This is a genomic window from Rathayibacter sp. AY1B5 (assembly GCF_002932795.1).
Lineage (GTDB): Bacteria > Actinomycetota > Actinomycetes > Actinomycetales > Microbacteriaceae > Rathayibacter.
Genome location: NZ_PSWM01000006.1, coordinates 1 through 107,077, shown reverse-complemented (window position 1 = coordinate 107,077; position 107,077 = coordinate 1). Strand labels below are relative to the sequence as shown.

The window sequence follows — 107,077 nt, the reverse complement described above, 5'->3', positions numbered from 1 at the left end:
CACGCCCTTGAGCACTTCCACCATGACCACCCCCGGTCGTGAAGCTACCGCAGAGTGTTCCACCCCGCGACCGCCTCGTCCCGTATGAGGATCGTTCACCGAACGCTCCTCTGCGATTGCTGGAACCCGTTCCGGTCGTCAGTTACTGTCGAGTGGTGAACCGGGAAGTCCTGGCGCCGGTAGCCAGTCCGAAAATCTCGCTCGCAGGTCTTCCTGCTGTCGCTCGTCCTTGAGGAAGACGTCGACGCCTCCGTCGTAGGGGGCGAAGAGCCAGCTAGCGGTGGCGTCGGTGACGGCGACGTGCGCTTCCTCGTTCGAGACGGCGCGGAACAGTGGCTCGAGTTCTTCGGGTCGGTGTGGCCCGAAGCTGATCGTCAGAGCCGGTAGATCGTAGAGGTCCTCGTCGTGCACGGAGCTTCTCCAGTGGACGGCATCGGGAAGAAGAGCTTCGATCCACGGAGTCCGGGCGAGGTCGTCTTGATCCCATTCTTGCGCGATGACGAGTAGAGGGGCTGCAGAATCGCCCGCGACCTCGGTCAGCAAGGTGACGTAGCGATCGAGAACCGTCTGCATCTCCTCCGGGCTCTCGGGGTACTGCTTCGACTTCGGCAGGGTGTGAAATCTCCTCCAGCGGTCGGCCCCGGAGTCGAGCGCGCGCATGTGCCATCCGATCGGCGCCGCGTCATCGCCCCACTCGGCTCGCCAGCGTTTCTCGAAGGCCCTGATTTGTGAATTCACGCGGTGATCGTCGCACGATTCTGTCGGGGAGAGAGCTGGCGTACCGGCCGTCCCGTATGGGGATCACTCACCGGGCGCTGAGCCGGGTCGACCCGCCCGGGGCGACCCGGCTGCTCTGCCGCTCAGCTGTTGCGGGCGATGTAGGCATGGATCGCGGCGAGACGGTCCTGGTTCTTCGCCTTCAGTTCGTCCAGGGCGTCCTGGCTCGCGGCGATCAGTGGCGCCTGGTACGACGCCTCGAGGTCGCCCAGCGTCTGAGTCAGGCCCGTCGCGGTGTTGCAGCGCGCTTCGATGGTCGCGATGCGGATCTCCTCCGCTTTGTCTGCCAACGTTCCGCCCATTCTCGACGCGAGCTCGTTGGCCTCGACCGAGCTCCACTCGCCCGATCCGGTACGGGGCTCCAGTCCTTCCTCTCGCAGGCACTGCCACCACGCCTCGCGGGCTTGCTGCCAGGCCGGGTCAGCGGAGGCGGCGTTGTACGCCAGGGTCTGGATCTGCGGAACGAGCGACTCGGTGAGCTCCGCATTGTCGGGGGTGAAGCTCGCGATTTCGGGATCCGGTTGCATCGTGCATTCCTCGTAGGCCGCTTCCCATGCATCGCCTCCCGCCGCCCGGTCTGCTTCGAACGCGGCGTTGATGGCGGAGGGCGCCGCGCCGTATCCGTAGAGACGCGCCTGCGATTCGTTCCAGATCCCGTAGCTGCGATCGCCGATCCGCGATGCGGTGTCGTCCTCGACGGACGCCGCGGAGTAGGCGAAGCCCTTCTCGTTCATGCACTTCGCGAAGGCGATGTCGGTGGCGTGGTTTGCGAGAGCGAGCGTGGATGCGGGGCCGTAGAAGTCGTACTCGGTCAGCGGCAGGATGATCTCTCCGGACTCCGTGTCGAGGTAGGCGTGGGCGGACGGATCGGGGGTGAGCGCTGCGCTGCTGGCGCTCTGGGAGCAACCGGTCAGGGCGAGGGGAACGGCCGCGAGCAGCGCGACCACGGGGAATCGGTGGAGCCTCATGATTCTGACCTTTCGGAAGTCGGTGTTGACGAGGACGCGGCTGCGGGTTGGTCTCAGGTGCGTCGTGTCTCCAGTGAAGGCGCGGCTGCGCGTGGAGTCCTCAGCTGGACAGTCACGTCCTCTCGTCCGTTCGGACGAAAGATGCATCGGTCCGCGCTCGGCGACGAGGCGGCCCGTTAGCGTCGTGGCATGTCAGGTCTTCTCCGCCGGATCTCGCTGCGTGCGGTCGACGTCGCTGTCGCTGTCGCGTTCGTCGGCTTCTGGTGGTCCGCCGAAGCCGGCCGTCTCGTAGGGCCGGACGGACTGACGAGAGGCGCCGTCATCCTTCTCATCGCTCTGGTCATCGCCATCGGTGTCCGGCGACCGTGGATCGCGGCCGGCGCAGCTGCGGTCGTAGTGCCCGTTTCGCTTCTGCTGCTGAAGGACGAGTCGGGAACGCTGTGGCCCTCCGCGTTCGGAGTGGCCTACATCGCCGCGCGCACGGGAGCGCAGACGATGACGCGCGGCAGATGGCTGCTCTCCGTGGTACTCGTCGTCGCGGGGTGCGCACTTGCGCTGCCGACCGGTGGACCGGTTTTCGCCGCCGTGCTCGCTGGAGTCGTGGTGCTCGCGTGGGCCGGCGGTCACCTCTTCCGGGTCCGCCGGGAACGAGCGCGGCTGCTCGCGGAGCAGCGCGTTCTCACTCGGGGTCTCGAGGACGCCGGACGTGAGTTGAACCTCATCTCCGAGCGCGCTCGTATCGCGCGGGATGTGCACGACATCATGGCTCAGTCCCTCTCGATCGTCCTCGCGCAGGCCGATGGCGCTGCGCGACTGGTCCGGGCCGATCCCGGCCGGGCCCAGGCGTCCCTCGGAGTGATCTCTGACGTCGCGCGCTCGTCCCTCGTGGAAGTGCGGATGCTCATCGAGTCGATCGGACCCAGCCCCGTCACCCTCGACCAACCGACCCTCAGTGAGCTGCCGCACCTCATCGAGCGCTTCGACAGCGCTGGCCTGTCAGTCGGCTTCGCGGAGGACGGGGAACGGCTCACGCTCACCGAGGGGCAGCAGCTGGCCGTCTACCGGATCGTGCAGGAGGCGCTGACCAACGCGCTCCGCTACAGCGGCGACCACCCCAACGCCTTCGTCCGGCTGCTCTGGAACGGAACCGCGCTCCTGCTCGAAGTCACCTCCCACGGGCGACCAGGGCGAGAGCCCTCAGTCGGCTCCGGGATGGGAGTCGCCGGAATGAAGGAACGCGCCGAGCTCGCCGGCGGGTGGCTCACCGCCGAGGGCACGGACGGCGACGGCCCCTTCGTCGTCACCGCCTCCATCCCGGCACCGGATTCCGAGCGCGGCACGTGATCCGAGTCGCGGTAGCCGATGACCACCTCCTGTTCTGCTCAGGGCTGGAAATGCTGATCGACGCAGAAGCCGACCTCCACTTCGCTGGCGCCGCCTACGACGGAGCCGCCGCCATCGAGCTGGTGCTCGAGCAAAAGCCGGACGTCCTGCTGCTCGACGTGCGCATGCCCGTCCTCGACGGCATTTCTACAACGCGACGTCTCACGCAGCACCCCGACATCAGCACCCGCGTCATCATCCTCACCACCCACCAGCACGACAGCGCGATCGCGCAAGCTCTCTCCGCCGGCGCCGCCGGCTTCCTCGTGAAAGACGCTTCCACCGAACTGCTCCTCGGAACAATCCGCGCAGTAGCCGCCGGCCGGACCGTCGTCGCCGGCACCGCCGAGCACCTGCCGGTGCGCGACTACCTGCCCTCGGCGTCGACTACGACGTCCGAAGTTCTCAACGCGCTCTCGGTGAAGGAAAAGGAGATCTTCGCGTCCGCTGCGGAGGGGCGGAGCATCGCCGAGATTGCAGCCGCTGCGCACCTCAGTGAATCCACGATCAAGAGCCACATCTCCAGCATCTTGAGCAAGCTCGAACTCGCCTCGCGTCTGCAGCTCGTCGCCTTCGCCCACCGGCACGGTCTCGTGTAGCCGGCCTGCGACACCATTTGATCGCCTACGGCGTTCAGCACCGCGTCCCGTATGGGGATCGTTCTGCGGATCACCAAGTCGCCGGGCCGACCTCCGCCGGGTGCCGTGGTTCAGCGAGAGAGCCCTCCCGCTGTCAGCTTGCGCGGACCGACAGGTTCTTGCCGAGCTGAGTCCAGCCGTCGCCGGTGGCGTCGTCCGGTACGGCGTCGTCGGGGTGGATCTGTACCGTCCAGTCGTTCTGCTTTGACAGCTTCTCGCCGCAGCCGCTGACCGGTTCGTCGCCCTCGTTGACGATGACGCAGTGTCCGGCTCCCTCGCGAGGTAGGGCCAAGTAGAAGTCGAGGCCCTCGACGGACCCGGCGAACCGGATCGAGTCGGGATCGAGCTTGTCTCCGACGCTGCCGAGCGAGGGGAGTGCGTCCTGCTCCTGCTGCGCCCTGTCGTAGTCCGAGTACACGGTCGGGTCGTCGTAGACGGTGGTGTCCTGCGCGCACCCGCCGAGAAGAGGAAGGGCCATGAGCGCGACCGAGGCCGCACCGATCTTGAATCCGTAGGTCGATCGTTTGTGGCCCATGGCGTCCCCCGTCGCGTTTCGCTCACCCTACTTCGCCTGAACTCCAGAGCACCGGCTCTCATCAACGGAGCGAAGAGCGCGAGGCTGCCCGTTCCGTATGGGGATTGCCTATCGGACACGCTGCCGACGCTCGACGCTATGGTCGCCCCATGACCAGGGTTGTTTTGATGTGCGGTCCCGCCGGCGCGGGCAAGTCGACGGTCGCGCGCGAGCTCGCAGCAGCCGGGATGAGACGTCTTTCCTTCGACCAGGAAGCGTGGCGTCGAGGGATTCGAACGATGCCGTTACCGGCGAACGTACATGCAGAGATAGAGGGCGAGCTGCGCGGTCAGCTCTTGGACTTGGTGGAGCACGGTGTCGACGTCGTGCTGGACTTCTCGTTCTGGTCCCGCCGTTCCCGGATGGAGTACCGGGAGCTACTAGGGAAGCTCGGGGTGGTGCCCGAGACGATCTACCTCGCTACGCCACGGTCGGTCGCACTGGAGAGGATGCGGACTCGCCGTCTCGAACACGCCGACGACTACGCCCTGCCGGACGAGGTGGCGGCTGCATTTTTCGATCACTTCGAGCCGCCAACTGCCGACGAAGGTCCTCTGACGATCGTCAAGGCGGGCTCCCGCTAGCCCATGGGCTAGCGCGTCAGACCCGGCGTTTCTCTGCAGACCCGAGTGCTCGTTCCGAGGGCGGTAAGGACAGCAGGTCACCGAGCTCGCGCTTCGCCTTCTGGTAACGGCTGCGCGCAGTCGACGGCGGAACGGACACGATCTGAGCCGCCTCGCTGAGAGAGAAGCCGTCCCAATGCACGAGCCGCACCAGTTCTGCCAGCTCCGGAGAAAGCTTGCTCAGCGCTGCTTGGACGTCGAGGGTGACGTCGGAGGGTTCTCCGGTCACTTCGATGGGTTCGACGGTGCCGCGAAGCTTTTCGGCCAGGAGGTCTTGGCGCCGGCGCGTCCTACTGGTGTTCAGGACGACGTTCCGCGCGACCCCGAACAGCCAGAGGCGGGCGTCCTCGTCCGGCAGGGGCATGGACGACGACCGGCGCCACGCGATCGTCATCGTCTCAGAGAGCGCGTCGGGAGCGTCGTCGGTGCCGACTCGGCGTTCGAGGTAGTTCAGAAGGTCACGGGCTGTGGCGTCGAGGATGGCTACGACGCGATCGGCTCGCGTGTCGCGGCGGCTCACTGGGTGAGGTCTGCCTGGGTGAACTGTGCGCAGTCGTCTTGGCTTCCGGTGGAGAGGTCTGAGCCGGTGACGGGATCGACCACCCCTCTATCCTCGAGCTCGTCCCAGACGACGTTGGTGATCGCACCCACCACGGCTTGGCGGTACAGCTCGTCTTCCGAGTACAACTCGGTCGCGGGCACCACGGTGTCGCCGTCGTCGCCGCGGACAGTCACGTCCCGAGCGACGATCCGGGCTAGCTCGCCGTCGATGTCAGCGAGGGCGAGCACGTCGGTGGTGCGAAATACGTCCTGCGCCTCCTTGATGTCCTCCGGGTCGCCTTCCCTGACGACGCTGCGCAACTCGCATTCTCTTCCGCTGGGCAGCGTGAAGTGGACAACGGAATCCGGATTCGCCACATACGGCTGCCAGCCGGAGAGCGTCGCTGCTGCTGCCGCTCCCGTACCGCCCAGAGCGAGAGCGACGACGGTTCCGATCACGAGCGCGCGCGGCGTTGCCTGTCGCCGGCCGCGTCGCGCGTTCCACTCCGCTCCGCGAACCATCTCTCGAAGAGAGGAGTCGGAGACGGCCTCTGCCAGTGGGGTCGGCGGCGCCGATTCGTCCAGGAGCGCGTTCATCGCCCGATCGCTGTCTGCGTCGTGAGGTTCGGTGGTCATGATCTGCTCCTGTGCGCTCGAGTGGCCTTCACTCTGTACATGTCCGGCAGGACCCCGAACTGACGACGCGACGATGAAAATAATCGAGAACCTGTCCCGTAAGGGGATCGTCTACCGGGCGGGTTGGTTGAAGGATTGTCTGGGATTGGATACTTGTTCTGGTCGACCCCTTCGGTGATCTGTCCTTGTTTCGCACGCTTGACACAAACCCTCGCCCCTTTGTATTGTCTACTCAACACAAAGGGGACGGTCATGGGTAACTGGGGCTTCGCGGAGATCACGTTGGTCGTGATCGGTGTGCTCGTCGTGGCGAGCGTCGTCGCGGGAGGAGTGTCGCTGCTGACTCAACGTCGACAGCCGCCTGCCGTAGTGCGCGCTCATCGCGTCGGCGTCGTGCGGATGGTCACCTCGGTCGCCGCCGCGCTCGTCGCTTTCGCGGTCGCGGTGCTGATTCACATAGCGAATCCGCGCTTGGAGTCGGTGCCGTTCCTGCTCGGGCTGCTGCTCGCAGCGGCTGTAGGGCTCGGCGTGTTCAGTGTGATGCCCGTGCCCTCCATCGATGGAGCGATGAGGCGACGCACGGCGAGCGTGATGCCGAGACGACTTTCGGATTACTCCACGGTTCGACAACGCGCGACCTTCGCCACGATCGCCTCGATGATTGCGCTCATCGCACTCCTGAGTGGTCTGCTGTCGAAGCCGGCGGACGATGGTCGCTGGATCTGTCCGGTGATGTTCTCGGACCCCTGCCTCGCTGGAGGGCCGTTCCTGTTCCCGGGATGGCTCTTCGCAGCGCCGGCTCTTCCCCTGATCGGTCTGCTCGTCGTTGCCGTTCGGCACGCTCTGCGCCGCGTCGTCACCTCTCCCGCTACCGCTTGGCCCGAGCTCAGCGAAACAGATACCGCGTTGCGGCGCGGCGCGGTGCGGCTCGTTCTTCGTGTTGCCAACGCCTCACTCCTACTCACGAGCACGGTCTTCCTGGGCTCGGCGGCGCTTCCGCTGATGAACGCACCTGTTCTCGAGACGGGCATGACGCCCGATTCGGCACAGCTCGCGGGGATCGTTGGACTGGTGCTCTTGGGTGTTGCCGGCGTCGTGTTCCTCGTCGGCATGGTGATGGCGGTACTGGCCGCCACGTCTCTGGCGCGCCTTCCTCGGGGTGCCGCTGACGTGTCGACGGTGATGGCGTGATGAGCATCGAGGTCGACGCTGACGATCCTCGACCGCCCTACGAGCAGATCCGCGCAGCGTTGGCGGCAGAAATCACGTCTGGCCGGTTGCAGTCAGGCCAGCGCCTCCCGACCGTTCGACAGATTGCGGGTGACCTCAGAGTGGCGGTCGGTACGGCAGCGCGCGCCTATCGGGAACTGGAAGAAGCGGGCCACGTCGAAACACGACGCTCCCAGGGCACCACAGTCAGACCCGGGCGAATCATCGCCATCGACGTCACCGCAGCTGCAGAAGCATTCGTTCGGGACGTGCGGCGAGATGACGTCGAGCTAGCGGACGTGCTCGCCGCCATAGAGAAGGCGTGGTCGACGAAGCGGTAACCACCAGGGGGCGGTCGTTCACCGTTCCGTATGGGGATGGTCCCCCGGGGGTCCGGTAGAGGTCGTCTGGCATCCGGCGGGGAGCCGGAGTAAGCCGTGCCGGGAGGTCTAGTCCCGTGGGTTCGCTCCCGCATCGATAGATGCCTCCGAAACGGTGTCTTCGAACAGGGTGCGGCTGTTCAGGGTCACCCGCAAGCTCAGCACACCACCCAGTTTCGGATGACCTGGAACGCCACGCTCGCCAGCGTGAAGACCAGGAAAGCGGCGGGCGGTACGGCCAGCGGAAGGGGTTTGCCCTTGCGTCGGACGAACATCAGGCGCGCAGCGAGGATCAGCGCGAGGGCAGGGGTCGCGTAGGCGGCGATGTAGACGACGAACTGGCTCCACCATTCAGCGGCGGAGAAGTCATGCCACCGCTCCCAGAACGCGAGACTCACGAAGGCAACGAGGACGAACAGCAGCGCGGTCAAGACGCCGACTGCGAGAAGTGTTCCAGCGAGGACCCCTGAGCTGCCGACCGCCCGGCGCATCCAGGAGGTGATGCTCACAGCAGCTGCGATGACGAGTACGGAAGTGCCGTACCAGTACGCCTCGACCGGCACCCATCCAAGGTTGTAGCACTCCGCGAGTACTCGGCCGAGTGGTGTCCAGGCAGCTACGAGCTGGAAAAAAAGCGCAGCGACCACCAGCAAGACCAGAAGGATCTGGCCAAGCACGCGCAGCGCACGCCTGAGGACGGAAAGCTGTCCTGACGGTTCCTCCTGATCGTGCTGCATCTGCGTCCCCCTGTCGCGCGGTAGCCGGACCGACAGAAACCCACCGCCCCTAGTGTGTATTGCACGCTAACATGCGAAGCATGACAGTTGACGTGGGGGCCCAGATCCGGAAGGGCGTGGTGGAGTACTGCGCCCTCGGGCTCCTATCGCGGGAGCCGATGTACGGCTGGCGCCTGTCGGAGGAGCTGGTGTCGCTGGGCATGATCGCCAGCATCGGCACGCTCTACCCGGTGCTCGGGCGGTTGAAGGATCGCGGTTTGATCACCTCCTACGCAGGGGAGAGCGGTTCGGGCCCGGTCCGGAAGTACTACAAGCTCACCCCCTCCGGACAGGCCGAGCTGGGCGAGTTCCGCCGCCAGTGGGAGCCCTTCACCCGTTCCGTCCAAGCGATCGTGGCAGGAGACGACACATGACCCCGACCAGCGCACCCCGCGAGGTCCAGACCTACTTGAAGCGGCTCGATCGGGCGCTACGGCCCGTCCCTCGTGACGTCGCCTCCGCGATCCGAGACGGGATAGATGAGGAGCTGGCCGGCCTCGAGCCGGCAGAAGCCATCGAGCGCGTGCGGTCCTTCGACGAACCGGAATCCATCGCGGCCGCCGCCCTGGGCGAGAGCCGCACTCACCCCACGCCAGCCGGCCGCGCGAGGGTGATCTGGATCGTCGCCGCCGGAGCCGTCATCGTCCTCGCGGTCGCCCTGGTTTCGACGTGGGCTCTCGCACCTGGCCCCACCCCTGAGGCGACCAGTTCCTCTGTCGTCGCCTACCCGATGCCCGATCTTGGTCCCTCTCCCGCCCCAACACCTCTCGCGCCCGACGAGCAGGAGCAGCTGCGCATCCAGGAGCAGGACCGCCAATGGGAAGGAGTCCTGGCAGGCTTCCCTGACGCGACGAGACCCGCCGACCCGTTCCAGGAGTACCGCGACCCGAACGATTCGACAGCACTCCTGGGCTGCCTCACCGCGGCCGGCCTAACGGTCGACCTCGGCTCGAACGCCGCCGGCGGTGGACCCGTCAGCATCGGAACGACCGCCTCGACAGAAGCCGAATCGGTCGCCGCATTCACCTGCTGGTCGAGCTATCCCACGACACCCGTGGTCCCCATGACGTCCGAGCAGATCGACTACCTCTACAGCTACCTCACCGAGTACCTCGTGCCTTGCTACGAAGCGAACGGCATCGAGAACCCCGACGCGCCCAGCCGCACCGACTTCATCGACCAGTGGCCGAACCAGGGATGGTTCCCCAGCACGAGCGAAGCGTGGCTGACCGACGACGAGCAAGAAGCGATTGACGAAGCCTGCACTCGACCCATTTGACGGACCGTCTTACAGGCGTCCCGTTTGGGGATCGCTAGCCGGACGTCTTGCTCTTCACCCTCCGTCAGGGGAGACGGTGGCGGATATCCGCCGCGTCCGTTCGATGATCAGGATGTCGGTGACCCGGATGCCGAGCGCGGTGAAGAAGCCGGCGACCGCGTTCCAGTAGAGAGTCCAGAGGATGAGGCCGCCGACTTCGTTCTGGTCGTCCCGGGGTGGAGCCCAGTCGGCGTTGGCGGCGTGGACCTGCCAGATCACAGCGAGGGCGATGCACAGCAGGCTGGCCCCAAGGCCGAAGGCGAAAAGGATCTTGCTCCCGGAGTTCGTGCAGCCGAATCTCCACAGCACGTTCCTGAGAACGATGAGCGACACGGGGATCGCTCCGAGCGAGAACGTCCATTGCTCCCACGTCACGAGATTGACCCCGTCTTGCAGCGTGCCGGATCGTCGGCAGGTGCCGTCGTCACTCTGCAGAGAGCGGGGGAGTGGTCGCGATCATTTCAGGAGAAGGCGTTTCGTAACCGCCGATGATGAGCGTGCTGGTGTCCGTCCAGCTCGGCTCGGAGTACGCGATCGGCTCGGGGCTTCCGGCGCCTGGTTTTGCGCTGGTGATCCCGATGGCCACCGCACCCACGGCGAGGAAGCCGGAGACCAGCGCTGCAACCGTCACGGTCAACACGGTGGTGCGAAGCGTCTGCATCGTGCTGCCCCTCGAGTAGGTCGAATGGTGGGGAGCGTACCAGCGCAGGTGCTGGCGACGCCGTGCTACTGATCCCGTATGGGGATCGTTGAGCGGTCACCCGAACGCCGATCAGTAGACCGATGCACGCCGCATTGCTACGGCGAGACGATAGAACCCCTGAGAGTCACCGTCTGTCACCATTCGTCGCCCAGCTTGCGGAGACCGTTGTCTTCCGGCAGGGTCTGGCGCGAGTAGTCGTGCAGAACGTCGGGCGACGCAGTTTCGCGTCCGTCACGTTCAGCTTGGCGGATGGCCGCGATGACGACGCATGTCACAGCCACGATCAACGCCGCAGCAGTCGTCAACGTCATCCATATCGGCTGAACGGTTGACCCATCCGAGCACAGCGGGTTCCAGAGGAACCCCTCTCCCGTCAGGCTGCCTCCGCCGCGGGTCCTGCACGTCTCGCTCGGGTCCCACATGTAGATGGAGGCTACGGCTCCCACGGCGGCTGCAAGCCCACCGAAAACCAAGGCGAGAACGATGGGCGTCGCTGCACTCGGTCGCGGGGGCTCTCCAACGTTCATCGGGACATCATGCACCGCGCTCCACCAGATTGATCAAGAGCCGGAACGTCAGGCCCGGTATCGAGTGGCCCGCGTGGAGGTCATCGCGCCGCGACGGTGAGGTTCAATTCTTCGCCGACGCGCAGAATTTCGTCGGAAGGGAAGCGGAACGGGTTGAGGTAGAACAGGTCATCGGCCGTCATGTCGAATCGTGCCGCGACGTCCTCTGCGAGGTCGTTGCGAGCGACCGTGTACGACGTCGGCATTCCGTCCGTCGATGTCGTTTCGCCACGCGCTGCTGCACGCGGCCCGGCGTCCTGGGCGACGAGATCACTGCGTTGAGGCTTCACGCTCCATTGGACGTCAGCGACAGCAATGATCCTCATCGAGCAGTCGGGGTCGTTCTGGGGCTTGGTGGTGATGACGAGCTGATCGATCGCTGTCGGGTCGCCGTGGAACTCTGCGAGGTTCCGCCAGGCCTTGTAGGGCTTCCCTGGCTCCGCATCCGCGAGACCCATTGGGAAAGCAATGTCGAAACAGGTGGCGCCCTCATCGATCGGGTCCAGCACTGCCATGACCGCAACGGAACCTGAGGAAGATGCGGTCGCGGCGGGAATGTCGAGCTCGTCTGATGCCAGAGCCAGCCGGCCATCAGCCGCACTCAAACGGATGCTGCCGGCCGTCCCATCGCTCCCCGTGAACGTTGCCACGCCAAGATCACCGGTCAGTGCGGCGTCGGAGCTGCTGTCTGTGGACACCGGAGGCGGAGCCGGCGGTTCAGGCTGTGGCGTGCATCCCGTGACGACGATCAGGCATGCTGCGATCGCGACCGTTTTTCGCGCCTTCGAGAATGTCCCCACTGGCTCAGCGTAAGCGACGTCCTCGCTCTTCCCTTGGTCGTGCGGTTGGGGCGACTGGATGGAGTGGTCGCGGTTCCCTCCGCTGAGGCCAGCTAGGGGCTACAGCGCCTTGCTAGGGTCCGGACTTATGGATGAGCCCCGAAAGCGCGGACACCCGCTCGTCGTCGCGGGAGCGACGATCGCGGCTGCAGCCGTCCTCTGCGCTTTCGTGTACTACGCCGGTCTGGCCGTCTTCCGGACCGAGGGGGACGTGCCGGCGGCCTCGGCCATCGACCTTCCGGCCGGAAGCGAGCTCGTCAGCGAGACCGTCGAGTGCGCCTCCGGTGGATGCTGGCGGCTGTTCTCGGTGCGCCCGCCCGACGCGATGACTCCCGAGCAGCTGTCGAGCGAGCTCGGAACGACGCCGCAAGCGCGCATCGCAGGAACGCTTTGGGACCCGCGCACCATCACGGTCAGTTCCGCCATCGAGGGACCTCTCCTGAAGGTGCGGGCCGATTACTGGTCCCAAGAGTTCATCCCCTAACCACGCGCGCGAAGCGCGGTGCACCGCCGGCGTGACACGGACCACGGAACGGGCGCCGCATCCGTTCCGTATGGGGATCGTTCGGCGGGCGCGGATCGCGCAGGTGATCCTCGACCGCACCGCGCCATTGGACACGAAGTTTCAGCGCGGCGACCTTCGGGGATGTGTCGCGCAGTTCCTATCTGCCGCCGCGTTGCGCCTCACGGCGCATGAGGACCACGAACCCGACGATGACGAAAAGGACGACGAACACCACGGAGATGATCGGCCAGTAGGTCACGAAGAACCAGATGATGGCTAAGGGCACCAGGATAATCGCGCTGGGATCAGGCATCCGGCGTTCCCTCGTGCCCCGTCGGCCGAAGGAGCGGGTCGAATGGGTGCTGCCCGTTTTTGCAGGAGCTGCTCATGACGCGGGTCACCTCGTAGGAGAGCGCGGCGAGCGTGCTCTCCACGCGAAGGCCGGTGCCGGTGCCTGGCGATGGCCTCCGTTCGCGGCGCTGCGGCGTCACTGTTCCGTGCTGGAGGGCGACACTCGAGCGGCTGCAAGCTGTCGGATGCCAGGATCACCGACACCGAGGATCAGGATGCTCTCGATGTTGCCGATCGTTTCGGGATCGAAGATCTGCAGCTCTTGGTCAGCATCTGCTGTCAGCGAGCCGACTTCGCTCCCTACGTCCACAGGGAACCTCAACTCGCCGTCGTTGTCCTCGAGCGGAGCGCTCGTGACGAAGATCCGCGGTTCGGTTGCTCTGGTCAGGCTCAGCCCACTGAGAGACAGCCACACTGTCCCGTCATCTCGCTCCTCGATCAGCAGATCACCGCTCGCGTCGTTGGACACGCTCTCGAGTGCTGTACGGATAGGTAGCTGCTCCAGAAGCGACTGGGCGGCGGGAGAGTCTGTTGCATCAGAATCGTCCGTGGGAGTGCTCGTAGGAAGGCTGGGAGCGGCGGACGTCGCCGAGGGGCTGGCGACGGCGGTTCCATCGAGGGGTGCCGTGCACCCGGCCAGGGCCAGAACGAGCCCGGTCGCAGCGGCCACGGCCGAGAGTCGACCGATCGCGTTCGTGTCTGTCATGGTGTGTGCTGCTCCGTCCGTCGAACTGTCGCTCAGCCTACGCAGGGCGCGATTCTCAGCACCCTGCCGAGGGGTCGCTTCGGGACCAGTGGTGTAAACGCCTCCCCGATCGAATCGTCGTTCGAGCAACGACCGGGCGTTAGTCGCGCTCCGCGCCTACCCTTCCTGGCATCGTGAGCCAGAGGATGAGGGTGAGGAGGAGGCCGATGATTCCGCTGGCGAGCAGCGCGGCGACGGCGAAGGCGGAAGCGCCGAAGGACCCCTGAGCATCGTTGCTCATATCCACGGGCCTGAACCATTAGATGACGGCTCCGACGATGAACAGCAGGCTGGCGACGAGGGCGCCGATGCAGGTGTCTTGCCGCACCTTTTCTTGGGACCCGTCGCCTGAGAGGTTGACGAGCCACAGGATCCCGATCACGGCGGGAGCGCCGGCGAGGAACGCTAGAAACACGGGTTCTCCTAGTTGGTAACGGGTCGCGACGGTATTTGCACTGGGGGCAGGCGCTGCATGAGGTGGTCGACGGTACGACGGGTGTCTATGCGCGCAGATCCCGTTCGAAGGCGAGGCGGAGCCGGCGCTCGTATTCGTCCTGCTCCATCGGCACCACCGCGGCGAGCAACTCCTCCAGTCGCTCCTGGTCCGCGCCTGCCACGGAGACCACGGCGTTGTCGATGAGTCGGGCGAGCATCGGGGAGCCGTCCACCTCGAGCACCCAGACGCCGTCGTCCCGACGGTCGCAGGTGTTCCCCGCTGTCCCCGCCAGCTCGGGATTCGTGTACAGGCTGCAGACCTGGCTCTCGAGCGAGAACTCCGGGTTGAAGCGGTTCGTGAGGATCGTGATGTCGCCCGGGTCGGGAAGGTAGTCGGTGTCCTGTCGCGCGAGAGGATCCTCCGACGCCCGGATGGAGGACTCGTACTGCCGGATGACGACTGCCGTCGTCGTGAGCCGATCGGACTCGAACGGCACGACGGACGAATCGAGCCGCGCTTCGTACTCCGCCTCCTGTGAAGCGCGCGCGGCAGCGGACCGCCCGAGCACCGTCTGCACCACGGGCGATGCCACTGTCGCGAGGAGGGCTACGGTCGCCACGGCTCCAACGATTCGGGCGCGACCCGGATGGACGACGAGCGACCCGAATGCCGCCACGGCGCCGAGCAGCAGCGGAAGGGCGGCGAGGAGGGGAGCCGGGAGCGGCGGGGCATCGGTCACGAGCGGTGTGACCACGGCGGCGAGTGTCGCAAGAGTCAGCAGCGCACCGAGCACGAGATTTGCGCCGGCATGCAGGCGACCCGTGACGGCCCGGGACACGATCAGCAGGAGCGCAGTGGCGATGAGCGGCAGGAGGACGAACGCGGCCAGACCGGCGTACCCGGCGTACAGCAACGGCACGGCGAGGAGCGATCCGGCGAAGGCGACGGCGCCGACTGCGATACCCGCCAAGCCTGCGTGCGCGATCGCCGAGGCAGGATCGGGCGCAGTTGCCATCGGGCCCCCTCCCTGCCGCTGCCCCGAGTGTAGAGAGTGACCGGTTTTCCTGCCCAGCACGCAGGACCCGCCTTGCTCGGCTGCGCGAGCACGCAGCGTATGCCAGTGAAAGGCATAGTCACAGGAGCGGGGTGCGCCATCGCTAAACCCTGCTCTTCCGCATCGCCATCTCGGGTCGACTGCTCAGGCCGTCCCGTTAGAGGGTGGCTCACCGGACGCGATTCACCGCCGTCGCCTCCGGCGACGTCGCCCGCTCTCGGAAGACGTTGCGGCCGAAGGATGCGTCGACCGACTTCCGCTTGTGCACAGGAGTGGGAGCACTCGTGCAGGCGAGATCGAGCACCGTCGTCACTCGAGGGGCGCTAGTCGGCGAATTGTCCCGTAAGACCCGCCCGGTGAATTGTCCGATGAGGGGGTGCTGACTGGGACACTAGGAGTATGGCTGAGCTGGTGGGTTACGCGCGCGTTTCAACCGACAAGCAGGACGCCCAGTCGCAGCGCGACGCGCTGGCGGCCGGGGGTGTTCCGCTCGAGCGGATCTATGTCGACGCTGGCCTCACGGGCTCCAACCGCGACCGGCCGGCGCTGCGCGAAGCTCTTGCCGCGTGCGACGTGGGTTCGACGTTGTACGTGACAAAGCTCGACCGACTAGCACGGTCGATCAGTGACGCGCGCGACATTGTGGACGAACTCACGCGCCGGGGTGTGCGTCTGAACATCGGCGGGTCGCTGCACGATCCGCACGACCCGATCGGCCGACTGCTGTTCAACGTGCTTGCGATGATCGCGGAGTTCGAGGGCGACCTCATCAGGGCGCGCACTCGCGAGGGAATGAAGGTCGCGAAGGCGAAGGGGCGACTGCGCGGCAAGAAGCCGAAGCTGAGCCCGAAGATTGAGGCGCACTTGGTCGCGGAGTGTCGGTCGGGCAACTACTCGATCGCGGAGTTGGCTGAGCAGTTTTCCGTGGGTCGGTCTACGGTGTATCGCGCCTTGCAGCGCGCCGACCTCGCGGACGCTCGATCAGCTCCGGTCACTCTTCCGTTGCCCGTCGAGCTCGACTCGTGAGGGGCGCGCCGCAGGTTCGGCCGACCTGCATCCTCTGCGGCTCCGAGGGACTGACCCGTTCGCACATCTACGGCCGCACGTTGCGCGCGGAGTTCGGTCAGGAGAGGGCTGCTCACCACACGCTGACGAATGTCGATGGCCGCGCGGAGGCGACCGTCGACAGGTGGGAGTCGGGCATCGGAATGATCTTCTCTCAGGGCAAGTGGCTCTGCTACGAGTGCAACAACGTCTGGATGGCCGGTCTTGAAGACGCGGCGCTGCCCACGGTCGTGAACATCATCCGCGGTGAGTCGGTCTACTTCGATCGGGCGACCACGGAGGCCGTCGCGAGCTGGGCGATCATCGCGTCGATCCTCCGCGCGCAACTGGTCCCGGATGGGGAGCCCTACGCTCCCGCCGCAGCCAGACGTTTCCGACAAGACGGCCTCGAGGCGGCGGAGGCTGCTGTATGGCTGGTGAGCGCTGCCGAGGACCCGACGGTTCGCGCTCCGGGGACCGCCGCCTCGTCGTACTGGCGTGCCCCAGACCTCTCGGGCGGCATCGCTCAGCACTGGCTGAAGTCGCTGTGTGTCGTCGTGGCAAGCGGCGATCATCGAGACCGCGTGGCGGAGCGAATCTGGACCCTTCGTGACGCGGCGTTGCCGCTGTATCCGCCGGCGGAGACACGTCGATGGCCCTCCGGTCGCTCCGCGCCCGATCGCGTCCTCATGCGGGCGACTGGTCTAGACGAAAGGACCGTGGCTGCACGGGCGGCGTTCCGTCCCACGGAGCGTCCTCCAGCGGGAAGAACGCGAACGATCATCCCGCTCTAACTGGACATCTCCGTGCGCTTGAGCGCCGGGCTAGCTGCGCTCTCGGGCTGAGCATGCACTGGGGCCATCCATCCGATAAGCGGCGCGATGCCGGAGTCGGGTGGCCGTCAGGAGTGCCCCGAAGGGGCATCCCGGAGGGACGCACAGCGCTCTTGACGGTCGGCCGGCGTAGGCAAGAGTGAAGCGTCGGATGGACGGCCGGACCGCAGCCGGCGCGCAGGTCGCGGGCGGGAGAAGCCCCCGCGAGCATGACTGCTCGAGCGGGGGGTTCCTACGCGACGAGGGCGGTCTTCGTGCGCGAGCGTTCTACTCGTTCGGCCACGACGCCAGGGCGTCGCGGGGGACGATCGTCGGCACTCCGTCGACGGTTTGGATCGTCGTGCCGGGCTCTCCGAGTCCGGCGGCGTGCGCGATCGCTGCGAGGACCAGTCGCGTGTGTTCGAGGTCGAGGCCGGCGATGTCCTCTCGGAGGTCGACAGGGACGCCCTGTCCGAGCGACGAGGCGATCCGCGCGACGCGCTGTTCGCCTCCGCTGAGCGCTCCGATTTCGTAGCCGAGGCGGTCGAAGTCGACGGCGCTCGTCTTCCAGGCGTTGTCGGTCTTGACCCATGGAGCGCCGGCGTACACGAGGCCCGATCGGATCAGCAGTTCGACGGCGGCCGCGAGTGGGTTGGCCCCCTCCGCCCAGGCGCGGACCTGGCCGTGGAGCGCGGCAGCTTCGTCGTCGGTCATGCAGCGTTCTCGATTGACGCGGAGCTGTCACTCTGGGTCGATTCGGCGGTGGTTCCCTCCGCCGACGTCGTGCGTCGCGAGCGAGTGACGCGAGCGCGAGTCTGCTCGGGTCGCGGCACTCCTGCTGCGCGGAGTTCCTTCTCCGACCATCCGGCGGCGAGGGCGTCAGCCCATGCCTTGCTGTGCCGGTTCTGCGCGTCGCTAAGGGTGGCGCGTGCGGTGTCGGTGTCGTTGGCGGCGGAGACGATCGTGCGGACCGCCTCGACGCGCTTCTCGACGCTCTGTTCGAGCAGTCGGCGGGCGGCGTCGGCGGCGTCGTCAGGGTTCCTCGTGTGGTCGCTCATGCGGAAAGGCTAGCCGCCACCACCGTCATCCGGAAGGCGCGGATTTGACGTCTCGGCTTCGGCTTCTCCGGCCGAGACGGTCGGGTTCCCTTCGGACCCAGTGCTGCACCTGCGCTGCGCTCTGGGTGAGTAGCTTTTTTGGAGCAAGCTATAAACTTACGTGCCGTAACCCGCTTCTCGTCCTTCCGCTGCGCGGCGATCCTCGGCATACTTGCCGTATGGTCCCCGCCAGTTGGCGGGTTCGCTGCGCTGGGCCCCGAAGGGATGGTGACGCTCGTGTCCGAGTCGAGTGAGCACCGTCTGTTCGGTCGCAAGCGACGTGCGAACGCGGGTGGCGAGTCTCGCCGCGAGAAGCGGTACGTCGTCATGGTCACGCCCGAGGAGGATGCGCAGCTTCGGGCTCGGGCAATCGTGCGTGAGGTGACGGTGCCGCGGTTGCTGTTCGAGTCCGCGACGGCCGAGGATGCGGTCATCACTGATGCGGAGTTCAAGTCGGTTGCCGCTGATCTGATGAACATTCGCAGCACGATGGGGTACGTCTCGAACAACCTCAACCAGCTCGCCCGGTTCGCGAACACGGAGAGCCGATTCCCCGACGAGGCGGAAGCGGCGATCGCTGAGTACCGCGCGGTTGTGTCGGAGTATCGGGCGGCGATGAAGAGGCTGGCCGGCGCGTGATCCCGAACGTGACCCGGGGTGGGCGCATGTCCGGACTGATGACCTACTTGCAGGGTGAGGGTCGGGCGAACGAGCACGAGGAGCCGCACTTGGTCGCTGGTAACGGCGCGGTCATGGCGGAGTACGGCTACGGCGAGTTGGACCGCGCAGCAGCCCTCGCGATCGCTACCGATCTGGACGAGCCGCGCCGCGTCTTCGGAACGTCGGTCACCCGCGTCAAGGAGGTCACGGATCCGGAGACGGGTGTGACGTCGAAGGAGCGTGTCGACGCTGACGTGTGGCACTGCTCGCTCTCGATCAGCGCGGAGGAGGGCCAGCTTTCGGATGAGAAGTGGGCCGAGATCTCCGAGCGGTTCGTGGAGCGGATGGGGTTCGCCGGCGCCGACATTGGCAAGGCCGATTGCCGGTGGGTCGCGGTGCGTCATGGCCTGTCGAAGAACGGCAACGACCACGTGCACATCGCCGTGTCGTTGGTGCGCGAGGACGGCACGAAGGCGTCTGTCCATCACGACTTCTCGAAGGCGCAGACGATCACCCGGGAGCTCGAGCGGGAGTTCGAGTTGCAGCCGCTGCATGAGTCCGAGCGCGCAGGTGCGCAGCGCGGCGAGAAGCCGGCCGAGCGCGAGTCTGCATCGCGCCGTGGCGCGACCGAGGTCGACGCGAAGCGGTTGGAGCGGAGCCTTCGAGCTGCGGCTACCGCGTCGCAGTACGAGGGCGAGTTCGTGCGTCGGATGCGCCGCGAGGGCATCCTGATCCGTCCGCGGTTCGCGGTCGGACGTGACGACGTCGTGGTCGGCTACTCCGTGGCGCTGCGTCCGGAGACGGGACAGCCCGTCGTCTGGCACGGAGGTGGCAGGATCGCCCGCGACCTGACGCTCCCGGAGCTGCGGAAGGGATGGCCGGACCGTCCTGAGTCCGCGACCGAAGCGGTGCAGGAATGGCGCGCGACGTCGAAGAATCCGTGGCAGTACCGGCCGGTGAGCCCGGGGCGCGAGGAGAGCGAGATGTCTCCGAAGTTCTTCGCCATGTACGCCGAGGACATGCGCCGGCTGCACGACTACATCGCCTCCGTCGACCCGTCCGATAAGGCCACCTGGGCGCACGTCGCCCGCGAGACGTCGGGTGCGTACGCGGCGTGGTCGCGGCGCCTGGAACCGACGCCGGGACCGTTGGCCGAGGCGTCGCGGACGCTGGCCCGGTCCGCGCAGCTGCGAGCGGGCGAGTCGCGGCCGCGACCTGTCGCGATGCCGTCGATGGCGACGACCGCCGCGCTGATCCTGGTGCAGGCCAAGCGAGGCCAGAACGCGGCCGCGGAGGCTCTTCTGTTGAAGCGGCTCGCGCAGACCACCGCATCGATCTTCCGCGCCGCGAAGGCGGTCGGGGACCTGCACCGGTCGCAGGAGCTCGCGCGGATGATGACGCAGCGCCTGACCGTCGTCCGCGACGGCTACACCGCTCAGATCACCGCCAACCAGGTCGCCGCGCTCGCCCCGGAGCAGCAGGCCGCGAAGCAGCGCGCCGACCTCGCCGCGGGTCGCGGCGGGCCGGTACCCACGCGCTTGACTCCCGCGACGGAGCCGGCGGTACAGGTGCCGACCACGAAGACTCCCGGCACGCGTGAGCGCGACGGTTTCGAGAGATAGCGAGAGGGGACAGAGCTATGAGCGATGGGGACAGCGTTGAGGATGAGGTCGGACAGTCGGCGAGGGTCGCGCTGACCGTCGCGCTCCAGCTGGGCGACAAGTTCGCCCGCCTGCGGGAGGACTTGGCGCGTGAAGCGCTGCGCAAGAGCGAGGCCGACGCGCGCGCTCTCGCCGCTCGGTTCTCCGCCGAGCGCGACGTCGCGCGTGCGCAGATCGCCGTTGTGGACCGGCCCGACTGGTGGCAGCGCACCGAGTTGCAGCAGGTCGCTGACGTCCTCTCCACGGCGCAGCAGTGGAAGGACCTCGACCCTGTGGCCGAACGTGCCACACAGACCATCGCGCGTGAAGTCCAGGACCGCTACGGCGTCGACGTCGCCGATATCGCGGACAAGCTGCGCGGCGACCAGCCGGCCGACTTTTCCGCTGAGAAGGCCCTCGCCGTCGTCGCAGCCGCTGAGGCCACCGATCGGGTACCCGAGTCCGGCTCTGCGGACCCGCTGAACGAGGTGAAGGCCCTGGCCGGCCATGACGCGGCGGTGGACGCTGCGATCGCTGAGAAGTTCCCGCAGCTCCTCACCGAGGACCAGCGCGCGGCCGTCGACGGAGGACGGGCGGAGAGCGTCGAGACAACCGTCGAAGCCGCAGCCGTCGCCGGGATGATGGACGCCGACCAGCGCCGCGCCGACGCCACGCGGGACGGGCCGACCACGCCGACCGACCAGGGCGGAGCGGAGAACGGTCAAGAGAACATCGATCAGGCGGCCGCGCTCGAGCTGCACGCGCGCGAGTACGAGGTGCAGGCCGAGGAGGGCGGAACCTCCGAGCAGACGCCCGACCAGCTGCGTGCGCTCGCGGACGACGCGCGCGCTCAGGCGCAGCTCTACCGGGACGGCGCCGGTGCGCAGACCGCCGCCGACAACACCGCAGCCTCCGAGCTCGCCGCCGCCGGTGGAGACCTCAACCAGTCCATCGCGGCCGACGTCGAGGCCGGGCGTCTCGATCAGTTCGCGGCCGACGCGGAAGCCGCTCGGCTCGGCAGGTTCGATAACAACTACCAACTGGCTCTCGACAGCGGCGACGTTGACGAGAACGTCGACTTCCTGCTGAGCGAGGCAGACCGGTTCGATCGCGAGGCGGATGCCGGCGGAACAGCGACGCTGACCCCGGAACAGCTGCGCTCCGACGCTGCGGAGAACCGCGACGAGGCCGCCTACTTCCGCAACGAGCCCTTGCCCTCCCAGAGTGATCGTTCCGCTGACGCCGTTCCGGTCGGCGCCGAGGGGCGGGCAGATGCGCTGCGCTCCGAGAGCCAGCTGTCGTACGACAGCGCCGCTCGTCGCACGGCCTCCGCGAACGAGATGAAGGCCCACGGGATCCCGCAGGACGTCATCGACGTGCGCATGCGCGCCGACGTCGCCCAGGGCCGGCCAGCGAGCGAAGCTGTCGCACAGTCCGGACGTGTGAACGTGCCGAAGACCAGCCGTGGTCGTTCAGCTGCGCGATCACCGGAGCGCAGCGAGCAGGCGCGCTAGTTACTGTCGGCGATCCAGTCGACGGCGTCTCGATGACTGAACCGTCGGCCGCAGTGGCGGTGTGAGAGCGTGGCTGGCATGACGGCGATGATTCCGAGTGAGTACCGCGCGACTCTGGACGAGTTGAAGCGGCACGTGCACGCTGCTCGCTTCCAGGCACAGCGGAAGGTGAACACGGAGCTGTTGCGACTGTGGTGGCAGATCGGGTCGACGATTCTCGAGCGTCAGCAGCGGGAGCCGTGGGGGAGCAGCGTCCTCGAGCGACTCGCCGAGGATTTGCGGGCGGAGTTCCCCTCAATGAAGGGGTTCTCCCGTGCGAACCTGTTCTACATGCGTCGCTTCGCGGCGGCATGGCCGGACGAGGACGCCATTGTCCAACGACCCGTTGGACAATTGCCGTGGGGTCACATCACCGAGCTGCTCGACAAGCTCGACGACCAGGAGTTGCGCGAGTGGTACGCAGCGAAGGACGTCGCTCATGGTTGGAGCCGGCCGGTCCTCGGGCACCAGATCAAGACTCGGCTGCACGAGCGAGAAGCTGCAGCGCCGAGCAACTATGCCGGCACTCTCGCGCCGGTCGACTCTGCACTCGCTCAGCAGATCACTCGTGATCCGTACGCGCTGGACTTCCTCGCGATCGACAGCGACGCCACGGAGCGTGAGCTGGAGGAGCGCATGGTCGTCCGTATCGCGGACACCCTCCGCGAGCTCGGGCCAGGGTTCGCGTTCGTCGGCCGACAGGTGCACTTCGAGGTCGACGGCGACGACTTCTTCGTCGACCTCCTGTTCTTCCATGTCGACCAGCTCCGCTACATCGTCGTCGAGCTGAAGACCACGAAGTTCGATCCGCGAGATGCAGGACAGCTCGGCTTCTATGTCGCTCTGGTTGACGACAAGTTGCGCGTCCTCGGCAAGCATGAACCGACAGTCGGGATCCTCGTCGTCACTGACAAGAACGACGCCGTCGTCCGCTACGCCCTGGCCTCCACCACCCAGCCGGTCGCGGTCAGCCGCTACGAGCTCTCCGAGGAAGCCCAAGCAGCGCTGCCCGATGAGGCCTCCATCGTCGACGCCTTCACCAGGGATGTAGCAAGTCCCGACATTGAGTAGCACGCTGAGGAGCGCAGAAGTCGATCCGGGCTTTGGGATCGGGAGCGCTTCAGGCTCTGTTCCCCGCCGAGGGTACTCAATCACGCCAGCAGGTGTGACCAGGGTCGAACTAACCCCGAGGTGCAGCTGCTGATGACCCGACCGGCCCTTTCCCACTATGCGCAATATCCGATAATCGACGTTATGTCAGTTTTCGAGCTGGAAAGGCCTCGTTGTCCCGTCGTGGCGGTGCGTCAGCATCGTGGGTCCCGCGGTCGTGGTCGGCTGGGACCTCCTGCGGGCTCATACCGCGCACAACAACGACCTGAGCCTGCACGCCCACGAAGTATCGATCGGGGAAGTACAGCCTGCCCGCTGGATCGGTCATTTTGAAGGAGGCGATGCTGGCGCCTTCGACGTATTGCGCGACGCATGGGACGACGATGACTACTTCTTCGCCTGGGTCGGTGTCCGTTATCGGAACCTGCAGTGGTGTCGTGATCAGTCCAGCTCCGGACGCGATGCCTACCCGGGTCAATCGCCTATCGCGCCATGGCACGCTGCCAACGTTCTGAAGTGTCCACGTCTTGGTGAAGCGCTGGCCGGGAGCCATCAATGTGCCGTCCGCAACGGTCTCCTCGAGGAAGATGCTCTCATCGAGGGCGTTGGCAGCTGGAGACGGCGTGGTGGTTGTTGTCACGCGCAGCAGACGCAGTCGTCTCTTCTCCATGAGCACAGACTCGTACCGGGCGATCAGGAGGCCCTGTGTGTCGAGAATGTCTTCAAGCAGGAGAACCACCAATTCTGAGGGAATGTCACGGCCTTCCTCGGCCGCGCTCACTGTCCGCCGATCTCGCGCGATCCGCCGCGCGAGCTCCGCTGCAGACAGGCCACGTTTCTCCCGCCAAAATCTCAGCTCATCGCCGAACTGCTGTCGTTGAGTGTCATGGCGACCCGGAGGACGGCGTTCTCGTGGCATTTTTTGCCAATCTGCGTTGGGGGGTGTTCGCCCACAACGTACCGGCCCGGGCACCCTCGTCTCACTACCAATTTGGTGGGCATGAGCGAGGGAGAAGGCACCATGAGTGGAACGATTCTGGCGCGGCGGCCAGCTGGACAGAGCGGTTCGCCGGCTACTCGCCGACGCGGGATCATGGGGGCGGTCGCGGCGCTGTTCGCGGTCCTTCTGACCCTGACGTTGGCGACGCCCGCGCAGGCGCTGTCGGGGTCCGGGTACAACAACACGCTGCCGTACCAGCAGGGGTGCGGTCGCGGGGCGTACGCCATCTCGTCCAAGGCGATCCTCGGCGGCACGGTGAGCATGGTCTACTCGCCGACCTGCCAGACGAACTGGCTCGAGTGGTACGGCCCGAACCGCTTCACGAGTAAGAAGATGTACCAGCCGGTTCAGACGGCCGCCGAGAACGACACTGCCGGCTGGTCGTACTCTCGCCAGGTCTACGCCCCGGGCGCGACTGTCGCTCGAGGAGAGATCTACGTGTGGGTCGACAACACCGGACGCAACGGCTCGCAGGCCTGGTCCGTGCGGTGCGGATCGACGTGCGAGTGGGTCCAGTTCAACTGATCAGAGCATGCTGCAAGCAGCCCCCGTCGACGAGCTCGGCGGGGGCCGCTTACGTTTTGAGTCGGATGCCGAGCTGAACGCATCGGCCTTACACAGAGGTCGTGTCTAGGGAGGGGCGGGTTCAACAGCAGCTGCCTCCTGGTGGTGCTGGCTACTCGCCGGGGGTTAGTGCGAGGTAGCGCCCATTCGTCCGAGCCGTCTAGGCGCTGCTTGCAGCACTGACCAGAGACGCGAACGAGCGGCTTGAACTATGGCTGATTATCGGGATCGAACATCCCGTCGGGTGGTGACTCGTAGGGCAGCGGCTCCCCCGGGAGATTCTCGTCCGTCGCGCCCGTGAACGGTCCTTCTGTAGACAGCAGGGCGGCCATGTGTGGCTCGGCGTGATTGATCCACCAGGCGCTGATCCCGAGCCCTGCGTCGAGGCGGGATGCTTCCCAGCTGCGCCAGAGCGCTTCGATGCGTTGCACTGCTTCATCGATGGTCCACCAGTCGGCGCGCCAGCGTCCGGTTCCCTGGCCCTTGGCGGAGACGCGGCGGCGGTACGTGTACCGCCAGTACTTCCGCAGCCACTCGTCCGCGGATCCGTAGACGAGGGTCGGGGCGGAGTCCTCTTCGAACGAGCGCTGCACGGCCGCTTCTGCGCGGGCCTGAATCAGCTCGACCCGTTCGGGCGTGAGCGCTCGTTCGAGGGCCTCTTTCGTCATCCCGGCGATGATCCCGGTGATGATGTCCGCGACCTCTCTCGCGGCGATCGTGTCGACGTCGAACGCGCCGAGCAGCGACGCAGCCGCGGTGTCGCTGTCCCCGTCGACGGCGGCCAAGAGGCCCGCAGCTTCCTGCACGTCTCCGCCCGCGAGCGGATCGTCGTCAGTCATGCTGCGCCTCCGTCCGCCGGGCGTCCTCGTTCTCCATCAGAGCCCGCATCGAAGCAGCGAGGTCGATCGCCGGAGCCGGCTCGACGGACGCCACGACCGGCTCGGCGCTGGTCACGACCGGCTGCGCGGCCGTCGCTACGACAGGAGTCGGCTCGGCGTCGCGTACTGGCGCGGTCGCGGGGTCGTGGGCGGCGATGGATGCCTTGATCGCTGCGACCTTCTCCTTCGCGCCCTCGTACCAGGGCACGGTGCGCAGAAGCGCGGCCCTGGATCCGGTGGAGAGCATCACGGCGCGGCCGCGCGGCATCGCTCCGAGCTCGTCCACGGTCAGGATCCGCTCGCGCTTCAACGCGATCGAGGTCGAGCGGACGCCCTTGTTGTAGCTGGCGGAGGTCGTTTCGCGGTCGTAGTCTCCGACGAGCTCGGAGACGTTCTGGAGGAAGTCGTTCTCCTTCACGCTGCCGAGGTAGAGGAACGCGTTCGACGCGCTCCACAGCTTCAACATGCCCTCCTTGCCGAACACGGCGACGCCCTGCGACCAGGACTGGAACACCGACATGATCGGGATCCCGCGGGAGCCGAAGTGCGAGTACAGGTCCGGGAGGTCCCGCCACCGGCACACGTTCGCGGCCTCATCGAGGATCCCGACGAGCGGCGTGCGCAGTCGGCCCCCGGGCGAGGTGTCGGCGAGGTCGGTCGCCGCCTCGAGAGTGGCGGCGGTGAGCGCGGTGACGAGGGGCCCGGCGGTGCCGGCGCCCTCCTTCGACAGGGAGTAGAGCGTGCCGGAGCCGCGAACGAACTCTGCCGCGTCGAACTGCGGCCGCGGGTCCGCGGTGCCGCGGGGGTTCACCCAGTCCGCGACCTGCGTGTTCTTCAAGCACGCCGCCATCTCCTGCGCGGTCGAGTAGACCGACCCGCGCAGCTTCTCGGTGGACTGGATGATGCCGAGCACCGCGTCGCCGGTCATCGGGTATCCGCCGGAGCGCAGCAGTCGCACCGGCTCCTCGTTGGTGACGTCGGTGAGCCACGCGAACACCTGGCTGATCGGCTTCTGCCCGACCGCTGCGGCGAGCAGCATGCCGGCGAGGAGGTTCTGTCCGGCGCCGTCGAAGAAGGCGTCCGTCTTCGCGTCCGTCGCCCGGGACCCCGAGGCGAAGTACTGCGCGAGTTTCGCGGCGCGCACGTCGTCAGTGACGTAGGACAGCGGGTTCCACCACCAGGTCGGGTCCTCGCGGGCGACGCGCTGCGGGTCGAACACCCACACAGGTCCGTCCTTCTCGCGGACGTCACGGGTCGCGTCGAGCACGTCGCGCTTGTTCGAGGTCGTGACGACTGCGCCCGGGGCGGCGATGATCGCCGGGATGACCAGCGACGTCGACTTCCCGACGCGGGGGCCGGCGACGACGGTGATCATGTCCTCGAACGAGGCGTAAAGCATCTTCCCCGTCGACACGAGCCGCCCCACTGGCACGCCGGGCGAGCCGTCAACACCCAGGCGCTTGGACTTCTTCATCGCCTCCTTGCTCAGCATCGGCGCCAAGTCTCGTTCGGTCGCCATGTAGCGGGCAGCCCGGTCGACGTTCGCGCGACCCTTGCGGCCGAGTGCCCTCATCCAGAGGAACCACAGAGCGACGAGGACGATGACGCCGCCGGCGGCCGCGGCGATCATCGTCGCGGACGAGGACCAGGTGACCGTGCCGCGGGCAAGCCCCGACAGGATCTCGAACGGGTCCGAGGGCAAGCCCTCGTTCACTCCGTCGAGCTTGGAACCGACCGCGACGGCCACCCATACGATGCCGATCGCAGCAATCGCCACGAGGGCTGCGCCGAGCATCAGGGCGTCGTTATTGGCCTTGCCAGGCTCGCGGCGGCGGTTGTTGGCGGTGGCGCTCATGCGGACTCCTCCGTGTAGATCGGGCCGGCCCACTGCGGGGTGCAGTCGTCGGCGGGTGCTTGGTGCGAGGTCCCCCAGGAGAGGACCGCGAGGCCCCGCTCCGCGAAGGAGACGGGGAGGTCGGTCGTGTGGAAGCCGTGCTCCCCCGGGGCGGACCGCTGGCAGGTCCAGCGGTAGCCCTCGAACGCGACCATCGACGGGCAGCTCACGCGATCACCCGATCCCACTGGTCCCAGGCGACGAAGCTCGCCAGGAGCGCGACGCCGGCCCAGCAGAGGGTGAGCAGGAACCGGTCGCGCTCCGCCGTCCGCTGGCGGGCGCGGAGCGCGCTGATGATCGCGGCCCCGCCGGCGCTGGCTGCGACGCAGCTCGCGCCGAGTGCGACGAGGACGCTCACGGCAAGATCTCGACGTTCACGGGATCGGTGGGCAGTGGCTCCGCTGCGCGTCCGGCGCGGGAGGTCGCGTGCCAGAGCTTGTTGGTGTCGTTGACCTCCTTCTCTGCCGCGGTCAGTTCGACGCGCACCGGGATACCGGGACGTCCGCCGACCTTGATCAGGAAGCGGCCGCGGCCGGGAGGCTCGGACTCGTGCCCGGACACGGGGTCCCAGGCGGGCGGGTCCTGCCAGGAGGTGAGCATCCCCTGTTCCGCGATCGACATCGGCACCGCCGAGGTCAGCAGCGGCATCTCAGCACCGGGGAGGCCGCCGCAGATGACCATGCCGGAGCGTTCCACGAAGCCCTTCGCCTTCATCTGATCCTCCGAGGAGGCCAGTGCGAGGAGGTCGGACATGGTGTGGCTGATCATCGCCAGGCCCACGCCGCGGGCGCGGTTCAGGCGGGTGAGCGCGTCGACGCGATCGACCATGCCCTTACCCGCGCGCAGCGCCCGCCACAGCTCGTCCAGGATCACGAAGTAGTGCCGCTGCGGTTCGAGCTCCGCGTCCGCGAGGGCGGCCGCGACGTTGACGGTCCCGAAGCCGGCGGACCAGCAGGCGAGGAGGATCGCGGCCTGGAGGTCGCCTTCGGAGTCGTCGATCGAGGACACGTCGTAGACGACGGGCCGGTCCCGACGCATCGGCGTGGTCGTCTGCTTCGAGAACACCTCGCCCAGACGTCCACCGGTGGTGAGGCCGATGAGGGAGGCTTCGAGGTTCTCGGTGACGTCCTTGTACTTCTCGATGTCGCCGCGGTCCAACGCGACCTGACGAATCTCGTCCGGCGCCTCCTGGATCACGCGCAGCAGGTCCGCGAGGACCGGCACGCCCTGGTGGTGCTCGTCCAGGTACTTCAGTGCCCGGTCGATGATCGTTTCTTCGCGGTCGCTCGGCGGCTGCGAGCGGAGGATCGTCAGCAGCGCTGCGACCATTGTGTGCCTGCGGCCGTGGGCGTCCGCGAGGACCTGGTGAGCCAGGCGCTGCACCTTCGCGGCGTGCTTGCGCAGCCGGCCGACCTCCGCGATCATCGCCGCGGTGTCGTCGGAGACGCCGAGCCCGTCGACCTGGTGCGCGAGCTCGTCGGCCCGCTCGAGCGAGCGGTCGGCCTCGTCACGGAGGCGCTGCGCCGCCTCGGACGCCTCGCCGGGATCGAGGATGTTCAGGTAGCCGCGGCCGCGGCCGAGAGGGATGACCTGCCCGTCGAGGGCTTCGATCAGATCCACGTAGTCCGGCTTGAGGTCGCCCAGCACGAGGGGGATCGTGCCGTACCCGGCGAGGCCGGCGGCCATGCGGCGGGTCAGCGAGGACTTCCCCAGGCCGGGCTTGCCGAGCACGAACATCGACGGGTTGGAGATGAGGTTCGCGCGCTGGAACCAGCTGATCGGGTCGCAGCAGACGGAGGCGCCGGTGGAGAGGTTCTTCCCCAGCGGCACCCCGATCATCGGCGTACCCGTCCCGACCGAGAACGGGTACAGCCCACACACCTGCACGGTCGTCCCGCGGAACTCATCAGCGGCCGTGACGTTGACGGCTTCACCACCGCCGCGACCGAGCCATCCGCGGATGCTCGGGCGCAGAGGACGGCGCAGCGCCGTCCCCTGGCTCTTCTTCTTCCCGCCGTGCGGGATCTCGATCTTCTTCCCCTCTCTGCGCCGGGTGCGCGGGGTGGTGCGCTCTCTGGTGAGCGTCGGGCGCTGAGCGACCGCGGCTACCGGGGCCGGAGCTTCGCCCTGCCCGCGCGCAGCCCGCCGCGAGGGAGCCGTCGTGTCGGTGCCGGGCTCTGCCGAGGACGACACGGCACCGGTGGGCAGGCCGTCGCCGGTCAGCTCCTCCCCCGTCGTATCGCCGTGCGCGGCGGTGACCGCTCCGTCCGGCAGGACGTCCTCACCGGGTTCGAGCTCGTTGTCGCTGTTCGAGGAGAACAGCCGGGTGATCAGGCTCACAGGGACTCCCTCACTTCGGTGGGCAGGCGCAGGTGACGCGGGAGCACGAGCCCCAGCGGCAGACCAGCAGCGAAAACGGTGTCCTGCGACCCAAACGCAGGCCGCACCCGAAGACGCGCCGCGGCAGTCAGCGAGTCGATCGCCGCGCGCGCGTCCGCTTCGTGCACAGCGTCGGTGGTCGTCGCGGTGACGATCAGGCCGAAGTTGAGCAGGCCAGCCCCGGAGGCCTCCTCCGCCGCGGTCGCCTGGGCGGAGCGGGTGGAGAGGGTCGAGCGGGCGGTGGGCTTGGTCGACGCGGAGCTGTTGAACTGCGCCGCGTTCAGGTCCGCCTCCACGATCGCCGCGGCGCGGGCCGGGTCGATGGGGCGGTAGAGCAGGGTGACGCGCTTGCGAGCGACGTCGCGGTGCGGCGCGAGCAGGCGCGCGAGGATCCCCGACTGCACGACACCGCGCGGCGGGGAGGTCATCGTCCACGACGTCGACACGGCGCCGTCGTGCCGGTACGACTCCCACCGGGACTCAGCGGCCGCGGGGCCGACGTCCGTCCACGACAGCTCGGGCACGTCCCCGGAGGCGCGGGCCTCATCGATCAGGACGGCGGCGGCGGGGTCGTAAGCGATCCGGATCACCTCGCACAGCTCCTGAGCACCGAGCGGCCGTGCAGCGCCGGCCCCTGTCGCGGCGAGGCTCGTCGTCAGGCCGGGCAGGCGGGCGGCGAGGTCGGCGGCGACCTCCTTCGCGTTGCGGCGCTTCCCGCCGATGCGGGAGAGAGAGGAGAAGGTGATCGCGACGTAGGCGCGGATCGTGGCCGACCCGACCGGGTAGCTGCTCACGACCTCCGAGAGCATCGCTCGAGCGAACTCCGGCGCATCCGGGTCCATCGACCCCTCGACCTCCGAGCGCAGGCGCGTGCCGGTGTCGGGGGCCGTCTCGACGGTGACGGAGGCTGCCTCGATGCCGGGCTCGTCTCCGAGGTTGGAGAGCCAGATGCCGTACTCCGCGACCTGGTTGTTGACCTGCTCCTGATCCACCAGCGCGGCGCCGTCCGGCTCGGTAGCGATCACGACGGTGTAGTGCTTGGTGGAGGGGACGTGCACGAGAGCGAATCGGCGCCCGTGCGAGTCCTCGTGCTCGGAGAGCTGCGACGCCGCCGCGAGTCCGGGGAGCTGGAACGTGCCCCATTTCGCCCGACCCGCGGGACCTGAACGATAGACGTTCGCTCCCTTGGCCTTCGTCCGCATCCAGTTCACGCGATTCACCGTCCTTCCGAGGGCGCTCTGCCCGTGCTTGTCCTTCACTGAAACCGTCAGCAAGATCCCGCCGAAGATCGCGGCGACGACGAGCGCGGCCCCGAGGCCGGAGAACATCGACGCGATGATCGAGGAGAGGATGCCGACGAACAGCACGCCCGTGGCGAGCTGTCCGAGGCCGCCGAGTCCCGCAGTCTGCGGGCGACGCCAGTTGCCGTACGTCCGCGGCGCCTCAGCGCTGCGCATAGGGGTTGTCGTGCTCATCAGTTCCCGCTTCCGTTGCCGCCAGTGGCGTCGTCCGTGGCGGCCTTGACCGCCCCTGCTGCGTGCTTCGCGCCTTCGGCGGCCTTCCCTGCCACCGCAAGGCCGACACCGATCGGACCTCCTGCCGCGGCTGCGGCACCACCGCCTACCGCCGCACCGCCCGCTGCCGCGCCACCGCCGGCCGCAGCTCCGCCAGCTGCGCCGCCGCCTGCGCCGGAGGCGGCCGGAGTCGCAGCGGGTGACCCCTTGCTGCCGGCGGAGGCGCTGCTGCCGGACGGTGCGGAGCCGAAGCCACCGCCGCCGGGCGACCCTCCGCCCCCGCCGCTGTCGCCTCCGCTGCGCGAGCGGATCGCTCCGCTGGCAATCTCCGCCGCTCCACCGGCCGCGGCCGCACCGAGCAGGAGGCCTGCACCGCCACCCCCGCCGCCCACCGAGGCGACAGCGGGGACGAGGAAGCGCATCAGCGCGGGCAGGGCCACGAGTGCGATGAGCATCAGCGCGAGGCCCGTGACGATCTGGAACAGCCCAGTCCCGTCCGACTTGAACAGGTCAGTACCGGTCATCCGGAACGCGATCGCGTAGACGATCGCCGCGGCCGGCTTGTAGAGGATGAAGGCGAGGGTCCAGGCGAGGGTCTTCTTGAACCACTGCTGCCCGGTCTCCGTGTTGGTCGCGGCCGCGGCGATCGGGAAGATGCCGGCGAGGACGACCAGCATCGCGCCGCGGAACACCATCAGCGCGACTTGGACGTACGTCATCAGCACGGCGAGGATCCCAAGGAGGAAGAGGCCGATCAGGCCGATGGGAGCGGTCGCGGTAAGAGAGATCATCGCGAAGACGTTGGTGCCGAAGCAGTTGCTCTCACCGTTGGTGACGTCGCAGTCGGTGGAGTTGTTGAGGATCCAGACCGAGAACGCGTCCCCAGCCTGCGTGGCGAGGCGGATCACGACGAGTCCCGCTCCGGCGACGGCGATCAGCGTCAGCACCGACCGGGCGAGGGTGCGCAGCTCGCCTGCACGTTGCGTCCACACCATGCGGCCGGCGGCGACAAGGACCGAGAGGATCGCGAGCCCGCCGGCGTACCACTCGAGCTGCCCTTGCACCCAGCCGACGGTGCTCGAGGACTCGTTCAGGTGCAGCGCCAAGGGCAGGAACCCTGTCACAAGTGCGGAGGCGGAGGAGAGCAGGAAGACGGCGAAGATGATGACGCCGATGCGTCCCATGTGCGCTTCGCCGTCGCCGTGGCGGCGACGGGTGCTCATCATGACGCCGGCGATGATCAGCGACATGACCGCGAGGCCCGCCGCGACCCACGTCACGTAGCCGAGGATCGTCTCGAACGCCTCCGGCAGGGGCGGTGTGCCGCCGCCGTTAACGCCGCCTCCCCGGTCGACAACGGTCACCGGGGAGGGAACGTTCACCCAGAGGGTGCCGAGCGAGACGACCGCTTTGCCGAAGCCCTCCAGGATGTTGTTGACGAACTGCTGCAGAGCGTCGTTCGACGCCTGCGAGACGACGTTGCCGATGCCTTCTCCGGTCCAGCAGAGAACGTCGACGACGGAGCACGGCTCTTTGTCGGGGACTGGGGTCATGTGGTGCCGCTCCAAGGGAGGTAGCCGCCGAGGCTCTGCAGAGCGACCGGGCGGAAGGTGGGGAGTCCGTCATCGGTGAGCACGAACTTCCAGTCGCCCTCGGACCAGCTGAGGGCGTAGGGGAAGCTGATGAGACGTCCGTCGGAGATCTGGAAGGCGATGTCGATGGTGGCGTTCTGGCCGTCGTAGGCGAGGACTTTCACGCCGGCGATCTGGGAGCTCAGGCCGGTGTTGCTCTGAGTGGTCTCCCGGGCCAGCGCGGCGTCTCGACCGGGGCCGGGGACGGTGAGGCGTTCGGTGACGAGGTCGCTCAGACGGCCGTCCGTTCCCATCGCCCAGAGATTCGCGACGGCGAAGGCTGCGCCTTCCACGGTGTGCGCGTAGCAGCTGCGGACTCCGTCGGCGTCGACGACGCCAGGCCCTGCATCGTCCGAGGAGGGCGCTGCCATGGTGCCGACGATGGTCCACTCCGCGTCGGGTGCAGCAGCGAGGTTGCCGCTCTCGTCGAGTCCAGGGAGGCCGCAGATGCTCGCAGCATCGGCGTCGAGCTCTGAGGCCTGGGAGGTGGGCGTTGCAGTGGTGGCGGGCGTGGCGGTGCCCTGCTCGCCACCACTGTCCAGGGACGTGACGGCGAGCAGGATCGCGGCCAGGACAAGAATTCCGAAGACGATTGCTCCGAAGATGAATCCTCGACTGGTGAACGGGTTGCGGGACTGCGTGTCGCTCATGACGTCGTGCCTCTCGTTGGTGATGCCGGTCGGTGTCCTCGTGCGCTAGCTGCCCATGAGGAAGCCGACGATCGTGAACGCGGCGGAGACGATGATGACGCCGACGAGGAGTCGGCCGAGCCAGCCGCCGATCTCTCCGCCCTCGCCGCGGCGGGCGGAGACGGTCATGGTGACGCCGAGGATGATCAGGCCGACGACGGCGACGCCGAGGCCGACCCACTTGGCCCAGCCCATAACGGTGGTGAAGGCCTCGAATCCGGGCGGCATGCCCCCGGGGCCCGGGTCGGGGACGACGGCCCCGAAGCTGCCGGCGGCTGTGATCAGGTCGGAGGTGAGGGCGAGTACAGACATGGTGTGCTCCGTTTCGTGTGGTGGTGGTGCGGGGTGTTCGGCGCCGCCGGTTGGGGCGCCGAAAAGGTCCGGCTATCCGGTGGTGAGGGGGCCGTCGGCGTAGGCGACGTCAAAGTGCAGGTGGTTCGGGGTGTCTGTGAACTGGGTGATGTGCTGGTAGCTGGTCGAGCGGCACTGGATCTGCCCGGCACGCGAGCCCGCCGGAACCTGTGGGTCCAGGACGGTGAGGAGCGTGAGCGCGTTCGCGTCGCAGCCGGTCGTGGCCGTGCCGTCGAAGGAGAAGAAATCGACCGCGTTCCCGCCGCCGTTCATCCAGTGAGAAGAGCCGGTGCCGGCGCCCAGGAGGGATCCGGTGCACTGGCGGTTGAGGTCGGAGACGCCCACCTTTCCGAACGTGTTTAGCGCGATGGTGATGATCTGGAGGATCCGCACGTCGATGCCGCAGTTTTCCTTCGCGGTTCCGGCGGCCATGTCGCGGATCTGCTGCGCATACCGGTCCTCGAGCAGTCGCAGGCGCCCCTCTTCCATCGCCGTCACGAGGCCGGCTGCGAGGGCCTGCGCGTCGCCAGATACGGCGACGCATCCACCGATCGGCGCAGCCGTCGCAGGTGCGGTGCTGGCCGGCGTAGACGAAACACCGACCGGTGCAGCGGTCGTCGCAGGTGCGGTCGTGCTGCTGCCGAGGCCGTTGAGGTAGGTCATGATCCCCACGGCGTCAGCGCGGTACTTCTTGTAGTGGTTCGGGTCGGCGTTGCGCTGGACCTTGTTGATCGCGATCGAGGGCTCCATCGACTGCCAACCCTCGACCGCGACGAGGCGGTCGTAGAAGAAGCCCGCCGAGGTCGTCGGGTCCATTCGCTGCTCAACGGTGCCCCAGCTCGACTGCTGCTGGAACAGTCCGATCGAGTCGGCAACTGACCCGTCCGGGTTGATCGCACCGTCCCCGTAGCCGATGTTCACCAGGGATGACTCCCCGATCGCCGTCTGCACGCCCAGTGTCTGCCCGTCCGCGCCGAGCCCCTTCGCCGCTCCTGCGTTCACGATCAGTGCTGCATTCACGAGCTGGTCGTGCCCGTAGGCCCCGACCTTCGCGTCCGCAGGGACAGCGGACACGCTGACCGGTCCCCCGCCCGGCAGGCACGCCGCGGCAGCGGAGCCGCCGAAGAACAGCACCCACAACAGCATCGCGACCGCCACGACGGGCACCATGACCGCTGCAAGCACCCCCAGTCCCCCCTTCTGCATCCCGTTACTCCGAGGTGAGAGGGGTGATCTGCTCGACGGCCCAGGGAGTGCTCTCCGTGGTGCGGTGGACGTACACGGAGTACTCCCCCGCGTCGGTGGGGACGAGGATGCGCATCGTGAACGCGCCGTCACCGTCGCGGACGGTCGCAGCGCCCGCGAGGCTCGTGCAGGGCACGTTTGCCGGGTCGACCGTCTCGTAGGCTAATGCTGCCCGCTGGCTCAAAAACGGGTAGAGCTCGCTGATCCAGGTGTCGTAACCGACCGTTGGACGGCAGAACGCCACCGCCGCTTCCGTCGCAATCGCGACGGCTCTGCTCAGCGGAGACGGTTCTGGGGACGGCTCCGCATCGACCGGCTGTACGTCCTCGGGAGTCGGCGTCGGCGATAAGAGTCGGATGCTGGGGAGTGGTGAGGCGGTCGTCGGTAGCTCGTTCTCATGAGACGCCTCACTCGGCGAGGTCGACGAGCAGCCGCTCACGAGGAGGGAGGCGACGAGGGCGAACAGGACGGTTGAGTACCGAGACGAAGAAGCAGGCACACGATAAAACTACCGATTTCGGTAGCTATTGCAACCCGATTCGGTTACCGAAATGGGCTTATATCATCTTTGGTACATTCCAGGGGTGGCTAGACGACCGGCGCCGGGACCGACCGACTTTTCGCGACGCGTGGTCCGCGCGGTCGAGACGCTCCGCGATCGTGCACGGCTGACCAACACCGAACTCATCCGTGCTGCAGGCATCTCGGCGAACTACTTCTACATCCGTCTGCGCGGCGAAGCGCCGTTCACCACCAACGACATCGAGAAGCTCGCTGGAGCCTTCGGGGTCGAACCGTACGAAGTGCTGCAGCTCGCGTCTTCTCCGAACCCCGAAGACGGTGGCGGAGAGCTCACTGCTGAGCGCATCGACGGCAGGGAGTTCGCTCGACGACTCCGATTCCTCGCCGAAGGGCCGACGAGTGCGGATGCTCAGATCTTCACTCTCGACACCCTCGTTCAGTCCATCCGCGGTCGTGACATCAGCTTCGAGCCGAAGGACTGGGATGAGCTGCTTGAGCTGGAGGGCTCCACGCGGCTGCCGGTCGATCTGCTCGTCGGTCTCAGCGAGTTCTTCGGCGTCAGCTACGAGTACCTGACTGCAAGGCGTGAAGACGAAGCCAGCGAGCTCATCGAAGCGGAGATCCGCTTCCACCGGGCGCTATTGGCTACCGGAGCCACCTCCATCAGTGCTCGAGCGCTGGGGGGCATGAACGCGAAGCAGCTCGCCGCCGTGACCAAGGCGATTCTGTCGATCGAGCGAACTCCGAAGGAGGGCACTACCGAATGAGCACCACCCAGAGCAACGAAGCCCTGTGGTTCGAACACGCCGACGTCGCCGCACGCACGACGCAGACGTTCGAGGAGAACCGGTTCCAGGACGATCAGACCTTGGATGCCCTCCTCAAGCATGTCTCTGACCTGCACGGCAAACCGATCCACGTCGATGCCATCGACGACGATGACTGGCAGACGCTCACAGCTCTCTGGGTCGATTTTCCCGACGAGGCCCAGATTCTCTACCGCTCGACCGATACCCAGCTCTACCAGATGCACTGCATCCTGCACGAACTCGCTCATATCGCCCTCCGCCACCCCGGCTGCAACGTCCTTGGGGACGACTCTTCCGTCGCCTCCTACCGGGGGACGAACGGAGTCGTGCGCGGCCGGCTCCTAGAAGCAGGCGGCTTGGAGGACCTCGAGAACGTTGATGGGGACCGGCGCATCCTCGAAGGCGAAGCAGAGCACCTCGCCCATCTTCTTTCCCGCTCACTCCTGCGTCCTCGTTTCCGGGAGGACGAGGAGGTCTTCGGGTAGATGCAGGCTCTAGCCCTGATCGCTCTTGTGGTCCTCGCCGTCGTCTTCGTCGCCCGGATCCCCGCTGCTGTCTCCCAGCCCTCGAGCCGGTTGTCCTGGCTCGCGAGCGGAGTCGGCTCCCTCGCGCTCCTCACCCGAGTCCACCCCGGATTGGACCGGTTTCTCGGTGGCGAGAACTACATCAACCTCGCCCAGAACGTCCTGGCGACCACCGCGTTCTGGTTGGTCATGAGAGCAGCCCTCCTTCAGTCCCGCAGCACCCCGCGATTCTGGACGAGGAAGCTCATCCTTGCCGCCATGCTCGTGTCCTTCGTCGTGCCGTTCCTGTTCATCACCGACAAGGAACCCACCTCGAAAACTTTCATCACCGAGCACATCTCCCAGACAGGTACCTGGCTTTACGCCAGTATCTACATGACGGCGATCCTCGCCATCTCGACGATGCTCCTGCTTGGTCTCCGTCGCAGAAAAGCGCGCTCCTACGGCTTCTTCGTCGCAGGCAGCAGCCTCGTCATCCTCGCCTGCATCGACGAGATCATCGTCTTGTCCCTCGACCACTTCGAGGTCACCGACCTCGGTTTCCGCGTCCTCCTGCGGAACGCGTTCGACTTCCTGTTTTACTGCGGCGTGATCCTCATCGTCACCGGAATCGCCTCATTCACTCTGCAGAAGGCCATGCGCGAGGCGCGACTCAGTCGGCATGCACGGCGACTTCGCCGCCTCGCCGGCAGACTCGCGGTGATGCCGGCTACGAACGGGTCAAGTCGCGCTCGAGACGAATCATCGATCGCGGTCGTGTACGACCTGGTCATCGCGCTTCGCGACTTCGAGAACGCTCACCGCGGCCGTCTGACACCAGCCGACGCTCGTCACGTCGCAGCGGCGGAGGCCATCGTGATGGAACAGCTCCCCTCCCCCGCGACCACAAGAGCTTGGACTCGATGAGCGCCCGGCAAGTCGGCGTGAGAGCTGTCGCAGGAGTAGCGGGAGCCGCTGTGACTGCCCTCTCCCTGCTGGCAGGCGTCGGTGTCGTCCTGGGGCGGCGAGTCGTGATGCCCGGGCGCAAGAGGACGGTGCAGGTCCTCTCGGCGACCCCGGACAGCCTCACCCTCCACGCCACGCCCGAAACCCTTCACGACGGCGAGTACGGCTTCTGGTTCGACTCCGATCGGGGCCACGCGCTCGTCGGCCGGATCCTGTATCACGACGCGATCGAGCGGACCGTTCGCCGCGAGGTTCTTCAAGTCACCGGCGGCGATCTCTCTACCGCTCACGAAGGCCGATGGACCGGGCACGTCTTCGCGCGTCCTGAGGACATCGACCCGCGCGTGCGCGAGATCCACGTCGACGCGCCAACAGGCCCATGTCCGGCGTGGCTCTTCCCGTCGACCGGCGGCGAGGGCGAAAAAACCTGGGCAATCCACGTGCACGGCATCCGCACCACTCGCATCACCGCGCTGCGCTCAGTCCCGGCAGCACGCAAGCTCGGCTACACGTCGCTCGTTCCTTCGTTCCGAGGTGACGGAGATGGGCCACCAACGAAGAACAGGGCGTCGACTCTCGGTCAAACCGAATGGGATGACGTCGATGCTGCGATCAGCTACGCCGTGGAGCACGGAGCGCACAGCATCGTTCTGTTCGGCTGGTCCCTCGGTGGCGGCATCGCACTTCAACTCACCGAGCGGTCTCAACACCGCCAACTCATCACAGCCCTCGTCCTCATCGCGCCCGCCACCGACTGGCGGCAGGTCATTCGGGCTGGAGCGCGCCGCGCTCATCTGCCATCGGTGGTGGGTGCGCTTGGGACGTTCGCGCTCTCCACTCGCCCCCTCAGCACCCTCGTAGGACTTCCCGGGCCCATCGATTTCGATGCCCTGGACTGGACCCGAGGACCAAGACTCACCGTTCCGACCCTCCTCATCCACTCAGACGGAGATCGGGAGGTGCCTGCCTCGTTGTCACGGGCTTTCGTGAGCGTGAACGTCGAACGGAGCGCGCTAGCCCTGCTCCCGCCCGCTGCGCATGCCTGGGAGTACAACGTCGCGCCGGACGCATTCGACGCCTCGGTTCGCGAGTGGCTGCAGAGTCCTGGCTGACCCTATGGACGGTGTACCTGAATCGGTACGAGAGTGGCGCCTATTTTGGTAGGGTGCCGACATGGTTGTTCGACGGGAGTCTCATGCCTCGGCGGGTGGGGGCCGTCACGGCGTGACCTGGGCTGACGCCCCTGTCCCTCGGCAGCAATCGCGCTTAATCCCGGGATTGATCCGCCCTACGCGCGGCGTGGCGCGCACAATCCCGGGGTTAGATCACCACTCTGGACGCATGGCTCCGATCAAGCAGAAGCGACGCGCGCGCAACGGCGCCGTCACCGTGCCCGTCGAGTTTCAGATGCCTCACGTGCTGAAGGACGACGTCGACGGCGCCGCCAAGGCCTCAGGCGTCTCCCGCTCGCTGTACTTCGAGCTTCTGGCAGATCAGCTCCGCGACTCCACCGGGCGCCTGCCCGTGCTGGCACCGACGTTCGATATCGACCAGGAGGCGCACATCTCCGCCGCTTAAACGAAGGAGGCCCGCCGAAGCGGGCCTCACCAAGTTTCGTAGCTCGTACCCCGACACCGACCAAAGCAACGGGTCCGAGCTAATCAAGTCACCACCCTCACGGGAGGCTTCTCTATGCCCGAAAGATTACACGACGGGCTGAGAGATTCAATGATGGATCTTTCGGCGCGCCGTAGCAGCTCGTCGACGCTCGGCGGCGACGCATGGTCCCTGACGCGTCGGCTGAGCCCGCGCGGCACTGTCCGGACGATGCGCCGCGACGCCTACGGGCGCTTGGACGAGAACGCGTATCCCACGGCGTTCCTGATCTCTCCAGTCGCCCCGAGCACTCCCTGGGCCGTCTACCTTGCGGACGACGCGGGAGCGTTCCGGCTGCTCTGCTTCGACTTCGACGGCAAGGACTCCCACGGCGTCGACGCGGACCTCATGGAGCAGGCCGCGGACGACTGCGACGCTCTCTCCGCCGTTCTGGACGCGCACCAGGTCGCTCATCTCGTGTGCCAGTCCTCCGGGACTGGCGGCCGGCACCTGTGGATCGCACTCGCCGAGGGTGCTCCGGCCGAGCTGGTGGCTCGGCTGGCGATTGCCGCTCGCGCGAACTTCCGCACGCTGGATCACGGGATGCTCTGCAACCCCCGCACCGGCGCCGCTCGACCTCCCCTGTCCCCGCACCGCGACGGCAGCTTCTCGAGCGTTCTCCGCGGCCGCGCAGAGGAGCTGCTGGACGCGACCGTCACCGCGGCCGCCCTCGAGGCCGTGACCGCTGCGCTGCAAGCCTCCCGCCCGCCACGCGCCATCGACGCTGCTCCCCCGGCCGCCCCGACCACCACGCATCGGGCGCACCGCCAGCTCAGCGCTGCCGGCGCCGGGCATATGGCGGCCGCGGGCGGAGGTGCGAACCCGTCGTGGACGGCGTTCATGTGTCTGCTTTCCGCGGCGCACGCCGGCTGGTCCTTGACTGACGTCGAGCACGCCGCTCGGACCGCTCCCGGGATGGAGCACTTCCGGACCAAGAACACCGGCCGCGGCCACCGCCGCCCGCGCTCGCGCGACGAAGCGGCCGAGCGCCTGACGCGGCAGTGGCAGAAGGCACTCCAGTACGCGGCCCTGCACGCCGTTCTCCCGTCCGAGCGCGAGCCGCGCGACCTGGTGGAGCTGGAGAGCATCGTCGGCTCAGTCAGCGCCCTCCTCGAGCGGTTCCGGGTGAGCCCGGGCCGGTGGGGCAGGAGCGAGCGGGCGACGTCGGAGAAGACGATCCTCACCGCCCTGGCCTACCTCACCCTGCACACCGGCAAGCGCACCGTCGCCGCGTCCATCCGCGACCTCGCCCTCCTCGCGGGCCTGGGACGCACCACCGCGGCCAGCGCCCTGCGGACGCTGCGCGAGGACGGCTACGTGCAGCTCGCCGTCCGCGCGGACGGCTCGAACGCCAGCGAATGGCGACTGTCCGAGCACCTTTCCACAGGTTTCTTGCAAGGTCCGGCCACAACTACTAATAACCCCCGCCCCCCCGGGCCGATCTTCACCGAACGAACCATGCTCCTCACCATGCTCGAAGCCGACCTCACCGACACCCGGCACGACCTCTTCACCCGCGCCGGCCTGGGACACCTAGCAGGAAAGGCCTACGCTCTGCTGCGTCGCGAAGGGACCCTCGCCCTCGGCGCCGCCGCCACGTTGCTCGGAGTCACCACCCGCACCGCTGCCACCGCACTCTCCCGCCTGCGCAGACACCGGCTGGTCATTAGGCACACGACGGGGTGGACCCGCGCCAAGCGTGACCTCCGCACTGCCGCAGCTCGAACTCTCGGTGTCGACGGAGCCCTCGCAGATCGAGCCCACCGCTACGACGTCGAGCGCGAGGTCTGGGCCTGGTGGCAAGCCGAGCTGACCCACCGCTCCTCCTCCCCCCGGCAACGCCCTCGACGCCGACACGTCACGAGCCGACCCCTGTTCGAGGACACCACTCCCGGTGAGCGCGTCTGGCCGCTCTACCCCCGCGACGCCGCCGGCCGCGGCGATCACCGAGAAGCGCTGCACTGGGGACGCACCGGCATGCTCGCCCCCGGATCGCTCTGGTGGTCCTCCACCGCTGCCTAGCCCCCGACGCTGACCCTCGAGGTCGACGCGGATCCCCGACGAGCTCGACGCGCCCGAGACGGCTCCGCCGAACGTGCGAACGACTGGCGCACACGAGCGCTGTCGGACCCTCCGACCTACACTCGACTTCCATCGAACATATGTTCGAACGGGTTGGGAGGTACCGAGATGACTGTGACGATCGTGGAGCGGATCTCGACTCCGGCTCTGGACGCCGTGGCGATCGCGTTCCTCGTCGCCGGCGATGCGGTAGCGGCCGGGTTCCCCTCCCCCGCGCAGGACTACTTCGACGGCTCCCTCGACCTCAATGACCACCTGATCCGCGACAAGACCTCCACCTTCATCGTCCGCGTGTCCGGGGAGAGCATGATCGGCGCCGGCATCAGCGACGGCGACGAACTGGTGGTCGACCGCTCCCTCTCCCCCAAGCACGGCAACGTCGTCGTCGCGATCCTCGACGGCGAACTCACCGTCAAGCGCCTCGAACTCTCCCCCGGCGGCGTGATCCTGCGAGCTGAGAACTCCGAGTACCCGCCGATCCTCGTCCCCGAGCTCAGCGACCTCCAGGTGTGGGGCGTCGTGACCGTCTGCCTGCACCACCTCCACCGTGCGCTCTGAGCAGCGCATCGACCTGGTAGACGTCAACAGCTTCTACGTCTCCTGCGAGCGACTGTTCGACCCGAAGCTGCACGGCCGGCCCGGGATCCGCAAGGGACCCGTCTGGGCGATGAAGCGTGGCGCGCGCTCCCCACGCTTCACAACCCACTGGGGCGAACTGGCGACGGCGTTCGCGCACTGACCGCAGCTGCCGGCGCGTGGAAACCTAAACCATTGCGGTGTAAGTCCGAAGTTCGGAAGGTTCAGAATTACAAAGTCTGTAACTTTGTTCACACGCTGCAGCGCCATTGTCTGTAAGTTTCAGAATCACAAACTCTGTAAGTCACTTTGCAAGGGGGAGCCCAATGGCGCCAGCGGAGACGGAAGAGGCCGTGGCTACAGACTTACAGACTTTGTAGTTCTGTAGGGCCAGGCTTACCTGTCGGCCGAAGCTGCTGGTAGCGGCAGGGGGGAGTTCCGCGTGCCACCTGGGCCTGGTGGAACGAATCAGCTCAAGCGTCAGAGGAGACCTGCTGCGTGAGCATCCGTCGATGTGTCAGCCCTGCTCGGAGGGCGACCAGGTGCAACTTGGGTCGTCGGGGTAGCGGTCGACCACGTATTTCGTAAGTTACAGACTTCCGGAGTTGGTGATCTGAAGCCGAACTTTGGTAGTCTGTAATTACGGAAGTGAGAGGAACATTCATGCGCATTGTGTCCCTGGCAAATCAGAAGGGCGGGGTCGGGAAGACGACGAGTCTGATGAACCTTGCGGCCGTCGCCGCCAAGAACGCGCGAGTGCTCGTGGTCGACGTCGACCCCCAACAGTCGACCACCATGTGGGCGGCTCGGGCGGGGGAGCGGCTGCCCTTCGACTTCGCGGAGAACACCGACCCCAACACGCTCACACGCCTGCGGGAGCTGCCGTACGACGTGGTCTTCGTAGATACACCAGGAAACCTGACCGATACGGCGATCCTCGGTGCCGTTCTCGATGTCTCCGACTTCGCGATCGTGCCGATGGTTCCGGAAGCGCTTGCTGTCGATCCGACGCGCAACACGATCAGCAAGCTCATCGAGCCGCGAGATGTTCCGTACCGAGTCCTGCTCGGCAAGGTGGACATGCGTGTACCGAACCTCCTCGAAGACTGGGTCAATCTTGTGGATGTAAGCCTCAAGCTCCCTCGCTTCAAGCAGCACATCCGACAGTACAAATCGATCAGCGATTCGCCGCTCACCGGAGACGTTGTGACCCAGTACCCCGACACCAGGCAAACCGCCAATGCGATCTACGACTACAACGCAGTCGCCCTGGAGCTCACCTCCATTTGGGCGCACTCGACCACGAGGAGCTCCTAATGGCCCGCCAGGACCTCAGCGCAATGCTGTCTACGCCGTCTCAGGCGGATCTGTCTCTCACTCCCCCCGAAGCATCCCCAGAGGTGGTGAAGCCTCTTCGGCCGTCGAAGTCGCCGGGAGTGGAAGACGACGCCTCTGCAACTCGACAGGACCCGGCTGAGGGAGCCGGCTACCGGTCCTTCGCCAGGAAAGAAGCGAAGATCCGAGACGATCAGTACACCGCGCTGACTGCGCACGCGCGTCGACTCACGCGAACCAGGCCCGCCGGGACCGAGCGAATCACGGAAAACACCCTCATCCGAGTAGCGATCGATCTTCTTCTCGAGAGAAGCGATCAGATCGCGGGCGGGTCGGAGGCCGAGATTCGGAAGTCTGTTGGTCTGTAAGTAACAGACTTGGGGGAGACGTCCACGGCCGCCATCCTTGAGCACGCCCTCCGCTCGGGTATTTTCACTGACCGTGACGGTCCTTCGATAGAATGATCTATAGGAGGTGGTTGCTATGTCGATCGCTCAGAGGCCCGATGGGGACACCGTTCGCCGGCTGCGCAGCCGTCAGGTCGTGACGAGAGTGTCGTACCTGCGGGAGCTGCGCCGTGCCGCGCAGGACACCACGCAGAGGCAGCTCGCGCATCTGATCGGTATCTCTCAGCCCTCCGTGAACAGTGCCTTGAAGTCGGCGGCCGCCGTGCCGGACGTGCGCCCCGGCTTCTCCGGCGCCACCACCTATGAAATCGCCCAGCGCTACGACGCCGGCGAGCTCACGCGCGAGCAGACCATCGATGAGCTCGGCCGCTGGTCCTATCGACCCGGCTCGCCCAGCGACGGCTTCGACTGGACGACCGCGGATGCGGGGGAGTTCGAGGACGTCGGGCGCGCGTTCAGCGAGCACCTGATCGACGCGGAGATGTACGACGAGATCCTGACCCGCTACAGCGAGCAAGGTCGGTGACGGGCGAGGACTCGTCAGCGATCGCCGCGCACCGCGAGACGGTGCGCGAGTGGGCTCGGGCCGGTGGCCCGCTGAGCCCTGCCAGCGATCGGGCGACGGTCAATAACCGCGACTGGTTCGTCCGCGAACCTGACGGCGTGGATCGGCCGCGCGCCGCGCGGCGGCAGTTGCACGACCGCCTGGTCGCCGCCTACCGCGACGAGTTCCCCGACGTCCGCGCGGAGCGAAAGGCGATCATCCTCGCTGGCCCGCCCGGGGCCGGGAAGTCGACCGTGCTCGCGGACGTGCTCGGCGCCGACCGCGGCGCGTGGCTCACCGTGGACGCGGACGAGTTCAAGCGCCCTGCTCACCGAGGCGATCAAGGACGGCAGCTACGACCGCGCGATCATGCCGCCCGAGGTCCGCGCCGCTGAGGCGGCGGGGGAGCGGTTCTTCCCGCTCGAGCTGGCCTCCCTCGTGCACGAGGAGTCCTCGCAGCTCGCGATCCGCGTCCCGCAACGAAGCGGTGCGGGACGGGCTGAACGTCGTGATCGACACCGTGCTCTCCTCGCCTGAGAAGGCCGTCGAGCTGGGGCAGCCACTCGGGTCCGTCGGCTACAGCGTCGAGGTCATCGACGTGGAGGTCCCGTTCGAGCTGTCGGAGTCGCGCATCGCCGGCCGCTGGCAGCAGTCCTACGAACGCGCCCTCGACGGCGCCGACGAGCTCGGTGGCCGATGGGTGCCCAGCGAGTACGCCCGCGGCGTCTACGCCGGCCCCGGCGGCCGCTCCCTCCCCGAGGTCGCCGCCGAGCAGCTGGCCGACACCGGACTGACCGTTATGCGCTACCGGCGCTACAGCACCTCCGCCGAAGGGCAGCCGCGCACGCTCGACGTCGATAAGTCGCGCACCGCGTTCGGAGAACCCCTAATCGACACGGCCCTCGCACAAGCACGAGCGACCGTCACCCGCAGCTTCCCCACCACGACGCCGACGCAGGCGCCGGACCGCGGCGACCGAAGCCGTTAGACCCACTGCCGGCGGCGCCCGTCAGCAGCTTGCGCTCTTCCTCTACCCGTTCCGGGGGTCGCTAGATGCGGTACCGGCGAAATCGGGGGAGAGAGGCTAGGCACGCTTGCCCGAGAAGTACCGCCAGGAGATGTGGACGGTCAGGACGAACGAGGCACCCGTCGCGCTCACTTCTGCGGGAGTCGACTCCGTGATCGTTCCCTCGTAGGACTGGCGATTAAACCCCTCAGACAACGGGAGGCCGCTGACCTGGAGGCGGGAGGCGGCTACGAGTGTCCAACGCACGGTCGCCGCTCCCTGAGCACCTCCCCCGGGGAGGTTGCGCCCGCCGCCGCCGGTGAGTTCGCCGCCCTGCATTAGGTCGACCCCGACGAGGGAGTCAACGACCGTTCCTCCCGGGCCGAACATGTCGTTGGTGGCGAGGAACTCATCCACGGCAGCGGCTGCCGCCTGCTGGTCGGTGTCGTTCAGAGCGAACACGATTCCGCCGCCGAAGAGACAGACGGTCGAGAGCTCAGACGCCGATCCGAAGAGCTGGTTCCCTCCTCCCTCTGAGAAGCACCAGTCCTCTGTCGCGCGCGCCACCTCGCGCACACCCGGCGTGATGCTCACTGCCATCGCCTCATCGAACAGCGGACGGGTATCCACTCGCGCTGCGGAGACGACTGACGAGGTCGGTGAAGGGCCGGGGACGTCACCGACGCATCCCGAGAGCAGTGCCACAACGGCCGAGAGTGAGACCAGGCCCGAGAACCGGCGTCGATCCGTGCGACGGAGGGCGCGTCGCGGAGGCATGCGCCCACCGTAGGGCGCTGCTGATCGTTCTTCCGCTACCCGTTCCGGGGGCCGCTAGATGCGGCACCGGCGATGCCGGGGAAGGGAGGCCGCTGCGCGGCCCATTCCCCTGCGTTTTCTTCACCTCTCCGCGGTTTCAACCTATTTCGCTCCAGCGGCTGCGTGCCACCGATCCCGGACGCGCCCTGCGGGCTTATTTCGCCCGTGATCGGCGTCACTCCGCCGCCTCCACTCAAACGGTCTTCCCCGCCGGAGAGGCAAAGAAAAACGATCAGCCAGAGGGAGACACACCATGAGCCAGCAGCGCGGCACCCGTACCGAGGTCATCAAGAGCGAGTACCACGGCCCCGGGGCGGAGGGCATCAGCCGGACCGCTCGTCAGGTGGTCATCGTCGGCGCCGGCGGCAACGACCCGGTGACCGAGCAGACGCCCGCCGTGCGCCTGGTCACCCGCAGCGGTGGTCGCGCGGTGGCCGGGGTGACGTTGCAGCACTTCGAGCCCGTCGCGCCGCTGCCCGCGGATCGCATCGGCTACATGGCCTCCGGGGCCTACGTCGTCGTTCCGGTCGATGTCGCGCGGGCGCTCGACCTGTTCCCGGCCGCCTATGCGCTGCACGACCGCAGCGAGACGCCCGCCGACTACCGCGACAACGACTGACCCCCCCCGAACCGAGAAGGAGAACCGACATGCTCACCATCACCCACACCCCCGAGGCCGGAACGATCATCGAGGGCACCAGCCGCGGCGACGGCACCGCCGAGATCCTGAAGGCGTCCGGCTGGCGCTGGGGCCGCTCCATCGGCGCCTGGTACGTCCCGCAGTCCCGCGATCGCCTGCCGAAGTGGTGGACCATCAACCGCGCCGCGACCGCCCTGCGCGACGCCGGGCACGAGGTCACGATCGAAGCCGAAGAGACGTTCCGCTCAACCGCCGAGGCCGAGGCGGACAAGACCGAGCGCCAGGCCGCCCGCGTCGACGCGCTCGACGCGAAGGCCGACCGGCGCGCCGCGGACGCCGACACCGCCGACGCGGCCGCGCGCCGCGCGTTCGACCGGCTCCCGGAAGGTGGCGAGCCGATCAAGATCGGCCACCACTCCGAGACGCGGCACCGCAACGCGATCGAGAAGGCCCACAACGCGATGGGCCGCAGCGTCGAGGCCGACCGTGAAGCCACCCGCGCCCGAGCCCGCGCCGACGTCGCCGCCGGGACCACCGAATCCCGCTACGCGCCGGGAATGGTCGCCCGCCGGATCGACCGGCTCGATACCGAGATTCGCGGGTGCACGCGGAAGATCGAGGGCAGCTCGCACAACTTCGGTGGCGGTTACATCGAGACGACCGCCCCCGCGACCGGCGCCTACCGGGAGCGGCTGCTCACCCAGCGCGCGCAGCTCGAAGACCAGCGCGACTACTGGAGCGCCGTCCGCGAGGCGCAGGCCGCGGCCGGACAGGTCACGATTCACAGCCGCGACACGATCGCCAAGGGCGACATGATCAAGCACCGCTTCGGCTGGCACGTCGTTACCCGCGTGAACCCCAAGAGCGTGACCGTCGCGCTCGACTGGAACGACGGAACCCGCCCCTACAAAGTCGCCTACGCCGACGTGCAGGGACACCACACCGCCGCCGAGGTCGAGGCAGCCCGAGCCGCCGCTACCGAGACGGCCGCCGCGAGCTGAACGGGCGAGGGCTACCTACCTATATAGGTAGGTAGCCCGTGAGGGGCGGGCCCCTCACGCTCCCCGGGGAGCCCGTTCCGGGAGGCGCGAGCTGCGCTCGTGCAGCGGCGACGGAGCACCGCCTAGAGGTCGCCCGGCTGCGCCGGCCGCCGTTGGTCGCCCTACGGGCTCACACCCTTTTTTGCCGTGAAGCCTTCGGCGGCTCCCTCCGCTTCGCTGCGGTCGTAGCTACCTACGGGCTCCGTTCAAGTGGCTGCGCCACCGGCTCCTCCGAGACTTTCGGCACGCGGTCGCTGCGCTCCCTCACATCGCGCCGAAACTCTCTCCACCGCCGCCCTGCGGGTTGCACTGCGCCCTCCGGTTGCTAAGGCGGAGAACCGCCTTCCTTACCGTTATTTCCGTGGATTCGGGGCAGTTGTAGGCTCCGGAACGCGCCAGGGGTCCTGGGTATGGCTGACCGCCTTCAGCCGCCCGATGGCATGCCGTGATTAGCCGCCCGGGACCCCGCAACGGCAGGACCGCTCATTGAGAAACGCGACCAGATCGCCCCGTAAGGACATGCCGGCACGGTCGTTCACGGCGCACCGCACCCCTCAACGGAAGGACCCTGCGTGCCCCAACTCTGGGCCGGTATCGACGCCGGCAAGACCGAACACCACTGCGTCGTCATCGACGGCAACGGAACCAAGCTGCTCTCGCAGCGCTTCAAGAACCGAGAGTCAGCGATCCTGACCCTGATGGGCGACGTCGCCTCCTTGCCGGGTGGCACCGACGTCGCGTGGGCGACGGACCTCAACCACGGCGGAACGGGGCTGCTGCAGACGCTGCTCAGCTCCCACGCGCAGCCGCTGTTCTACATCTCGGGCCGGGTCGTTCATCACGCCTCGGGCGCCTACCGAGGCGAGGCAAAGACGGACGCGAAGGACGCGGTCATCATCGCCGACCAGGCCCGGACCCGACGAGACGTGACGCTGATGCGGCAGGCCGACGACGTCACCGCGGAGCTGCGCCTGCTCTCAGCCCGGCGCGAGGACCTGGTGCACGACCGCACCCGCGCCGTAAATCGGCTACGCGCCATCCTGGTCCACTACTTCCCGTCACTCGAGGGAGCGTTCAACTACGCGACGACCAGGGGACCTCTGGTGCTGCTCACCCGGTACGCGACGCCGTCCGCGATCAGGCGGACGGGGGAGAGCCGTCTGGCGTCGTGGTTGAAGGGGCAGGGCTGTTGGAAGTCCGCGGCCGTCGCTAAGACGGCGGTGGAAGCCGCGCGCGAGCAGACCTCGGTCGTCGCGGGGGAGGATGCCGCGGCCCGGCTGGTGAGCCGGTCCGCCCGCGATCTGCTCCGCATCCGCGACGAACTCGCCGAGCTCGAGGCCGAGATCGACGCCGTTCTACAGGACAGCAGTTCTGCGGATCTGCTCGTGTCGCTCCCCGGATTCGGGCGCAGGCTCGCCGCGGACTTCCTCGCCGCAACCGGTACTGACCTCGCCGCATTCGAGACGCCCGACCGGCTGGCCAGCTTCGCGGGCCTCGCTCCCGTGCCGCGCGACTCCGGGAAGATCTCCGGCAACCACCACCGGCCACGGCGCTACGACCGGCGGCTGTTGAACGCCTGCTTCCAAGCGGCGTTCATCGCGTCGAGGAACTGCCCGGTCTCTCGCTCGTTTTACGAGCGAAAACGTGGCGAGGGCAAGTCGCACAAGCAGGCACTGATCGCACTCGCCCGACGCCGCATCAACGTCATCTGGGCAATTTTCCGCGACCAGACCAGCTATCACCCCACAGGCGCAGAGCCCGCCGCGTTCGCGTCAGGGACGATCGCAGATGGGTCGGCGGCTCGTGGTCTCGGTGCTGGCGGGAATCCGTGGGAGGGCATCGGCAACCGTCACTCGTGGTGAACCACCTCGCTGCGGGGTAATCCTGGTCAGGGATTCTGCGCGCGATCGACGCGCGCGACAATCGCGCGCAGTGCTTCGACTTCGATGCTGAGGGCGGCGGTGCCCTGAGGAGTGAGAGCGACCCAGTTCTTGGCTCGGCGGCCGTCGTAGCCCCGTCGTGTGGTGATGTGACCGGCCCTGAGTAGGACTTCGAGGTGTCGTCCAAGGTTGCCGTCGGTGAGGTCGAGGGTGGTGCGCAGGAACCGGAAGTCGGCTTCGCCGGCCTCGTGAAGGATGGTCAAAATCGCAAGACGCGTTCGTTGGTGGACGGCATCGTCCAAGGACGCGAACTCGTCGTCGGTCGACTCCTCAGCGCCTGGTGCCACGGGCACGTCCCGTCTCCTGCCGGAAAGCAGTAATACCCAGAACGACGAGGGTGATGCCGGCGATCGTGAGAACGACGCCATCGATTGACAAAGGCGTGGAACCGTAGGAAGCACCCAGGATCAACCCGCTCTCGGGGGCAGCGTCCTGCAAGAAGCTGTTGAAGAGGAAGGGGGAAACTACTGCCACCCCGAGGCCAGCAAGCCACTGGCTGCGATTTTCGAGTCGCCAACCGATCGCGAACAGGAGCACCCCGACAAGAAACGCCGGACCGACGAACTCAACAAGAAAGGCCGGACCGGCGAACATCGTGGGCAGAAACGTCAAGATCGAGATTGCGGCGATGACGGCCGCGATCGGCCCCATGCGCTCGCGCCCCATTCCCACACCTGCGTGAGCAGCAGTAGCCCTCAGCACGATCCAGAGAGCGATGCTCGTGAAGGCAGGAATCAGGAAGCCGACGGTGAACAGCGTCGAACCGGCCAGGGGCAGCAGTCCGGCTGTTACCACTCCGACGCCGGAGACGATCAGCGGAAGTGATGACACGTGCCGCGCGTCTCGGACCCGTTCTTCTAAGGGCGTGCGAGTCAGCGACATGATGCTCCGATCACTCTGTGGTGTAGAGCAACTGTACTCTGCCTTGCAGAGCGGTCGCTAGGACGTCCAGCGTCGGGACCGTTTCGAGCGGCCGCAATTCCGCGCATCAGATCGCGAACAAGCGGACGCCGACCTCAGGCCGGCGCGGTGTCGTGCGCTGCGCGAATTTTTGCCTGGAAGCCTTCGGCAGCGTACGGGCCTCCGGCGTCCACGCAAGCCGCTGCGCGGCCGGCTCCTCCGAGGTTCTCGGCACGCGGTCGCTGCGCTCCCTCCCATCGCGCCGACAACCTCTCCTCCGCCGCCCTCCGGGTTGCGCTCCCACCTCCGACCCTGCTCGGCACTACGTGCCTTCCAGGCAAAAAAACGCTGGGAGAGAAGGAAGAACGATCCGGCCAGACCACCCCCGCTGGCTTGACAAATCTGATTGAGAATCACGGCAAAAAAACGAGGGGGAGGGGCAGGGCAGGACCACCGCCCGGGACCCGACGACGAGAGGACTTCACCATGACCGACACCGCCACCACCGAACCGCAGACACCGACCCTCCCGGAGGCGGTGGCCGAGTTCGTGTCCGTGTTCTCCCACGGGGACACCGCCGACGATCTGGCCGTCCGGATGAGCTGCTGCGAGGTCGACGCGTTGGCCGGACTCCTGCGAGCATTCGGACGAGACGAGGCCGCCGACCTGTGGATCGCGGAGCACGCGACCGACGACGACGAGGGCGACGCGCACACCCCGGAAGGAGCGAAGCGATGACCGAGCAGCCGAAGGCCGACGCCGTGACAATCTATCTCGCGGCTGCGGCCGCCTACGACGAGGCGGTGACCGCGTTCCTCACCGCGGGCGCTACCTACACCGCGGCCCTCGCGAATTTCCGCGTGGCGATGACCGTCTCGCCCACTCTCTCCTGCGAGAAGGTCAACGTGATCGCGCAGATGCTCGACAAGGCCGGTGACCGCGACGCGGCCGGGTGGTGGATCCACGCGCACTGCGCCGAGGAGAAGCGCGAGGAGTTCGAAGCGCACATGGAGTTCTATCTGGAAGATTCCTCATGGCTCTGACCGTCTACTCGAAGCCCTCGTGCGTGCAGTGCACCGCGACCTACCGAGCCCTCGACGCGAAGGGCATCGAGTACACGACTGTCGACGTCACGACGAACCCCGCAGCGCTCGCCTACGTCACGGAGGAGCTGGGCTACTCCGCCGCCCCGGTGGTCGTCGCGAGCGACGAGGACCACTGGTCGGGCTTCCGCCCGGACCTCATCGAGAAGCACGCAGCGTGACCGGCCCGAACGTCGAGAGCGACGAGTACCGGGCAGGGTATCTCGCCGGGCGCGCGGACCGGCAGGGCGAGGTCGACTGGGCGGAGAACGAGGCCGATCGGTACTACCGCCTCGCCTACGGCGACGAGCGGCGTCTCCCGGCCTACGCCGTGACGCGCGCCGAGCTCGAACAGCGCAGGGCGCTGTCCGAGCCGTCCGTCGAGGTCACCCGACGCGACGCTCTCACGTCCTGGGGTATCGAGACCGAAGCACCAGAGCAGAACACCCCAAGCGCATCCCCGTCGACGTCGACGGGACGACCCACGAACCGAACGAGCAGGAGACGACAGATGAGCACCAGGACGATCACCGGCAACCTCGCCGCCGACCCCGAGGCCGTGCAGGCGGGCCGCGTGCAGATCGTGAAGCTGCGCGTCATCGAGAACACCGGCGAATACCGCGCGGGGGAGTGGACCCCGCACGACGCCCCGACCACGCACTACGTGGAAGCGAAGTTCGAACTCGGCGAGCACGTCCTCGCCTCCCTCCACAAGGGAGACGCCGTGATCGTCGTCGGCTACGAGCGCACCGTCGCCTGGGGCGAAGGCGAGAACCGCCGCACCGGCCGCGTCCTCGAAGCCGACGCCATCGGCCCCAACCTCACCCGCGCGACCGCCGTCGTCACCACAACCACCCAACGCGCACCCCGCCGCAGCGCCGCGGAGTAGAGCGCCCGCTCAGTTCTTGACGCGGAGCACGTAGAGGATGACGTGATCCTCCGGGATCGCTGCGCGCACTTCCACGATCGCCGCGGCGCTCGTCGCCGCGCTACTGCGCACCACCGTTGATGCCGATTCCGCGCGCGTCCGGTGTGCCAGCTCCCACATGCCTCCATCGTCCCATCCGGCGCCGACAGCGGCTCTCAGCTCTCGGCGGGGGAGGGCCGGCGGTGCCGTCCCGTGAGGGGCCGGCCCCTCACCCTCCCCGGTGTTCCGCTCGAGGCGCGGGGTGCGCTTCGCGCACATCGCCTGCGGCGACCGGGAGCCGCTGCGCGGCACTGCTTCGAGGTTTTTTGTTCCTCTCCGCGGTACAAACCTATTTCGCTCCGTCGTCTCCGTGCAACCTATTCCGGGCGCGGTCGCAGGCTCCCTTATCTCGCCCGGAATAGGCGTCACTGCGACGCCTCCACTCAAACGGTTCTTCCCGCCGGAGAGGCACAAAAAAACGATCAGACAAGGGAGCGCCACATCATGCAGTCCACGCCGATGACTGTCGATACCGAACTCGACGCCACCACCACGCAGGAGACGCCGGGGAGCCGCGCGGAGGCGCTGCTCGCCACGATCGAGGAGCTGCACCAGCAGGTGTGGGCAGCGGCCCCCGAGCTGCTGATCGAGACGGTGACCGACGACGGCGAGACGTACGAAGCGCTCCGGTGCCCCGTCTGCCAGACGCTCGTGACCGACTCCGGGGAACTCCGCGCGGTGGACGTCTCGACCCGGTGGAACAGCGCGGAGCCGGACGTGGAGAACCGCCAGATGGACGTCACCGCGGGGGATCACGACTACGGCAGCACGCTCTACTACCTCCACTGGACCGGCGAGGCGCACGCTGTAGTCCCGCCCTCCGGTTGGTCCGAGGACTGGTGCCTGTGACCCACACCGGCCGCGCGTGCTGACTTGTAGGCATGTTTACAAGTCAGCATGTCGCGGTCGGGAGGTGGGGGAGGGCCGGCGGTGCCGACCCGTGAGGGGCCGGCCCCTCACCCTCCCCGGTGTTCCGCGGGGCGGGGTGCGCTTCGCGCACATCGCCTGCGGCGACCGGGAGCCGCTGCGCGGCGCTGCTTCGAGGTTTTTTGTTCCTCTCCGCGGTACAAACCTATTTCGCTCCAGCGGCTACGTGCCACCTATTCCGAACGCGGTCGCTGCGCTCCCTTATTTCGTTCGGAATAGGCGTCACTCCGCCGCCTCCACTCAAACGGTTCTTCCCGCCGGAGAGGCACAAAAAAACGATCAGACAAGACGAAAGCCCCGTAGTTGATCTAGAACCACGGGACCCGTCGCGTCGATCCTCGCACAGGGAGAATCGCCATGACCAGCACGACCACCGCCCGCAAGACCGCCGCCAAGAAGCGCGCACCGCGGACCACGCCGGAGGAGCGCCGCGAGCAGGCCGCCGCGCTGCACGAGAGCATCGCCGAGCAGGTCGAGGCGCTGCGCGACTCCGACCAGTGGCGCCGGTTCCTCTCGTTCGCGTCCTCGTTCCACCGCTACAGCCTGGGCAACCTGCTGCTGATCCTCGCTCAGCGCCCCGACGCCTCCGCCGTCGCCGGGTTCCGCGCGTGGCAGGCCAAGGGCCGCCAGGTACGCAAGGGCGAGAAGGCGATCAAGATTTTCGGCTTCGCTCAGCGGAAGATCGCCGCCGACGAGGAGGCCGAGGAGGGCACCACGACCAGCACCGACGAGACGGGGCAGAAGGTCCAGACGTACTACCCGCTCGTGTCCGTGTTCGCGATCGAGCAGACCGACCTGATGGAGGGCGCCGAGGATCCCCGCGACATCGCGCAGTTGCTCACCGGGGAGCACGATCACGGCGTCATTGCGCCGCTGACGGCCTCTCTCGAGGCCGAGGGGTGGACGGTCGAGCGCCGCCCGCTGCCGCAGGGAACGAACGGCTACGCCGCCCCCGAGGAGCGCACGGTCGTCGTGGATTCCAGCCTGTCGCCGGAGCAGGCCGCAAAGACCCTGATCCACGAGGCCGCGCACGTGCTGATGGGTCACGTCGATGACCTGGAGGAGTACGCGCAGCACCGAGGGCTGATGGAGACGGAAGCCGAGTCCGTCGCGTTCGTCGTCGCCGGGCTCGTCGGATTCGACACCAGCGCCTACAGCGTCGGCTACGTCGCGACGTGGAGCGACTGCAAGGCCGACACGATCCGCGAGACGGCCGCGCGGGTACTCACCACCGCGCACCGCATCGCCGCGATCCTCGACGCCGACGACGACGAGAGCGACGACGAGAGCTGAGAGGCGGCGGGCCGGCCTTCGGGCCGGCCCGTGAGGGGCGACCCCCTCACACTCCCCGACATTCCCCGTTCCGGGGAGCGCGAGCTGCACTCGCGCAGCGGTGACGGAGCACCGCCGGTAGGAGGCCGCTACGCGGCCCGTTTCCCCGTTTTCTTCACCTCTCCGCGGTCTCAACCTATTTCGCTCCACCGGCTACGTGCCACCGCTATCGGACGCGCCCTGCGGGCTTATTTCGCCCGATAGCGGCGTCACTGCGCCGCCTCCACTCAAACGGTTCTTCCCGCCGGAGAGGCAAAGAAAAACGATCAGCCAGAGGGAGACACACCATGACTCAGCAGCGCGGCACCCGTACCGAGGTCATCAAGAGCGAGTACCACGGACCCGGGACGGAGGGCATCAGCCGGACCGCCCGTCAGGTGGTCATCGTCGGCGCCGGTGGCCGCGACCCGGTGACCGAGCAGACCCCTGCCGTGCACCTGGTCACCCGCAGCGGAGCGGTCGCCGGGGTGACGCTGCAGCACTTCGAGCCCGTCGAGCCCGTGGGGGAGGGCCGGATCGGCTACATGGCTTCCGGCGCCTACGTCGTCGTTCCGGTCGACGTCGCGCGAGCGCTCGACCTGTTCCCGGCCGCGTACGCGCTGCACGACCGCAGCGAGACGCCCGCCGACTACCGCGACAACGACTGAACCCCCGAGACGAGAAGGAGACAGAGCATGCTCACCATCACCCACACCCCCGAGGCCGGAACCCTCATCGAGGGCACCAGCCGCGGGGACGGCACCGCCGAGATCCTGAAGGCGTCCGGCTGGCGCTGGGGTCGCTCCATCGGCGCCTGGTACGTCCCGCAGTCCCGGGACCGCCTGCCGAAGTGGTGGACCATCAACCGCGCCGCGACCGCCCTGCGCGACGCCGGACACGAGGTCACCATCGAGGCCGAAGAGACGTTCCGCCCGACTGCCGAGGCGGAGGCGGCGACCATCGAGCGTCAGGCGGCCCGCGTCGACGCGCTCGACGCGAAGGCCGACCGGCGAGCAGCGGATGCCGACACCGCCGACGCGGCCGCGCGCCGCGCGTTCGATCGGCTCCCGGAGGGTGGCGAGCCGATCAAGATCGGCCACCACTCCGAGACGCGGCACCGTAACGCGATCGTGAAGGCCCACAACGCGATGGGTCGCAGCGTCGAGGCCGACCGCGAGGCCACCCGCGCCCGCGCCCGCGCCGACGTCGCCGCCCACACCACCGAATCCCGCTACGCGCCGGGAATGGTTGCCCGCCGGATCGACCGGCTCGATACCGACATTCGCGGCTACACGCGGAAGATCGAGGGCAGCTCGCACAACTTCGGCGGCGGCTACATCGAGACGACCGCCCCCGCCACCGGCGACCGACTCGACCGGCTGCACGCCGAGCGCGCGCAGCTCGAAGATCAGCGCGACTACTGGTCGGAGGTCCGCGAGGCGCAGGCCGCCGCCGGACAGGTCACGATCTACAGCCGCGAGACGATCGCCAAGGGCGACGCGATCAAGCACAAGCACGGGTGGAGCGTCGTGACCCGCGGAAACCCCAAGACCGTGACCGTCGCGCTGGACTGGAACGCCGGGACGCGCCCCTACTCCGTCGCCTACGCCGACGTGCAAGGACACCGCACCGCCGCGGAACTCGGCGCGGCCCGCGAGGCTGTCGCGGAGACGGCCGCGGCGAGCTGAGCGGGCGAGGGCCGGCCTCCGGGCCGGCCCGTGAGGGGCGACCCCCTCACACTCCCCGGCATCCCCGTTCCGGGGGCGCGAGCTCCGCCCGCGCAGCGGTGACGGAGCACCGCCGAGGGGAGGCCGCTACGCGGCCCGATTCCCCGTTTTCTTCACCTCTCCGCGGTTCAAACCTATTTCGCTCCACCGGCTCCGCGCCACCCATTCCGGACGCGGTCGCTGCGCTCCCTTATTTCGCCCGGAATGGGCGTCACTCCGCCGCCTCCACTCAAACGGTTCTTCCCGCCGGAGAGGCAAAGAAAAACGATCAGCCAGAGGGAGCACCCACACCATGCAGACCGCCACCGAATTGCAGACCACGGCTAAGACCTATCTCACGCTCGCGAACACCCGCGCGGTGAGCATCCGCGTCGTGGGCACCGACCCCAGGACGACGCCCTCCGTGCTCGTCACCCGCCGCAAGTCCGGTGTCTGGGAGGCGTGGCACTCCGACGAGCTGCACGGCATCACCAGCGGCTCGTTCCGCCACTGCGTCACCCACGCTCGCCGCGCAGCGATCCGCCGCGTCGCCCCGTTCATGAGCCGCTGAGAGGACCACACCATGACCCCCACCGACACCGGCCGCGCCACGGCCGAACAGCTCGCCCTCATCCTCGACACCCGCCGCGCCGAGTCCGACGACGACGCGACCGCCGCGGACGCCGAGATCCTCGCGCACATCCGCAACACGCTCACCCTGCCCGGAGAAGGGGCCCCCGGCGGATTCCCGGTCACCGACGACGGCACCGCCTACGCCGCCGCGCTGATCGCGTTCCTCACCCCCGCCGAGAAGCAGGACACCGGCGCGGCCCTGGCCGCTTTCCTCACCCCGACCCCGGAGACGCTGGACGAGCGCGCGGCACGCATCGAGTCGAACCGGCGGGTGGATGAGGGGTGGCAGGCGCTCTCCCCGGCGGAGCAGGCCGCGCAGATCGCGGCCGTCGAGCGGACGGAGAACCCCGGCGGGCCGTGCGACTGCGCCAACTGCTACGAGCCCGCCGACCGGTAGCCGCGCGGTGCGGGCCGGCCTTCCGGGCCGGCCCGTGAGGGGCGACCCCCTCACACTCCCCGGCATCCCCGTTCCGGGGGCGCGAGCTCCGCCCGCGCAGCGGTGACGGAGCACCGCCGAAGGGAAGCCGCTACGCGGCCCGTTTCCCCGTTTTCTTCACCTCTCCGCGGTTTCAATCTATCTCGCTCCGTCTGCTACGTGCCGAGCATTTCGGACGCGGGCGCAAGCGCCCTTATTTCGCCCGAAATGCTCGGCACTCCGCCGACTCCACTCAATTGATTTCATCCCGCCGGAGAGGCAAAGAAAAACGATCAGGAAGACGACAAAAGCCCCGTAGTTGATCTAGAACCACGGGACCCGTCGCCTCAATGATCGCACATTGATTGAGGAGAAACCATCGTGAACACCACCGCAACCGGGACCATCGAGCACATCGACCCGACCGCCCTCGTGATCGAGCAGAACGTCCGCACCAGCGCCCCGCTGACCAAGGAGTTCATCGACTCCATCCGTCAGAGCGGGATCCTGTCGCCTGTGCTCGGACGCCGCGACGAGCACGGCAACGTCATCGTCCGCGCGGGGCAGCGCCGGACCCTCGCGAGCCGTGAAATCGGCCTCGCGACGATCCCTGTCTACGTCGTGGAGGGCGACGACAAGACCGCCGAGCGGATCGTGCAGCAGATCATCGAGAACGACCAGCGCGCCGAACTCACCACCGCCGACCGCACCGCCGCGTGGGCGCAGCTGTCGTTCGAGGGCCTGTCGGCCGCGAGCATCGCCAAGCGCACCGGCACCAAGGCCGCGACCGTGAAAGCGGGACTGGCGGTCGAGGAGTCCGCAGTCGCGCGGACCGCGCTGCACGAGCACGAGCTGACCCTGGACCAGGCCGCGATCATCCTCGAATTTGAGGACGACGAGGAAGCCCGCGCCGACCTCATCACCGTCGCCACCACCAACCCGAGCCAGTTCACCCACACCGCAGAGCGCCACCGCAAGGCGCGCGCCCGCCACATCGCCGTCCTCGTGGAGGAGGCGAACCAGGAGGCCGCAGGCTTCACCCTCCTCACCCGCGATCAGGTCGACGGCGAGGGCAGCGCGTGGGTCGTCATCGACCCGCTGCGCACGGAGGACGGCAAGCGCGTCACCGTCGAGCACATCGCGACCATCGAGCCGCGGGGCGTCCTCGTGAGCACCATCTACGACGGCAACACCCACGTCTCCTACGCGATCCAGGACCCCGCCGCCCACGGATTCAGCTACGCCTACAACGCGCCCGCCGCACCCGAGACGGAGGAAGAGAAGGCCGCGAAGTCCGCCGAGCGCCGCATCCTCCTCGCGAACAACCGCGCCTGGATCGCCGCCGAGACGGTGCGCCGCGACTGGATCGCGACGCTCCTGTCCCGGAAGACCCTCCCGAAGGACGCCGAGCGCGTCATCGCCCTGGGACTGACCGCGCACCGCTCGTCGGTGTCGGGCGGGATGGGCAACGGCAACGCGCTCGCTCACACCCTCCTCGGCGTCACCCAGCCCTCCGGCTACCACGCCGACGCGCTGGCCCCGCTGGTCGAGGCGAACCCCGCGAAGGCCCGCCTGGTCGCGCTGGCCGTCGTCCTCGCAGGGCAGGAGGCGAACACGAGCAAAGAGTCCTGGCGCCGCGGCGACGCCCGCGCCGCCGCTCACTTCCGCCAGCTCGCGGCCTGGGGTTACGCGCTCTCCCCGGTCGAGCAGGTCGTCACCGGCGACACCACCGCCGCCGACGCCGCGGCCCTGAACTAGCCCGCTCCGCGGGGACCGGCAGCCGCCGGTCCCCGCCCTCCTCCCTCGACTCTGCAGAAAGGCCCACCATGACTACCACCACGACCCCCGCCCCCGACGTCGATGAGTGGGGACACACCCCCGCGCTGCGCGCCGCGCAAGTGTTCGTCAACGTCGCCGCCGAGTCTGGCGACACCCGCGCCCTTCACGTCGCCGTGCGCGTCCTGCTCACCGCCGCCGCTCACCACGCCTGGCCCACCGCCACGGCCCTCGTCTTCAAGCGCGAGACGGTCGGCACGTTCGCCGGATTCTGGGCGCTCTGGCGTGTCACCGACTCCGGACACCGCGTGCTGCGGGAGTGGGAGGACGAGCCCGACGAGATGAGCGACGAGAGCGACGAGGAGCGCGTCGCGCTCGACCTCATCACCAACAGCCACGAGACACAGGACTACGCCGACACCTTCGGACCCCTCAGCGAGGGCGTGGCGGTCGGATACCACCTCTACATGCTCTGAGCGTGCGTGCGGGCCGACCCGGAACGGGCCGGCCCGCACGAGGGGGAGAGCCCCCTCGACCCCCCGTCACGCGCGTGGAACGGCCACCCGCGCTCGAGCGGTGGTCAGCGGCGGGGACGCGCCTTGTGCGTCTTCCCCGCCCGGATGTTCCGGTTCTCGATCACACCGACGACGGCCAGCCCGATCGCGACTGCGACGAGGAGCACCCAGCCGAGGACGTTGAACCACTGGCCGGCGAACGCCGCGAACGTCTGCTCGCCCGCGATGCTGGCGAACATCAGCGACAGGCCGAACCAGACCATGCCGTTGCTGACCAGCGCGGCACGAGCCAGGGGAGTGCGGGGATTCGCCATGCCCTCACCCTCGCAGTTGAGGCTGGGACTGACCCCGATGGAGTGCCGCCGAGCAGCGGGACCAGGGCGACTTGCTTACTTGATGACAAGTAGACAAGTCAGTTCGCCGGCTGCCCGTCGCCGTCCCGGCGCCGTCGAGCTCGACGCAGCTTCGGGAAGCCGTTCAGCGCCTCGAACGTGATGATCGAGCGGGTCAGAGTCTCTGTCCCCAGCCGCTCATAGGCCCGTCGAGTGATCGGCCGGTTTCGGCAGAAGGTGTCGTGAAACCACGCCCGCGGGAGGTACCCCTCCGAGTAGAGGTCGTGGAAGTAGGTCGCGATCGCTTCTTTCAGCAGCAGGTCCGACCACAGCTCCGCCGTAGCCGGCGGCAGGCGGAAGAACCTCACAGCGGCGATCACACGCCGCGCCACCGCCGACACGCTCGCCACCGTCAACGCGAGGAAGAAGAGTCCGAGGAACCAGTGCTGCCCGTCGTTGCCGTTCGCGAAGATGGCCCAGGTCAGCAGGCCAGGGAACGCGACACCGACCAGCGCGTAAGGAATCGCGGTAAGTAGCGATCGGCGCTCCGCTGTGCGCAGCGCCGTCGCCGCGTGGCCGGCCTCGCCCAACTCGCCTCCGAGCGTCGGGCAGCGCGTCGTCACCGTGAACGAATCCGGGACGGGCGTCCCGTGCAAGTGCTTCGCGTTCAGAGCGCGATGCAAGGCGACGTCGCGCAGCTCGTTGTCATCGGCGCCGGTGAGATACCCCTCTGGCACCGCGTACTGATGCGCGGCGAACGCCAGCAGCTCGTGCGACGGCTCGACGCGCTCGTCGCCGTCCCCGAAGATCGAGGCGGCGGGAGAGTAGTGGATCATCTTCCCGCCGCGCGAGAACACCGACCGAGCGACCGCCGAGCGCACGCGCTGGCGATCGCTGCCGTCCGCGTTCGCTGTGATCAGGCCGCCCAGGCGTCCCCACGGTCCGCGATACAGGGCCGACATCTCCCGCACGACACTCACCGGCACTCCTCCCGTCCGACGCTCATCCGAGCGTCAACGGTAACGCCGCCCTAGTGGGCGTCGTCGTACGCCTTCTGGACCTCAGCAGAGATGCGGCCACGCTCGGAGACGTTGCGGCCGTTCTTCGCCGCCCACTCCCGGATCGCCTTCAACCGCTCCGGGTCACTCTTCCCGCGCGAAGGAGCCGAGGAGCCGGCGTTGCCGTCACGCCGCACGCGGCGGCCGGCATCGACGTACTTCTCGAACACGCGGCGCAGCTCGGCGGTGTTCTCTGCCGACAGATCGATTTCGTAGTTCGCGCCGTCAATCGAGAACGTGACGGTTCCACCGTCACCCTCGATCGGAGAGCCGTCCAGGTCATCGATAAGAGTGAGCTTCTGCGCCATCAGGGTTTCTCCAAGCAGGTAAAGGTAGTCGCCTCATGTCTAGCAGTCACGCATTCCCTATTGCCGTTGCCCCCACGCGCCGTTCCAGTACTCGGCGTTTTCGCTGAGTGTGCGGAGTACCTCATCGGGCGCTGCCGAAGCTGGCCAGAATTGAAGAAGGTACCGATCGACCACCCCCTCCGCGAACTCGTCAGCATTCCCGGCGTCACGGCCCTGAGCGCTCACCCGCACGCGATAGCTGCCCGCCGGCAGAGCGAGGTCTCCGCCCGACATGCCGCCCCACCCTTCCCACCGGACGGCATCACCGTCCTGGAACGCGGCCGACACCTCGACAACATCGTCCCAATCACTCGGCGCCGGCTCCCGCTCCCACAGCTCGACCCGCACCCCAGAACCACCCGACCGTCGCGCCATCACGACATGCACAACGCCCGGAACGGCCGCAGCGACCCAGCCGTTGACCTGACCGGCGAAGAACCGGTCCGCGTCCCCGTCCCACATGCCTGTCTGCGTCACCGTGAACTGCCCGTAGTCGGTCATCACAACTGCGTCCATCAGCACCAACACCACGGACGCACTCTAACCAGCACCGGTGCAGCGCGGCCCGCGCGATCCTGGCCGACGTCGAACGCCAGCTCGACGCCAACAGCGGCGCCCGCCGCGACCGCTGGCAGCCCGCCAGTGATCGCGCCCGAGGAGCCTACGGAGAAAGGATCGCGGCGCCGGCGGCTGCGCCGCCACCGCATCGGGCGCGCTCGGGGTCAGCGTGATGCGCAGCTCCCGCGCCGACTCATCCGGCGTCGACGTCGACCACTCGGCCGGATCGTGACCGTCCGGGACGACGTAGCCGCCACAGTCGACCACGGCGCCCTCCCGGTCGACCGTGACGCTCTGCACCAGCAGAGTGCCGGAGTCGTCGTACGGACTTCGCCCTTCGAGGACGTGGGTCGCGTCGATCCGGAGGCTCTTCGACCAGGAGAGCCGGCCGACGACGCCGGCCGGTGACGACGCCCACCATTGAGTGCCGTTCCACTCCACCCGCAGCTCGTCTCCGACCCGCACCGCCCCCACATGCTCAGTGACCGTCGAGTGGTACAGGCTCGACAGCATCGGGGTCCCGCGGTCCGCAAGAGTCTGGGAGCGCGCCCCTGCGATCCCGAACCGGCGATCACCGTTCTTGTGCATGGACCCGAGCTGCGGGTGACCGTCAGCCGCGGCCGGCGCATCCGTCGACGGGTCGAGAGTCATCCGCCTAGCCTCCCGCTACGGGAGGGAGCGGATCGAGCAGATGCGGTCCGTTGTTACGGACGCTGTTCACGTCGCGGGACACCTCGTAGTGCTCGAGGTCGTGCGCGACCGCGTACGACTCCCGGTCGAGCAGCTGCATCAGAGCGTCGACGTCGAGGTGTCCGCCGAGCCAGTCGTCGTACCCGTCCGGCGTGATGCATGCCGGCATCCGGTCGTGGACCTCACCCGGCGCTACATGCGAGTCGCGGGTGATGATCGCCGTCGACAGGCGCCACTTCTCCGGATCGTCCTCCGCCTTCGACGGATCCGGCCACGCCGACACGATGCCCGCCATCGCGAGGGCCGCGTCGGGCTCGTAGATGAAGTGCGGCTGCTTCCCCGTCTCCGTGACCGTCCACTCGTAGTAGCCGGCCGCCGGGATCAGCACCCGCGACGTCGCGAACGCCTTCCGGAACATGGGCGAGCTCGCGACCGTCTCGATCCGCGCGTTGATCGGCTGCGGCCGCTGCTTCTTGAAGTCCTTCGCCCAAACCGGCACGAACCCCCAGTGCACGGTCGGCGCCGACCGCTCCCCGTCGCGCTCACGCACGACGGTCACTGGCGACGTCGGCGCCACGTTGAAGTTCGGCCGCATTCCGGCGAAGCCGCCCGTGAAGAGGTCCGGGAGCAAGCCCTCGGTGTTGTCCTTAACGACGAAACGACCGCACATGCGCCTAGCTTACGGACGGCGCCGCCCGTACTGGGGTCGACGGTGCGAGGCCAGTCAGCGCATCGAGGCACGCGGAGTAAGGAACACCTGGCCCTCACTGTTGACCTTGATGCTCATCGGACTCCGCACACTGAAACCACGACTGGTGGGTCACCCGAAGCTTTGTCGACAGTGTTCTGTGTGAATCGTAGCGATTGCCCAGGTGCGTAGACCGTTACGCCCGCATCACTTCGAGTCTGAGGGTTTTTTACTTTCTCCAAGTCTGGTCACCAAGGGGGGATTTGGCACACAGTTCCCAGAGATTGTTCTGTAAAAGCCAGGCGGGCAAGGCTCGGTGGACTTTGGCATCATTCCTCAACAATCATAACTTTTAGCGGACTAGGTTCGGTTAACGCATCGTTGATATTAAACAAGATTGCTATTCCGAAGGCCAAAACCAAGACAATAAAGCCAACGATCGTTAGCCAGGAGCGTTCTGAAACAACTTTCGCACTAGCTTCGTTTGCCTCAATTTCCTTACGCAGAATAGTTTCCAATAGATCAACAGGAGTGTAAGAGGTAGCATTGTCTAGGTAATTTTGAGTGGGGACGGCGTGGCCTTTGTCCGGTACTAAGGCCCAAATCCCTAGGGCAACCGCAACTCCAAAACCGAGCAATGGAATCCACATAAGATCTGTTGATAGGGTGCTTGCAGTTCCAACTAAACCGGCAGCGCCGACTAAAACTCCCGCGCGCGTCTGAGTTGCCGAAGATCGGGCGGAGGTCAAATCTCGCTCGCGTCGCGTCGCGTCGATCAGCATGCCCAATTGTTTTTCTAGCGCATCGGAATTGCTGCTGTGCCAAGTCAAGCCAGGACCTCCATTAACTTCGTGATTGGTGCCATCAAGCCGTTCTGCTGTCCTGCTGTGATCCCAATGACGCTGTACGCGCCTTCACGGCTCATTAGCTGAAGCTTGGCCGACGTCCAGAAACGTCGTATTCGTAAAGGGCTTTGTTGCTGTTGCGCTTTCGAATCGTCTGCACTGTTACATCGACATAACCTAGCGCAGAGAGCATGTCCGCGTACCATTTCTGCACAGGTACCTCGTGACCGGAAAAAGTGCTGTTTCCTACGATATAGGAGACGCTTCCACCAGGCTTGACGTGGCCGGCGGCGGCTTGGAAGTGAAGCCACATGTCGTAGTGGTACTTATGGACATACGCCGCGAGGACGGGTCCGCTTTTGCCACCATCGCGGGAGATGTTCTCGCAAACCGCGAGAAGCTGCGAGTCGATCGGCGTCGGATGCTCAGCAGCCCAGGAAGCGAGCTTGCTCGTCGCCGTTCCCCAGGTGCCACCGATGGCGCGCCAGTCCAAGTCACCCGCGTCACTGGGTGCGTCGAGATAGCGCGTCCAATACATATAAGGTCTGAGCTCTCGAATATACGACATGCGATTGCAATACGGTGGTGACGTGAGCACAAGGTCGGCTGGTTCAAGGTCGGCTAGGCCTGTGCGGGAATCTCCAAGTCGCACTGCGGCACTTCCGGCAAGGGTGGAAGAGGCCGATGAAGCTAGGTCAGCGGCACCGGCGAGGAAAAGCGCAATTGTTGCATCGTCATCAGTTGCCTTGAAGCGGGTCCCAGGCGCTATATCCTTGAAGCTCATGCTTTGATGATTGAATGCGGCTGAGCTGCTTGCGATGAGTGTGCGGCACAGCAATATCTCTAGTAGGTCGCGAATGTCGCCATTGTAGGTGTCGATGCTCGCCCGAAGCGTGCGCAGACCGTGGAGGGATCCAGGGCTCCACCAGCGCTCGATTCGAAAGATATCAGGCTGCCAAAGGCGGTCTCGTGCAGGAAAAGACTGAGCGGTATCAACTACGTCTGAAACTGCCCCAAGAAGAGTCGCCTCAATATCCTCTTGATAGTCGCGAGTTTTCGCATTTCCAAGCCATACAAGAAATGGATTCACATCGACTGATTGCCCCAGGTGGCCGTACTCCGCTGCTGCAAGGGGAGTGGTTCCAGTGCCACTAAACGGGTCTGTTACAACGGACCCTGGTTCGAGTAGCTCGAGCCGTTCGCGCACTACCTTGACACCGTAGGCGGGGGTAAGACGCAGCCAACCATGTCGACCCACCCCGGCGTTGGCGCGAAAAGTCATGTACTCGTTACGCGCAACACTATCTCGCGCAACTCGTTCAAGAATAGTCATTTTGCTTCCAAAAGGTGTTTGAGGACCACGTGCGTTTCTGTGCGTAGTACCGAGGCGTTGCGCTCAAAAAATGCCGCGAGGTCATAACCCACAACATTCTTGAAAAAGGCAAAAGTCGATGTCATTGTGTCGGCGGTGCCGGTCGTGCCAGCGAGGACAGCCCATCGACCCAACGTATATCGATTTCGAACAGTCTGATTGATTTGCGTGCTCATGATGGCAAGTACCGGGAGATATCCGTGAGCTACGGCCTGTACGGAGGAAGCCAAATCTCCATTTTGACGCTTACTGTCGGCGCTCTTGTAGCCTTGACGGACTTCTAATACGGCACCACGGAGAGGTACCGAAATCTTGAGGGCCTTTTGCTGTTCAGTAATCCAATTTCTAAGACGCTCGGCTGCCGCTGTGTCCTTCACGGCGTCAATTTCGATACGGCCATCCAATGTGATCAGTCGTACTGCACCCCCGTATGGAAACTCGTAGCTCCATCGAACTTGTTCCTCGGACAGGGCGAGCTGGTCGCGGAGTACGTGGCGGACCAATCGCTCGCTTCCAATGCCGAGTTGCCGGTAGAGCGAGGTCATCCCGCCAGCGGCCTTGTGTGCGGCGAACATGAGTGGCGAGTCAAAACCCATCCAGTGGTACAGCGGGTCGGACCCGTAGAGGCTCGTGAATCCGTCAAGGTCAACCTCAACCCCTCCACCCATCTTGGGGAGGTAGCCGGAACTGGTGCGCAAGGGAGACATGAGCACCTCTCGGTATTCGGCGTCATGGTCTGTCAGCGAGGGCACGTTGATCACTCTAGGTGGGCTCGCTCTCACCCTCTGCAGCCTTCGGGTGCTGAATGTAGGACGTGATCGCGTCGCGTCCGCTTGGGAATCTTCTGCCGGCCGTCCTGCGCGCAGACTGAGCCCATGACGTCGACAGAGGTGTTGAGCGCGCGAGCGCGCGACGACGCGCAGGTAGAGGCGCTGTTCAGCTCGGGGTGGCTGGCGTTCATCTCTGCCGACCGCCTCGCGGAGGAGCACCTGCCGCAGGTGCGCGAACAGTTCACCCGGTTCGAGCTCGTGGTCCTCGATGAAGACGTGCCGGTCGCTGCGGGCTGGGCGGTGCCGATCCGGTGGGACGTCACCCGGGAGGGTCTGCCTGCCGGGTACGGCGACTCCCTCCGCCGGTCACTCGAGGAGGAGGGCGAGGCGACGACCCTCGTCGTCTGCGCCGCGCAGGTGCACCCGGACCGCACCGGCGCCGGCCTCGCCGGGACGCTGCTCGGCGCGTTCCGCGACCTCAGCATCACCGTCGGCTACGACCACGTGATCGTGCCGCTGCGCCCGACGATGAAGCCGCGCTACCCGCTGACCCCGATCGACGTCTACGCGGCCTGGACCCGAGAGGACGGGCTGCCGCTGGACCCGTGGCTGCGCACACACGTGCGAATGGGAGCGACCATCCTCGACGTCGCCCCGCGATCGCAGGTGATGACCGGCACGGTCGCCCAGTGGGAGGAGTGGACCGGAATCGCCCTGCCGGCGTCAGGGGAGTACGTCATCCCCGGCGGCCTCTCGACGCTGCGCGTCGACCGCGACGCGGACGAGGGGATCTATGTGGAGCCGAACATCTGGGTGCAGCACCGCTGAGCCTGCGGGTGCTGCTCACGGCGAAGTCCCCACTTCTCGACCGCACCGCCACAGTAGAGCCACCAGCGTGCTGCCCGAACGTCATCCGAGCCGAACGCTGCTGCGCAGCTCACCTCCGCTCCACGTCTCAAGAACCCATCGATCGGGACCGGGCGACGCGCCCACTGCTTCCCCGGCCGCTTCCCGGGCCCGCTCGGCGCAGCCGTAGATCCCGATGACATCCGGCGTCTCGGCCCAAAAGGCGCTTCGCAGAAGTAGGTAGTGCTCCCCGTCGATGCTGATGCTCACACCACGGATCCTCGCTGGCCGCAGAGCCCCGCGATGGGTCCGGCACAAAGTGCCACTTCGATGGCGCGCGTCCCGTAAGGGGATCGATCTGCGGGACGCTTTCAGCGGACCGCTCGGAGGGGCTTGGCGTCGTCATCGCGTGCTGGTGATGTCGCCAGGGTCGACCGCAGGTCTTCTCGTGCTCGTTGGTAGCGGGTACGTGCGGTGGACGCGGGGACGCCGAGGAGGTGTCCTGCTTCGGTGATGGAGAAGCCGTCCCAGTGGATGAGGTGGACGAGTTCGGCCTGTTCTGGCGCGAGCCTGTCGATCGCGTCGCGCACGTCGACTCCTTCGTCGGCTGGGCGTCCCTCCGTGGGAGCGGTCGCGAGGACGCCGCGGAGCCGGCCGGAGAGGTCAGCTCGTCTGCTCTCGGTGCGAGTGCTGTTCGAGAGGACGTTCCGGGCGATGCCGAACAGCCACATCCTCGACTCCTCCGCGGTGCGGGGGAGGGCGCTGACACGGCGCATGCGGTGAGCATGACGTCCGCGAGCGCGTCGGCGGCGTCCTCGAGAGGGAGGCGGCGTTGTAGGTACTTGAGCAGGTCGGGCGAGGCGACGCGCAGGGCCTCGGTGAGTTGCTCCGCCTCATCGATCTTCCTGCGGGTCACCAGGTCGCTCCGGGGCAGTGGGCTTCGCCGGCGATGCTGATGTTCGCGGCGTCGACGTCGACGTTCTGCGCAGTGAGTTCGGCGTCGAGGGCGTTGCTGATGATGCGTCCAACCGCGGTCGAGTACTCCCGGTCGGCGTTGTAGAACTCGGTGCCGTAGCCGGCCGACGTGCGGGATCCGTCAGCGTTGATGAAGGATTGGTCCTCGGTGCGCAGTTGCGCGACGGTCTCCTCGAGCGCACCGTCGCTGAGGAGAGCGTCGATGTCGGTCGTCTGGTAGAAGTTCTCGACTACGGCGACGGCCGCCGGATCGGTCCCTTGAACGTCTCCCATGCGCTCCTCGCATTGGACACCGCTGGGCAGCGAATAGGTGATCGAGGCGTCCGGCGTCTCCGCCCACGGCGACCACGCGCCCGTCGCCGCGGCGGCCGCTGTCGCCATGCCACCGAGTAGTACCAGCGAAGCGACTCCGGCGACCGCAGGACGGGCCCAGCGGTGGCGGCTGACGCGGGCCTCTGCCGCCGCGAGCTGTTGCAGCTCGGCCAGCTCGGCGGCGACGTCGTCCGTCACTGTCGATGTGCGGGGGCTGGACTCATTCAGCAGGACGTCCAGGGGGTCTCGGTCAGGGGCGGCAGTCATGACGGGCTCCTTCGAAAGCGGGTTCATCCTGTACATGTCCACCCGACCCGCAAACGTCTGCCGCAGCACGAAATCGGCTCGCCGCCCTCGTCAGGGCGCCGGCGACCACGCCGGACGTCAGGTCGCGAGGGACGCGGCGAGCTCGGCGGGCGCTCCGGCGGAGCGGGGCTGCCACGACTCGAAGACGCCGTAGGCGATGATCCGCTCCGCGGTCGACAGCAGCGGATTGCAGCTCGTCATCGTGATGAGGCGGTCGGTCGGAGCGACGTCGCTCGTCCAGGGGACCGGATCGATGACCTGCACTTCGGAGGGCTGCACGTATTCGAGGTTCCGGAACCGGTAGGTGTACCAGCCGTCGGCGGTCTCGATGTAGATCGCATCACCCAGTTGCAGCTCATCGATGAGGTGCATTCCTCCGCCGGCGGCGGAGCGGTGCGCGGCGATCGCGAAGTTCCCCACTTCGCCGGGCATCTGCGTTCCCGGGTAGTGGCCGATACTGCCCACGTCGAGCACGTTCTCCGCGTCGACGCCCTCAGCGATCGTGCGCACCCACCCCTCGCCGTACCGGGGGATATAGAGGTTGCCGAACGTGGTGTCTAGAGCTGCGACTGGCGCGATCACTGGGTCGCCGGGGGCGGCCGGCTCAGCACTCGGCTCGGACGGCGCCTCAGCGGACGGGGCGTCATCACCCCAGCTCTGGCGCAGCTCGGCCGCTTGATCTTCCTGCCGGCCCGCGATCACGGCGTCGTTCCACCACAGCTGCCAGGCGAGGAACAGCAGAACGAGGACCCCTGCGGTCATCAGCAGCTCGCCGAGGACGCCGAAGAAGGACAGGCGGCGACGAGCCGAACGGCGTCGGCGCCGCGACACGTCCACGGATGACGAAGCGGTCATGCGCAGGAGTCTAGGTGTGCCGCTCTCACCGGCATCGCTACGGGAGACGTCTCGTGCGGGAATCGTTCGACGGTCCGACGTTTTGGGCCACTGCTCGTTCTCGCGCGCCGTCGCCGTCCCTTCCGCTGCCTGCCCTGACCCACTGGCAAGCGCGTCACCGCAAGCGAATCGCGTCGCAGTGTTCAGCCCGGAGTGCACCGGGCCGAACGATCAGATAGCGACGGACGGTGTAGTAGCTGCTCCATCCGGCGTGTTTGTGCGAATACTCGGGTTCCGGGTGCGTGACGGGTAGACGAGGGCTAGACCGGCAGCTGCAATCCAGCACGCCGTCCAGAGGCCGTGTCCGGGAGTGCCGTCGGCGCTGCCCCATTCGACCCAGAAGAATCCGGGGTCTGCCACAGGGCAGGCGAGAACAACTGCTGCAACCGTCGCTACCCCTGCGGGAACCTAGGGAACGAGGCGTGCGACCACCAGAGCTACAACGACGAGAGCGAGGGCACCCCAGAGATACAGAAGGGGCATGAGGTCGTACGACGACATGGCCTCAGCGCAGGACGGGTTCATTTCATTCCATCTAGCGCCCGTGCATGGCTGCCAGTAGGACGACGTCGCCCAGGTCACCCACAGCGCGACGCCCATGAGCGTAGCTGCGCACGCCAACCGGACTAGAGCCTTAGTGTGCTGGCGTCGCCCCATGCTGAAAATGCTAGTCCGCCGACCGTCCCGGTGGACGATCGTTCATCGGTGCACGCAGACGCGACACCGAGCGCCTGTCGTTCCTCACGGTCGCCTGCACAGCTCGTCGCTGCGTCCCAAACCTCGTGCAGATGACCGTGAACGTTCAGGTCTTCGAGTTCGTCTGCACAACCGACGTGAGCGCGCCGGAATCGTCAGCCGCAGTAGTGATGCTCGAGTACTTCACCCCTCGAAGAAGTAGTGCAGCACTCACCCCGCCGACTACAGCCGCCACGACACCGAGACCGACAGCGATCCCCGCCGTCATCGGATCACCCACGACGGCAGCTACGCCGGCCGCAACAACCCACGGAACGCTCGACCCTACGGCCGGCCCAATAGGGCTGATCAGCGGGGACGACTCGGTGGCTCGTCCCGACCGCAGAGTGATCAGAATCGCCACGAATCCTCCGGCGACGGCAGCCAGGGCACTGACCCCACCGATAATGGCGCCCACCATAATCAAGTAGGCGAAGGCGCCCCACCCGCCCTGTTCGCGGAAGTCGGAGTTACCCGTAAGGACCAATCCCAGACCGAGCAGCGCACCCAGCACCACGCCGACGGGTACAGCACAGAGAGCGGCCCTCCGATGAAGATGGACGATTTGCCGCATGTAGCCACGTTAGCCGGAGAGTCTCCCGGTCAGCGCAATGGCCGTCCCGTAAGAGGATCGTTCACCGATGCGGATCTGACCCGAGTGGTCCAGCGCGCTCCTGCCGTTCACCCGTTGGTCCGATAGTGATGTTGTGCAGACGCTGTCGCTCAAGGCTTCCGCAGCGATCGCGGGCGCAATCACTCTCCTCGCCCTCGTCGCGGGCGTCTTCCTCGACGGATTCTCGTTCGCGTGCAACGAGTCCCTTCCGGCTCAGTGCACGGGGTTTGACGTCGCGTGGCCGGCTCTGTGCTCTGTCGCCCTCGCGACCCTTGTTCTCCTGGTCGTAGCGATGCGCGCCAGCAGGCGCTCTCACGCTCGATGGAGGTGGCTGTTGCTCGCCTTGGGCGTGGTCGGCGCCGTCACCAGCTGGGTTCTCGCTCTGCGTACCGCCATGATCATCGGTTGAGCAGCCCACGGCACGGTCGAACGACCGCTTGTTCCGTATGGAGATCGTTCATCGGGGCGAGGGGGCGGTGGCCTTCGCTTCGACCGTGTGGATCTAGCTCAGGTTCACCTTCGAGTTCTATGTTGAGCCCATGAAGCGACTCGCGACGTCAGGCCAGTTGGTTGGATGGACAATCGCCTTGCTCGGGGCTGCTGGTGCCGCCGCGTTCCTGGTGCACTGGAGCTCGTGCCTCGGTGGCCTGAACGAGGGTTGCTACAGCGCCACACAGTCAGACTTCACGTGGATCGCCACAACGATCGTCTGGGCCGTCGCCTTCCCGCTCGTGATATTCGGCGCCTTCGTACTCTCGCCAGGACGACCCGTCACGCTGATTGGTGTTGGGCTCCTCATGGTCATCAACCCCCTCACCGACCCTGGAGCGTTCTTTCTCCCGTGGGATGTCGCGGACACCTTGCCCTTTACCGGCGTCGCCACGTCGCTAGCTGCTGTGACTGCAGGTGTCCTCCTGGCCGGATCTTCCTACCGAGCCCGTCGGCCCGATCACAGCCGAGTCGGGAAGCCAGCGCCCGCTGACGTCGCCTACTGACCTTCGATCGGACTTGGGTCGTCCCGTTAGGGGATCGTTCACCGGTCGCGTATCCAGCTACGGGCAGCGGTAGGTCTTCGCGAAGTCGGTTGCCGTGAACTGCCTTCCCTCGGTCATAGAGGTCAGTGACGGGCAGATGTCGTTGTTGTGCGCCGCCGCTACGAAGGGGGTCGCTGCTTGTGGGACGCAGCCGTAGTCCTGGTCGGGCTGGTCGAGGATTCGCAGCTGACCTGTCTCCCCGGCGGCGAGGTGAAGATCGGACCAGGAGCAGGACCAGGTGAGTGAGGCTCCGGTGTCGTTGGTGATGCTGACGTAGTGGGAAGGGCCATGCACTCCGAACAGCAGATCACCCACCCACAGAACCGCGGCCGCCACGACGGCTAGAGCTCCCAGCGCGATCGACAGTCTCACCAACCGTCGTTGGCGGGGTGGTGTCTGCCGGTCCGGCGAGAGTCTGCTCGGGTCCCAACTGTCCAGGCGTTCAACCACGGCGTATCCACCCCTCGGCGCGACGTGAAGCGGCCTCGACCGCCGCCGAGCTCGTTACCTTGAGTTCTCCCACGGGAGAAAAGTAGGCGTGACGCGGCTCTCACCACGAGGAGCTACCGACTCGCGACCGAGAGTGTCCTGTAAGGGGATCGATCCGCGGGACGCTTTCAGCGGACTGCTCGGAGGGGCTACTGCTCGTCTTTCCGGGCTGCTCGGCCGACGAAGTGCACGGACCGTCGAGCGTCGACGAGTTCGCGCTTCTCGAAGTGGCGAACGACGAAGGCTCCTGCGACGAACGAGTAGCCGATGCCCTCCGCGATTCGTGTGAGGACCGGGATGGTGCTGATGATCTGTTCGACGGTGGGTGATCCGTTGGCTTGGTAGGGGGCGATCCAGAACGGCACGATCGTGCCGAAGACGATGCCCAGGAGAATCCCGGCGACACCGATCCAGAACATGGAAGTGGACGAAAGTGCTCTGAGCATGGGATCCCCGGAATGTTCGGTGGGCGAGTCGAGAGGCGCCGCTGTCGGACGCGCCGTCCTCGCTCACGGCTGATCGGTCTGGTTACAGGCGCAGGTTGAGCGCGGCGAGGACGGTGACGAGGCCGGCCGCGACGACGACGACCGTCAGTGCAACGCGCCCCGCCGTACGGCGGAGAAGGCCGGTCATCGTGGCGGCGTCCGCCACGCGAGTCGCGATCACGAGGTCAGGAACGCCGGCCGGCGGTTGCGGTGGCGTCGTGGAGTCGTCTTCGCTGGCCGGGACGCTCACGGTCTGCTGAGCCGGCTCGATCCGATCGGGCAGCTTCTTGAAGCGGCCATCATTCGATTCGCCCACAGCGACCTCCCCAGCGGTCGCCGCATCGCGACCCTCCTTCGTGACTGTAGCCGTGCAACTCCATTGCGTCAGCGTGAGCGCGTAGCGGCCTGGAGCTGGAGACTGCTGCGGCGCACGTCTCCTCTCCACTCCTCGAGCGTCCACTGATCGGGTCCCGTAGAGGAACCTGCTGCTTCCCGAGCGCGCTGCTCGCTGCCATAGATTCCAACGACGTCGGTGGCGTCTGCCCAGAGGGCTGTCCTGAGGAGGAGGTAGTGCTCACCGTCACTGCTGTTCTTCACGCCTCGGATCCTCGTCGGTTCCGACGTCGTTCGGTCACCGTGGCGCGAGGTATCACAGTGCTGGCGCGCGTCCCGTATCGGGATCGACCACCGGACGCCCTGCTCCTTCGTCGAGAGACGGAGGATGACCGGTTGATCGTTGACGTTTTGCACCGCGGCTAGTGCGCCACGGCGGTCCAGTTCGTACGCTCAGCACATGACTGTTCCGGGGAACGCGCGGAGTCGACGTCGGCAGCTCCTGATGTGGGTTCTGGCTTCGCTGGTGGTGTTTGCGCTGGTGACTCTTGTTGTCGCCTTCGTGGCAACCCAGCTCAACGCTGCTGCTTTCGCCAGACGCCCGGAGATCGAGAACTGGGCTGACCCGAGCAGGGGAACATACACGCTCGGGCTCGGATGGGGCTTGGTCGCCGCCGCAGTCACCGTCGCGGTCGGCGTCACCGTCGATCGTCTGCGGTTGCGCAACGCAAGGTAGAACGGCGTCCCATATGGGGATCGTCGTCCGGACGGTAAAACTACCCACTGCTATCCAGCGTCCGGTAGGGGGTCGTCAACCGGTCGCACGCGAGTTGCGTGCGCCGCCGCGGCGTGGCGCGGGCGGGGCCGTCTCGTTAGACCTGTCCGGTGGTGATTCCGCTGAGGGGGCGTGAAACGGGGCAGGGAAGGCCGAGCGCCAGGCCGGCTTGTCTATCCCGGGTTGGGTGGTTGCGGGGCTGTGTCGTTGAGGCGGCGATAGTAGGCGACGTCGAGCGCGCTGAGGTGGGTGAGGAGGCGTCCGGCGCGGTCGTGCATGGTCATGGAGCCGTCGTGGAGGCTCGCGATGGCGCCGACGCGGTGCAGCATCAGCACTGTGTCGAGGCGTTCGGCGTAGTGCAGTTCCAGGAAATACACCAGCGGCGGATTGCCGGCCCGGCCTGGGGTGAAAAGGGCGGTGGGCTGGTGTCGGGTGACGCCGGTGTCGCGGTTGAGCTCGCGGAAGATGTACCGCTCGCGCAGCCACGGCCCACCGAGGATCATCGCGACGAGGACGACGACCCCGGTGATGACGAAGGGGTTGAGAAGAACGGCGAGGTCGTTGCCGGTCATCATCCGAGCATGTCCCGGGGGCGGTCGCGGTCCTCGGCTGCTTCGGTGTCCGCGGCCAGCTGCGCGACTCGCGCTTCGATGTAGACGGTGCGCATCGTGGCGTCATGGTCGAGTTGCAGGACTTGCAGGAGGCGGTGCAGTTGTACGGTGCCGGCCGAGGTTTTGCCGGTCAGGATGCGTCGGACGGTGCGCGGTCGGAGCCGTGCGAACACGGCTACCTTCTGTGCGCTCCAGCCCTGCGCCTGCACGGCTGTGGTCAGTACCGTGCCGAGCGCGGTGTCAAAGTGCTGGGGCGCCAACCCGATGAAGTCCACTCAGCCAGGCTAGCCATGCGATTCGTACGCGAACGTGGGTTCAGAGGACGGGTGGTGGCGACCCGTCCGGTGGGGAGCCAGGTGGCGGGGCGTCTAACGAAGCAGTTGGAGCCGCTCGTCAGGTTCGGTCGTTCGTCGTTTCGTCGTCGCCTGTTCGGTCTGGCGAGTTGGGGGTGCGGAGGGGCCAGGCGGGCCACCAGCCGTTGTCGAGTTGGCGCAGGGTCGTGGTGGCGTGTTCGAGGTCGTCGGTGGTGAGGTCTCTGTCGGGGGCGCCACTGCTGCCGGTGTAGCCGCTGCCGTCAACGGCGTGGAGCTGGGTGTGCAGCCACCGGCGACTTCCGAGGGGGTACGTCTCGCGGAAGCCGCCCGCGGCGATGGAAAGGACGGCTTCTTCGAGGCGGTCGGCGGCGGTTTCTGCTGATTCGTCGCAGGCATCGCAGGAGCAGTTCGGCAGGGTGGCGCGGAAGAAGACGCCTGCTTCCACTTGGACTGATTCGTCGGTTGCAGTGACGGTGATCGGGGTTCCGGCGCGAGGCTGCAACCGGATCTGCTGTGTCCCGTCGTGGTCGAGGTGGCGGACGTCGACGGAGTACCAGCGGTGGAGGTAGTCGGCCAGGGCGTCGACGTCATGGCGTAGGGGTGCGAAGCGTTCTGGGTGGGAGACGCGGGAGTACGCGTCGTCAGGTGGGTGGTGGTCGGGCCAGCGCTGCCCGTATTCGATGACGTGGCCGTTGTCGTCGCGGAACTCGATGGGAGGGAAGGCGGCGCGTTGGAACGGAACCGGTGGAACCGTGAACGGCGGTGGAGTGACATCGTGAGCGAGCGCGGTGATTTCGCGGTCGTCGAGGTCTTCTTGATCCCAGGTGGACAGCATCTCGAGGAACGGTTCCCGCTGCTCGGGACGCTGCACCATGGTTCGCACGAGGGCGGCGACCGGAATGGAGCGGACGTTCGTCCCGATTTCCGGCTCGTTGGTGACTCGCCAGGTCGCCGCGGGATGCACCACCGCGATCACGTTCCCGACGAACCGGGCTGCGGCGTCGGCAATCTCTGGCGTCGTCAAGGCGGTCGGATGCTTGGCCAGGAAGAGCCACACTCCCGACACGTCACCAGCAAGGCTCTCTGGGTCCACGCCATGGCGTTGCAGGAACTGAACGAAGAGATCGAAGCCGTCGACAAACCGCACAGGAGTCGGAAGCTCTGTTGCGGGCCGGAACGTCGCAATCGCGGACGAACCCAATTCCGGCATCGACCCGATCTCGCCAGGGAACATCTGTGTTGTCATCAGCTTCCTCCCGCGCCATGAACGACTCCGACAGTGCTCACCATGTCAGCGCCCCGTCACTCTTCAGACGCTTGTAGCGCCGATGTCGAGGCGCGAAGGTAGGCGTACACCGTCTCCCGGCTGATGCCATATTTCTTTGCCAACGTCGTCTTCGGCACGCCGGCACCAGCCCGCTCGCGCAGCTCCGCGACCTGCGCGAGGGTAAGCGAGCGGGCGCGGCCTCGGTAGACGCCGCGCTGCTTGGCCAAAGCGATGCCCTCGCGTTGACGCTCCCGAATGAGTTCGCGTTCGAACTCTGCGAACGCGCCCATCATGTTCAGCAGCAGGTTCGCCATCGCGCTGTCCTCACCAGTGAAGGTGAGCTGTTCCTTGACGAACTCGACCCGGACCTTCTTGTCCGTCAGTCGGCGCACGAGCCGGCGGAGGTCTTCTAGGTTCCTTGCGAGCCGGTCCATCGAGTGCACGAGCACCGTGTCTCCGTCGCGGACGAACCCGATCATCTCTTCGAGCTGCGGACGGTTCACGTCCTTGCCGGAGGCCTTGTCCTCGAACACCCGATCCAGCGTCAGGCCGTCGAGCTGGCGCACCGTGCTCTGATCCAACGTGCTCACCCGCACGTACCCGACCCTCTGACCCGACATGCCGCCTCCGACCCCTACTTGTCCAGTTGAAGTCTAAGAGCCGCAGGGGCAAGTGTCAGACAAGGTCCGACACGGCCCTATTCGGACGCGCTTCGGCCATGGTGCCTGACGTCCGGTTGGGGTGTACCTCAGCTAGACGGAGCCCCCGTCACCCTCCGGTGCGGTCGCTCGCAGTGCGTGGCGGGCGCTGCTTCGCGCCTGGGTGGGAGGTGGGCGCTACGTGGCCGCTTCCTCCATTTCGGTGATGGGAGCCGTATGAGTGGCAGCGTGGAGGGTGTTCAAGGGAAGCAAGAAGAGACGAAGGAGTACATCATGCGCACCAGCACGAGCAACGAATTCGACACCAGCTCGGCCAACCGTCAGAACCACCCGGGACACGGCTTCCGCCGGTCCCGCATCGCTGCGGGCCTGCTCGCAGCATCACTCACCGTCGCAGTCCCGATCGTGGGCGCCGCGCCGGCCTTCGCGGACACCACAACTCAGACAACCACCGCCGTCGCTGACTCCGGCCGCGCCACTGGCGTTACCGAGGGAGCGAACAGCGGCGCTGCCGGTCAGTGCACATGGGGTGCGAAGGAAAAGTTCTTCGAGGCGACCGGGCTGCGTCCCGCCATCTACGGCAACGCCCTCGACTGGGACACCAGCGCCGCCGCGAACGGCTGGACTACCGTCCTGGATGCTCAGGCTCGCAGCATCGTCGTCTTCGAGCCCGGCGTGCAGGGGGCGGACCCCACCTACGGTCACGTCGCCTGGGTCGATTCCGTCGAGCAGCGCGCTGACGGCCTCTACATCAACATCACCGAGATGAACGGTGCCGCCGGACCTGGCGTCTACAACACGCGAACTGTGCAGGACGTCGTGGGCATGTCCTACATCCTGGCTCCGTAGGGTCACCGCAAGAGGCGCTCCGCGTCCGCGAGGGTGAAGGCGGGTGACCCATGGGCCGCCCGCCTTCACCCTGTCCGCGTACCTTCGGCCTCCCGATCGGTAGGCGTCGCTTGCACCGTAGAACGATGCGACGACTCGAACTCGGAGCGGATGGCAGGCGGCCTCAATCACTCACTGACGTCGCGATCGCTGTCCTTCGCGCTCTCCTAGGACGGTTCCTGGACTTTGGGACGGTTGATCGTGTCACCGTTCCACGACAGGTCGGAGTCCTCATCGACGGGGAAGGCCTCGAATCGGCCGTCAGTGAGGATCGCGCTTACGAGCGTGTGCGAGCCGGCGACGATGGTGGAGTCCCAGTCGATCTCGGTGGCGAGCACCCAGGCGTGATCTTCAGGCCAGAGTAGTTGCGGCGCTTCCTCGCCGCGGAGGCCAATCTCGGGACCCCATCCGGGTTCGGCAAGCTCCGCCATGCTCGTGGCGGCCAGTATGTAGTCGTATCGGTCAATGCTGACCGGCCTGCCGAGGAGGTTCTGGCCGGTCCCACCGACCCAGTACGCCGCGAGCGCATCGCCGGGCGTAGTGGTCGCCGAACTGAGGATGGGTGCGAGGGCGGCGAGTACTTGCGGATCGAGTCGTCCGACGTCACTTGTGCCGCCGCGCGGCTCGTCCCTGCCTAGGAGCCGTTCCCACTGGACGAGCGGGTGCATGACCTTGCCGGCAGTAGCAGCAACGTCCGCCCACCGCTGGCGTTCCCAAATGTCATCGCCGTCAGGTCGAGGGTGAAGGACACGGGCGTACGCCTCGAACCCGTATCCGGCGACCGAGCCGACTCGTGCCCAGCTTCGCTCTCGCTGCATGCGCAGCCCAAGCCATTCGGCCCGCTCGACATCATCTGTGATCTCCATGGCCATGACCCTGGCAGGCCGGCACGGCCACGCCAAGACGAGTCGTGGTCGACCTGACGCCGATCGGACGCCACGCCATCGAGCTGATGAACCGAGCTTGGCATCGTGGCGCGGCTGAGGGCGCGCCGTTCGGGTCGGCGCACCCCCGCCGGCGGGCTTGGCGCTCTCGCGTCACAAGCCAAAGATCGGCGGTCCAGGTCCCCGCTCAATCCATGCGGAATCATACACATCGGTTCCTGAGTGATCTGCCGAGCATCAGCCAAACGGGGGAGGGCGATGGGGATAGTGCGTGATGGTTGGTCGTTCAGGTCTGGTATCTCTGGTGAGCCGGGGTCGGGAGGACCTGTCGGCGGAGGGGAAGCGGTGGGGGCGTACGACGAGGCGGAGGATCTTCCTTCACCGCCGCGGCACCATCGTGGCGTCACCGTGGTCCTACTCGTTCTGCTGACGTCGGTGCTGGCCGGCGTCGTCGCTGTCTTCATGTTTGCGGTCGGGTCGCTCGATGACTCGACGTCGGGAGCGGTGCCGCCGTCGGGGAGTGGCCAGGAGCTGGTGTACGAGCTCGTGCCCGTGTTGAACGATGATCCGGCGATCGCGAAGCTTCTTCCCGCGAACACCGAGTCAGACAGTGCAGGCTTGCGCGATGCGTGCGGGGCGCTCGCGGACCGCGATTCGGAGTTCACGATCATCGACGGCGCGACACCTGCCACGTTTCGGGTCGCCCTGGACGCGGCCGCAGACGCGCCGGAGCCGCAGACTTGCTGGATTGGGTTCCGCTGGGTCAAGGACGAAGGCTGGCGCGCTTCCGCGATCCGTCACTGACCACAGCTGAGCGTGGACCACCGTCGGCGTCACGGCTTGTAGGGGGACCAGTCCTGTGAGGGAAGTTCGCGCAGCTCCTCGTTCACCCAGACGCGCCAGCACGTGTCGGTGCGCTCCTGAAAAGCGCCGCTGATGGTCTCGTGCGACCAGCCGTCACGCGATTGGATCCAGCGGACGAGCCAGACCATTTGACCGGCCAACGGCTCAGTGTTGCGCGACATGTGCTCATCATCCTGGACGTCTGCCCGCGCAACGTGTGCTCGTCAGTAGTGGAGCTGTGTGCTCCATCCGTCTCGGCCGCGACCGGTCCACTGGGTGTAGTACAGGCCGCGCTTGTTCAAGAACGGCCCCACGTAATCCAGGCCCGCCGGCCGGTCAGAGCTGGCGCGAACGAAGAAGTTCTCGGGGCCGAAAAGCGGAAGCCCGGTCTCGGCCAACGTGGTGCCGGTCCCGTCGAGAATCGTGAGGCGCCACTGGTCCTCGACGTACTCGACTGTCGCCATCTCGGCGGAGCTGAAGTCGATCATGCGCGGAGCATAACCACCGCACGTTACGCCTGGTGTCGTTTCGCTCGGGTGCGGCTTCTTCCCCTGGGAAGCGGCCCGACCCGGCATCCCCCGACGCGGGGCCGGGCCGCTACTCCCGGCTCAGGGGCCGAGCCGCATCCGAGCCGGGAGCACTGGGGCCGGAGCGAACGGCACTCCGTACATGCCCGACCATAGGTGCCGACTGTGCCCACGGGAGGAGGGTTGACGGCCCTGAGCAGCAGCCGGCGAGTGGTGCTCTCGGCCGCGCTGTGTGACGCGGCCGAGAGCAGAGCGACACCGACGACCCCTCGTCGGTCTGCCGCGCGCGGCGTCGAGGTCCCCACTTCTCAACCGCACCGCCACTTTAGACACGAAGTGCCGAGACGGTGAGCGTGAGCGGAGCGAGTCGAGCAACTCCTGTCAGCGCCGCTCGGCATCCTGACGGCTGGCCGCGCTTCGCTTGCGCAGCTCGCTGACTACCGACTTTGAGGCTGCCAGAAGGGCGCGCTCGTCTTGCGCGTCGGCATCGACTGGGACGACGACGAACGCGCTGTTGGCGTTCACCGTCATCCGTACTTCCATGACCTGCCCATCCACGCGCAGCGCGGGAATAGCGATCGACTCGGAGTGTCCGCCGGCGGCGATCGAACCGACGAAGGCGAGGAGGGCCGTGCACACGTCGTCGGTGGACGTGAACGTCGCGGAAGCTCTCATCCGTCGTCATCACCTACGCGATGTAGCGCTCCGGTGAGCGTCCGGCAGGGGCCGCTGATCGGAACTCTTCCCGAGGGGAGCATTCTCTGAGGCCATCCATCCGATAAGCGGCGCGATGCCGGAGGCGGGTGGCCGTCAGGAGTGCCCCGGAGGGGCATCCCGGAGGGACGCGCAGCGCTCTTGACGGTCGGCCGGCGCAGGCAAGAGTGAAGCGTCGGATGGACGGCCGGACCGCAGCCTGCGCGCACGTCGCGGGAAGGCAGAAGCCCCCGCGAGCGTGACTGCTCGAGCGGGGGCTTGCTACTCGACGAGGGCGGTCGTCGTGCGCGATCGACCTACTCGTTCGGCCACGACGCCAGAGCGTCATGGGGGACGATTGTCGGCACTCCGTCGACGGTCTGGATCGTCGTGCCGGGCTCTCCGAGTCCGGCGGCGTGCGCGATCGCCGCGAGGACCAGTCGCGTGTGTTCGAGGTCGAGCCCGGCGACGTCCTCGCGGAGGTCGACAGGGACACCCTGACCGAGCGACGACGCGATCCGCGCGACGCGCTGTTCGCCTCCGCTGAGCGCTCCGATTTCGTAGCCGAGGCGGTCGAAGTCGATTGCGCTCGTGTGCCAGGCGTTGTCGGTCTTCACCCACGGTGCTCCGGCGTACACGAGGCCCGATCGGATCAGCAGTTCGACGGCGGCCGCGAGCGGGTTGGACCCTTCCGCCCAGGCGCGGACCTGACCGTGGAGCGCGGAGGACTCGTCGTCGGTCATGCAGCGTTCTCGATGGACGCAGAGCTGTCGCTCTCGGTCGAATCGGCGGGAATTCCCTCCGCCGACGTTGTGCGTCGCGCGCGGGTGACGCGAGCGCGAGTCTGCTCGGGTCGCGGCACTCCTGCTGCGCGGAGTTCCTTCTCCGACCATCCGGCGGCGAGGGCGTCCGCCCACGCCTTGCTGTGTCGGTTCTGCGCGTCGCTGAGGGCGGCGCGTGCGGTGTCGGTGTCGTTGGCTGCGGAGACGATCGTGCGGACCGCCTCGACGCGCTTCTCGACGCTCTGTTCGAGCAGTCGGCGGGCGGCGTCGGCGGCGTCGTCAGGGTTCCTCGTGTGGTCGCTCATGCGGAAAGGCTAGCCGCCGCCGCCGTCATGCGGAAGGCGCGGACTCAAGCGTCTCGGGTTCGGCTTCGCCAGCCGAGACGCTCGGGTGTCCTTCGGACCCGAGTTACACCCAAGTCGCGCTCGGTGCGAAGATGGTTTGTGGAGCAAGCTATAGGTTTACCCGTGGTAAACCGCTCGCGCCCCTTCCGCTGCGCGGCCGGGTCGGCGCATACTGGTCGTATGGTCCCCGCCTGGGGGCGGGTTCGCTGCGCTGGGCCGGAAGGACGGTGAGGGTCGTGTCGGAGTCGTCACGAGAGGGTCGGTTGTTCGGCCGGCGCCGCCGCGCGAACGTGCCGGGTGTCGCTGCGCGGTCGAAGCGGTACGAGGTGTCGGTCACGCCCGAGGAGGACGCGCACCTGCGCGCCCGTGCCGAGGTGCTGGAAGTGACGGTGCCGCGGCTGCTGTTCGAGTCCGCGATGAACGCCCAGGTGCGCACGGACACGGAGTGGCGGTTGGTGGTTGCTGAGCTGTTCCGGGCGTCGAAGCTGTTGCAGAAGACGTCGGACAACATGAACCAGCTCGCGCGGTTCGCGAACAGCACGGGCCAGTTCCCGGCCGAGGCTGTTGAGGCTGCGGAGGAGTACCGGCGGGTGCGACGCCTGATCGAGGCGACGGCAGACCGGCTCGGTGGACGGTGAGAACGAACATCACGCGCGGCACGCGCATGCGTGGACTGATGGGCTACCTCGTTGGTCCCGGTAAGACGAACGAGCACGAGGAGCAGCACCTGATCGCGGGGGATTCCGCGATCATGGCTGAGTACGGGCATGAGATTCTGGATGGCGCTGCGGCTGCGGCGATCGCTGCGGATCTGGACCGACCGCGGGAGCTGTTCGGCGTCGAGGTGACGCGCAACAAGGTGCGCACCGACGAGAACGGCGAGGCGGTTCGGGACTCGGCCGGTGCGATCGTGAAGGATCGCGTGGCGGCGGATGTGTGGCATTGCTCGCTGTCGCTGGCGGCGGAGGAGGGCCAGCTCACAGACGAGCAGTGGGGCCGAATCTCGACCGACTTCGTGCAGCGGATGGGCTTCGCTGGCGAGGACATCGGCAAGGCCGATTGCCGGTGGGTCGCGGTGCGTCATGGCCTGTCGAAGCACGGCAACGACCACGTGCACATCGCCGTGTCGCTGGTGCGCGAGGACGGCACGAAAGCGTCGGTGCACAAGGACTACGAGCGGTCGCAGACGATCAGCCGTGAGCTGGAGCGCGAGTACGGGTTGCAGGTCTACCAGGCGCCGGAGCGCGAGTTCCCGGAGCGCGGTGTGCGGCCGGGAGCGCGTGAGTCCGCTGCACGTCGCGGGCACGTCGAGCCGGACATGCAGCGCCTCGAGCGCGCGGTGCGCGCGGCCTCGTCCGCGTCGCAGGATGAGAGCGAGTTCGTTCGCCGTCTGCGTCAGGGCGGGGTGCTGGTGCGGCCTCGTTTCGCGACGGGCCGTGATGATGTGATCGCCGGCTATTCGGTCGCGCTGCGGCCGACGAACGGTGAGAAGGCGATCTGGCACGGCGGCGGCCGGCTCGCGCGCGACCTGACGTTGCCGGAGCTACGGAAGGGCTGGCCGGACCAGCCGGAGTCGGCGTCGGATGCGGCGTCCGAATGGCGCGCGACAGCAAAGAATCCCTGGAAGTACACGCCGGTCAACCCTGGCCGGGAGACGGCAGAGCCGGCCCCCGAGCTGTTCGAGGCGTACGCCGCGGACATGGACCGTCTGCACGACTACATCAGGTCCGTGGACCCCTCCGACAAGGCCACGTGGGCGCACGTCGCTCGCGAGACGGCCGGCGCCTACGCGGCGTGGTCCCGTCGAATGGAGCCCACCCCGGGACCGCTCGCTGACGCTGCGCGATCGCTCGCCCGCTCGGCGCACCTTCGGGCGCACGAGACGCGCCCGCGGCCCGCGATGATGCCCTCGACGGCGGCGTACTCCGCACTGATCATGGCCGCGGCGGGGAACAAGAAGAATGCAGCCGCGGAGCTGCTGCTGCTGAACCAGTTCGCGCGCTTGACGCACGCGGTCGCGTCGGCTCACAAGGCAGCCGGTGATGCGCGACGGATGCGCGAGCTGTCACAGACGTTGCGGGGTCAGTTGTCCGCTGTTCGCGATGGCTACCAGGGCGTCGTGAAGGCCGAGAAGGTCGCGGAGAACGAGCGGGCCTGGCAGGCGCTCCCGGAGGAGCTCAAAGACGTTCGCCGGCTGTCCCAGACCAACTTCGGGTCGGGCAGTCCCGTGCCCACGAAGCTCACCAAGGCTGACCGGGAGCGCGAGGAAGCGATGCTCGCGGACCGCGCCCGACAGTCTCGGCAGGGACCTGACCAGGACCGCGGCGACCGTGGCCGATAGACGATTCACCAAGGCAAGGGGAGGAAGTCATGAGTGACGACGACGAGGTAGGCCAGGAGGTCGGTCAGAACGTCCGGATCGCGTTGACGATCGCGATGCAGATGGGCGAGAAGTTCGCCCGGCTGCGCGAGGAGCTGGCCCGCGACGCGCAGGCACGCTCCGCCGCGCAGGCGCGCGAGCTGTCGGCCCGTTTCGACGCCGAGCGCGGCGCTGCACGCGCAACGTTGCAGGTCGTGGACCGGCCCGACTGGTGGGAGAAGGCGAGCATCCAAGACATCTCGAAGGTCGCGGAGACGGCGCAGGCGTGGAAGAACCACGACCCGATCGCGGAGCGCGCGTCGGCCGTCGTTCAGCGCGAAGTGTTCGAGCGCTACGGCGTCGACACCGCCGTGCTGCGCGACGCCGCCGGTCAGGCGAAGTCGGAGCTGGACCGGGCGAGGGAATGGGCCACCAACTCCGCGCCGGAGCACTACCACCGCCACGACGACGACCGTCTCACCATGGACATACGCGGCCGCGCAGAGCCGGACGTGAACGCGGAGCGCGCTCTGATCACCGACTACCGCGCGGCGCTCGCGGGCGACGCCGGCACCCTCGAACTCTCCGCGGCCGAGGAGTGGAAGCGCGACACCGACCCGGCCGGGTTCCAGGACTACCGCGTGCAGACGTCGATCGACTGGAACGACGGAGAGTTCCGCACTGCGGACCCCGCGGCCGTCGCTGCTGCACGAGCCGCGCTGGTCGAGGAGTGGAAGGACACGGTAGCTCCCGAGCGTGCTCGAGCGGGAGCGGAGGTTACGGAGGCACAACTACTGATCGCGGAAGCCGACCGCCTCGACCGCGCGAACGACGCCCGCAACCAGGAGGCCGCTCGAGAAACCCCCGGTGCGTCCGACGTCGACAACGGGCGCGCGGAGATGGCTGCGCAGCTCGAAGCGCGCGCGAGCGACTACGACCGCGACGCGGCCGCCGGTGGCACCGCCAACGCGACTCCTGACGAGCTGCGCGAGCTGGCCTCCGACGCGCGCGCTCAGGCACAGCTCTTCCGCGACGACGCCCCCGCAGAGCGCCAGGAGGCCGCACAGGGCACCGGAGGCCCGTCCACGGAGTCGGCGCCGCCCGCGACGGATCCGCGCGCGTCAGCGTCGCGTGAGGCCGGAGAGATCGCTTACGACAGTGCCGAGCGTCGACAGTCGACCATTCAGGCGATGGAAGCCAAGGGAGTCCCCCCGCACGTCATCGAGGCGCGGATGAGCGCCGACAGCGCGCACGCCACCCCGCCCAGCGCCGCGGTGACGTCGAAGGCTCCGATGAGCACCGTCCCTCAGACGCGGCGCGGTCGTGGCCAGGGGCAGGGCGCCGATCGCGCGGACCTGAGCCGCTAGCCGGAGCGTCGAGAACGAAGAAGGGGAGCACCGGACGGTGCTCCCCTTCTTACGTCCTCAGAGCGCCTCTCAGGCGTTTTCTCTGGATGGGCGCTGCGTGTACAGCGGCGGTTGTAGATCGGACGGGAAAGTGCCTTCTACCGGTGCCGTGTAAGGCAGCGGTTCACCGAGCCGGTTCTCGTCCGTCGAGTCAGCGAACGGCCCGTCCGCAGAGAGTAGGACGCTCATGTGCGGATCGCAGTGGTTGATCCACCACGCACTCATCCCGGCTTTCGGGTCGGCGCGTGCGGCCTCCCAGGCCCGCCACAGCGCCTCGATGCGCTGTTGTGCTTCCTTGGACTCCCACCAGGCTGCTTTCCACCGCAGACCTGCACCGGAGCCCTGCGCCATCACTCGGCGCCGGTAGGTGCCGATGAGCTGCTTGCGCACGAACTCATCCGCCGACCCGAAATGCGTCGTGGGCTCTTCGCTCTCCGGGGCACTCGTCGCCTCGTCGGCCGCTGACGCAGGCGCGGCCTCGTCGTCCACGCCCCCGTAGAAGTCATCGCTCATGAGTCCGTCACCGGCGTGAAGCCGTGTCCCTGCTCCGGGGCCGGCGGCGGCGTCGGTGTCGGCGCTGCGCCAGGTCGGTGGTTCGCGATGGAGGCGTTGATCGCGGCCACGAGCGGCTTGGGGCCGTCGAACCACGGCACCGTGCGCAGGATCGCGGCACGCGAGCCCGAGGACATCAGGATCGCCCGCCCGATCTTGCGCCCCTTCTTGGGCGTGGGGAGGTTCGCGAGCTCCGCGACGTCGAGGATCAGTTCGCGCTTCAACGCGCTGGTGGTCGAGCGCACGCCCTTGTTCATGCTCGCGGAGGTCGTCTCGCGGTCGTAGGTGCCGATCAGCTCCGACACCATCCGCAGGAACCCCGTCTCCGAGATTCCGCCGGCGTAGATCTTCGCGTTCGCGGCCGACCACAGCTTGTCCATGCCCTCCTTCCCGAACACGCTTACGCCCTGTGACCAGGACTGGAACACCGACATGATCGGGATCCCCCGCGAGCCGTAGTGGCTGTAGAGGTCGGGGAGGTCGCGCCAGCGGCAGACGTTCGCCGCCTCGTCGAGGACGCCGAGCATCGGGGTCTGCATCCGGCCGCCGGGCGACACCGCGGCCAGCTCCTCCGCGGCCTCGACCGTTGCGGCGGTGAGGGCGAGGACGAGGGGGCCTGCGCTGCCGGCGCCCTCCTTGGACAGGCTGTAGAGCGTCCCGGTGGAGCGGACGAAGGCGGCCGGATCGAATTCCGGCCGGGTGTCGTTCTCGCTGGTGCGGTTCACCCACTGGCGGGTGCCGGAGTCCTTCAAGCAGGACGCCATGCGCCGGGCAGTGGAGTACACCGATCCGCGCTCCCGGTGCTCCAACCGCGTCGCGCCCTGCAAGCTCTTGGCCATCAGCGGGAAATCGCTCGAGGCCAGGATGTCTCCGGCCGTCTCGTCGCCGGGTTTCGTCGTCCACTCGTAGACGTCCGTGATCGGTCGGCCATCGAGGGCCGCGGCGAGCAAGAAGCCTGCCAGCAGCTCGCGACCGGACGGCTCGAAGTGCGCATCCGAGCGGGCGCCGACCTCGCTGGATCCGGACGCGAAGTGCTGCGCGAGCTTCGCGGCCTTGGTGTCGTCGGTGACGTAGGAGAGCGGGTTCCACCACCACGACGGCGGCTCAACCGCGACGCGCTGCGGGTCGAACACCCACACCTGCCCCCGTGCTGCGCGGAGGTCGCGGGTCGCGTCGAGCACGTCGCGCTTGTTCGAGGTCGTGACCACGGACCCGGGAGCGCCCGTGATCGCGGGGATGACGAACGAGGTCGACTTGCCCACGCGGGGGCCGGCGAGCAGCAGCACCATGTCCTCGAACGAGGCGTAGAGAGGTCGACCGTCGCTGAGCAGGTCACCCAGAGGGACACCGAACGAGTCGGTCACGCCCAGTCGGGCCGACTTCTCCTTCGCCTCCTTCCCGCGCATGTGGCTCATCTCCGCGGAGGTCGCGGTGTGGCGGGCGGTCCAGTCGATCGGGGTCCGGTTCTTCTTCCCGCCGTTCTTCGCGATCAGGAACAGGGTGCCGAAGAACACGACCACGGCGCCGATCCCGGCGACGATGAGCGTCGCGGTGCCTGGCCAGACGAGTCGGCCGCAGAACACGTCGACCACGACGGAGAAAAAGTTCGACGGGTCGGTGTCCATGTCGGGATTCACGCCGTCGACCTGGGACCCGACGCGGACCGCGATGTAGATGGTCAGAGCGATGATCAGGACACCGCCGGCCGCGAACGCGACTCCGAAGCCGTTACTGGCCTTCCCGGGCTCTTTCCGGCGGTTGTTCGTGAGGCTCATGGTGCGGCTCCTTCGGTCGGTGCGGGGCTGGTGAGAGTGGTCTGAGCGGGGATCGCGTGCTGCACCTGTGCGGTGAACGCGAGGGTGGCGGCCGTGGCCACGAGGACCGCGACCGCCAGCAGCCCGGCGACCGCGCCGATCTGGCCGAGCGGACCCCGCAGCAGCGCGCCCCCGGTGCGGGCGGCGATCACGACGTCGCCCGCTCGAGCAGCGGAACGGATACCGGCAGGAACCGGCGCGGCTCGCACCGCTCGTAGATCGGCCCGTCGTAGGGGGCCGTCGTGTCGTCGCTGGTCGCCTGCCGGCTGGTGCCCCAGGTGAGGAGGGCCTGGCCGTTGTCGGCGTACTCGACCGGCAGGTCCGTCATGTGGTCGGTGTGCGGGAGCGTCGTCGTCATCGAGCAGCCCCAGAGGTAGCCGTCGTAGACGACCGTCGACGCGCAGCTCATGCGATCACCCGGTCCCACTGTCCCAGGCGACGAAGCCCGCCATGAGGGCGACCCCGGTCCAACAGCCCGTGAGTAGAAACCGATCGCGCTCCGCCGCCCCCCCGGCGGCGGGCGGCGATCACGCTGACGATCGCGGCGCCGGCCGCGCCGAGCGCGACGCAGCTCGCACCGAGGGCGACGAGGACGCTCACGGCAGAATCTCCACCATGACCGGATCGGTCGCCAGGGGCTCGTTCGCGCGGCCTGCGCGGCTCGTGGTGTGCCAGAGCTTGTTGGTGTCGTTGACGTCCTTCTCCGCCGCGGTCAGGTGGACGCGGACGGGGATGCCGGGACGGCCGCCCACCTTGATCAGGAACAGGCCACGGCCGGGCGGGTCCGCTTCCTTCCCGGAGACGCCATCCCAGGCGGGCGGGTCCTGCCAGCTCGTGAGCATCTCCTGCTCCTTCGCGGACAGCGGCACCGCCGACGTGAGCAGAGGCATCTCCGCACCGGGAAGGCCGCCGCAGATGACCATGCCGGAGCGCTCCACGAATCCGCGGGCCTTCATCCGGTCCTCTTCGCTGGAGAGCGCGAGGAGGTCGGACATGGTGTGGCTGATCATCGCGAGGCCGACACCGCGGGCACGGTTGAGGCGGGTGAGCGCGTCGACGCGATCGACCATGCCCTTTCCCGCGCGCAGCGCCCGCCACAGCTCGTCCAGGATCACGAAGTAGTGCCGGCGGGGCTCGATCCCCGCATCGGCCAGCGCCGCGGCGACGTTGACCGTCCCGAACCCGGCGGACCAGCACGCGAGGAGGATCGCCGCCTGGAGGTCACCTTCGGAGTCATCGATCGAGGACACGTCGTAGACCACGGGCCGGTCCCGCCGCATCGGGGTGGTGGTCTGGCGGGAGAAGATCTCGCCCAGCCGGCCACCGGAGGTGAGGCCGATGAGCGACGCTTCGAGGTTCTCGGTGATTTCCTTGTACCGCTTGAGGTCGTTGCGGTCGAGCGCGACCTGTCGAATCTCGTCCGGCGCGGCCTGGATCACGGCGAGCAGGTCCGCGAGGACGGGGATGCCCTCGTGGTGCTCGTCCAGGTACTTGAGCGCCCGGTCGATGATCGTCTCCTCCCGGTCCGTGGGCGGCTGAGAGCGGAGGATCGTCAGGAGCGCTGCGATCATCGTGTGCCGGCGGCCGTGAGCGTCCGCGAGCACCTGAGCAGCGAGGCGCTGCGCCTTCACCGCACGCAGGCGCAGCTCCTTGGAGTCGCCGCCGCGCGCGTCGAGCTCCGCGGCTTGCTCGAGCGCCTGGTCGGCGTCGTCGCGCAGGCGCTTCGCCGCGCTGGTCGCCTCGCCGGGGTCGAGGATGTTCAGGTAGCCGCGGTCACGGCCGAGGGTGATGACCTGTCCCTCCATCGCGCGGATCAGATCCACGTAGTCAGGCTTCAAATCCCCGAGGACCAGCGGAATCGTGCCGTACCCGGCGAGCCCGGTCGCCATGCGGCGGGTCAGCGAGGACTTTCCCAGACCCGGCTTGCCGAGGACGAACATCGACGGGTTGGAGATGAGCTGCGCCCGCTGGAACCAGCTGATCGGGTCGCACAACACGGAGGCCCCGGTGGTGAGGTTCTTCCCCAGCGGCACGCCGATCATGGGCGTGCCCGTTCCGACCGAGAACGGGTACAGCCCGCACACCTGAACGGTCGTTGCGCGGAACTCATCGGCGGGCTGAATCGAGACGGCCTGTCCGCCGCCGCGGCCGAGCCATCCCGTCGACGTCGGCCGCATCGGGCGCTTCGGCGCCGACTCCTTCTCAATGTTCTGTCTGCCGCCCTGGTGCGGGATCGCCCGCTTCTTCCGCGACCGCTTCGAGGGCTTCTCGCGGGCGAGAGGAGAGCTGGCGGCGCGAGCTGCGGCGGCCTCCTCCTCAGCCTTCCGCACGCGGCGTGAACGGGCGCGAGCGTCCGTCGACGTCGCCGCGGCCTGCGCCGTCGTCGGGGCTCCGACCGCGCCCGTGGGCGTGGCGGAGTCGAGCGCGTCGACGTCGCCGGCCTCTTCGCTCTGGTCGACGTCGACGGCACCGGTCGGCAGCTCGTCCCCGTCGACGTCGGCGGGGACGTCGACGGGCTCGGTGTCGCGGTGGCGGGAGAAGAACTTGGTGGTGCTGCTCACTGGGGGCCTCCAAGAAGGGTCGGAACGGCGACAAAGACGGGTGAGGGCTGAGGGTTAACCCGGGACGGCACCGGACGTGTGTCCAGTGCCGTCCTGGTGGTGGCGGGGTGCGTCACAGGATTTCCCGCATCTCGTTGGGAATGCGCAGGTGCCGAGGCAGGACCAGCCCCAGCGGGAGCGCGGCGGCGAAGGCGGAGTCCTGCGAGCCGAACGCCGGCCGCATCCGCAGGCGGGCGGCCGAGGTGAGGGAGTCGATCGCGGCGCGCGCTTCGGGCTCCTGACCACGCTGCAGCGTGGTCGCGGTGACGATCAGGCCGAAGTTCATCAGCCCGGCGCCGGAGGCTTCCTCCGCGGCCGTGGCCTGCGCCGAGCGGGTCGAGAGCGTCGAGCGGGCCGTGGGCTTGGTGGACGCGGAGGAGTTGAACTGGGCGGCGTTCAGGTCCGCCTCCACGAGCGCTGCGGCGCGGGCGGGATCGATGGGCCGGTAGAGCAGGGTGACGCGCTTACGGGCGATGTCACGGTGCGGCGCGAGCAGGCGAGCGAGGATGTTCGACTGGACGACGCCGCGCGGGGGCGCGGTCATGGTCCACGACGTCGACACCGCTCCGTCGTGACGGTAGGAGTCCCAGTGCGCTTCGGCACCCGCAGGGCCGACGTCGGTCCAGGACAGGTCCGCCGTCTCGCCCTCTGCGCGCGCCTGATCGATCAGGAGCGCCGCGGCGGGGTCGTACGCGGTGCGGATGACTTCGCACAACTCCTGCGCGCTCAGGGGCCGCGCCGCGCCCGCCCCCGTCGCCGCGAGAGAAGACGTCAGGCCGGGGATGCGGGCGGAGAGGTCCGCGGCGACCTCCTTGGCATTGCGGCGCTTCCCGTTGATCCGCGCGGTCGCCGTGAACGTGAGCGCGATGTAGGCGTGGATCGTGGCCGACCCGACCGGGTAGGTCTCAACGACCTCCTGGAGCATCGCTCGCGCGAACAGCGGCGCGTCCGGGTCCATCGACCCCTCGACCTCACCGCGCAAGCGCGTGCCCGTGTCGGGCGCCGTCTCGACGGTGACCGACGCGGCTTCGATGCCGGGCTCGTCTCCGAGGTTGGCGAGCCAGATGCCGTATTCCGCGACCTGGTTGTTGATCTGCTCCTGATCCACCAGCGCGGCGCCGTCCGGCTCCGTCGCCAGCACGACGGTGAAGTGCTTCGTCATCGGGGTGCTGATCAGAGCGAACCGGCGACCGTGGGAGTCCTCGTGCTCGGTGAGCTGCGAGGGCGCGGCCAGGCCTGGGAGCTGGAAGGTGCCCCACTTCGCGCGGCCGATCGGGCCGGAGCGGTAGATGTTTGCTCCCTTGCTCTTGGTACGCCACCAGTTCACGCGGACCACCATCCTTCCGAGGGCGCTCTGCCCGTGCTTGTCCTTGACCGAGACGGTCAGGAGGATGCCGCCGAAGATGGCGGCGACGATGAGTGCGGGACCTAGGCCGGAGAACATGGACGCGATGATCGAGGCGACGATGCCCACGAACATCACGAGGGTGGCGAGCTGTCCCAGCCCGCCGAGGCCGGCGGTCTGAGGCTTTCGCCAGTTGCCGTAGGTGCGGGCCTTGATCGGATCGGTTGCTGTGCTGGTCATGGGTTAGCTCCCGCTCTCGTTGCTGCCGGTCGCCTCGTCGGTGCCGGCCTTCACGGCCTGCGCGGCGTGCTTCGCGCCCTCCGCGGCCTTCGTTGCGACGGCGATACCGGCGCCGATCGATCCGGCCGCGGCCGCGGCGCCGCTCGCGGCTGCCCCGGCCCCGGCGCCGCTCGACGCAGCGGCTCCCGCGCCGCTGGTCGCCGCGCTTCCGGCACCAGCACCTGCGCCGCTGCCGGCCGTCGACGCCGACCCAGACGGGTCAGCGGCCGGCGACGACGTCGGCGAGCCCGGCGTCGACGTGCTGCCGGACGGTCCGTCCGTGGACGAACTGTTGCCGCCTCCACCGCCGCCGTTCCCGCCGCCGCCGCCTCCGTTGCTGCTCGCGCGGATCGCACCCGTCGCGACGTCACCAGCGGCCGAGACTGCCGCAGCGCCCAGGAGCAGACCTGCCGCGCCTCCGCCGCCGACCGAGGAGACGGCCGGGACGAGGAAGCGCATCAGCGCAGGCAGAGCCACGAGAGCGATGAGCATCAGGGCCAGGCCGGTGACGATCTGGAAGAGCCCGGTGCCGTCCGACTTGAACAGGTCGGTGCCGGTCATCCGGAAGGCGATCGCGTAGACGATCGCCGCGGCGGGCTTGTAGAGGATGAAGGCGATAGTCCAGGCCATCGCCTTCTTGAACCACTGCCGACCCATCTCGGTGTTCGTGAACGACGCGGCGAGCGGGAAGATGCCGGCGAGGACGACGAGCATCGCGCCGCGGAACACCATCAGCGCGATCTGCACGTAGGTCATGAACACGGCGAGCATGCCCAGCAGGAAGAGACCGATCAGGCCGATGCCGGAGGTCGCAGTGAGGCTGATCATCGCGAAGACGTTGGTGCCGAAGCAGTTGCTCTCGCCCTGCTGGGACACGTCGCAGTCGGTCGAGTTGTTGAGGATCCAGATCGAGAACGCATCGCCCGCCTGGGTCGCCAGGCGGATGACGACCAGCCCTGCGCCGGCCACGGCGATCAGAGTCAGCACGGAGCCGGCGAGCTCGCGCAGCGGCATCGCGCGTTGCGTCCACACCATCCGGGCGGCGGCGACGAGGATCGCGAGGATCGCGAGTCCGCCGGTGTACCACTGCAACTGCCCCTGCACCCAGCCGACGACGCTCGAGGACTCGTTCAGGTGCATCGCCAGCGGCAGGAACCCGGTCACGAGCGCCGACGCGGAGGAGAGGAGCAGTACGGCCAAGAGGATGACGCCGATGCGGCCCATGTGAGCTTCACCGTCGCCGTGCCGGCGACGGCTCGCCATCATCACGCCAGCAACGATCAGGGACATGACTGCCAGGCCCGCAGAGACCCACGTCACGTAGCCGAGAATCGTCTCGAACGCCTCCGGCAGCGGCGGAGTGCCGCCACCGTTGACGCCGCCGCCCTGGTCCACGACCGTGACCGGGGAGGGGACGTTCATCCAGACGGTACCGAGAGAGGCGATGGCCTTGCCGTAGCCCTCCAAGATGTTGTTGACGAACTGCTGCAAGGCATCGTTCGACGCCTTCGAGACGACGTTGCCGACAGCGACGCCGGTCCAGCAGGGAACGTCGATGGGGAGGCATGCCTCTCCACCGCCGGTTGTGGCGGTTGCGATCACTGGACACCCGCCCAGACGATGTAGCCGCCGAGGTTCTGCAGCGTGGTGGGGCGGAAGGGCGGCTGTCCTTCGTCGGTGACGACGAGCTTCCAGTCGCCGTCGATCCACTTCACCGCGGACGGGAAGCTGATCAGCGAGCCCGTGTTCAGCTCGAATGCGGTGTCGATCGTTGCGTTCTCTCCGTCGTAGGACAGCACCTTGAATCCCGCGATCTGCACGCTGGTGCCGGTGTTGCTCTGCTGCGTGTCGGCGGCGATAGCGGCATCGCGGCCGGGTCCCGGTGCCGTGAGCTGCTCCACTGCGAGCGGCGCGAGTCGAGCATCCGAGCCCATCGCCCACAGGTTCGAGACAGCGAAGAGAGCGCCTTCGACGGTGTGCGCGTAGCAGGTGCGTACCCCGTCACTGTCGGTCTCCCCGGGGCCGGCCTCAGCGGAGCTGGGAGCGGCCATGGTGCCGACGATGGTCCACTCCGTCGTCGGCGGTGCGGTGAGGGTGCCGCTCTCCTCGTAGCCGGAGAGTCCGCACACGCTTTCGGCGTCGGCCGAGACGGTGGAGGTCGGGGTGGGGGTCCCGGGGGCGGCGGTCGTGGTGCCGCCTCCCCCGGTCCCGAGGGACGTCACGCCGAGCACGATGGCCGAGAGGGCGAGTGCGCCGACGATGACGGCTCCGACGATGAAGCCCTTCTTGGTGAACGGGTTACGCGGTTCGGAGTCGTTCATGACGTCCCTTGCCTTTCTGTTGGTGGTGTCGGTTTCCCGGGGACGCTACGCGCCCATCAGGAACCCGACGATCGTGAACGCGGCGGAGATGACGATCACACCCACGAGGAGCCGGCCGAGCCAGCCGCCGATTTCGCCGCCCTCGCCGCGGCGGGCGGAGACGGTCATGGTGACGCCGAGGATGATGAGGCCGACGACGGCGACGCCGAGGCCGACCCACTTGGCCCAGCCCATGACTGTGGTGAAGGCCTCGAATCCGGGGGGCATGCCGCCGGGGCCCGGGTCCGGCACGACCGCGCCGAGCGCGCCCGCGGTGGTGAGGATGTCGGTCGTTGCTGCGAGCAGTGCAGACATGGTGTGCTCCGTTTTCTGTGTTGGGTGGTGCGGGGTGATCGGCGCCGCGGTCGCGACGTCGAAAGGGTCCGGTTATCCGGTGGTGAGGGGGCCGTCGGCGTAGGCGACGTCGAAGTGCAGGTGGTTCGGGGTGTCACCGAACTGGGTGATGTGCTGATAGGTGCTCGACCGGCACTGGATCTGGCCCGCACGCGAGCCCTGCGGCACCTGCGGGTCCAGGACGTCAAGGAGCTGGAGGGCGTTGGGGTCGCAGCCGGTCGTGGCGGTGCCGGCGAAGCTGTAGAAGTCCACGGCGTTGCCGCCGCCGTTCATCCAGTGCGAGGAACCCGTGCCGGCGCCCAGGAGCGAGCCCGTGCACTGGCGGTTGAGGTCGGAGACGCCGATCTTCCCGAACGTGTTCAGGGCGATCGTGATGATCTGGAGAATGCGGACGTCGATCGCGCAGTTCTCCTTCGGGGTGCCCGCGGCCATGTCGCGGATCTGCTGCGCGTACCGGTCCTCGAGAAGGGTCAGGTTGCCTGCGTCCATCGCCGCGACGAGGTTCGCTGCGAGAGCCTGCGCATCGCCGGACACGGCGACGCATCCACCGACCGGCGCCGGGGAGGCGGGCGCAGTGCCGATCGGCGTCGACGGGGCACTCACCGGCGCCGCCGACGTCGTGGGTGCGGTCGTGCTGCTGCCGAGGCTGTTGAGGTAGGTCATGATCGCTACGGCGTCGGCGCGGTACTTCGTGTAGTGGTTCGGGTCGGCGTTGCGCTGGACCTTGTTGATCGCGATGGAGGGCTCCATCGACTGCCAGCCCTCGACGGCTACGAGGCGGTCGTAGAAGAAGCCGGCCGAGGTCGTCGGGTCCATGCGCTGCTCGACGGTGCCCCAGCTCGACTGCTGCTGGAACAGGCCGATCGAGTCAGCGACCGACCCGTCCGGGTTGATAGCACCGTCCCCGTAGTTGATGTTCACCAAGGAGGACTCCCCGATCGCCGTCTGCACGCCGAGGGTCTGCCCATCGGCGCCGAGGCCCTTCGCGGCTCCCGCGTTGACGATGAGTGCCGCGTTCACGAGCTGGTCGTGCCCGTAGGCGCCGACCTTCGCGTCCGCGGGGATCGCGGACACGTTCACCGGCCCGCCGCCAGGCAGGCACGCCGCGGCCGCGTCCTCAGCGGCGCCGAAGAACAGCAGCCACAGCAGCAGTGCGATCGCGAGAAGCGGTGCCAGGACCGCCGCGAGAACCCCCATTCCCCCCTTCGCCACCGGGCTACTCCGACGCCAGGGGGGTGATCTGCTCGACAGCCCATGGACCGGTCTCGACGGTGCGGTGGACGTACACGGAGTACTCCCCCGCATCCGTGGGAACCAGGATGCGCATCGTGAAGGCGCCGTCCCCGTCCCGGACCGATGCTGCGCCGGTGAGGGTCGTGCAGGGCACGTTGGCCGGGTCGACGGTCTCGTAGGCCACCGCGGCCTGCTGGCTGAGGAACGGGTACAGCTCAGCGATCCAGGTGTCGTAGTCCAGGGCGGGGCGGCAGAAGGCGGTAGTCGCTGCCACCGCGATCGCCACAGTGTCGCCCTCGACAGTCGGCTCCGGCTGCGGCTCCACGTCGGAGAGTTCGGCGGCGGCCGGCGGTGTGCTCTCGGCCGGCGCCGTCTCGGGTGAGGTCGGTGCCTCAGCGGAGCGCGTCTCGGGAGCTGCCGACTCGGTGGAGGGTGACGCGGCATCGGTGCTCGAGCTGGTGCAGCCGGTGGTGATGAGCGCGAACGCGACGACCAGCGCTGCCTTACTCGGCGTCCTCATGTGTGTCCCCTACGGCTCGTGCCGCAACCGGTCGTCCCGGTTGCGCGCTACGACCACTATAAGGTTTTTTTGGTTTCCTGTAACGTAAACTTAGGTAGCTTTATGAGTTTGCTTGGTTCAAGCCGACCGGGCTCCCGTGCGTGAAGGGGAAACGGCCAGTGCGCCACAATGGAACTCATGTCGTCTCCGATCCCTCCGCCGTCCAGGGAGGTGATGCACATGCGTGCCACGACCAGTGAAATCGGCAATCGCGTGCTGCACTTCCTGTCGCAGGAGACGGCGCGCCTTCACGGGGCCACGGTGTCGGAGATTCTTGAGGCGGTTCCCGAGGCCCGTAACAAGGTGACCCTCTTCGGTCACCTCAACCTCCTGGAGGAGGCTGGCGCGATCGTTGGAAGGCCAGCGCCGGGTGTTCGACACCGCAAGACCGTGACGTACAAGGTCGACTGGGACGCGATCGACCGCCTGCACGAGGTCAGTCGGGCATATCAGAAGGGCCAGATCGACCTCGCGGAGCCGCCGCGGGCTATCTGACGCACGCGGCGTTCCCTGTTCCTGCTGGGATGCGCTCAAGAAGCGCCACGCATCTGTGGGCCAGAAGTTTGCTTTCGTCCGCGACCGCCCGTAGCCCTGTCGCGAACTGGAGCTCGAAGGCATCCCCCGCGAGCCATCCTTCGACGCCGAACTGATCCCCGTCAGGAGAGGTCACCGCGACGTCCTCGAACCGTTCCGCGGCGCGAAGCCCGTAGCCGGCGGCGATGACGTCTCGGCCGAACCAGTACGTCTCCAAGGCCACCGCCCGCAGGATCGCGTCATCGGCGGCTTGCTCGATTTCCACTACCGGGTAGTGCCGCACCAGCCCTGTTCGCGCGTCCAGCTCCTCATCGGCCATGGACGGCTCGCGAGTCGCCACGCACCGCTGGCACGCGCAGTCGACGGGGTGGCTGTTGCCCAGGTGGAAGAAGTGGACAACGGCCGACCACCGTCGATCAGCGGTGCGGCCATCGTCAGTGAGTGCACGGTCCGCTCGCGATACGCCAGGAAGGGCTTCCATGGCGTTAACACTATGTCAGTGCTAGCGGTTTCGTTACTGGTGCTCGGAAATCCACCGAGCGATGGTCGAGTCGAAGACCTCCGGGTCGACGTTGTACTCCGTGTTGTGGGCGGTCGCTGCGGTCTCGACCACTTCCACGGCCGGCGCATTCAGCTTCGCGAACCGCTGGGAGACATCCATCGGCAAGGTCGTGTCGCCGGCCGAGTGGAACAGGAGGATCGGGCAGCCCAGCGCGGCGGCTCGCGGCTCGCGCACCCAGTCCAGCGCGTCGAAGTCCACCGGCTCCGGAAGACCGACGAGACGGCTCGCGAGCTTGCTGCGCAGGCCCACGAGGCCGAGGATCGCGACCTGACGAGGCAATCCCATCTCGACGGCGCCTTGCTCGATCGCCGTCTTCCAGTTCAGCGCCGGCCCGACGAGCACGAGGCCGGAGAGCAGATCCCGGCGGCTCGTGCGCTCCGCTGCGAGCAGCGCCACACCGCCACCGAGGGACCAGCCGATGAGGACGATCTTCCGCGCGCCGTGGGCGGCTGCGTAGTCGATCGCCGCGGCGACGTCGGCCCACTCGCGCTGACCGAGCATGGACGCGCTGTGAGGCACCGCGGGGCCGTCGCCGTCGCCGCGGAAGGAGACGACGAGGGACGTGTAGCCGAGCGCGGTCATCGCCGGCACGCTGCGCAGCGCGTGGATCCGCTTGGTGCGGATGCCGTGCACGTGGATCGCCCACGTGCCCTCCGGGTTCTCGTCCGGCCCGAACTGCCAGGCGGGGCAGTCACCTAGAGGCCCGGGGACCAGGACCTCCACGAAGTCAGGGTCGACCGCCTCCGGTCCGGCGAAGACGTCGCCCTCGCAGATGACGGCCTTCTCTCCGGCGAAGCTTGCGCCCCAGGTCGATTCGATGCGCCGGGTGGTCGCACCGGTCACCGGGTCGGTGTGGATCGGGCGGCTGAGTGTCGCGTGACCCGTGCGGTCGGTGCGGAAGATTCCGAGGATGCCGGGGGCGATGGTCTTGCCGTCAACGGCCAGCGTCATCGTCTTCCCGTCCTGGCGCAGGATCGGGATCTGAGGCGGATCGACGGGAAGCACGACCTGGCGAGCGGCGAAGATCGAGCCGATAGCGCCGGCCACGGCGACGCCTCCTGCTGCTGCTGCTCCAACGATCAACTTGTTCATTCGTTCCATCCCATACCTGCTGCTAGCAATTCACCGTCGATCAGTCGCTCTGCGCGACGAACGACACCGTTCTCGTTGTTGCTCAATTTCATTGCGCCGACCATCACCGCGTCGGTGACGCGCACCTGTAGCGTCATCAGTCGCACGAGCTTCTTCTCGCTCGCGGTTCCTTCTCTCACATATGAGACGGGCGGGGCGGCGATTTCTCGCTCTGCCAGCATCGTGACGAGCTTTCGGGAGCTCAGGTCGACGGCGACGTCCCTAATCGTACGCCGAGCGGGGAAGCTGCACAGGCCGGCGGTGAAGAGCAGGATCCCACCGAAGAATCCCGGGGTGAAGGCGAGATAGAGGACATTCGTCGTCGCGGCAGAGTCGGGCACGTATCGCGCTACCAGCATTCCGGCCAGTTCGCCCGCGGCTCCGGCGATGATGAGCGCGCCGCCGACAGTGAACGGCCAGTACGCGCGACGGGGGAACCTCGCGACTTTCACGATCAGTCGCACGAACAGCACCATCAGCCCGAGGAAGTAGATCCCGCTGCACAGAATCATCGGGAGCTGATCGACTTCTTCATGCGAGAACTTGGGCGAGGTGGCCGGGCGGTCGATCGCGATGAACGCGGCCACGTACGCCGCGATCCACGCCACGAGCAGGACGACCGACCAGAGGCGCACTCGGCCGACGTCGATCACGGCCTCCACGAGAAGCCACATCGCCGTGCAGGCGGCGACGAGCATCACGCAGTAGTAGACGTTCGTTCCTCCGAACAGGCTGTCTGCCTCATCGAGCGTCAGCCACGGGAAGCCGCCCAGTGCGAGCAGCCCCACCGACCCGAAGCCTGCTGCCACCCATGGGCGCGTCGGCGGACGTCGGCGGGCGAGGATGGCGATGAACCAGCCCAAGAAGTAGGCGGTGACGGCGAGGAAGGAGGCGGTGAAGAAGAAGCTCTCGATCGGACTCACTTAGCCGAACTTCCTCTCACCCGACCGGTATCGCGGGTACATGACGAGCGACACCATGAGACGCGCGAATTCTTCAGCTTCGCCTTCGCGGATCCGATGCGTCCGAGAGGAATCGTCGCCATCGAAAACAAACTGCTTAGCGTGACGTACCGCGTTCGTTGCGCTCGTCAGCCCCATGCTGTCGAGGCTAAGACCGTGAGGGAGCTCGACTTCACTCGGAGGATGCCCCAACAGGATGTGAGCCAGTTCGTGGAACACATTGAACAGCCGATAGTAGGCTTTCTTGTCGCTGCGGATGAGGATCATGTACTTGGTAGGAAGCAGCGCGGCGATTGTCTCGGTAAGAGTCAGGGCGAGATAGTTCTCCCACGACTCGTCTCCGCCCTGATACACCTCAATATCAGCACCAAGCACTTCTTGAGCGCGACGGATGATGGCTTCTTCGGTCGACAGTTCACCGGGGTAATTCTCAGTGAAAATTTCCTTGAAGGCGCGTTCGGCGGTCTGGCGAATCTGCTCAGTTACGAGCCACGGATCGTCCACAGTTCCCCCTCCCAGATACAGCCACTATTCGCGTAGCTCGCGGATCGACGCGGCGATGCCGCGGATGGCAGCAGGGGAAAGGTTTCCCCCGAGGGACCGGGCCGCCAGCGGCTCGACACCCTTGGATGCGAGCGCTCGGCGCAGCTCGAGGTCAGCTTCGATCATTGCGGTGTCCTCCGAGGTCGTCAGCTCCGTCAAGAACGCCTCAGGGACCTGGAAGTGAGTGGTGAGGCGAGTGAGCTCGCTCCGAGTCACGCCGAACCGCGCGGTGGCGCCGAGCATCTCGGACAGCCGTGCCGCCGGGATCCCCGCGACGTCATCACTCGCACTCGTGCCGGCCGGGAGGAGGACGCTCAGTCGTCGGGCGAACTCGACACCGTTCGTGAGCACGACCACCTCGTCAACGTCCGCGGTGGGCTCGCCGAACTCCTCCGCCATCGTGAAGATGGTGGCGACCTTGACTCCCAAAACCTGCGCGAAGCGCTCCAGATCGTTCGTGTCGAACATCGCGTCGCCGCGCATCCGCGCGTAGAAGTAGGTCAGCGTCATTCCCGTGCGCGTCGCGAAGTCGACGTTCGAAAGACCGGCTCTGGCCATCAAGGTCTTGATCGCTGCGTGAACGCGCATCGAATACTCGGACGCGCCGTTACCTGTTCTCGCAGCCATGCTGACCACGGTAGCCGCTCGTAGAGAGCACTGTTAGTTTCAGCAGGCCCCGACCAGTTCCGGGCACGAGAACCGGGGGTGTGGGTGAATCAGTCGCTGTCCCCCGTGGTCAACCTCGTTCGTCAGCGAGGAGGGTCCGCGCAGCTCGTCGTCCTCAGGGGCGGTGACGTCCTTCTCGACCACTCCCAGGGGTACGCACCCGATGGACTCTTCTGGTCCTGGTCAGTCAGCAAGCCCTACCTGAGCATCCTCGTGCACCAGTTGGCCGCAGACGGGCTCCTCGACATCGACGCCGCAGTCTCTTACTACTGGCCGGAGTTCGCTCGTCACGGGAAAGGATCGATCACTCTCCGCCAGGTCCTCCACCATCGTGCGGGGTTCTCGACCTCGCGCGGACTGATCGGGGACGCCCTGGCGATGACCGACTGGCGCAGCTCGATCCGTAACCTCGAGAGCGCTCGCCTCAGGACGGTGCCGGGCACCGTTCCCTCCTACCAGGTGTTCACCTACGGCTTCATCCTGGGCGAGGTGATTCAACGAGTGACCAGGCGTCCTCTCCGCGACGTCATGAACGACGTGCTGCTCACTCCGCTCGGCGCCACCAACACCATGCTGGGCGTCGCTGAACACGACCTCTCCCGATGCGTCTCCATCCGCAGCTCCGTACCTCTCGCCATGGGGGCCTTGAACAGCCGTGCCGTCCGCATGGCCGTGATCCCGAGCGCCGGAATCTCAACGACCGCTCGCGACGTCGCCAGGTTCTACGAAATGCTGCTCAACGATGGCCGGGGCCGCGATGACACGCAGGTTGTCTCACCGGAGATCCTGTCCCAGGCGACGATCGCCAGCTCCACCGAGGCCGACGTCGACGGCTTCGCCCACACGCCGATCCTCTGGGCGCATGGATTCCAGCTCGGCGGTCGCACCCCCAACCTCTACCCGCCGCTCGGATCGATAGCCGGCCCGCGAACGTTCGGACACAACGGGTCCAACGTCTGCGTCGCCTGGGCCGACCCGGACACGCAGCTCGTCGTGGCCTACCTAACCAACACGGTCGCTTCGGATGGCGCCCGCCACATGACGGCCGTCTCCAACGCAATCGCCAGCATCGCTCGCCCCGCGGCCGGCTGACAGGTGTTAACGGCTACGGTGAAGTATCGATTACGTTAGTCAGAGGTCGAGAGTGCCGCAGACCAGCGGGCAGCCTCACCCACGTTGGATGCAGGCAGAGGGGACAGCGACCACGACCATGACACTCGACACGCCGCACCACTCCCCGAATACTGCTAGCACTCACACCATGATGAGCCGCATGGGAAGAAGACGACGGAACGATGGAGCGGCGGCGGTGCAACTCAACGCCCGCGTGCTGCCCACCAACCGTGATGCCGTCTCCGAGGCTGCCGCCGCCAGCGGCGTGACCGTCTCGCTCTACGTCGACATGCTCTACAGCGAGCTGCTCGCGAAGTACGGCGCGCTCCCGCGGGTCACCGCGTCCCGATCGGAGCCGCCGATCACCACCACTTAACGCATTAGGCCCGCCGCTCACGCGACGGGCCTAGAAGCTCTCGCTTCACACCAAAGGCTTACCAGGGCGACAGGTGTGAAGCAGTTGATCAGGACCGGTTTCTCAGGCCGGGCCTCATCCATCCCCCCCGAGGGAGGAGAAGTGACCTCATCGTAAGCCACATTGCTGTGTCTGCGCACGCCCAAAATGCCGAAGTTGACTCCTTCTCGGCGCCCTGGGCACTGACGCGCCGACTGAGCCCCCGTGCCGCGGTGCGCACGATGCGCCCGGATGCCTACGGGCGCCTGGACGAGAACGCCTATCCGGCCGCGTTCCCCGTCTCCCCCGTCGCGCCGGCCGCCCCGTGGGCGATCTACCTCACCGACGACGCCGGAGCGTTCCGGCTGCTGTGCTTCGACTTCGACGGCAAGGACTCCCGCGGCGTCGACGCCGACCTCATGGAGCAGGCCGCGGACGACTGCGACGCGCTTTCCGCCGTCCTCGACGCGCACCAGGTCGCTCACGTCGTCTGCCAGTCCTCCGGCACCGGAGGTCGCCACCTGTGGGTCGCTCTCGCGGAAGCCGCCCCAGCCGAGCAGGTGGCCCGATTGGCGATCGCCGCTCGAGCAAACTTCCGCACCCTCGACCACGGGATGCTCCGCAACCCGCGCACCGGCGCCGCCCGGCCGCCGCTCTCCCCGCACCGCGACGGCAGCTTCTCGAGGGTCCTCCGCGGCCGCGCAGAGGAGCTGCTGGACACGAACGTCACCGCGGCCGCCATCGATGCCGTCACGGTCGCGCTGGAAGCGTCCCGTCCGCCGCAGCGCGTCGACGCCACTCCCCCAGTACCCACCGCCACCGCACACCACACGCACCGGACGCTGAGCGCTGCCGGCGCCGCCCACATGGCCACGGCCGGCGGCGGCGCGAATCCATCGTGGACCGCGTTCATGTGCCTGCTCTCCGCTGCTCACGCCGGCTGGTCCCTGACCGACGTCGAGCACGCCGCCCGAAGCGCGCCCGGGATGGAGCACTACCGGACCAAGAACACCGGCCGCGGCCACCGCCGGCCCCGCGCCCGCGACGAGGCCGCGGAGCGACTGGCGCGGCAGTGGGAGAAGGCCCGCCAGTACGCGGCGCTGCACGCCGTTCTCCCGCCCGAGCGCGAAATGAGCGACCTGGCGGAGCTGGGCAGCATCGTCGGCGCCGTCAGCGGCCTCCTCGACCGGTTCCGGGTGAGCCCGGGCCGGTGGGGCAGGACCGAGCGAGCGACGTCGGAGAAGACGATCCTCACCGCCCTGGCCTACCTCACCCTGCACACCGGCAAGCGCACCGTCGCCGCGTCCATCCGCGACCTGGCCCTCCTGGCGGGCCTGGGACGCACCACGGCCGCCAGCGCCCTGCGGAGCCTGCGCGAGGACGGCTACGTGCAGCTCGTCGTCCGCGCTGACGGATCGAACGCCAGCGAATGGCGACTGTCCGAGCACTTTTCCACAGGCTCACTGCAAGGTCCGGTCACAACCACTAATAACCCCCGCCCCCCCGGGCCGCTTTTCACTGAACGAACCATGCTGCTCACCACGCTCGAGGCGGACCTCACGGACACTCGGCACGACCTCTTCACCCGCGCCGGCCTCGGACACCTGGCAGGGAAGGCGTACGCGCTGCTGCGCCGAGAAGGAACCCTCGCCGTCGACGCCGCCGCCACACTGCTGGGAGTGACCACCCGCACCGCCGCCACAGCCCTCTCCCGCCTGCGCACCCACCGCCTGATCGTCAAGCACACCAACGGCTGGACCCAGGCCAAGCGCGACCTCCGAACCGCCGCCGCTCGCGCGATCGGTGTCGACGGAGTCTTGACGGATCGAGCGCACCGCTACGACGTCGAGCGCGAAGTCTGGGCCTGGTGGCAAGCCGAGCTCGCTCACCGGTCCTCCTCCCCCAGGCAACGACCGCGACGCCGACACGTGTCGAGCCGACCCCTGTTCGAGGACAGCACCGCTGGCGAGCGCGTCTGGCCGCTCTACCCCCGCGACGCCGCCGGCCGCGGCGATCACCGCGAGGCGCTGCACTGGGGACGCACCGGCATGCTCGCCCCCGGCTCGCTCTGGTGGTCCTCGACCGCCGCATGACGTCGACCGCACGCGCGTTCGAACATATGTTCTACTGGCGGCGTGGGAACGAACCGACGCTACGAGCGCCATGTCGGCGCCCAGATCGATCGACGCATCGAAGAGACGGCCGGCCGCGGCCACCCCATCGGCCTGACCGACGACGAGCTAGACAAGACCCGGCAGCGGCCCACCTGGGCCGCCACTCCCCTGCCCGTCTGGGCTTGGGTCCGCTACCCCGGCAACCCCGTTCGCGTCGAGGGTTACGCCATCGCCTGGACCGCCCGAGCCGTCATGGTCGAGTGGCAGGACCGCGACGCCAGCCGCCGACTGTGGGTCTGGGCGTCCGCCGTCGAGCGACGGCCCCAGTAACCGCACATCCCCCAAGTCAGTACGTCAGCATGTTTACATGTCAGCATGCAGACTGGTAGTCTTGTCAACATGATTACAGCGGTAGTGAACCTGAAAGGCGGGTCGGGCAAGACCTCGACCGTCATCCATCTCGCAGCAGCGCTTCGCGAAACCGGGGAGAGCGTGCTCATTGTCGACGGCGACCCGCAGGGCAGCGCGCTCGACTGGGCCAACACCCTCGGTTGGGACGCGACCGGGCTGCCTCGCAACACGATCCACAAGCAGCCCTGGTTGAGCAGCAGCCACCAGAACGTGCTCATCGACACTCCCCCGGGCGATCTGGGTATCACGACGTCAGCAGCTCGAGCCGCTGACCTGATCCTGATCCCGATCCAACCCACCAGCGGCGACTTCTCCCAGTACGCGGAGACGGTCAACCTCATCGAGCAGGTTCAAGCTCTCACGGACGCGCCGGCCTTCACCCTCCTCACCCGAGTGGTCAAGCGCACGGTCGCCGCTGGGCAGATCCGCGACGCGCTCGAACCGTTCGGCGTCCCCGTCCTGACGAGCGAGATCCCGCAGGCGCAGGCTCTCGCGATGGCGTACGGCCTGCCGATCACCGATCCTGGCCAGTACCGAAACGTGCTCGCGGAGTTGAAGGGAATCGTCAAGTGAGCGAGAACCGCTTTGCGGCCGCGGGCCGCGCAGCTCGACCGAAGAGAGCCCAGGTGGGCGAAGGCACCTTCGTGCCGCCGACCCAGCTCGCCGTGTTCTCCGTTCGACTCCCCCAGGAGTCGATCCGAGCGGTGAAGATCCTGGCGGCCGAGCAGGGCGTCCCCGTACAGGTGCTCGCTGCGGAAGCCTTTCAACTCCTCCTCGCCCAGTACGAGGGACGCAAAGCTGATGACAAGTAAGCATGTAATCAAGTCAACTTCCCTACATGCATACCGGGCCGTCCGGCCCTCCCAGGCCGTCACTCGCCATCCGCGGTGACCCCGTGATTGGGAGCAGCCGGCAGACGCGGGATCGGATGACCCACGAGCTACTGCGCGTCGGCGCCGCTATCTTCCGGGGGACCTGCGCGGTGGCGGCGGCGCTGTTCGAACCCACGGCTCGGCAACTCTGGTGACGGAGGTTCGAGTCCCCACAGCACGTGCTGACTTGTAGGCATGTTTACAAGTCAGCATGTCGCGGTCGACGGTGGGGGAGGGTCGGCGTTGCCGCCCCGTGAGGGATAACCCCTCACGCTCCCCGGTATCCCGTTCCGGGGCGCGAGCTGCACTCGCGCAGCAGCGACGGAGCGCCGCCCAGAGGTTCGGCCGGCTGTGCCGGCCGCTGATGTTCGCCCGTTGGGCTCACGTTTCTTTGCCGTGAAGCCTTCGGCGGCTCCCTCCGCTTCGCTGCGGTCGTAGCTACCTACGGGCTCCGTTCAAGTGGCTGCGCCACCGGCTCCTCCGAGACTT

Annotated in this window: 135 protein-coding genes (1 of these 135 cut by a window edge); 59 read left to right on the top strand and 76 right to left on the bottom strand. The window is 67.4% G+C overall.

Annotation, left to right across the window (positions count from 1 at the left end):
* The 3 genes from C5D44_RS06160 to C5D44_RS06150 all read right to left on the bottom strand — a co-directional run.
* Window positions 1-24, bottom strand: the beginning of a protein-coding gene (locus C5D44_RS06160; protein ID WP_146078882.1) for a hypothetical protein. It extends 201 nt beyond the left edge of the window; only the first 24 of its 225 coding nucleotides appear in the window; its start codon is at window positions 22-24; the stop codon falls past the left edge of the window.
* A gap of 114 nt (window positions 25-138) precedes the next feature.
* Window positions 139-738, bottom strand: a complete 600-nt coding sequence (locus C5D44_RS06155; protein ID WP_146087990.1) for a hypothetical protein — start codon at window positions 736-738, stop codon at window positions 139-141.
* A gap of 122 nt (window positions 739-860) precedes the next feature.
* Complete coding sequence (locus C5D44_RS06150; RefSeq protein ID WP_104281127.1) at window positions 861-1,724, bottom strand: hypothetical protein; 864 nt, start codon at window positions 1,722-1,724, stop codon at window positions 861-863.
* Window positions 1,725-1,934: 210 nt separating this feature from the next.
* Between C5D44_RS06150 and C5D44_RS06145 the strand changes: the two genes are divergently transcribed.
* Both C5D44_RS06145 and C5D44_RS06140 read left to right on the top strand, forming a co-directional pair.
* A complete protein-coding gene (locus C5D44_RS06145; protein WP_104281126.1) occupies window positions 1,935-3,089 on the top strand; it encodes a sensor histidine kinase in 1,155 nt (384 codons plus the stop codon).
* The gene (locus C5D44_RS06140) at window positions 3,086-3,727 is read left to right on the top strand and encodes a response regulator transcription factor (protein WP_104281125.1); all 642 of its coding nucleotides are present in this window, start codon (window positions 3,086-3,088) and stop codon (window positions 3,725-3,727) included. Before C5D44_RS06145 ends, C5D44_RS06140 begins: the two co-directional genes overlap by 4 nt.
* Window positions 3,728-3,860: 133 nt before the next feature.
* Here the strand turns inward: C5D44_RS06140 and C5D44_RS06135 are convergent, their stop codons facing one another.
* Window positions 3,861-4,301: a hypothetical protein gene (locus C5D44_RS06135; RefSeq protein WP_104234410.1), complete on the bottom strand. Its 441-nt coding sequence runs from the start codon at window positions 4,299-4,301 to the stop codon at window positions 3,861-3,863.
* Between the two features lie 149 nt (window positions 4,302-4,450).
* Between C5D44_RS06135 and C5D44_RS06130 the strand changes: the two genes are divergently transcribed.
* Window positions 4,451-4,924: an ATP-binding protein gene (locus C5D44_RS06130; RefSeq protein WP_219813054.1), complete on the top strand. Its 474-nt coding sequence runs from the start codon at window positions 4,451-4,453 to the stop codon at window positions 4,922-4,924.
* A gap of 16 nt (window positions 4,925-4,940) precedes the next feature.
* Here C5D44_RS06130 and C5D44_RS06125 read toward each other — a convergent pair whose 3' ends face one another.
* Both C5D44_RS06125 and C5D44_RS17665 read right to left on the bottom strand, forming a co-directional pair.
* Window positions 4,941-5,483: an RNA polymerase sigma factor gene (locus tag C5D44_RS06125; RefSeq protein WP_104268916.1), complete on the bottom strand. Its 543-nt coding sequence runs from the start codon at window positions 5,481-5,483 to the stop codon at window positions 4,941-4,943.
* The gene (locus C5D44_RS17665; RefSeq protein ID WP_104338011.1) at window positions 5,480-6,139 is read right to left on the bottom strand and encodes a hypothetical protein; all 660 of its coding nucleotides are present in this window, start codon (window positions 6,137-6,139) and stop codon (window positions 5,480-5,482) included. Before C5D44_RS17665 ends, C5D44_RS06125 begins: the two co-directional genes overlap by 4 nt.
* A 252-nt stretch (window positions 6,140-6,391) precedes the next feature.
* On the opposite strand from C5D44_RS17665, the gene C5D44_RS06115 reads away from it, so the two are divergent.
* Window positions 6,392-7,330: a hypothetical protein gene (locus tag C5D44_RS06115; RefSeq protein WP_104281124.1), complete on the top strand. Its 939-nt coding sequence runs from the start codon at window positions 6,392-6,394 to the stop codon at window positions 7,328-7,330.
* Window positions 7,330-7,689, top strand: coding sequence for a GntR family transcriptional regulator (locus tag C5D44_RS06110; RefSeq protein ID WP_104281178.1), 360 nt, complete (start codon window positions 7,330-7,332; stop codon window positions 7,687-7,689). Before C5D44_RS06115 ends, C5D44_RS06110 begins: the two co-directional genes overlap by 1 nt.
* 197 nt (window positions 7,690-7,886) lie before the next feature.
* Here the strand turns inward: C5D44_RS06110 and C5D44_RS06105 are convergent, their stop codons facing one another.
* Window positions 7,887-8,465, bottom strand: a complete 579-nt coding sequence (locus C5D44_RS06105) for a hypothetical protein (RefSeq protein ID WP_104281123.1) — start codon at window positions 8,463-8,465, stop codon at window positions 7,887-7,889.
* 80 nt (window positions 8,466-8,545) lie between these two features.
* On the opposite strand from C5D44_RS06105, the gene C5D44_RS06100 reads away from it, so the two are divergent.
* Window positions 8,546-8,878 (top strand): PadR family transcriptional regulator, encoded by a 333-nt coding sequence (locus tag C5D44_RS06100; RefSeq protein ID WP_104223417.1) that lies wholly within the window; start codon window positions 8,546-8,548, stop codon window positions 8,876-8,878.
* A complete protein-coding gene (locus C5D44_RS06095; RefSeq protein ID WP_104281122.1) occupies window positions 8,875-9,783 on the top strand; it encodes a hypothetical protein in 909 nt (302 codons plus the stop codon). Before C5D44_RS06100 ends, C5D44_RS06095 begins: the two co-directional genes overlap by 4 nt.
* Before the next feature lie 54 nt (window positions 9,784-9,837).
* Here C5D44_RS06095 and C5D44_RS06090 read toward each other — a convergent pair whose 3' ends face one another.
* The 4 genes from C5D44_RS06090 to C5D44_RS06075 all read right to left on the bottom strand — a co-directional run bounded on the left by C5D44_RS06090 (window position 9,838) and on the right by C5D44_RS06075 (window position 11,891).
* Window positions 9,838-10,155: a hypothetical protein gene (locus C5D44_RS06090; RefSeq protein WP_146087988.1), complete on the bottom strand. Its 318-nt coding sequence runs from the start codon at window positions 10,153-10,155 to the stop codon at window positions 9,838-9,840.
* Between the two features lie 91 nt (window positions 10,156-10,246).
* Entirely contained in the window at window positions 10,247-10,483 is a 237-nt protein-coding gene (locus C5D44_RS17660) for a hypothetical protein (protein WP_146087987.1), read from the bottom strand.
* Window positions 10,484-10,659: 176 nt separating this feature from the next.
* Window positions 10,660-10,836: a hypothetical protein gene (locus C5D44_RS17960; RefSeq protein ID WP_181028852.1), complete on the bottom strand. Its 177-nt coding sequence runs from the start codon at window positions 10,834-10,836 to the stop codon at window positions 10,660-10,662.
* Window positions 10,837-11,132: 296 nt separating this feature from the next.
* Complete coding sequence (locus tag C5D44_RS06075) at window positions 11,133-11,891, bottom strand: LysM domain-containing protein (RefSeq protein WP_146087986.1); 759 nt, start codon at window positions 11,889-11,891, stop codon at window positions 11,133-11,135.
* Between the two features lie 127 nt (window positions 11,892-12,018).
* Between C5D44_RS06075 and C5D44_RS06070 the strand changes: the two genes are divergently transcribed.
* Window positions 12,019-12,414, top strand: coding sequence for a hypothetical protein (locus C5D44_RS06070; protein ID WP_104281118.1), 396 nt, complete (start codon window positions 12,019-12,021; stop codon window positions 12,412-12,414).
* A gap of 178 nt (window positions 12,415-12,592) precedes the next feature.
* On the opposite strand, the gene C5D44_RS17955 is transcribed toward C5D44_RS06070, so the two are convergent.
* From C5D44_RS17955 to C5D44_RS06060, 5 genes are all read right to left on the bottom strand, one after another.
* The gene (locus C5D44_RS17955) at window positions 12,593-12,748 is read right to left on the bottom strand and encodes a hypothetical protein (RefSeq protein ID WP_181068416.1); all 156 of its coding nucleotides are present in this window, start codon (window positions 12,746-12,748) and stop codon (window positions 12,593-12,595) included.
* A gap of 174 nt (window positions 12,749-12,922) precedes the next feature.
* Complete coding sequence (locus C5D44_RS17655; RefSeq protein ID WP_146087985.1) at window positions 12,923-13,492, bottom strand: hypothetical protein; 570 nt, start codon at window positions 13,490-13,492, stop codon at window positions 12,923-12,925.
* 139 nt (window positions 13,493-13,631) lie between these two features.
* Entirely contained in the window at window positions 13,632-13,772 is a 141-nt protein-coding gene (locus C5D44_RS17950) for a hypothetical protein (RefSeq protein ID WP_181068415.1), read from the bottom strand.
* An 18-nt stretch (window positions 13,773-13,790) separates the two neighbouring features.
* Window positions 13,791-13,946 (bottom strand): hypothetical protein, encoded by a 156-nt coding sequence (locus C5D44_RS17945; protein WP_181118458.1) that lies wholly within the window; start codon window positions 13,944-13,946, stop codon window positions 13,791-13,793.
* Window positions 13,947-14,031: 85 nt separating this feature from the next.
* A complete protein-coding gene (locus tag C5D44_RS06060; RefSeq protein ID WP_181118457.1) occupies window positions 14,032-14,937 on the bottom strand; it encodes a hypothetical protein in 906 nt (301 codons plus the stop codon).
* A 483-nt stretch (window positions 14,938-15,420) separates the two neighbouring features.
* On the opposite strand from C5D44_RS06060, the gene C5D44_RS06055 reads away from it, so the two are divergent.
* Entirely contained in the window at window positions 15,421-16,047 is a 627-nt protein-coding gene (locus C5D44_RS06055) for a recombinase family protein (RefSeq protein ID WP_104248178.1), read from the top strand.
* 80 nt (window positions 16,048-16,127) lie between these two features.
* Entirely contained in the window at window positions 16,128-16,859 is a 732-nt protein-coding gene (locus C5D44_RS06050; RefSeq protein ID WP_146081537.1) for a hypothetical protein, read from the top strand.
* A gap of 306 nt (window positions 16,860-17,165) precedes the next feature.
* Here the strand turns inward: C5D44_RS06050 and C5D44_RS06045 are convergent, their stop codons facing one another.
* Together C5D44_RS06045 and C5D44_RS06040 are read right to left on the bottom strand one after the other, a co-directional pair.
* A complete protein-coding gene (locus C5D44_RS06045) occupies window positions 17,166-17,591 on the bottom strand; it encodes a hypothetical protein (RefSeq protein WP_104261730.1) in 426 nt (141 codons plus the stop codon).
* Entirely contained in the window at window positions 17,588-17,935 is a 348-nt protein-coding gene (locus tag C5D44_RS06040; RefSeq protein WP_104248181.1) for a hypothetical protein, read from the bottom strand. Before C5D44_RS06040 ends, C5D44_RS06045 begins: the two co-directional genes overlap by 4 nt.
* A gap of 264 nt (window positions 17,936-18,199) precedes the next feature.
* On the opposite strand from C5D44_RS06040, the gene mobC reads away from it, so the two are divergent.
* From mobC to C5D44_RS06020, 4 genes are all read left to right on the top strand, one after another.
* Entirely contained in the window at window positions 18,200-18,613 is a 414-nt protein-coding gene (mobC, locus tag C5D44_RS06035) for a plasmid mobilization relaxosome protein MobC (protein WP_104248182.1), read from the top strand.
* Window positions 18,614-18,702: 89 nt separating this feature from the next.
* The gene (locus tag C5D44_RS06030; RefSeq protein WP_146084921.1) at window positions 18,703-20,256 is read left to right on the top strand and encodes a relaxase/mobilization nuclease domain-containing protein; all 1,554 of its coding nucleotides are present in this window, start codon (window positions 18,703-18,705) and stop codon (window positions 20,254-20,256) included.
* Between the two features lie 17 nt (window positions 20,257-20,273).
* Complete coding sequence (locus tag C5D44_RS06025) at window positions 20,274-21,788, top strand: hypothetical protein (protein WP_104281114.1); 1,515 nt, start codon at window positions 20,274-20,276, stop codon at window positions 21,786-21,788.
* 78 nt (window positions 21,789-21,866) lie between these two features.
* Entirely contained in the window at window positions 21,867-22,898 is a 1,032-nt protein-coding gene (locus tag C5D44_RS06020; RefSeq protein WP_104248190.1) for a YhcG family protein, read from the top strand.
* A gap of 181 nt (window positions 22,899-23,079) precedes the next feature.
* Here the strand turns inward: C5D44_RS06020 and C5D44_RS06015 are convergent, their stop codons facing one another.
* A complete protein-coding gene (locus tag C5D44_RS06015; RefSeq protein WP_104248185.1) occupies window positions 23,080-23,856 on the bottom strand; it encodes an NBR1-Ig-like domain-containing protein in 777 nt (258 codons plus the stop codon).
* Between the two features lie 174 nt (window positions 23,857-24,030).
* On the opposite strand from C5D44_RS06015, the gene C5D44_RS06010 reads away from it, so the two are divergent.
* Complete coding sequence (locus C5D44_RS06010; protein WP_104248186.1) at window positions 24,031-24,462, top strand: DUF2690 domain-containing protein; 432 nt, start codon at window positions 24,031-24,033, stop codon at window positions 24,460-24,462.
* A 248-nt stretch (window positions 24,463-24,710) separates the two neighbouring features.
* Here the strand turns inward: C5D44_RS06010 and C5D44_RS06005 are convergent, their stop codons facing one another.
* The 11 genes from C5D44_RS06005 to C5D44_RS17940 all read right to left on the bottom strand — a co-directional run bounded on the left by C5D44_RS06005 (window position 24,711) and on the right by C5D44_RS17940 (window position 35,218).
* A complete protein-coding gene (locus tag C5D44_RS06005; protein WP_104281113.1) occupies window positions 24,711-25,340 on the bottom strand; it encodes a DUF4913 domain-containing protein in 630 nt (209 codons plus the stop codon).
* A complete protein-coding gene (locus C5D44_RS06000; protein ID WP_104281112.1) occupies window positions 25,333-27,234 on the bottom strand; it encodes a type IV secretory system conjugative DNA transfer family protein in 1,902 nt (633 codons plus the stop codon). The genes C5D44_RS06005 and C5D44_RS06000 overlap by 8 nt, the downstream gene beginning before the upstream one ends.
* Window positions 27,231-27,443, bottom strand: coding sequence for a hypothetical protein (locus C5D44_RS05995; RefSeq protein ID WP_146084919.1), 213 nt, complete (start codon window positions 27,441-27,443; stop codon window positions 27,231-27,233). The genes C5D44_RS06000 and C5D44_RS05995 overlap by 4 nt, the downstream gene beginning before the upstream one ends.
* Window positions 27,440-27,631 (bottom strand): hypothetical protein, encoded by a 192-nt coding sequence (locus tag C5D44_RS05990; protein WP_104281110.1) that lies wholly within the window; start codon window positions 27,629-27,631, stop codon window positions 27,440-27,442. Before C5D44_RS05990 ends, C5D44_RS05995 begins: the two co-directional genes overlap by 4 nt.
* Window positions 27,628-29,235 (bottom strand): ATP/GTP-binding protein, encoded by a 1,608-nt coding sequence (locus C5D44_RS05985; protein WP_258067644.1) that lies wholly within the window; start codon window positions 29,233-29,235, stop codon window positions 27,628-27,630. The genes C5D44_RS05990 and C5D44_RS05985 overlap by 4 nt, the downstream gene beginning before the upstream one ends.
* Before the next feature lie 374 nt (window positions 29,236-29,609).
* Window positions 29,610-31,127, bottom strand: coding sequence for an SCO6880 family protein (locus tag C5D44_RS05975; protein WP_258065475.1), 1,518 nt, complete (start codon window positions 31,125-31,127; stop codon window positions 29,610-29,612).
* Window positions 31,127-32,719: a hypothetical protein gene (locus C5D44_RS05970; protein ID WP_104281109.1), complete on the bottom strand. Its 1,593-nt coding sequence runs from the start codon at window positions 32,717-32,719 to the stop codon at window positions 31,127-31,129. The genes C5D44_RS05975 and C5D44_RS05970 overlap by 1 nt, the downstream gene beginning before the upstream one ends.
* Complete coding sequence (locus C5D44_RS05965) at window positions 32,716-33,447, bottom strand: hypothetical protein (RefSeq protein ID WP_104281108.1); 732 nt, start codon at window positions 33,445-33,447, stop codon at window positions 32,716-32,718. The genes C5D44_RS05970 and C5D44_RS05965 overlap by 4 nt, the downstream gene beginning before the upstream one ends.
* Window positions 33,448-33,492: 45 nt before the next feature.
* Window positions 33,493-33,798, bottom strand: a complete 306-nt coding sequence (locus C5D44_RS05960; RefSeq protein ID WP_056045694.1) for a hypothetical protein — start codon at window positions 33,796-33,798, stop codon at window positions 33,493-33,495.
* Between the two features lie 72 nt (window positions 33,799-33,870).
* Window positions 33,871-35,043, bottom strand: coding sequence for a hypothetical protein (locus C5D44_RS05955; protein WP_104281107.1), 1,173 nt, complete (start codon window positions 35,041-35,043; stop codon window positions 33,871-33,873).
* A gap of 4 nt (window positions 35,044-35,047) precedes the next feature.
* On the bottom strand, window positions 35,048-35,218 hold the full coding sequence (locus C5D44_RS17940; RefSeq protein ID WP_181069243.1) for a hypothetical protein: 171 nt from the start codon (window positions 35,216-35,218) through the stop codon (window positions 35,048-35,050).
* A 448-nt stretch (window positions 35,219-35,666) separates the two neighbouring features.
* Between C5D44_RS17940 and C5D44_RS05945 the strand changes: the two genes are divergently transcribed.
* From C5D44_RS05945 to C5D44_RS18410, 13 genes are all read left to right on the top strand, one after another.
* Window positions 35,667-36,371, top strand: a complete 705-nt coding sequence (locus C5D44_RS05945; protein WP_146082460.1) for a helix-turn-helix transcriptional regulator — start codon at window positions 35,667-35,669, stop codon at window positions 36,369-36,371.
* Entirely contained in the window at window positions 36,368-36,898 is a 531-nt protein-coding gene (locus C5D44_RS05940) for a hypothetical protein (RefSeq protein WP_104281105.1), read from the top strand. The genes C5D44_RS05945 and C5D44_RS05940 overlap by 4 nt, the downstream gene beginning before the upstream one ends.
* Window positions 36,899-36,925: 27 nt before the next feature.
* A complete protein-coding gene (locus C5D44_RS05935; RefSeq protein WP_146084918.1) occupies window positions 36,926-37,843 on the top strand; it encodes a hypothetical protein in 918 nt (305 codons plus the stop codon).
* 50 nt (window positions 37,844-37,893) lie between these two features.
* A complete protein-coding gene (locus tag C5D44_RS05930) occupies window positions 37,894-38,994 on the top strand; it encodes a S9 family peptidase (protein ID WP_181069245.1) in 1,101 nt (366 codons plus the stop codon).
* 229 nt (window positions 38,995-39,223) lie between these two features.
* Window positions 39,224-39,460 carry a hypothetical protein gene (locus C5D44_RS05925; RefSeq protein WP_056045669.1) on the top strand — a complete coding sequence of 79 codons (237 nt, stop codon included), beginning with the start codon at window positions 39,224-39,226 and terminating at the stop codon, window positions 39,458-39,460.
* Window positions 39,461-39,709: 249 nt separating this feature from the next.
* Window positions 39,710-41,560: a hypothetical protein gene (locus tag C5D44_RS05920; protein ID WP_146084917.1), complete on the top strand. Its 1,851-nt coding sequence runs from the start codon at window positions 39,710-39,712 to the stop codon at window positions 41,558-41,560.
* 168 nt (window positions 41,561-41,728) lie between these two features.
* Window positions 41,729-42,178 carry a LexA family transcriptional regulator gene (locus tag C5D44_RS05915; RefSeq protein WP_104281101.1) on the top strand — a complete coding sequence of 150 codons (450 nt, stop codon included), beginning with the start codon at window positions 41,729-41,731 and terminating at the stop codon, window positions 42,176-42,178.
* Window positions 42,168-42,359, top strand: a complete 192-nt coding sequence (locus C5D44_RS18420) for a DUF4113 domain-containing protein (RefSeq protein ID WP_258065701.1) — start codon at window positions 42,168-42,170, stop codon at window positions 42,357-42,359. Before C5D44_RS05915 ends, C5D44_RS18420 begins: the two co-directional genes overlap by 11 nt.
* Window positions 42,360-42,859: 500 nt before the next feature.
* Complete coding sequence (locus C5D44_RS05905; protein ID WP_056045660.1) at window positions 42,860-43,513, top strand: ParA family protein; 654 nt, start codon at window positions 42,860-42,862, stop codon at window positions 43,511-43,513.
* Window positions 43,513-43,899: a hypothetical protein gene (locus C5D44_RS18285; RefSeq protein WP_219813913.1), complete on the top strand. Its 387-nt coding sequence runs from the start codon at window positions 43,513-43,515 to the stop codon at window positions 43,897-43,899. Before C5D44_RS05905 ends, C5D44_RS18285 begins: the two co-directional genes overlap by 1 nt.
* A gap of 115 nt (window positions 43,900-44,014) precedes the next feature.
* Entirely contained in the window at window positions 44,015-44,464 is a 450-nt protein-coding gene (locus C5D44_RS05895; RefSeq protein WP_104281100.1) for a hypothetical protein, read from the top strand.
* On the top strand, window positions 44,461-44,877 hold the full coding sequence (locus C5D44_RS18415) for a zeta toxin family protein (RefSeq protein ID WP_258065702.1): 417 nt from the start codon (window positions 44,461-44,463) through the stop codon (window positions 44,875-44,877). The genes C5D44_RS05895 and C5D44_RS18415 overlap by 4 nt, the downstream gene beginning before the upstream one ends.
* A gap of 92 nt (window positions 44,878-44,969) precedes the next feature.
* Window positions 44,970-45,470: a zeta toxin family protein gene (locus tag C5D44_RS18410; protein ID WP_258065703.1), complete on the top strand. Its 501-nt coding sequence runs from the start codon at window positions 44,970-44,972 to the stop codon at window positions 45,468-45,470.
* Window positions 45,471-45,566: 96 nt separating this feature from the next.
* Here C5D44_RS18410 and C5D44_RS05885 read toward each other — a convergent pair whose 3' ends face one another.
* Window positions 45,567-46,088 (bottom strand): hypothetical protein, encoded by a 522-nt coding sequence (locus tag C5D44_RS05885; RefSeq protein ID WP_104281099.1) that lies wholly within the window; start codon window positions 46,086-46,088, stop codon window positions 45,567-45,569.
* Window positions 46,089-46,557: 469 nt separating this feature from the next.
* Between C5D44_RS05885 and C5D44_RS05880 the strand changes: the two genes are divergently transcribed.
* The 3 genes from C5D44_RS05880 (at window position 46,558) to C5D44_RS05870 (ending at window position 49,846) form a co-directional block, all read left to right on the top strand.
* On the top strand, window positions 46,558-46,923 hold the full coding sequence (locus tag C5D44_RS05880) for a hypothetical protein (RefSeq protein ID WP_104281098.1): 366 nt from the start codon (window positions 46,558-46,560) through the stop codon (window positions 46,921-46,923).
* A gap of 29 nt (window positions 46,924-46,952) precedes the next feature.
* A complete protein-coding gene (locus C5D44_RS05875; protein ID WP_104281097.1) occupies window positions 46,953-47,945 on the top strand; it encodes a DUF3560 domain-containing protein in 993 nt (330 codons plus the stop codon).
* Window positions 47,946-48,556: 611 nt separating this feature from the next.
* Window positions 48,557-49,846 carry an IS110 family transposase gene (locus C5D44_RS05870; protein WP_258059506.1) on the top strand — a complete coding sequence of 430 codons (1,290 nt, stop codon included), beginning with the start codon at window positions 48,557-48,559 and terminating at the stop codon, window positions 49,844-49,846.
* Between the two features lie 26 nt (window positions 49,847-49,872).
* Here C5D44_RS05870 and C5D44_RS05865 read toward each other — a convergent pair whose 3' ends face one another.
* Window positions 49,873-50,166 carry a transcriptional regulator gene (locus C5D44_RS05865; protein ID WP_258062327.1) on the bottom strand — a complete coding sequence of 98 codons (294 nt, stop codon included), beginning with the start codon at window positions 50,164-50,166 and terminating at the stop codon, window positions 49,873-49,875.
* A gap of 28 nt (window positions 50,167-50,194) precedes the next feature.
* A complete protein-coding gene (locus C5D44_RS17650; protein ID WP_146078846.1) occupies window positions 50,195-50,806 on the bottom strand; it encodes a hypothetical protein in 612 nt (203 codons plus the stop codon).
* Between the two features lie 504 nt (window positions 50,807-51,310).
* On the opposite strand from C5D44_RS17650, the gene C5D44_RS05860 reads away from it, so the two are divergent.
* The 12 genes from C5D44_RS05860 (at window position 51,311) to C5D44_RS05800 (ending at window position 60,117) form a co-directional block, all read left to right on the top strand.
* Window positions 51,311-51,562: a hypothetical protein gene (locus tag C5D44_RS05860; RefSeq protein WP_104224211.1), complete on the top strand. Its 252-nt coding sequence runs from the start codon at window positions 51,311-51,313 to the stop codon at window positions 51,560-51,562.
* Complete coding sequence (locus C5D44_RS05855; RefSeq protein ID WP_104224210.1) at window positions 51,559-51,867, top strand: hypothetical protein; 309 nt, start codon at window positions 51,559-51,561, stop codon at window positions 51,865-51,867. Before C5D44_RS05860 ends, C5D44_RS05855 begins: the two co-directional genes overlap by 4 nt.
* Entirely contained in the window at window positions 51,858-52,088 is a 231-nt protein-coding gene (nrdH, locus tag C5D44_RS05850; protein WP_104224209.1) for a glutaredoxin-like protein NrdH, read from the top strand. Before C5D44_RS05855 ends, nrdH begins: the two co-directional genes overlap by 10 nt.
* Window positions 52,085-52,795, top strand: a complete 711-nt coding sequence (locus tag C5D44_RS05845; RefSeq protein ID WP_104227118.1) for a single-stranded DNA-binding protein — start codon at window positions 52,085-52,087, stop codon at window positions 52,793-52,795. The genes nrdH and C5D44_RS05845 overlap by 4 nt, the downstream gene beginning before the upstream one ends.
* A gap of 537 nt (window positions 52,796-53,332) precedes the next feature.
* Entirely contained in the window at window positions 53,333-53,722 is a 390-nt protein-coding gene (locus C5D44_RS05840; RefSeq protein WP_146078845.1) for a hypothetical protein, read from the top strand.
* Between the two features lie 435 nt (window positions 53,723-54,157).
* A complete protein-coding gene (locus C5D44_RS05835) occupies window positions 54,158-55,093 on the top strand; it encodes an ArdC-like ssDNA-binding domain-containing protein (protein WP_104227119.1) in 936 nt (311 codons plus the stop codon).
* 326 nt (window positions 55,094-55,419) lie between these two features.
* Window positions 55,420-55,779 carry a hypothetical protein gene (locus C5D44_RS05830; protein WP_104227120.1) on the top strand — a complete coding sequence of 120 codons (360 nt, stop codon included), beginning with the start codon at window positions 55,420-55,422 and terminating at the stop codon, window positions 55,777-55,779.
* 27 nt (window positions 55,780-55,806) lie between these two features.
* Window positions 55,807-56,799, top strand: coding sequence for a DUF3560 domain-containing protein (locus C5D44_RS05825; protein WP_104227121.1), 993 nt, complete (start codon window positions 55,807-55,809; stop codon window positions 56,797-56,799).
* Between the two features lie 331 nt (window positions 56,800-57,130).
* Window positions 57,131-57,388, top strand: coding sequence for a hypothetical protein (locus C5D44_RS05820; RefSeq protein ID WP_104227122.1), 258 nt, complete (start codon window positions 57,131-57,133; stop codon window positions 57,386-57,388).
* 12 nt (window positions 57,389-57,400) lie between these two features.
* Entirely contained in the window at window positions 57,401-57,847 is a 447-nt protein-coding gene (locus C5D44_RS05815; RefSeq protein ID WP_104227123.1) for a hypothetical protein, read from the top strand.
* A 399-nt stretch (window positions 57,848-58,246) separates the two neighbouring features.
* Entirely contained in the window at window positions 58,247-59,623 is a 1,377-nt protein-coding gene (locus C5D44_RS05810) for a ParB/RepB/Spo0J family partition protein (RefSeq protein ID WP_181072906.1), read from the top strand.
* Window positions 59,624-59,691: 68 nt separating this feature from the next.
* Window positions 59,692-60,117: a hypothetical protein gene (locus tag C5D44_RS05800; protein WP_146078855.1), complete on the top strand. Its 426-nt coding sequence runs from the start codon at window positions 59,692-59,694 to the stop codon at window positions 60,115-60,117.
* A 104-nt stretch (window positions 60,118-60,221) separates the two neighbouring features.
* On the opposite strand, the gene C5D44_RS05795 is transcribed toward C5D44_RS05800, so the two are convergent.
* The 9 genes from C5D44_RS05795 to C5D44_RS17635 form a co-directional block, all read right to left on the bottom strand.
* Complete coding sequence (locus C5D44_RS05795; protein ID WP_104227071.1) at window positions 60,222-60,470, bottom strand: hypothetical protein; 249 nt, start codon at window positions 60,468-60,470, stop codon at window positions 60,222-60,224.
* Between the two features lie 98 nt (window positions 60,471-60,568).
* On the bottom strand, window positions 60,569-61,468 hold the full coding sequence (locus C5D44_RS17935) for a hypothetical protein (protein ID WP_104227072.1): 900 nt from the start codon (window positions 61,466-61,468) through the stop codon (window positions 60,569-60,571).
* A 50-nt stretch (window positions 61,469-61,518) separates the two neighbouring features.
* Window positions 61,519-61,854 carry an Lsr2 family protein gene (locus C5D44_RS05785; protein ID WP_104227073.1) on the bottom strand — a complete coding sequence of 112 codons (336 nt, stop codon included), beginning with the start codon at window positions 61,852-61,854 and terminating at the stop codon, window positions 61,519-61,521.
* A gap of 57 nt (window positions 61,855-61,911) precedes the next feature.
* A complete protein-coding gene (locus C5D44_RS05780) occupies window positions 61,912-62,424 on the bottom strand; it encodes a hypothetical protein (protein WP_104227074.1) in 513 nt (170 codons plus the stop codon).
* Window positions 62,425-62,433: 9 nt separating this feature from the next.
* Window positions 62,434-63,102 carry a hypothetical protein gene (locus C5D44_RS05775; RefSeq protein WP_104227075.1) on the bottom strand — a complete coding sequence of 223 codons (669 nt, stop codon included), beginning with the start codon at window positions 63,100-63,102 and terminating at the stop codon, window positions 62,434-62,436.
* A 4-nt stretch (window positions 63,103-63,106) separates the two neighbouring features.
* Window positions 63,107-63,811: an SOS response-associated peptidase gene (locus tag C5D44_RS05770; protein ID WP_104227076.1), complete on the bottom strand. Its 705-nt coding sequence runs from the start codon at window positions 63,809-63,811 to the stop codon at window positions 63,107-63,109.
* Between the two features lie 347 nt (window positions 63,812-64,158).
* Entirely contained in the window at window positions 64,159-64,611 is a 453-nt protein-coding gene (locus C5D44_RS17640; protein ID WP_146078853.1) for a hypothetical protein, read from the bottom strand.
* 142 nt (window positions 64,612-64,753) lie between these two features.
* Window positions 64,754-66,007, bottom strand: a complete 1,254-nt coding sequence (locus C5D44_RS05765; RefSeq protein WP_104227077.1) for a DNA methyltransferase — start codon at window positions 66,005-66,007, stop codon at window positions 64,754-64,756.
* On the bottom strand, window positions 66,004-66,798 hold the full coding sequence (locus C5D44_RS17635; protein ID WP_146078852.1) for a hypothetical protein: 795 nt from the start codon (window positions 66,796-66,798) through the stop codon (window positions 66,004-66,006). The genes C5D44_RS05765 and C5D44_RS17635 overlap by 4 nt, the downstream gene beginning before the upstream one ends.
* Window positions 66,799-66,921: 123 nt before the next feature.
* On the opposite strand from C5D44_RS17635, the gene C5D44_RS05760 reads away from it, so the two are divergent.
* A complete protein-coding gene (locus C5D44_RS05760; protein ID WP_104227078.1) occupies window positions 66,922-67,644 on the top strand; it encodes a hypothetical protein in 723 nt (240 codons plus the stop codon).
* An 81-nt stretch (window positions 67,645-67,725) separates the two neighbouring features.
* Here the strand turns inward: C5D44_RS05760 and C5D44_RS05755 are convergent, their stop codons facing one another.
* The 5 genes from C5D44_RS05755 to C5D44_RS05735 all read right to left on the bottom strand — a co-directional run bounded on the left by C5D44_RS05755 (window position 67,726) and on the right by C5D44_RS05735 (window position 71,458).
* Window positions 67,726-67,932, bottom strand: coding sequence for a hypothetical protein (locus C5D44_RS05755; RefSeq protein WP_104227079.1), 207 nt, complete (start codon window positions 67,930-67,932; stop codon window positions 67,726-67,728).
* A 101-nt stretch (window positions 67,933-68,033) separates the two neighbouring features.
* Complete coding sequence (locus C5D44_RS05750; RefSeq protein ID WP_258062788.1) at window positions 68,034-68,438, bottom strand: RNA polymerase sigma factor; 405 nt, start codon at window positions 68,436-68,438, stop codon at window positions 68,034-68,036.
* A 136-nt stretch (window positions 68,439-68,574) separates the two neighbouring features.
* Window positions 68,575-69,216 carry a hypothetical protein gene (locus C5D44_RS05745; RefSeq protein WP_146078851.1) on the bottom strand — a complete coding sequence of 214 codons (642 nt, stop codon included), beginning with the start codon at window positions 69,214-69,216 and terminating at the stop codon, window positions 68,575-68,577.
* 117 nt (window positions 69,217-69,333) lie between these two features.
* Window positions 69,334-70,110 carry a class E sortase gene (locus tag C5D44_RS05740; protein WP_104238310.1) on the bottom strand — a complete coding sequence of 259 codons (777 nt, stop codon included), beginning with the start codon at window positions 70,108-70,110 and terminating at the stop codon, window positions 69,334-69,336.
* Window positions 70,111-70,951: 841 nt separating this feature from the next.
* Complete coding sequence (locus C5D44_RS05735) at window positions 70,952-71,458, bottom strand: hypothetical protein (RefSeq protein WP_146076974.1); 507 nt, start codon at window positions 71,456-71,458, stop codon at window positions 70,952-70,954.
* Window positions 71,459-71,591: 133 nt separating this feature from the next.
* Between C5D44_RS05735 and C5D44_RS05730 the strand changes: the two genes are divergently transcribed.
* Entirely contained in the window at window positions 71,592-71,906 is a 315-nt protein-coding gene (locus tag C5D44_RS05730) for a hypothetical protein (protein ID WP_104227084.1), read from the top strand.
* 130 nt (window positions 71,907-72,036) lie between these two features.
* Complete coding sequence (locus C5D44_RS05725; RefSeq protein ID WP_104224249.1) at window positions 72,037-72,492, top strand: hypothetical protein; 456 nt, start codon at window positions 72,037-72,039, stop codon at window positions 72,490-72,492.
* 57 nt (window positions 72,493-72,549) lie between these two features.
* On the opposite strand, the gene C5D44_RS05720 is transcribed toward C5D44_RS05725, so the two are convergent.
* The 3 genes from C5D44_RS05720 to C5D44_RS05710 form a co-directional block, all read right to left on the bottom strand.
* Window positions 72,550-72,825, bottom strand: a complete 276-nt coding sequence (locus tag C5D44_RS05720; RefSeq protein WP_146078503.1) for a hypothetical protein — start codon at window positions 72,823-72,825, stop codon at window positions 72,550-72,552.
* Between the two features lie 344 nt (window positions 72,826-73,169).
* The gene (locus tag C5D44_RS05715; RefSeq protein ID WP_104224259.1) at window positions 73,170-73,439 is read right to left on the bottom strand and encodes a hypothetical protein; all 270 of its coding nucleotides are present in this window, start codon (window positions 73,437-73,439) and stop codon (window positions 73,170-73,172) included.
* 109 nt (window positions 73,440-73,548) lie between these two features.
* Window positions 73,549-73,821, bottom strand: a complete 273-nt coding sequence (locus C5D44_RS05710) for a hypothetical protein (RefSeq protein WP_104227086.1) — start codon at window positions 73,819-73,821, stop codon at window positions 73,549-73,551.
* A gap of 477 nt (window positions 73,822-74,298) precedes the next feature.
* Between C5D44_RS05710 and C5D44_RS05705 the strand changes: the two genes are divergently transcribed.
* Complete coding sequence (locus C5D44_RS05705; RefSeq protein WP_146078850.1) at window positions 74,299-74,574, top strand: hypothetical protein; 276 nt, start codon at window positions 74,299-74,301, stop codon at window positions 74,572-74,574.
* Window positions 74,575-74,786: 212 nt separating this feature from the next.
* Here the strand turns inward: C5D44_RS05705 and C5D44_RS05700 are convergent, their stop codons facing one another.
* From C5D44_RS05700 to C5D44_RS05685, 4 genes are all read right to left on the bottom strand, one after another.
* Window positions 74,787-75,185: a hypothetical protein gene (locus tag C5D44_RS05700; RefSeq protein WP_104227088.1), complete on the bottom strand. Its 399-nt coding sequence runs from the start codon at window positions 75,183-75,185 to the stop codon at window positions 74,787-74,789.
* On the bottom strand, window positions 75,185-75,499 hold the full coding sequence (locus tag C5D44_RS05695) for a helix-turn-helix domain-containing protein (protein WP_104227089.1): 315 nt from the start codon (window positions 75,497-75,499) through the stop codon (window positions 75,185-75,187). The genes C5D44_RS05700 and C5D44_RS05695 overlap by 1 nt, the downstream gene beginning before the upstream one ends.
* 118 nt (window positions 75,500-75,617) lie before the next feature.
* Window positions 75,618-76,784: a DUF6226 family protein gene (locus tag C5D44_RS05690; protein WP_104227090.1), complete on the bottom strand. Its 1,167-nt coding sequence runs from the start codon at window positions 76,782-76,784 to the stop codon at window positions 75,618-75,620.
* A 56-nt stretch (window positions 76,785-76,840) separates the two neighbouring features.
* On the bottom strand, window positions 76,841-77,425 hold the full coding sequence (locus C5D44_RS05685) for a recombinase family protein (protein ID WP_104227091.1): 585 nt from the start codon (window positions 77,423-77,425) through the stop codon (window positions 76,841-76,843).
* Between the two features lie 312 nt (window positions 77,426-77,737).
* Here C5D44_RS05685 and C5D44_RS05680 point away from each other — a divergent pair, with 312 nt between their 5' ends.
* Window positions 77,738-78,313: a CHAP domain-containing protein gene (locus C5D44_RS05680; protein WP_219812207.1), complete on the top strand. Its 576-nt coding sequence runs from the start codon at window positions 77,738-77,740 to the stop codon at window positions 78,311-78,313.
* Between the two features lie 206 nt (window positions 78,314-78,519).
* Here the strand turns inward: C5D44_RS05680 and C5D44_RS05675 are convergent, their stop codons facing one another.
* Window positions 78,520-79,218, bottom strand: coding sequence for a hypothetical protein (locus tag C5D44_RS05675; protein ID WP_146078502.1), 699 nt, complete (start codon window positions 79,216-79,218; stop codon window positions 78,520-78,522).
* Between the two features lie 363 nt (window positions 79,219-79,581).
* Between C5D44_RS05675 and C5D44_RS05670 the strand changes: the two genes are divergently transcribed.
* Complete coding sequence (locus C5D44_RS05670; RefSeq protein ID WP_104227094.1) at window positions 79,582-80,040, top strand: hypothetical protein; 459 nt, start codon at window positions 79,582-79,584, stop codon at window positions 80,038-80,040.
* Window positions 80,041-80,069: 29 nt separating this feature from the next.
* On the opposite strand, the gene C5D44_RS05665 is transcribed toward C5D44_RS05670, so the two are convergent.
* From C5D44_RS05665 to C5D44_RS05645, 5 genes are all read right to left on the bottom strand, one after another.
* On the bottom strand, window positions 80,070-80,261 hold the full coding sequence (locus tag C5D44_RS05665) for a hypothetical protein (RefSeq protein WP_104227095.1): 192 nt from the start codon (window positions 80,259-80,261) through the stop codon (window positions 80,070-80,072).
* Between the two features lie 42 nt (window positions 80,262-80,303).
* Complete coding sequence (locus C5D44_RS05660; RefSeq protein ID WP_104227096.1) at window positions 80,304-80,567, bottom strand: hypothetical protein; 264 nt, start codon at window positions 80,565-80,567, stop codon at window positions 80,304-80,306.
* 420 nt (window positions 80,568-80,987) lie between these two features.
* Window positions 80,988-81,281, bottom strand: coding sequence for a hypothetical protein (locus C5D44_RS05655; protein ID WP_104227097.1), 294 nt, complete (start codon window positions 81,279-81,281; stop codon window positions 80,988-80,990).
* A 335-nt stretch (window positions 81,282-81,616) separates the two neighbouring features.
* The gene (locus C5D44_RS05650; protein ID WP_104227098.1) at window positions 81,617-82,042 is read right to left on the bottom strand and encodes a hypothetical protein; all 426 of its coding nucleotides are present in this window, start codon (window positions 82,040-82,042) and stop codon (window positions 81,617-81,619) included.
* Window positions 82,039-82,386, bottom strand: coding sequence for a hypothetical protein (locus tag C5D44_RS05645; RefSeq protein WP_104227099.1), 348 nt, complete (start codon window positions 82,384-82,386; stop codon window positions 82,039-82,041). Before C5D44_RS05645 ends, C5D44_RS05650 begins: the two co-directional genes overlap by 4 nt.
* A 365-nt stretch (window positions 82,387-82,751) precedes the next feature.
* Between C5D44_RS05645 and C5D44_RS05640 the strand changes: the two genes are divergently transcribed.
* Genes C5D44_RS05640 through C5D44_RS05630 form a run of 3 tightly spaced genes read left to right on the top strand, consistent with a single transcriptional unit; the run spans window position 82,752 to window position 86,151 of the window.
* Window positions 82,752-83,063: a plasmid mobilization relaxosome protein MobC gene (locus C5D44_RS05640; protein WP_236553717.1), complete on the top strand. Its 312-nt coding sequence runs from the start codon at window positions 82,752-82,754 to the stop codon at window positions 83,061-83,063.
* Complete coding sequence (locus C5D44_RS05635) at window positions 83,060-84,766, top strand: relaxase/mobilization nuclease domain-containing protein (RefSeq protein ID WP_146079000.1); 1,707 nt, start codon at window positions 83,060-83,062, stop codon at window positions 84,764-84,766. The genes C5D44_RS05640 and C5D44_RS05635 overlap by 4 nt, the downstream gene beginning before the upstream one ends.
* Window positions 84,767-84,795: 29 nt before the next feature.
* Window positions 84,796-86,151 carry a hypothetical protein gene (locus C5D44_RS05630; RefSeq protein WP_104227101.1) on the top strand — a complete coding sequence of 452 codons (1,356 nt, stop codon included), beginning with the start codon at window positions 84,796-84,798 and terminating at the stop codon, window positions 86,149-86,151.
* Window positions 86,152-86,220: 69 nt separating this feature from the next.
* On the opposite strand, the gene C5D44_RS05625 is transcribed toward C5D44_RS05630, so the two are convergent.
* The 11 genes from C5D44_RS05625 to C5D44_RS05570 form a co-directional block, all read right to left on the bottom strand.
* The gene (locus tag C5D44_RS05625; RefSeq protein ID WP_104227102.1) at window positions 86,221-86,703 is read right to left on the bottom strand and encodes a DUF4913 domain-containing protein; all 483 of its coding nucleotides are present in this window, start codon (window positions 86,701-86,703) and stop codon (window positions 86,221-86,223) included.
* Window positions 86,700-88,517 (bottom strand): type IV secretory system conjugative DNA transfer family protein, encoded by a 1,818-nt coding sequence (locus tag C5D44_RS05620; RefSeq protein ID WP_104227103.1) that lies wholly within the window; start codon window positions 88,515-88,517, stop codon window positions 86,700-86,702. Before C5D44_RS05620 ends, C5D44_RS05625 begins: the two co-directional genes overlap by 4 nt.
* Window positions 88,514-88,708 carry a hypothetical protein gene (locus C5D44_RS05615; protein ID WP_104227104.1) on the bottom strand — a complete coding sequence of 65 codons (195 nt, stop codon included), beginning with the start codon at window positions 88,706-88,708 and terminating at the stop codon, window positions 88,514-88,516. The genes C5D44_RS05620 and C5D44_RS05615 overlap by 4 nt, the downstream gene beginning before the upstream one ends.
* Entirely contained in the window at window positions 88,705-88,965 is a 261-nt protein-coding gene (locus C5D44_RS05610; protein ID WP_104227105.1) for a hypothetical protein, read from the bottom strand. Before C5D44_RS05610 ends, C5D44_RS05615 begins: the two co-directional genes overlap by 4 nt.
* 187 nt (window positions 88,966-89,152) lie before the next feature.
* Window positions 89,153-90,733 carry an ATP/GTP-binding protein gene (locus C5D44_RS05605; RefSeq protein WP_243616529.1) on the bottom strand — a complete coding sequence of 527 codons (1,581 nt, stop codon included), beginning with the start codon at window positions 90,731-90,733 and terminating at the stop codon, window positions 89,153-89,155.
* A gap of 496 nt (window positions 90,734-91,229) precedes the next feature.
* The gene (locus C5D44_RS05595; RefSeq protein WP_181072914.1) at window positions 91,230-92,741 is read right to left on the bottom strand and encodes an SCO6880 family protein; all 1,512 of its coding nucleotides are present in this window, start codon (window positions 92,739-92,741) and stop codon (window positions 91,230-91,232) included.
* Between the two features lie 3 nt (window positions 92,742-92,744).
* Window positions 92,745-94,271 (bottom strand): hypothetical protein, encoded by a 1,527-nt coding sequence (locus tag C5D44_RS05590; protein WP_104227107.1) that lies wholly within the window; start codon window positions 94,269-94,271, stop codon window positions 92,745-92,747.
* Between the two features lie 107 nt (window positions 94,272-94,378).
* Entirely contained in the window at window positions 94,379-95,101 is a 723-nt protein-coding gene (locus C5D44_RS05585) for a hypothetical protein (protein WP_104227108.1), read from the bottom strand.
* Between the two features lie 45 nt (window positions 95,102-95,146).
* Window positions 95,147-95,455, bottom strand: a complete 309-nt coding sequence (locus tag C5D44_RS05580) for a hypothetical protein (protein WP_104224227.1) — start codon at window positions 95,453-95,455, stop codon at window positions 95,147-95,149.
* A gap of 72 nt (window positions 95,456-95,527) precedes the next feature.
* Complete coding sequence (locus tag C5D44_RS05575) at window positions 95,528-96,691, bottom strand: hypothetical protein (protein WP_104227109.1); 1,164 nt, start codon at window positions 96,689-96,691, stop codon at window positions 95,528-95,530.
* 19 nt (window positions 96,692-96,710) lie between these two features.
* Window positions 96,711-97,247, bottom strand: a complete 537-nt coding sequence (locus C5D44_RS05570; RefSeq protein WP_104227110.1) for a hypothetical protein — start codon at window positions 97,245-97,247, stop codon at window positions 96,711-96,713.
* A gap of 219 nt (window positions 97,248-97,466) precedes the next feature.
* On the opposite strand from C5D44_RS05570, the gene C5D44_RS05565 reads away from it, so the two are divergent.
* The gene (locus C5D44_RS05565; RefSeq protein WP_146078849.1) at window positions 97,467-97,781 is read left to right on the top strand and encodes a hypothetical protein; all 315 of its coding nucleotides are present in this window, start codon (window positions 97,467-97,469) and stop codon (window positions 97,779-97,781) included.
* Here C5D44_RS05565 and C5D44_RS05560 read toward each other — a convergent pair.
* The 5 genes from C5D44_RS05560 to C5D44_RS05540 all read right to left on the bottom strand — a co-directional run bounded on the left by C5D44_RS05560 (window position 97,774) and on the right by C5D44_RS05540 (window position 101,645).
* The gene (locus C5D44_RS05560) at window positions 97,774-98,139 is read right to left on the bottom strand and encodes a hypothetical protein (RefSeq protein ID WP_104227112.1); all 366 of its coding nucleotides are present in this window, start codon (window positions 98,137-98,139) and stop codon (window positions 97,774-97,776) included. The genes C5D44_RS05565 and C5D44_RS05560 overlap by 8 nt on opposite strands.
* Before the next feature lie 195 nt (window positions 98,140-98,334).
* Complete coding sequence (locus C5D44_RS05555) at window positions 98,335-99,474, bottom strand: S9 family peptidase (RefSeq protein ID WP_181072913.1); 1,140 nt, start codon at window positions 99,472-99,474, stop codon at window positions 98,335-98,337.
* Window positions 99,471-100,436, bottom strand: a complete 966-nt coding sequence (locus tag C5D44_RS05550; RefSeq protein WP_104227113.1) for a hypothetical protein — start codon at window positions 100,434-100,436, stop codon at window positions 99,471-99,473. The genes C5D44_RS05555 and C5D44_RS05550 overlap by 4 nt, the downstream gene beginning before the upstream one ends.
* Complete coding sequence (locus tag C5D44_RS05545; RefSeq protein ID WP_104224220.1) at window positions 100,437-100,979, bottom strand: ImmA/IrrE family metallo-endopeptidase; 543 nt, start codon at window positions 100,977-100,979, stop codon at window positions 100,437-100,439.
* Window positions 100,980-101,003: 24 nt separating this feature from the next.
* A complete protein-coding gene (locus C5D44_RS05540; protein ID WP_146078848.1) occupies window positions 101,004-101,645 on the bottom strand; it encodes a helix-turn-helix domain-containing protein in 642 nt (213 codons plus the stop codon).
* An 84-nt stretch (window positions 101,646-101,729) separates the two neighbouring features.
* Here C5D44_RS05540 and C5D44_RS05535 point away from each other — a divergent pair, with 84 nt between their 5' ends.
* The 6 genes from C5D44_RS05535 to C5D44_RS05510 all read left to right on the top strand — a co-directional run bounded on the left by C5D44_RS05535 (window position 101,730) and on the right by C5D44_RS05510 (window position 106,528).
* Window positions 101,730-102,776, top strand: coding sequence for a serine hydrolase (locus tag C5D44_RS05535; protein WP_181072912.1), 1,047 nt, complete (start codon window positions 101,730-101,732; stop codon window positions 102,774-102,776).
* A gap of 217 nt (window positions 102,777-102,993) precedes the next feature.
* A complete protein-coding gene (locus C5D44_RS05530) occupies window positions 102,994-103,173 on the top strand; it encodes a hypothetical protein (RefSeq protein ID WP_104224217.1) in 180 nt (59 codons plus the stop codon).
* A gap of 260 nt (window positions 103,174-103,433) precedes the next feature.
* A complete protein-coding gene (locus C5D44_RS05525) occupies window positions 103,434-105,284 on the top strand; it encodes a hypothetical protein (RefSeq protein WP_181134912.1) in 1,851 nt (616 codons plus the stop codon).
* A 42-nt stretch (window positions 105,285-105,326) separates the two neighbouring features.
* Window positions 105,327-105,635, top strand: a complete 309-nt coding sequence (locus C5D44_RS05520; protein WP_104227116.1) for a hypothetical protein — start codon at window positions 105,327-105,329, stop codon at window positions 105,633-105,635.
* 45 nt (window positions 105,636-105,680) lie between these two features.
* Window positions 105,681-106,289 (top strand): AAA family ATPase, encoded by a 609-nt coding sequence (locus tag C5D44_RS05515; RefSeq protein ID WP_104224214.1) that lies wholly within the window; start codon window positions 105,681-105,683, stop codon window positions 106,287-106,289.
* A gap of 53 nt (window positions 106,290-106,342) precedes the next feature.
* Window positions 106,343-106,528 (top strand): ribbon-helix-helix domain-containing protein, encoded by a 186-nt coding sequence (locus C5D44_RS05510; protein ID WP_104224213.1) that lies wholly within the window; start codon window positions 106,343-106,345, stop codon window positions 106,526-106,528.
* Window positions 106,529-107,077: the final 549 nt, after the last annotated feature.

Excerpts from the sequence above, each read along its gene's own strand:
- C5D44_RS06045 (WP_104261730.1), bottom strand. The coding sequence starts at position 17,591 with ATGACCGACGACGAAGCTGCCGCGCTCCACGGCCAGGTCCGCGCCTGG.
- C5D44_RS05540 (WP_146078848.1), bottom strand. The coding sequence starts at position 101,645 with ATGGCTGCGAGAACAGGTAACGGCGCGTCCGAGTATTCGATGCGCGTT.
- C5D44_RS06095 (WP_104281122.1), top strand. The coding sequence starts at position 8,875 with ATGACCCCGACCAGCGCACCCCGCGAGGTCCAGACCTACTTGAAGCGG.
- C5D44_RS05570 (WP_104227110.1), bottom strand. The coding sequence starts at position 97,247 with ATGAGGACGCCGAGTAAGGCAGCGCTGGTCGTCGCGTTCGCGCTCATC.
- C5D44_RS05775 (WP_104227075.1), bottom strand. The coding sequence starts at position 63,102 with ATGACTCTCGACCCGTCGACGGATGCGCCGGCCGCGGCTGACGGTCAC.
- C5D44_RS05675 (WP_146078502.1), bottom strand. The coding sequence starts at position 79,218 with ATGGAGATCACAGATGATGTCGAGCGGGCCGAATGGCTTGGGCTGCGC.
- C5D44_RS05585 (WP_104227108.1), bottom strand. The coding sequence starts at position 95,101 with ATGAACGACTCCGAACCGCGTAACCCGTTCACCAAGAAGGGCTTCATC.
- C5D44_RS05955 (WP_104281107.1), bottom strand. The coding sequence starts at position 35,043 with ATGCAGAAGGGGGGACTGGGGGTGCTTGCAGCGGTCATGGTGCCCGTC.
- C5D44_RS05700 (WP_104227088.1), bottom strand. The coding sequence starts at position 75,185 with ATGACCGGCAACGACCTCGCCGTTCTTCTCAACCCCTTCGTCATCACC.
- C5D44_RS06025 (WP_104281114.1), top strand. The coding sequence starts at position 20,274 with ATGAGCGATGGGGACAGCGTTGAGGATGAGGTCGGACAGTCGGCGAGG.
- C5D44_RS05705 (WP_146078850.1), top strand. The coding sequence starts at position 74,299 with ATGACTGTTCCGGGGAACGCGCGGAGTCGACGTCGGCAGCTCCTGATG.
- nrdH (WP_104224209.1), top strand. The coding sequence starts at position 51,858 with ATGGCTCTGACCGTCTACTCGAAGCCCTCGTGCGTGCAGTGCACCGCG.
- C5D44_RS05760 (WP_104227078.1), top strand. The coding sequence starts at position 66,922 with ATGACGTCGACAGAGGTGTTGAGCGCGCGAGCGCGCGACGACGCGCAG.
- C5D44_RS05655 (WP_104227097.1), bottom strand. The coding sequence starts at position 81,281 with ATGAGAGCTTCCGCGACGTTCACGTCCACCGACGACGTGTGCACGGCC.
- C5D44_RS06015 (WP_104248185.1), bottom strand. The coding sequence starts at position 23,856 with ATGCCACGAGAACGCCGTCCTCCGGGTCGCCATGACACTCAACGACAG.
- C5D44_RS05975 (WP_258065475.1), bottom strand. The coding sequence starts at position 31,127 with ATGAGCACGACAACCCCTATGCGCAGCGCTGAGGCGCCGCGGACGTAC.
- C5D44_RS06135 (WP_104234410.1), bottom strand. The coding sequence starts at position 4,301 with ATGGGCCACAAACGATCGACCTACGGATTCAAGATCGGTGCGGCCTCG.
- C5D44_RS05835 (WP_104227119.1), top strand. The coding sequence starts at position 54,158 with ATGACCAGCACGACCACCGCCCGCAAGACCGCCGCCAAGAAGCGCGCA.
- C5D44_RS05920 (WP_146084917.1), top strand. The coding sequence starts at position 39,710 with ATGCGCCGCGACGCCTACGGGCGCTTGGACGAGAACGCGTATCCCACG.
- C5D44_RS05830 (WP_104227120.1), top strand. The coding sequence starts at position 55,420 with ATGACTCAGCAGCGCGGCACCCGTACCGAGGTCATCAAGAGCGAGTAC.
- C5D44_RS17660 (WP_146087987.1), bottom strand. The coding sequence starts at position 10,483 with ATGCAGACGCTTCGCACCACCGTGTTGACCGTGACGGTTGCAGCGCTG.
- C5D44_RS05915 (WP_104281101.1), top strand. The coding sequence starts at position 41,729 with ATGACTGTGACGATCGTGGAGCGGATCTCGACTCCGGCTCTGGACGCC.
- C5D44_RS06005 (WP_104281113.1), bottom strand. The coding sequence starts at position 25,340 with ATGACTGACGACGATCCGCTCGCGGGCGGAGACGTGCAGGAAGCTGCG.
- C5D44_RS05960 (WP_056045694.1), bottom strand. The coding sequence starts at position 33,798 with ATGTCTGTACTCGCCCTCACCTCCGACCTGATCACAGCCGCCGGCAGC.
- C5D44_RS05690 (WP_104227090.1), bottom strand. The coding sequence starts at position 76,784 with ATGACAACACAGATGTTCCCTGGCGAGATCGGGTCGATGCCGGAATTG.
- C5D44_RS05965 (WP_104281108.1), bottom strand. The coding sequence starts at position 33,447 with ATGAGCGACACGCAGTCCCGCAACCCGTTCACCAGTCGAGGATTCATC.
- C5D44_RS05750 (WP_258062788.1), bottom strand. The coding sequence starts at position 68,438 with ATGCGCCGTGTCAGCGCCCTCCCCCGCACCGCGGAGGAGTCGAGGATG.
- C5D44_RS05745 (WP_146078851.1), bottom strand. The coding sequence starts at position 69,216 with ATGACTGCCGCCCCTGACCGAGACCCCCTGGACGTCCTGCTGAATGAG.
- C5D44_RS05885 (WP_104281099.1), bottom strand. The coding sequence starts at position 46,088 with ATGGCAGTGAGCATCACGCCGGGTGTGCGCGAGGTGGCGCGCGCGACA.
- C5D44_RS05595 (WP_181072914.1), bottom strand. The coding sequence starts at position 92,741 with ATGACCAGCACAGCAACCGATCCGATCAAGGCCCGCACCTACGGCAAC.
- C5D44_RS05970 (WP_104281109.1), bottom strand. The coding sequence starts at position 32,719 with ATGACCCCAGTCCCCGACAAAGAGCCGTGCTCCGTCGTCGACGTTCTC.
- C5D44_RS06110 (WP_104281178.1), top strand. The coding sequence starts at position 7,330 with ATGAGCATCGAGGTCGACGCTGACGATCCTCGACCGCCCTACGAGCAG.
- C5D44_RS18285 (WP_219813913.1), top strand. The coding sequence starts at position 43,513 with ATGGCCCGCCAGGACCTCAGCGCAATGCTGTCTACGCCGTCTCAGGCG.
- mobC (WP_104248182.1), top strand. The coding sequence starts at position 18,200 with ATGGTGACGCTCGTGTCCGAGTCGAGTGAGCACCGTCTGTTCGGTCGC.
- C5D44_RS05875 (WP_104281097.1), top strand. The coding sequence starts at position 46,953 with ATGCTCACCATCACCCACACCCCCGAGGCCGGAACGATCATCGAGGGC.
- C5D44_RS05860 (WP_104224211.1), top strand. The coding sequence starts at position 51,311 with ATGACCGACACCGCCACCACCGAACCGCAGACACCGACCCTCCCGGAG.
- C5D44_RS05840 (WP_146078845.1), top strand. The coding sequence starts at position 53,333 with ATGACTGTCGATACCGAACTCGACGCCACCACCACGCAGGAGACGCCG.
- C5D44_RS06105 (WP_104281123.1), bottom strand. The coding sequence starts at position 8,465 with ATGCAGCACGATCAGGAGGAACCGTCAGGACAGCTTTCCGTCCTCAGG.
- C5D44_RS05660 (WP_104227096.1), bottom strand. The coding sequence starts at position 80,567 with ATGATCGACTTCAGCTCCGCCGAGATGGCGACAGTCGAGTACGTCGAG.
- C5D44_RS05725 (WP_104224249.1), top strand. The coding sequence starts at position 72,037 with ATGAAGCGACTCGCGACGTCAGGCCAGTTGGTTGGATGGACAATCGCC.
- C5D44_RS05625 (WP_104227102.1), bottom strand. The coding sequence starts at position 86,703 with ATGAGCGATGACTTCTACGGGGGCGTGGACGACGAGGCCGCGCCTGCG.
- C5D44_RS05605 (WP_243616529.1), bottom strand. The coding sequence starts at position 90,733 with ATGCGGCCGACGTCGACGGGATGGCTCGGCCGCGGCGGCGGACAGGCC.
- C5D44_RS05645 (WP_104227099.1), bottom strand. The coding sequence starts at position 82,386 with ATGAGCGACCACACGAGGAACCCTGACGACGCCGCCGACGCCGCCCGC.
- C5D44_RS17950 (WP_181068415.1), bottom strand. The coding sequence starts at position 13,772 with ATGAGCAACGATGCTCAGGGGTCCTTCGGCGCTTCCGCCTTCGCCGTC.
- C5D44_RS17955 (WP_181068416.1), bottom strand. The coding sequence starts at position 12,748 with ATGCCTGATCCCAGCGCGATTATCCTGGTGCCCTTAGCCATCATCTGG.
- C5D44_RS05905 (WP_056045660.1), top strand. The coding sequence starts at position 42,860 with ATGCGCATTGTGTCCCTGGCAAATCAGAAGGGCGGGGTCGGGAAGACG.
- C5D44_RS17665 (WP_104338011.1), bottom strand. The coding sequence starts at position 6,139 with ATGACCACCGAACCTCACGACGCAGACAGCGATCGGGCGATGAACGCG.
- C5D44_RS05785 (WP_104227073.1), bottom strand. The coding sequence starts at position 61,854 with ATGGCGCAGAAGCTCACTCTTATCGATGACCTGGACGGCTCTCCGATC.
- C5D44_RS05665 (WP_104227095.1), bottom strand. The coding sequence starts at position 80,261 with ATGTCGCGCAACACTGAGCCGTTGGCCGGTCAAATGGTCTGGCTCGTC.
- C5D44_RS05880 (WP_104281098.1), top strand. The coding sequence starts at position 46,558 with ATGAGCCAGCAGCGCGGCACCCGTACCGAGGTCATCAAGAGCGAGTAC.
- C5D44_RS05685 (WP_104227091.1), bottom strand. The coding sequence starts at position 77,425 with ATGTCGGGTCAGAGGGTCGGGTACGTGCGGGTGAGCACGTTGGATCAG.
- C5D44_RS17655 (WP_146087985.1), bottom strand. The coding sequence starts at position 13,492 with ATGACAGACACGAACGCGATCGGTCGACTCTCGGCCGTGGCCGCTGCG.
- C5D44_RS05735 (WP_146076974.1), bottom strand. The coding sequence starts at position 71,458 with ATGCGGCAAATCGTCCATCTTCATCGGAGGGCCGCTCTCTGTGCTGTA.
- C5D44_RS06115 (WP_104281124.1), top strand. The coding sequence starts at position 6,392 with ATGGGTAACTGGGGCTTCGCGGAGATCACGTTGGTCGTGATCGGTGTG.
- C5D44_RS05740 (WP_104238310.1), bottom strand. The coding sequence starts at position 70,110 with ATGACCGCTTCGTCATCCGTGGACGTGTCGCGGCGCCGACGCCGTTCG.
- C5D44_RS05800 (WP_146078855.1), top strand. The coding sequence starts at position 59,692 with ATGACTACCACCACGACCCCCGCCCCCGACGTCGATGAGTGGGGACAC.
- C5D44_RS05555 (WP_181072913.1), bottom strand. The coding sequence starts at position 99,474 with ATGAACAAGTTGATCGTTGGAGCAGCAGCAGCAGGAGGCGTCGCCGTG.
- C5D44_RS06000 (WP_104281112.1), bottom strand. The coding sequence starts at position 27,234 with ATGAGCGCCACCGCCAACAACCGCCGCCGCGAGCCTGGCAAGGCCAAT.
- C5D44_RS17640 (WP_146078853.1), bottom strand. The coding sequence starts at position 64,611 with ATGCTGATCGACGCGACGCGACGCGAGCGAGATTTGACCTCCGCCCGA.
- C5D44_RS05630 (WP_104227101.1), top strand. The coding sequence starts at position 84,796 with ATGAGTGACGACGACGAGGTAGGCCAGGAGGTCGGTCAGAACGTCCGG.
- C5D44_RS17960 (WP_181028852.1), bottom strand. The coding sequence starts at position 10,836 with ATGACGTTGACGACTGCTGCGGCGTTGATCGTGGCTGTGACATGCGTC.
- C5D44_RS06010 (WP_104248186.1), top strand. The coding sequence starts at position 24,031 with ATGGGGGCGGTCGCGGCGCTGTTCGCGGTCCTTCTGACCCTGACGTTG.
- C5D44_RS05815 (WP_104227123.1), top strand. The coding sequence starts at position 57,401 with ATGACCCCCACCGACACCGGCCGCGCCACGGCCGAACAGCTCGCCCTC.
- C5D44_RS06040 (WP_104248181.1), bottom strand. The coding sequence starts at position 17,935 with ATGAGCGACCACACGAGGAACCCTGACGACGCCGCCGACGCCGCCCGC.
- C5D44_RS05575 (WP_104227109.1), bottom strand. The coding sequence starts at position 96,691 with ATGGGGGTTCTCGCGGCGGTCCTGGCACCGCTTCTCGCGATCGCACTG.
- C5D44_RS05620 (WP_104227103.1), bottom strand. The coding sequence starts at position 88,517 with ATGAGCCTCACGAACAACCGCCGGAAAGAGCCCGGGAAGGCCAGTAAC.
- C5D44_RS05515 (WP_104224214.1), top strand. The coding sequence starts at position 105,681 with ATGCAGACTGGTAGTCTTGTCAACATGATTACAGCGGTAGTGAACCTG.
- C5D44_RS06055 (WP_104248178.1), top strand. The coding sequence starts at position 15,421 with ATGGCTGAGCTGGTGGGTTACGCGCGCGTTTCAACCGACAAGCAGGAC.
- C5D44_RS06145 (WP_104281126.1), top strand. The coding sequence starts at position 1,935 with ATGTCAGGTCTTCTCCGCCGGATCTCGCTGCGTGCGGTCGACGTCGCT.
- C5D44_RS05925 (WP_056045669.1), top strand. The coding sequence starts at position 39,224 with ATGGCTCCGATCAAGCAGAAGCGACGCGCGCGCAACGGCGCCGTCACC.
- C5D44_RS05765 (WP_104227077.1), bottom strand. The coding sequence starts at position 66,007 with ATGACTATTCTTGAACGAGTTGCGCGAGATAGTGTTGCGCGTAACGAG.
- C5D44_RS05580 (WP_104224227.1), bottom strand. The coding sequence starts at position 95,455 with ATGTCTGCACTGCTCGCAGCAACGACCGACATCCTCACCACCGCGGGC.
- C5D44_RS17650 (WP_146078846.1), bottom strand. The coding sequence starts at position 50,806 with ATGTCGCTGACTCGCACGCCCTTAGAAGAACGGGTCCGAGACGCGCGG.
- C5D44_RS05610 (WP_104227105.1), bottom strand. The coding sequence starts at position 88,965 with ATGAGCTGCGCGTCGACGGTCGTCTACGACGGCTACCTCTGGGGCTGC.
- C5D44_RS05855 (WP_104224210.1), top strand. The coding sequence starts at position 51,559 with ATGACCGAGCAGCCGAAGGCCGACGCCGTGACAATCTATCTCGCGGCT.
- C5D44_RS05940 (WP_104281105.1), top strand. The coding sequence starts at position 36,368 with ATGAGCACCACCCAGAGCAACGAAGCCCTGTGGTTCGAACACGCCGAC.
- C5D44_RS05715 (WP_104224259.1), bottom strand. The coding sequence starts at position 73,439 with ATGTTCTGGATCGGTGTCGCCGGGATTCTCCTGGGCATCGTCTTCGGC.
- C5D44_RS05565 (WP_146078849.1), top strand. The coding sequence starts at position 97,467 with ATGCGTGCCACGACCAGTGAAATCGGCAATCGCGTGCTGCACTTCCTG.
- C5D44_RS06100 (WP_104223417.1), top strand. The coding sequence starts at position 8,546 with ATGACAGTTGACGTGGGGGCCCAGATCCGGAAGGGCGTGGTGGAGTAC.
- C5D44_RS06070 (WP_104281118.1), top strand. The coding sequence starts at position 12,019 with ATGGATGAGCCCCGAAAGCGCGGACACCCGCTCGTCGTCGCGGGAGCG.
- C5D44_RS05680 (WP_219812207.1), top strand. The coding sequence starts at position 77,738 with ATGCGCACCAGCACGAGCAACGAATTCGACACCAGCTCGGCCAACCGT.
- C5D44_RS05825 (WP_104227121.1), top strand. The coding sequence starts at position 55,807 with ATGCTCACCATCACCCACACCCCCGAGGCCGGAACCCTCATCGAGGGC.
- C5D44_RS05525 (WP_181134912.1), top strand. The coding sequence starts at position 103,434 with ATGCGCCCGGATGCCTACGGGCGCCTGGACGAGAACGCCTATCCGGCC.
- C5D44_RS06130 (WP_219813054.1), top strand. The coding sequence starts at position 4,451 with ATGACCAGGGTTGTTTTGATGTGCGGTCCCGCCGGCGCGGGCAAGTCG.
- C5D44_RS05820 (WP_104227122.1), top strand. The coding sequence starts at position 57,131 with ATGCAGACCGCCACCGAATTGCAGACCACGGCTAAGACCTATCTCACG.
- C5D44_RS05650 (WP_104227098.1), bottom strand. The coding sequence starts at position 82,042 with ATGACCGACGACGAGTCCTCCGCGCTCCACGGTCAGGTCCGCGCCTGG.
- C5D44_RS06020 (WP_104248190.1), top strand. The coding sequence starts at position 21,867 with ATGACGGCGATGATTCCGAGTGAGTACCGCGCGACTCTGGACGAGTTG.
- C5D44_RS05560 (WP_104227112.1), bottom strand. The coding sequence starts at position 98,139 with ATGGCCGATGAGGAGCTGGACGCGCGAACAGGGCTGGTGCGGCACTAC.
- C5D44_RS05795 (WP_104227071.1), bottom strand. The coding sequence starts at position 60,470 with ATGGCGAATCCCCGCACTCCCCTGGCTCGTGCCGCGCTGGTCAGCAAC.
- C5D44_RS05770 (WP_104227076.1), bottom strand. The coding sequence starts at position 63,811 with ATGTGCGGTCGTTTCGTCGTTAAGGACAACACCGAGGGCTTGCTCCCG.
- C5D44_RS05895 (WP_104281100.1), top strand. The coding sequence starts at position 44,015 with ATGTCGATCGCTCAGAGGCCCGATGGGGACACCGTTCGCCGGCTGCGC.